At 38.3% G+C, this 103,941-nt stretch carries 100 protein-coding genes (1 of these 100 cut by a window edge); 39 read left to right on the forward strand and 61 right to left on the reverse strand.

The genetic code is table 11. The features are described from left to right. From ppk1 to ACFFUE_RS05860, 6 genes are all read left to right on the forward strand, one after another. On the forward strand, window positions 1–661 hold the 3' portion of the coding sequence (gene ppk1, locus ACFFUE_RS05835) for a polyphosphate kinase 1 (RefSeq protein ID WP_376833462.1). It extends 1,406 nt beyond the left edge of the window; the window shows 661 of its 2,067 coding nt (coding positions 1,407–2,067); its start codon lies beyond the left edge, outside the window; the stop codon is at window positions 659–661. A 19-nt stretch (window positions 662–680) separates the two neighbouring features. Continuing rightward, on the forward strand, window positions 681–1,568 hold the full coding sequence (locus tag ACFFUE_RS05840; protein ID WP_376833464.1) for a Ppx/GppA phosphatase family protein: 888 nt from the start codon (window positions 681–683) through the stop codon (window positions 1,566–1,568). Between the two features lie 485 nt (window positions 1,569–2,053). Further along, complete coding sequence (locus ACFFUE_RS05845; RefSeq protein WP_376833466.1) at window positions 2,054–2,431, forward strand: c-type cytochrome; 378 nt, start codon at window positions 2,054–2,056, stop codon at window positions 2,429–2,431. Between the two features lie 216 nt (window positions 2,432–2,647). Further along, window positions 2,648–4,534 (forward strand): molecular chaperone DnaK, encoded by a 1,887-nt coding sequence (gene dnaK, locus ACFFUE_RS05850; protein ID WP_376833468.1) that lies wholly within the window; start codon window positions 2,648–2,650, stop codon window positions 4,532–4,534. Window positions 4,535–4,567: 33 nt separating this feature from the next. Next, complete coding sequence (locus ACFFUE_RS05855) at window positions 4,568–4,912, forward strand: hypothetical protein (RefSeq protein ID WP_376833470.1); 345 nt, start codon at window positions 4,568–4,570, stop codon at window positions 4,910–4,912. A 151-nt stretch (window positions 4,913–5,063) separates the two neighbouring features. Beyond that, window positions 5,064–5,432, forward strand: coding sequence for an endonuclease domain-containing protein (locus tag ACFFUE_RS05860; RefSeq protein ID WP_376833472.1), 369 nt, complete (start codon window positions 5,064–5,066; stop codon window positions 5,430–5,432). A gap of 169 nt (window positions 5,433–5,601) precedes the next feature. On the opposite strand, the gene ACFFUE_RS05865 is transcribed toward ACFFUE_RS05860, so the two are convergent. After that, window positions 5,602–5,799, reverse strand: coding sequence for a hypothetical protein (locus tag ACFFUE_RS05865; RefSeq protein ID WP_376833474.1), 198 nt, complete (start codon window positions 5,797–5,799; stop codon window positions 5,602–5,604). 68 nt (window positions 5,800–5,867) lie between these two features. Here ACFFUE_RS05865 and ACFFUE_RS05870 point away from each other — a divergent pair, with 68 nt between their 5' ends. Continuing rightward, window positions 5,868–6,557: a DUF6261 family protein gene (locus tag ACFFUE_RS05870; protein WP_376833476.1), complete on the forward strand. Its 690-nt coding sequence runs from the start codon at window positions 5,868–5,870 to the stop codon at window positions 6,555–6,557. Between the two features lie 118 nt (window positions 6,558–6,675). Next, on the forward strand, window positions 6,676–7,338 hold the full coding sequence (locus ACFFUE_RS05875) for a TrmH family RNA methyltransferase (protein WP_376833478.1): 663 nt from the start codon (window positions 6,676–6,678) through the stop codon (window positions 7,336–7,338). 253 nt (window positions 7,339–7,591) lie between these two features. Here ACFFUE_RS05875 and ACFFUE_RS05880 read toward each other — a convergent pair whose 3' ends face one another. After that, entirely contained in the window at window positions 7,592–8,416 is an 825-nt protein-coding gene (locus ACFFUE_RS05880; protein WP_376833481.1) for a CvfB family protein, read from the reverse strand. Window positions 8,417–8,440: 24 nt separating this feature from the next. Next, window positions 8,441–8,848, reverse strand: a complete 408-nt coding sequence (locus ACFFUE_RS05885; protein ID WP_376833483.1) for an NUDIX hydrolase — start codon at window positions 8,846–8,848, stop codon at window positions 8,441–8,443. 203 nt (window positions 8,849–9,051) lie between these two features. On the opposite strand from ACFFUE_RS05885, the gene ACFFUE_RS05890 reads away from it, so the two are divergent. Continuing rightward, entirely contained in the window at window positions 9,052–10,005 is a 954-nt protein-coding gene (locus ACFFUE_RS05890; RefSeq protein ID WP_376833485.1) for an MBL fold metallo-hydrolase, read from the forward strand. Window positions 10,006–10,061: 56 nt separating this feature from the next. On the opposite strand, the gene ACFFUE_RS05895 is transcribed toward ACFFUE_RS05890, so the two are convergent. Then, window positions 10,062–12,152 carry a TonB-dependent receptor plug domain-containing protein gene (locus ACFFUE_RS05895; protein ID WP_376833487.1) on the reverse strand — a complete coding sequence of 697 codons (2,091 nt, stop codon included), beginning with the start codon at window positions 12,150–12,152 and terminating at the stop codon, window positions 10,062–10,064. Window positions 12,153–12,401: 249 nt separating this feature from the next. Between ACFFUE_RS05895 and tpx the strand changes: the two genes are divergently transcribed. Next, on the forward strand, window positions 12,402–12,899 hold the full coding sequence (gene tpx, locus ACFFUE_RS05900) for a thiol peroxidase (protein WP_376833489.1): 498 nt from the start codon (window positions 12,402–12,404) through the stop codon (window positions 12,897–12,899). Between the two features lie 505 nt (window positions 12,900–13,404). Here the strand turns inward: tpx and ACFFUE_RS05905 are convergent. The 6 genes from ACFFUE_RS05905 to dnaA form a co-directional block, all read right to left on the reverse strand. Continuing rightward, complete coding sequence (locus ACFFUE_RS05905; RefSeq protein ID WP_376833491.1) at window positions 13,405–14,571, reverse strand: sensor histidine kinase; 1,167 nt, start codon at window positions 14,569–14,571, stop codon at window positions 13,405–13,407. Next, window positions 14,571–15,941 carry a D-alanyl-D-alanine carboxypeptidase/D-alanyl-D-alanine endopeptidase gene (gene dacB, locus ACFFUE_RS05910; RefSeq protein ID WP_376833493.1) on the reverse strand — a complete coding sequence of 457 codons (1,371 nt, stop codon included), beginning with the start codon at window positions 15,939–15,941 and terminating at the stop codon, window positions 14,571–14,573. Before dacB ends, ACFFUE_RS05905 begins: the two co-directional genes overlap by 1 nt. Before the next feature lie 24 nt (window positions 15,942–15,965). After that, window positions 15,966–17,042, reverse strand: coding sequence for a DUF2891 domain-containing protein (locus ACFFUE_RS05915; RefSeq protein WP_376833495.1), 1,077 nt, complete (start codon window positions 17,040–17,042; stop codon window positions 15,966–15,968). Window positions 17,043–17,080: 38 nt separating this feature from the next. Beyond that, window positions 17,081–17,779 (reverse strand): SAM-dependent methyltransferase, encoded by a 699-nt coding sequence (locus ACFFUE_RS05920; protein WP_376833497.1) that lies wholly within the window; start codon window positions 17,777–17,779, stop codon window positions 17,081–17,083. Window positions 17,780–17,782: 3 nt separating this feature from the next. Continuing rightward, window positions 17,783–18,220 carry a low molecular weight protein-tyrosine-phosphatase gene (locus ACFFUE_RS05925; protein WP_376833499.1) on the reverse strand — a complete coding sequence of 146 codons (438 nt, stop codon included), beginning with the start codon at window positions 18,218–18,220 and terminating at the stop codon, window positions 17,783–17,785. 87 nt (window positions 18,221–18,307) lie between these two features. After that, window positions 18,308–19,756, reverse strand: a complete 1,449-nt coding sequence (gene dnaA, locus ACFFUE_RS05930; RefSeq protein WP_376833501.1) for a chromosomal replication initiator protein DnaA — start codon at window positions 19,754–19,756, stop codon at window positions 18,308–18,310. Between the two features lie 149 nt (window positions 19,757–19,905). Here dnaA and ACFFUE_RS05935 point away from each other — a divergent pair, with 149 nt between their 5' ends. From ACFFUE_RS05935 to ACFFUE_RS05945, 3 genes are all read left to right on the forward strand, one after another. Beyond that, complete coding sequence (locus tag ACFFUE_RS05935; protein ID WP_327984370.1) at window positions 19,906–20,313, forward strand: acyl-CoA thioesterase; 408 nt, start codon at window positions 19,906–19,908, stop codon at window positions 20,311–20,313. 152 nt (window positions 20,314–20,465) lie between these two features. Beyond that, window positions 20,466–21,158, forward strand: a complete 693-nt coding sequence (gene pepE / locus ACFFUE_RS05940; protein WP_376833503.1) for a dipeptidase PepE — start codon at window positions 20,466–20,468, stop codon at window positions 21,156–21,158. A gap of 404 nt (window positions 21,159–21,562) precedes the next feature. Next, complete coding sequence (locus ACFFUE_RS05945; RefSeq protein ID WP_376833505.1) at window positions 21,563–21,841, forward strand: hypothetical protein; 279 nt, start codon at window positions 21,563–21,565, stop codon at window positions 21,839–21,841. A 161-nt stretch (window positions 21,842–22,002) separates the two neighbouring features. Here ACFFUE_RS05945 and lgt read toward each other — a convergent pair whose 3' ends face one another. The 5 genes from lgt to ACFFUE_RS05970 form a co-directional block, all read right to left on the reverse strand. Next, entirely contained in the window at window positions 22,003–22,839 is an 837-nt protein-coding gene (lgt, locus tag ACFFUE_RS05950) for a prolipoprotein diacylglyceryl transferase (protein ID WP_376833656.1), read from the reverse strand. Window positions 22,840–23,272: 433 nt separating this feature from the next. Then, on the reverse strand, window positions 23,273–23,533 hold the full coding sequence (gene yidD, locus ACFFUE_RS05955; protein WP_376833507.1) for a membrane protein insertion efficiency factor YidD: 261 nt from the start codon (window positions 23,531–23,533) through the stop codon (window positions 23,273–23,275). 69 nt (window positions 23,534–23,602) lie between these two features. Further along, entirely contained in the window at window positions 23,603–25,069 is a 1,467-nt protein-coding gene (locus ACFFUE_RS05960) for a lipopolysaccharide biosynthesis protein (protein ID WP_376833509.1), read from the reverse strand. A gap of 7 nt (window positions 25,070–25,076) precedes the next feature. Beyond that, entirely contained in the window at window positions 25,077–26,138 is a 1,062-nt protein-coding gene (locus ACFFUE_RS05965; protein WP_376833511.1) for a hypothetical protein, read from the reverse strand. 12 nt (window positions 26,139–26,150) lie between these two features. Further along, window positions 26,151–27,002: a glycosyltransferase family 2 protein gene (locus tag ACFFUE_RS05970; RefSeq protein ID WP_376833513.1), complete on the reverse strand. Its 852-nt coding sequence runs from the start codon at window positions 27,000–27,002 to the stop codon at window positions 26,151–26,153. Between the two features lie 251 nt (window positions 27,003–27,253). Here ACFFUE_RS05970 and ACFFUE_RS05975 point away from each other — a divergent pair, with 251 nt between their 5' ends. Together ACFFUE_RS05975 and ACFFUE_RS05980 are read left to right on the forward strand one after the other, a co-directional pair. After that, on the forward strand, window positions 27,254–28,147 hold the full coding sequence (locus ACFFUE_RS05975) for a DMT family transporter (RefSeq protein ID WP_376833515.1): 894 nt from the start codon (window positions 27,254–27,256) through the stop codon (window positions 28,145–28,147). Beyond that, window positions 28,144–29,226: a putative type IX sorting system protein PorV2 gene (locus tag ACFFUE_RS05980; RefSeq protein ID WP_376833517.1), complete on the forward strand. Its 1,083-nt coding sequence runs from the start codon at window positions 28,144–28,146 to the stop codon at window positions 29,224–29,226. Before ACFFUE_RS05975 ends, ACFFUE_RS05980 begins: the two co-directional genes overlap by 4 nt. A gap of 68 nt (window positions 29,227–29,294) precedes the next feature. On the opposite strand, the gene ACFFUE_RS05985 is transcribed toward ACFFUE_RS05980, so the two are convergent. From ACFFUE_RS05985 to ACFFUE_RS06030, 10 genes are all read right to left on the reverse strand, one after another. Further along, window positions 29,295–30,287 (reverse strand): NAD(P)H-dependent flavin oxidoreductase, encoded by a 993-nt coding sequence (locus tag ACFFUE_RS05985; RefSeq protein ID WP_376833519.1) that lies wholly within the window; start codon window positions 30,285–30,287, stop codon window positions 29,295–29,297. Window positions 30,288–30,343: 56 nt separating this feature from the next. Further along, window positions 30,344–31,699 (reverse strand): peptidylprolyl isomerase, encoded by a 1,356-nt coding sequence (locus ACFFUE_RS05990; RefSeq protein WP_376833521.1) that lies wholly within the window; start codon window positions 31,697–31,699, stop codon window positions 30,344–30,346. Window positions 31,700–31,883: 184 nt separating this feature from the next. Continuing rightward, entirely contained in the window at window positions 31,884–32,810 is a 927-nt protein-coding gene (locus tag ACFFUE_RS05995; RefSeq protein WP_376833523.1) for a PfkB family carbohydrate kinase, read from the reverse strand. A gap of 48 nt (window positions 32,811–32,858) precedes the next feature. Continuing rightward, window positions 32,859–33,416 carry a gliding motility lipoprotein GldD gene (gldD, locus tag ACFFUE_RS06000; RefSeq protein WP_376833525.1) on the reverse strand — a complete coding sequence of 186 codons (558 nt, stop codon included), beginning with the start codon at window positions 33,414–33,416 and terminating at the stop codon, window positions 32,859–32,861. 231 nt (window positions 33,417–33,647) lie between these two features. Then, window positions 33,648–34,373: a DUF3575 domain-containing protein gene (locus ACFFUE_RS06005; RefSeq protein WP_376833527.1), complete on the reverse strand. Its 726-nt coding sequence runs from the start codon at window positions 34,371–34,373 to the stop codon at window positions 33,648–33,650. Between the two features lie 62 nt (window positions 34,374–34,435). Next, window positions 34,436–34,900 (reverse strand): hypothetical protein, encoded by a 465-nt coding sequence (locus ACFFUE_RS06010; RefSeq protein WP_376833529.1) that lies wholly within the window; start codon window positions 34,898–34,900, stop codon window positions 34,436–34,438. A gap of 15 nt (window positions 34,901–34,915) precedes the next feature. Beyond that, window positions 34,916–36,307, reverse strand: coding sequence for a TolC family protein (locus ACFFUE_RS06015; RefSeq protein WP_376833531.1), 1,392 nt, complete (start codon window positions 36,305–36,307; stop codon window positions 34,916–34,918). Window positions 36,308–36,313: 6 nt separating this feature from the next. Further along, window positions 36,314–37,087: an HlyD family secretion protein gene (locus tag ACFFUE_RS06020; protein ID WP_376833534.1), complete on the reverse strand. Its 774-nt coding sequence runs from the start codon at window positions 37,085–37,087 to the stop codon at window positions 36,314–36,316. After that, entirely contained in the window at window positions 36,987–37,460 is a 474-nt protein-coding gene (locus tag ACFFUE_RS06025; RefSeq protein WP_376833536.1) for an HlyD family secretion protein, read from the reverse strand. The genes ACFFUE_RS06020 and ACFFUE_RS06025 overlap by 101 nt, the downstream gene beginning before the upstream one ends. 23 nt (window positions 37,461–37,483) lie before the next feature. After that, window positions 37,484–37,852, reverse strand: coding sequence for a DUF3302 domain-containing protein (locus ACFFUE_RS06030; protein ID WP_376833538.1), 369 nt, complete (start codon window positions 37,850–37,852; stop codon window positions 37,484–37,486). 221 nt (window positions 37,853–38,073) lie between these two features. On the opposite strand from ACFFUE_RS06030, the gene ACFFUE_RS06035 reads away from it, so the two are divergent. After that, window positions 38,074–39,321, forward strand: coding sequence for a hypothetical protein (locus ACFFUE_RS06035; protein WP_376833540.1), 1,248 nt, complete (start codon window positions 38,074–38,076; stop codon window positions 39,319–39,321). Between the two features lie 20 nt (window positions 39,322–39,341). Here the strand turns inward: ACFFUE_RS06035 and ACFFUE_RS06040 are convergent, their stop codons facing one another. The 5 genes from ACFFUE_RS06040 to ACFFUE_RS06060 all read right to left on the reverse strand — a co-directional run bounded on the left by ACFFUE_RS06040 (window position 39,342) and on the right by ACFFUE_RS06060 (window position 43,859). After that, entirely contained in the window at window positions 39,342–39,926 is a 585-nt protein-coding gene (locus ACFFUE_RS06040; RefSeq protein WP_376833542.1) for a Crp/Fnr family transcriptional regulator, read from the reverse strand. A gap of 194 nt (window positions 39,927–40,120) precedes the next feature. Then, window positions 40,121–40,453 (reverse strand): 2Fe-2S iron-sulfur cluster-binding protein, encoded by a 333-nt coding sequence (locus tag ACFFUE_RS06045; protein ID WP_376833544.1) that lies wholly within the window; start codon window positions 40,451–40,453, stop codon window positions 40,121–40,123. A gap of 21 nt (window positions 40,454–40,474) precedes the next feature. Further along, entirely contained in the window at window positions 40,475–41,530 is a 1,056-nt protein-coding gene (locus ACFFUE_RS06050; RefSeq protein ID WP_376833546.1) for an NAD(P)/FAD-dependent oxidoreductase, read from the reverse strand. Between the two features lie 392 nt (window positions 41,531–41,922). Next, complete coding sequence (gene trmD / locus ACFFUE_RS06055) at window positions 41,923–42,600, reverse strand: tRNA (guanosine(37)-N1)-methyltransferase TrmD (protein ID WP_376833548.1); 678 nt, start codon at window positions 42,598–42,600, stop codon at window positions 41,923–41,925. Then, window positions 42,597–43,859, reverse strand: a complete 1,263-nt coding sequence (locus ACFFUE_RS06060) for an NAD(P)/FAD-dependent oxidoreductase (RefSeq protein ID WP_376833550.1) — start codon at window positions 43,857–43,859, stop codon at window positions 42,597–42,599. The genes trmD and ACFFUE_RS06060 overlap by 4 nt, the downstream gene beginning before the upstream one ends. A gap of 156 nt (window positions 43,860–44,015) precedes the next feature. Here ACFFUE_RS06060 and ACFFUE_RS06065 point away from each other — a divergent pair, with 156 nt between their 5' ends. The 3 genes from ACFFUE_RS06065 to ACFFUE_RS06075 all read left to right on the forward strand — a co-directional run bounded on the left by ACFFUE_RS06065 (window position 44,016) and on the right by ACFFUE_RS06075 (window position 48,698). Then, entirely contained in the window at window positions 44,016–45,644 is a 1,629-nt protein-coding gene (locus ACFFUE_RS06065) for an acyl-CoA carboxylase subunit beta (protein ID WP_376833552.1), read from the forward strand. A gap of 905 nt (window positions 45,645–46,549) precedes the next feature. Then, window positions 46,550–48,265 (forward strand): phage tail-like protein, encoded by a 1,716-nt coding sequence (locus ACFFUE_RS06070; protein WP_376833555.1) that lies wholly within the window; start codon window positions 46,550–46,552, stop codon window positions 48,263–48,265. Between the two features lie 61 nt (window positions 48,266–48,326). Continuing rightward, window positions 48,327–48,698 carry an HU family DNA-binding protein gene (locus ACFFUE_RS06075; RefSeq protein WP_376833557.1) on the forward strand — a complete coding sequence of 124 codons (372 nt, stop codon included), beginning with the start codon at window positions 48,327–48,329 and terminating at the stop codon, window positions 48,696–48,698. A gap of 307 nt (window positions 48,699–49,005) precedes the next feature. Here ACFFUE_RS06075 and ACFFUE_RS06080 read toward each other — a convergent pair whose 3' ends face one another. From ACFFUE_RS06080 to ACFFUE_RS06105, 6 genes are all read right to left on the reverse strand, one after another. Next, entirely contained in the window at window positions 49,006–50,424 is a 1,419-nt protein-coding gene (locus ACFFUE_RS06080; protein WP_376833560.1) for an L-serine ammonia-lyase, read from the reverse strand. A gap of 90 nt (window positions 50,425–50,514) precedes the next feature. Further along, the gene (locus ACFFUE_RS06085; protein ID WP_376833563.1) at window positions 50,515–51,162 is read right to left on the reverse strand and encodes an alpha/beta hydrolase; all 648 of its coding nucleotides are present in this window, start codon (window positions 51,160–51,162) and stop codon (window positions 50,515–50,517) included. Window positions 51,163–51,214: 52 nt separating this feature from the next. Then, window positions 51,215–51,775: a YceI family protein gene (locus ACFFUE_RS06090; RefSeq protein WP_376833566.1), complete on the reverse strand. Its 561-nt coding sequence runs from the start codon at window positions 51,773–51,775 to the stop codon at window positions 51,215–51,217. Window positions 51,776–51,793: 18 nt separating this feature from the next. After that, a complete protein-coding gene (locus ACFFUE_RS06095) occupies window positions 51,794–52,855 on the reverse strand; it encodes a glucokinase (protein ID WP_376833569.1) in 1,062 nt (353 codons plus the stop codon). A gap of 99 nt (window positions 52,856–52,954) precedes the next feature. Continuing rightward, window positions 52,955–53,518 (reverse strand): hypothetical protein, encoded by a 564-nt coding sequence (locus ACFFUE_RS06100; protein ID WP_376833571.1) that lies wholly within the window; start codon window positions 53,516–53,518, stop codon window positions 52,955–52,957. 126 nt (window positions 53,519–53,644) lie between these two features. Further along, window positions 53,645–55,321, reverse strand: coding sequence for a formate--tetrahydrofolate ligase (locus tag ACFFUE_RS06105; RefSeq protein ID WP_376833574.1), 1,677 nt, complete (start codon window positions 55,319–55,321; stop codon window positions 53,645–53,647). A 188-nt stretch (window positions 55,322–55,509) separates the two neighbouring features. Here ACFFUE_RS06105 and ACFFUE_RS06110 point away from each other — a divergent pair, with 188 nt between their 5' ends. The 3 genes from ACFFUE_RS06110 (at window position 55,510) to ACFFUE_RS06120 (ending at window position 57,577) form a co-directional block, all read left to right on the forward strand. Continuing rightward, the gene (locus ACFFUE_RS06110) at window positions 55,510–56,082 is read left to right on the forward strand and encodes a 1-acyl-sn-glycerol-3-phosphate acyltransferase (RefSeq protein ID WP_376833577.1); all 573 of its coding nucleotides are present in this window, start codon (window positions 55,510–55,512) and stop codon (window positions 56,080–56,082) included. 63 nt (window positions 56,083–56,145) lie between these two features. Continuing rightward, window positions 56,146–56,580, forward strand: a complete 435-nt coding sequence (locus tag ACFFUE_RS06115) for a PaaI family thioesterase (RefSeq protein ID WP_327984490.1) — start codon at window positions 56,146–56,148, stop codon at window positions 56,578–56,580. Between the two features lies 1 nt (window position 56,581). Then, the gene (locus tag ACFFUE_RS06120) at window positions 56,582–57,577 is read left to right on the forward strand and encodes a chorismate-binding protein (RefSeq protein WP_376833580.1); all 996 of its coding nucleotides are present in this window, start codon (window positions 56,582–56,584) and stop codon (window positions 57,575–57,577) included. On the opposite strand, the gene ACFFUE_RS06125 is transcribed toward ACFFUE_RS06120, so the two are convergent. The 9 genes from ACFFUE_RS06125 to ACFFUE_RS06165 form a co-directional block, all read right to left on the reverse strand. Next, window positions 57,555–57,749, reverse strand: a complete 195-nt coding sequence (locus ACFFUE_RS06125; protein WP_327984488.1) for a hypothetical protein — start codon at window positions 57,747–57,749, stop codon at window positions 57,555–57,557. The genes ACFFUE_RS06120 and ACFFUE_RS06125 overlap by 23 nt on opposite strands. A 12-nt stretch (window positions 57,750–57,761) precedes the next feature. Beyond that, window positions 57,762–58,358 carry a MarC family protein gene (locus tag ACFFUE_RS06130; RefSeq protein WP_376833583.1) on the reverse strand — a complete coding sequence of 199 codons (597 nt, stop codon included), beginning with the start codon at window positions 58,356–58,358 and terminating at the stop codon, window positions 57,762–57,764. Window positions 58,359–58,408: 50 nt separating this feature from the next. Then, window positions 58,409–60,148, reverse strand: coding sequence for a BatD family protein (locus ACFFUE_RS06135; RefSeq protein ID WP_376833585.1), 1,740 nt, complete (start codon window positions 60,146–60,148; stop codon window positions 58,409–58,411). Further along, window positions 60,149–60,874: a tetratricopeptide repeat protein gene (locus ACFFUE_RS06140; protein ID WP_376833588.1), complete on the reverse strand. Its 726-nt coding sequence runs from the start codon at window positions 60,872–60,874 to the stop codon at window positions 60,149–60,151. A 406-nt stretch (window positions 60,875–61,280) separates the two neighbouring features. Then, window positions 61,281–62,288 (reverse strand): vWA domain-containing protein, encoded by a 1,008-nt coding sequence (locus ACFFUE_RS06145; RefSeq protein WP_376833591.1) that lies wholly within the window; start codon window positions 62,286–62,288, stop codon window positions 61,281–61,283. Continuing rightward, window positions 62,288–63,286 (reverse strand): VWA domain-containing protein, encoded by a 999-nt coding sequence (locus ACFFUE_RS06150; RefSeq protein ID WP_376833594.1) that lies wholly within the window; start codon window positions 63,284–63,286, stop codon window positions 62,288–62,290. Before ACFFUE_RS06150 ends, ACFFUE_RS06145 begins: the two co-directional genes overlap by 1 nt. Further along, a complete protein-coding gene (locus ACFFUE_RS06155) occupies window positions 63,279–64,178 on the reverse strand; it encodes a hypothetical protein (RefSeq protein WP_376833597.1) in 900 nt (299 codons plus the stop codon). The genes ACFFUE_RS06150 and ACFFUE_RS06155 overlap by 8 nt, the downstream gene beginning before the upstream one ends. 12 nt (window positions 64,179–64,190) lie before the next feature. Next, a complete protein-coding gene (locus ACFFUE_RS06160; protein ID WP_376833658.1) occupies window positions 64,191–65,054 on the reverse strand; it encodes a DUF58 domain-containing protein in 864 nt (287 codons plus the stop codon). A gap of 124 nt (window positions 65,055–65,178) precedes the next feature. After that, on the reverse strand, window positions 65,179–66,183 hold the full coding sequence (locus ACFFUE_RS06165; RefSeq protein WP_376833599.1) for an AAA family ATPase: 1,005 nt from the start codon (window positions 66,181–66,183) through the stop codon (window positions 65,179–65,181). A 284-nt stretch (window positions 66,184–66,467) separates the two neighbouring features. Between ACFFUE_RS06165 and ACFFUE_RS06170 the strand changes: the two genes are divergently transcribed. From ACFFUE_RS06170 to ACFFUE_RS06195, 6 genes are all read left to right on the forward strand, one after another. After that, on the forward strand, window positions 66,468–66,938 hold the full coding sequence (locus ACFFUE_RS06170) for a DinB family protein (protein ID WP_376833602.1): 471 nt from the start codon (window positions 66,468–66,470) through the stop codon (window positions 66,936–66,938). Between the two features lie 208 nt (window positions 66,939–67,146). Further along, window positions 67,147–67,890 (forward strand): 23S rRNA (guanosine(2251)-2'-O)-methyltransferase RlmB, encoded by a 744-nt coding sequence (rlmB, locus tag ACFFUE_RS06175; protein ID WP_376833605.1) that lies wholly within the window; start codon window positions 67,147–67,149, stop codon window positions 67,888–67,890. 19 nt (window positions 67,891–67,909) lie between these two features. Beyond that, complete coding sequence (locus ACFFUE_RS06180) at window positions 67,910–68,980, forward strand: DUF6263 family protein (RefSeq protein WP_376833608.1); 1,071 nt, start codon at window positions 67,910–67,912, stop codon at window positions 68,978–68,980. A gap of 25 nt (window positions 68,981–69,005) precedes the next feature. After that, on the forward strand, window positions 69,006–69,218 hold the full coding sequence (locus ACFFUE_RS06185) for a hypothetical protein (RefSeq protein WP_376833610.1): 213 nt from the start codon (window positions 69,006–69,008) through the stop codon (window positions 69,216–69,218). A 65-nt stretch (window positions 69,219–69,283) separates the two neighbouring features. After that, a complete protein-coding gene (locus ACFFUE_RS06190; protein WP_376833612.1) occupies window positions 69,284–71,818 on the forward strand; it encodes a YfhO family protein in 2,535 nt (844 codons plus the stop codon). A 4-nt stretch (window positions 71,819–71,822) separates the two neighbouring features. Continuing rightward, window positions 71,823–73,112, forward strand: a complete 1,290-nt coding sequence (locus ACFFUE_RS06195) for a glycosyltransferase family protein (protein WP_376833614.1) — start codon at window positions 71,823–71,825, stop codon at window positions 73,110–73,112. Between the two features lie 103 nt (window positions 73,113–73,215). Here the strand turns inward: ACFFUE_RS06195 and ACFFUE_RS06200 are convergent, their stop codons facing one another. Continuing rightward, entirely contained in the window at window positions 73,216–76,539 is a 3,324-nt protein-coding gene (locus ACFFUE_RS06200) for a cytochrome c biogenesis protein (protein ID WP_376833616.1), read from the reverse strand. 782 nt (window positions 76,540–77,321) lie between these two features. Here ACFFUE_RS06200 and hemN point away from each other — a divergent pair. Both hemN and secD read left to right on the forward strand, forming a co-directional pair. After that, the gene (gene hemN / locus ACFFUE_RS06205) at window positions 77,322–78,683 is read left to right on the forward strand and encodes an oxygen-independent coproporphyrinogen III oxidase (protein ID WP_376833618.1); all 1,362 of its coding nucleotides are present in this window, start codon (window positions 77,322–77,324) and stop codon (window positions 78,681–78,683) included. Window positions 78,684–78,992: 309 nt separating this feature from the next. Then, a complete protein-coding gene (gene secD, locus ACFFUE_RS06210; protein ID WP_376833620.1) occupies window positions 78,993–81,899 on the forward strand; it encodes a protein translocase subunit SecD in 2,907 nt (968 codons plus the stop codon). Between the two features lie 156 nt (window positions 81,900–82,055). Here the strand turns inward: secD and ligA are convergent, their stop codons facing one another. The 9 genes from ligA to ACFFUE_RS06255 form a co-directional block, all read right to left on the reverse strand. Continuing rightward, window positions 82,056–84,059: an NAD-dependent DNA ligase LigA gene (ligA, locus tag ACFFUE_RS06215; protein ID WP_376833622.1), complete on the reverse strand. Its 2,004-nt coding sequence runs from the start codon at window positions 84,057–84,059 to the stop codon at window positions 82,056–82,058. 106 nt (window positions 84,060–84,165) lie between these two features. After that, window positions 84,166–84,627: a hypothetical protein gene (locus ACFFUE_RS06220; RefSeq protein WP_376833624.1), complete on the reverse strand. Its 462-nt coding sequence runs from the start codon at window positions 84,625–84,627 to the stop codon at window positions 84,166–84,168. Between the two features lie 87 nt (window positions 84,628–84,714). Further along, window positions 84,715–85,995 carry an acetyl-CoA hydrolase/transferase family protein gene (locus tag ACFFUE_RS06225; RefSeq protein ID WP_376833626.1) on the reverse strand — a complete coding sequence of 427 codons (1,281 nt, stop codon included), beginning with the start codon at window positions 85,993–85,995 and terminating at the stop codon, window positions 84,715–84,717. 202 nt (window positions 85,996–86,197) lie between these two features. After that, a complete protein-coding gene (locus tag ACFFUE_RS06230) occupies window positions 86,198–86,731 on the reverse strand; it encodes a hypothetical protein (RefSeq protein ID WP_376833628.1) in 534 nt (177 codons plus the stop codon). A 6-nt stretch (window positions 86,732–86,737) separates the two neighbouring features. Then, complete coding sequence (locus ACFFUE_RS06235; RefSeq protein ID WP_327984467.1) at window positions 86,738–87,535, reverse strand: lysophospholipid acyltransferase family protein; 798 nt, start codon at window positions 87,533–87,535, stop codon at window positions 86,738–86,740. Between the two features lie 26 nt (window positions 87,536–87,561). Further along, a complete protein-coding gene (locus ACFFUE_RS06240; protein ID WP_376833631.1) occupies window positions 87,562–88,191 on the reverse strand; it encodes an NUDIX hydrolase in 630 nt (209 codons plus the stop codon). Window positions 88,192–88,269: 78 nt separating this feature from the next. Continuing rightward, window positions 88,270–88,491, reverse strand: a complete 222-nt coding sequence (locus ACFFUE_RS06245) for a hypothetical protein (protein WP_376833633.1) — start codon at window positions 88,489–88,491, stop codon at window positions 88,270–88,272. A gap of 46 nt (window positions 88,492–88,537) precedes the next feature. Beyond that, on the reverse strand, window positions 88,538–90,694 hold the full coding sequence (locus ACFFUE_RS06250; RefSeq protein ID WP_376833635.1) for a glycoside hydrolase family 97 protein: 2,157 nt from the start codon (window positions 90,692–90,694) through the stop codon (window positions 88,538–88,540). 136 nt (window positions 90,695–90,830) lie between these two features. Then, on the reverse strand, window positions 90,831–91,778 hold the full coding sequence (locus ACFFUE_RS06255; RefSeq protein ID WP_376833637.1) for a CorA family divalent cation transporter: 948 nt from the start codon (window positions 91,776–91,778) through the stop codon (window positions 90,831–90,833). A gap of 538 nt (window positions 91,779–92,316) precedes the next feature. On the opposite strand from ACFFUE_RS06255, the gene ACFFUE_RS06260 reads away from it, so the two are divergent. Continuing rightward, window positions 92,317–93,204, forward strand: a complete 888-nt coding sequence (locus ACFFUE_RS06260) for a T9SS type A sorting domain-containing protein (RefSeq protein ID WP_376833639.1) — start codon at window positions 92,317–92,319, stop codon at window positions 93,202–93,204. 77 nt (window positions 93,205–93,281) lie between these two features. On the opposite strand, the gene rplS is transcribed toward ACFFUE_RS06260, so the two are convergent. Both rplS and ACFFUE_RS06270 read right to left on the reverse strand, forming a co-directional pair. Further along, on the reverse strand, window positions 93,282–93,638 hold the full coding sequence (rplS, locus tag ACFFUE_RS06265; RefSeq protein ID WP_327984235.1) for a 50S ribosomal protein L19: 357 nt from the start codon (window positions 93,636–93,638) through the stop codon (window positions 93,282–93,284). A gap of 297 nt (window positions 93,639–93,935) precedes the next feature. Then, window positions 93,936–94,727: an SPFH domain-containing protein gene (locus ACFFUE_RS06270; RefSeq protein WP_327984234.1), complete on the reverse strand. Its 792-nt coding sequence runs from the start codon at window positions 94,725–94,727 to the stop codon at window positions 93,936–93,938. A 184-nt stretch (window positions 94,728–94,911) separates the two neighbouring features. Here ACFFUE_RS06270 and ACFFUE_RS06275 point away from each other — a divergent pair, with 184 nt between their 5' ends. The 4 genes from ACFFUE_RS06275 (at window position 94,912) to ACFFUE_RS06290 (ending at window position 96,942) form a co-directional block, all read left to right on the forward strand. Next, a complete protein-coding gene (locus tag ACFFUE_RS06275; protein ID WP_327984233.1) occupies window positions 94,912–95,616 on the forward strand; it encodes a CoA transferase subunit A in 705 nt (234 codons plus the stop codon). Further along, entirely contained in the window at window positions 95,616–96,272 is a 657-nt protein-coding gene (locus ACFFUE_RS06280; protein ID WP_327984232.1) for a CoA transferase subunit B, read from the forward strand. Before ACFFUE_RS06275 ends, ACFFUE_RS06280 begins: the two co-directional genes overlap by 1 nt. A gap of 341 nt (window positions 96,273–96,613) precedes the next feature. Further along, window positions 96,614–96,742, forward strand: a complete 129-nt coding sequence (locus ACFFUE_RS06285) for a transposase (protein WP_376833660.1) — start codon at window positions 96,614–96,616, stop codon at window positions 96,740–96,742. Continuing rightward, on the forward strand, window positions 96,721–96,942 hold the full coding sequence (locus tag ACFFUE_RS06290) for a hypothetical protein (RefSeq protein ID WP_376833643.1): 222 nt from the start codon (window positions 96,721–96,723) through the stop codon (window positions 96,940–96,942). Before ACFFUE_RS06285 ends, ACFFUE_RS06290 begins: the two co-directional genes overlap by 22 nt. Window positions 96,943–97,000: 58 nt before the next feature. Here ACFFUE_RS06290 and ACFFUE_RS06295 read toward each other — a convergent pair whose 3' ends face one another. Both ACFFUE_RS06295 and ACFFUE_RS06300 read right to left on the reverse strand, forming a co-directional pair. After that, complete coding sequence (locus tag ACFFUE_RS06295; protein WP_327984205.1) at window positions 97,001–97,297, reverse strand: HU family DNA-binding protein; 297 nt, start codon at window positions 97,295–97,297, stop codon at window positions 97,001–97,003. 293 nt (window positions 97,298–97,590) lie between these two features. Next, the gene (locus tag ACFFUE_RS06300) at window positions 97,591–98,100 is read right to left on the reverse strand and encodes an RDD family protein (protein ID WP_376833645.1); all 510 of its coding nucleotides are present in this window, start codon (window positions 98,098–98,100) and stop codon (window positions 97,591–97,593) included. 219 nt (window positions 98,101–98,319) lie between these two features. Between ACFFUE_RS06300 and panD the strand changes: the two genes are divergently transcribed. The 3 genes from panD (at window position 98,320) to ACFFUE_RS06315 (ending at window position 101,148) form a co-directional block, all read left to right on the forward strand. Continuing rightward, a complete protein-coding gene (panD, locus tag ACFFUE_RS06305; RefSeq protein WP_327984206.1) occupies window positions 98,320–98,670 on the forward strand; it encodes an aspartate 1-decarboxylase in 351 nt (116 codons plus the stop codon). An 82-nt stretch (window positions 98,671–98,752) separates the two neighbouring features. After that, window positions 98,753–99,700 carry a lysylphosphatidylglycerol synthase transmembrane domain-containing protein gene (locus ACFFUE_RS06310; protein WP_376833662.1) on the forward strand — a complete coding sequence of 316 codons (948 nt, stop codon included), beginning with the start codon at window positions 98,753–98,755 and terminating at the stop codon, window positions 99,698–99,700. A gap of 86 nt (window positions 99,701–99,786) precedes the next feature. Further along, window positions 99,787–101,148, forward strand: coding sequence for an alpha-amylase family glycosyl hydrolase (locus tag ACFFUE_RS06315; protein ID WP_376833647.1), 1,362 nt, complete (start codon window positions 99,787–99,789; stop codon window positions 101,146–101,148). A gap of 43 nt (window positions 101,149–101,191) precedes the next feature. On the opposite strand, the gene ACFFUE_RS06320 is transcribed toward ACFFUE_RS06315, so the two are convergent. Then, a complete protein-coding gene (locus ACFFUE_RS06320; RefSeq protein ID WP_376833649.1) occupies window positions 101,192–101,434 on the reverse strand; it encodes a hypothetical protein in 243 nt (80 codons plus the stop codon). Between the two features lie 6 nt (window positions 101,435–101,440). Between ACFFUE_RS06320 and tet(X) the strand changes: the two genes are divergently transcribed. Further along, window positions 101,441–102,607 (forward strand): tetracycline-inactivating monooxygenase Tet(X), encoded by a 1,167-nt coding sequence (gene tet(X), locus ACFFUE_RS06325; RefSeq protein WP_376833651.1) that lies wholly within the window; start codon window positions 101,441–101,443, stop codon window positions 102,605–102,607. A 209-nt stretch (window positions 102,608–102,816) separates the two neighbouring features. Here tet(X) and erm(F) read toward each other — a convergent pair whose 3' ends face one another. Further along, window positions 102,817–103,617 (reverse strand): 23S rRNA (adenine(2058)-N(6))-methyltransferase Erm(F), encoded by an 801-nt coding sequence (erm(F), locus tag ACFFUE_RS06330; protein ID WP_042005545.1) that lies wholly within the window; start codon window positions 103,615–103,617, stop codon window positions 102,817–102,819. Window positions 103,618–103,941: the final 324 nt, after the last annotated feature.

Here is a 103,941-nt window from a genome sequence, read left to right on the forward strand (position 1 = left end):
TCTTCTGATGACCGCCAATAGAGCCATAATGGCAGATATTAATAAGGTATTCAACCTTTTTAGAAAGCCCAAACTCAACCCTGAAGAAACGCTAAAAACCTGCAAAGCCCTACTCGTTTGCCCACAGCATATGCGGGATAAAATTGTATGGCACATCGATAGGGAAATAGCAGAAGCTAAAGCAGGACGAAAAGCCAAGATGATTATCAAAGTGAATTCCCTTAGTGATAAAGGATTGATTTTAAAACTCTACGAAGCCGCACAAGCAGGCGTTGTTATCAAGATGATTGTAAGGGGAATCTACTGTGCCGTGAATGATAAATCTTTCAAAACGCCGATAGAGAGTATCAGCATTGTAGATGAGTATCTAGAACACTCTCGCGTAATGTATTTCTGGAACAAGGGGCAAGAAGACCTCTATATCTCCTCTGCCGATTGGATGACCAGAAACCTTGATTATCGCGTAGAAGCCGCCGTAAAAATTACCGAAAAAGAACTGAAAAAAGAGCTGAAAGATTTGCTTAATATCCAACTGAAAGACAATGTGAAAGCCCGAATATTGGACAATAAGCTCAAAAATAAATATGTCCGAAAAGGTGAAAAAGAATTTCGCTCACAGATTGAAATCTATAAATATTTAAAGCAAAAAACGAAAAAATAATAAGACCATTTTAAAAATAATGAAATTAGCCGCAATAGACATCGGTAGTAACGCTGCCAGATTACTGATTAACGAAGTTACAGAGAATAAAAAAGGTGAACCAGAGTTCACCAAGCTCAATCTTCTACGCATTCCCCTCCGATTGGGGATGGATGTATTCAGCTATGGAGAAATCCGCGAAGAAAGGCAAAAAATGGTGATAGACTCTATGAAAGTTTTTTCAGATTTAATGAAAATCTACAATGTAGAATATTACCGTGCGTGTGCCACTTCTGCAATGCGTGACGCTCAGAACGGTGCAGAGATTCGCAAGGAAGTAAAAGAAACTTCTGGGATAGAGATTGAAATTATCTCTGGAGATGAAGAAGCTAGTCTTATCTATGAAAACCATATTGCAGAGACTTTAGACAAAGATTTTGGCTATTTGTACATCGATGTAGGAGGCGGAAGCACCGAGGTGATGTATTTTGAAAACGGAAAAATGAAATTCAAAAAATCCTTTAATATTGGTACCATTCGTTTACTCAATGGCTTGGTGAAGGAAGAGCAATGGAAGGAAATGAAAGAAGAACTCAAAACCAAAATTGTAAGCAAAAAGCCGATGCTTGCGATAGGCTCGGGAGGGAATATCAATAAGATTTTTTCTCTTAGCAAAACCAAAGATGGAAAGCCAATGTCTGCTGATACGCTTAAGAAATATCACAAAGAATTTGCCGCCCTTACCGTAGAAGAAAGAATGCACCGCTACAAGCTAAGAGAAGACCGTGCCGATGTACTAGTGCCTGCCCTAGAAATTTTCAATAAAATAATGAACTGGACAGATATTTCTAAAATCTTTGTTCCTAAAATTTCCGTTGCTGATGGACTTATCCATAGCATCTATGAACAAGTGAAGAATAAAGCGTAGAATTGGATTTTTATGCTTTCAATTTTCAATATAGGGTCGGGTTTTAACCCGACTTTTGATATGGTTTTTCCAAAAGGCTTTAGCCGAAAATTGATATCAATAACATTTCCACTTAAAGCCTATTGCGTTAAAAGAATAAAGCGTAGAAATGGATTTTATCCTAGACTATGTGCTTTCAATTTTCAATAGGGTCGGGTTTTAACCCGACTTTTGGTATGGCTTTTCCAAAAGGCTTTAGCCGAAAATTGATATCAATAACATTTCCACTTAAAGCCTATTGCGTTAAAAGAATAAAGCGTAGAAATGGATTTTATCCTAGACTATGTGCTTTCAATTTTCAATAGGGTCGGGTTTTAACCCGACTTTTGATAGGGGTTCCTCAAAAGGCTTTAGCCCAAAATGGATATCAATAACATCTCTACTTAAAGCCTATTGCGTTTTAATTAAAAACATTTATATTTGTAGGGAATTAAAGTAATGTGATTATGAAAAAAATTATTTCTATTTTAGCGTTAGGAGCGGTATTGATGTCTTGTTCTAAAAAAGAGGAGCCCGTTACAGAGAGCAATGTAATGCTAGAAGAAACCACGGCATCGCCTGCTGGTGAAACAGAAGTTACGGGGCAATCTTTAATAGACAATGCCGATTGCAGAAGTTGCCATCAAGATGATGCAAAGTTGGTAGGGCCATCTTACCAAGACATCGCCAATAAATACACCGAAGCTGATTTGGATATGTTGGCAGATAAGATTATCAACGGAAGTTCTGGCGTTTGGGGACCTGTGCCAATGTCTCCACACCCTGGGCTGAGTAAGGAAAATGCTAAAAAAATGGCAGAATATATTTTGTCACTCAAACCATAAGTTGTTACATTTAATAAAGGATAAGAGCGTTTTTGAAATTCAAGAACGCTTTTTTTTGTGTCAATTTGTCACACTTTTATCATTGGTATATTTTTAGAGAAAACGAAAGGGAAATGATGGAATGAGGTAACCGGGGTGATGAAATCTTCAGAACCTTTTTAGCTCTACAACCATCTAAGTTTTTTAATCGTTCAACAAATAAAAATAGAAAATAAAATGAGCAAAATTATTGGAATTGACTTAGGTACTACCAACTCGTGTGTATCTGTAATGGAAGGGAAAGACCCTGTGGTAATCCCTAATGCTGAAGGAAAAAGAACAACCCCTTCTATCGTTGCCTTCGCTGAAGATGGCGAAAGAAAAGTAGGAGACCCTGCTAAAAGACAAGCCGTAACCAACCCTAAAAATACCATCTACTCTATCAAGAGATATATGGGGGAACATTTCTCTAACCTTACCGCAGAGGACAAAAATGTCCCTTACGAATTGGTAAAAGGTAATAATGATAGCGTAAAAGTAAAAATAGCCGATAGAGAATATACACCGCAAGAAATCTCTGCAATGACGCTTCAGAAAATGAAGAAAACCGCAGAAGACTATCTGGGGCAAGAAGTAACAAGAGCCGTAATTACCGTACCAGCTTACTTCAACGATGCTCAAAGACAAGCAACCAAAGAAGCAGGTGAAATCGCAGGACTTAAAGTAGAAAGAATCATCAACGAGCCTACGGCAGCAGCCTTGGCTTACGGATTAGATAAATCTCACAAAGACCAAAAAATTGCGGTTTATGACCTTGGGGGAGGTACTTTTGATATCTCAATCTTAGATTTAGGTGATGGCGTTTTCGAGGTATTATCTACCAACGGAGATACACACCTCGGTGGGGACGATTTTGATAATGTAATTATCAATTGGCTCGCTTCTGAGTTCCAAGCAGAGGAAGGTGTAGATTTGAAAGCCGATGCCATCGCTCTTCAAAGATTGAAAGAAGCCGCTGAAAAAGCTAAAATAGAATTGTCTTCTTCTACACAGACCGAAATCAACTTGCCATACATCACCGCTACAGCTTCTGGGCCTAAACACTTGGTGAAAACATTAACGAGAGCGAAGTTTGAGCAACTTTCTGCCGACTTAGTGCGTCGTTCTATGGAGCCTTGTAAAAAAGCCCTTCAAGATGCAGGATTGTCCACTTCGGATATTGATGAGGTCATCTTAGTAGGTGGTTCTACCAGAATCCCAATCATCCAAGAGGAAGTAGAGAAATTCTTCGGTAAAAAGCCTTCTAAAGGTGTAAACCCAGACGAGGTAGTTGCCATAGGTGCTGCCATCCAAGGAGGGGTACTTACAGGTGATGTGAAAGATGTATTGCTTCTAGATGTTACGCCACTATCTTTAGGTATCGAAACAATGGGAGCGGTTTTCACCAAATTGATTGAAGCCAATACCACTATCCCAACCAGAAAATCTGAGGTGTTCTCTACAGCGTCTGATAACCAACCAGCGGTAAGCATCCGCGTAGGACAAGGAGAAAGACCTATGTTTAACGATAACAAGGAAATCGGTAGATTTGATTTAACAGATATCCCACCAGCACCAAGAGGTGTTCCTCAGATTGAAGTAACCTTCGATATTGATGCCAACGGTATCCTCAGCGTATCTGCAAAAGATAAAGGAACGGGTAAGGAACAATCTATCAAAATCCAAGCGTCTTCTGGATTGTCTGATGAAGAAATTGAAAGAATGAAGAAAGAAGCACAAGAAAACTCCGCTGCCGATGCGAAGAGAAAAGAAGAAGCAGACCTCCTCAACAAGGCAGATGGACAAATCTTCCAAACTGAAAAACAACTGAAAGAGTTTGGTGATAAGCTTTCTACAGATAAGAAATCTGCCATTGAAAGTGCCGCTGCAGAACTGAAAACCGCTTTTGAAGCGAAAGATTTAGAAAGCATCAAAACCAAATCCGAAGCCTTAGACAATGCGTGGATGGCAGCTTCCGAAGAGCTTTACAAAGCACAAGCCGAAGCACAACCACAGCAAGATGCTGGTAATTCCGCAAATGCAGGAGACAATGTGCAAGACGCAGATTTTGAAGAAGTGAAATAGTAAATGAGTAGTAGTTTAATTAAAATTAAAAATATGGAATTAGATAGAATTAGAGATATAATAGCAAATAAATTACAAGAACATAATGATGTTTGGAATGATGTTATAAGTAATACATTTCCTGGAAATTATGGTTGTGATGAATGGAATGTAGAAGTATCATATAATGATGTATATGCGGATATTCCAAGTAGGCAGTTTGATGCAAAGGGTGTTTTTAATGCCGATTTAGTTATGGGAGCATCTCGTGGAGATACTAGTTTTAATGCTCCATACAATAAAGAATTTAAAGCAAAGGGAAATTTTGAGTTCTCTGCAGATAATAATGATATAATCATAAATGATGTAGAAATAGATATAGATCCTGATGTTTTTTAGATTGAAATAAGATAATATATTTTTAACATCCCCCTACCCCCTTCAAAGGGGGAATAGTGGGGGTGTTTTATTTTGTGTAAATCAATATATAGTAAAGAACATACGCAATTCCTCCTTTGAAGGGGGGAGGGGGATGTAAAAACAAAAACAAATGAGCAACAAAATCATTCCGTATCATCCAAAACTAAAAGAATACGCCAGACATTTGCGAAATAATAGCACTCTGTGCGAGGTCTTGCTTTGGAAAATGATTAAGAATAAATCGTTGGGCGTGGAGTTTCATCGGCAAGTTCCAATGCTGGATTTCATTGTGGATTTTTATTGCCACGAGTTGCAGTTAGCAATTGAGGTAGATGGCGAATATCATCTCTATCAATACATAGAAGACTGCGAACGGCAGGAGAAAATAGAGAATTACGGCGTAAAATTCTTGCGTTTTACCAATGATGAGATAAAATACGATATGCAAAATGTGATTTTGAAAATCCAGCATTGCGTGGAGGAGTTGCAAAAGGAATGAGGACATCCCCCTACCCCCTTCAAAGGGGGAATAAGAGAACGCTTAAAGTTTGAGGTAAAATAGAAGCATAAAATTTCCACACGTAAATTCCCCCTTTGAAGGGGGTAGGGGGATGTAAAAAACAAAAATTTATCAAACCCTCATTGCCGTATAAAAATTTTTCCTAATTTTATCCCACGCCAATTTGCAGAGAGCCGTCCCACGATGGGATTATTCCCCGCACGCTTTCGGGAAGTTTTCCCAAGCTGGGACAACGCCCCGCAAAACCGCAGGAGAAAATCCCAAACTGGGAAAATGCCAATATCACAAGTTTGAGACTTTCCCAAGCTGGGAAAATATCCCGCAATAACGCTTGGGATTTTCCCAAACAAAAATAGCATCAAAATCATTTTATTTAATAAAAATTAATTATTAATTACTTAAAAATTTATTGATATGATAAAAACAACATCTTTAAGAAACCTCCGCCTGATGGCATTCTCTCAGGTGATGAAGAATGTTCAATCTTTTTTAGCAAAAGAAGAAAACTTAGAAACCTCAGGGCTTACCTCCGTGAAAGCCGAGTTTGACACCGCTTTTGATGCCTTAGAAGATGTGCTGCACATCGCCAGAAGAAATGAGCAAACGCAGACCATCTTAGAACAGGATAAACAGCGGGATATTTTACTTGCAAATTTTATTGCTCATTGCAAACTCTTCAAAAATCACCCCGATGCCGAGAAAAATGCCGCTGCTCACCGTGCCATCATTCAGATAGAGGCGTATGGGAAAGACATCCAAAGGCGAGCTTACCGAGATGAGACTGCCATCATTCGCAATTTGATAGCAGATTTTGAACAGCCTCAGAACGATGCAGACATCGCCCTCATCGGAGCAAAAGAATGGCTCACCCTCCTCAAACCGATTAACGAAAAATTTGATGCCCTGCACAGCAATCGCACCGTGGAAGAGTCTGAAAAAGAAGTGGGACAAAGCAAAGAGGCTCGGAAAGAAATGCAAGAGAAATTTGACCGCCTATGCAAGGCTATAAATGCCTTAGCCTTCGTGAATGGGGAAGAACAATATCGCAATCTTGCCAATGCCATCAATGAAGAGGTGAAAAAAGCCTTAGCCGGTACTAAATAACGGCATCTGTATTTCAGCATCTACCCAAACAGCCACTGCAAATATTTGTAGTGGCTATTTTACGCCCCTCGCCTACCCGCTTTATTGCATCAACCATTTTCCCTATCTTTGCCCCACGATGAAAGATTTACAAGAAACCTACGATTATCTAAAACAATTTCTCACCGAAGAACGCCTTGCCAAAATAGAGCATTATGCCTTGGAAAGTTCAGATTTTGTACTCCCCGTTTTGGAAGATATCTATCAGTTTCGCAATGCTGCCGCCATTGTACGAAGCGTGGAGGCGTGTGCGTTTCACAAGGTGGTGGCATTGGAACAAGACAATATCTTTGCCCCCAACCTTACCGTTACCAAAGGGGCTCAGACTTGGGTAGAAGTAGAAAAAATGCCTGCACACTTAGACGCCATCAAAGCGATAAAAAATCGTGGTTATAAAATTGTAGCCGTATCGCCAGAGCATAATGCCACAATGCTCCCAGACTACGAGATAAAAGAGCCTATTGCATTAGTTTTCGGTACAGAATGGCAAGGAGTATCGGAGGAGGTGCTCAGCTTTGCAGATGAAACGCTCGCCATCCCTATGTATGGATTTACCAAGAGTTTTAATGTTTCTGTGGCAGCTGCTATCTGTATGTACGAGCTGAAACAGAAGCTCATTCATTCTAATATTCCTTACAAACTGAGTGATGAAAAACGCCTAAAAATGAAAATACGATGGGCTGTAAACTCCATCCGAAGCGGCGAGGAAATCTATAAACGGTTTTTGGAGAATAGAAACTAGAAACTAGAAACTAGATTTTAGAGGTTAGAGGTTAGAGGTTGGAGGTTGGAGATTAGGTTTTAGAGGTTTAGAAAGTTGGATGGAGCGTGAATGTTGAACAAAGTAAAACAAATTTTTAGAGATTAAAAGTTTTGGATTTTATAATGAACTTATAGTCTAAATTCTCACTTCTAACCTCTAAAATCTAACTTCTAAAATCTAATCTCTAAATTCTAACTTCTAACCTCTAAAATCCAACTTCTGTAAAAAAAATCTACACCAACCTTATCTTATCTTCCAAGATTTCAATTTTTTTATCCTTATAAAGACCGCCGATGGCTTTTTTGAAATTCTTTTTGCTCATTTGCAACTCTTCCTTGATTTCCTCTGGAGAAGATTGATCCGAAAGGTAAAGCAGTCCGTAGTTTTCTTCCAATTTTTCAAGGATAATTTTTTGATACTCGTCTATATGGGCATAGCCTTCAGGCTGTAGAGAGACATCTATCTTTCCATCTTCGCGGATGGTTTTGATGTAGCCCACCTCTTCCGATAAAGGGTAGAGTTTTTTGTATACATCAGAAGCGTACACCAGCCCTATATACCGTTGATTGATGATGACATTCCAGCCCAGTTCGCTTTCGCCCATCATTATCAGGTTCACCTTATCCCCTTTCTCAAAGGGTAGGTTCTCGTATTGTGGATTTCGTTTAAACTTGGTAGTCCCTGTGATAAGCCCCGTCTGCTCATCTACATAGACATAAACCAGATAGCGTTTGCCCTCCACCATTTTTCCTTTCTGCTGTTTATAGGGAACAAAAAGGTCTTTGATGATGCCCCAATCCATAAATGCCCCACTCGGCAACACCTGTACACAGCTCATCACTGCAAAGGTTCCCACCTCTGCCAGTGGTTCTTCTGTAGTTGCTTTCAGTTTATCATCATCTTGGTACACAAATACCGTGATGGCATCGCCTTCGGATAAATCCTCTCGCACAAATATTTTGGGTAAAAATGCTTTCTCGCCCTCGCCATCTGTAAGGAGGTAGCCTGAACTGATTTTCTCTGAAACTTCTAAGGTTTGTACTTTGCCGATATTCATACTGCAAAGGTAGAGATTTCGGTCTTAATATGAGCTATGAATCACTTTTCTAATGGTATTTTTGTATCCTAAGGGCATATTAAGATGTTCAATTTCCTCTATATTGAAAAGTCCTAATTCTTTATGCTCGTGGCTAATTTTCAAAACATTGGGGTCTATCGTTAGTTTTTCACAAAGATAAGTAACGATGAATACATTTTTCTGATTCGAAATAGTATACATCCAAGTATCTACAATCCTATCCACAACACATTTTAAGTTCAATTCCTCATCAATTTCCCTCACCACGCATTCCTCTGGAGTTTCTCCAATTTCTATCCTACCACCGGGCAACTCCCATTCTTCTCTTTCGTTTTTAAGGAGAACTATCTTCTCGTTTACCAATACAATTCCCTTTATGGATATAGGAAATGCGGATGCGTTATATGTCATAGTCTTTAAAATTTCAAATAGCAATCACCAGCTTAGAGCCTGTTTAAATTTCATTCAGTAAAAGTACGAAAAGTTATCACTTAGAGAGATAAGCAATATTATGCTCTCTTCCGCCAAATTCTTATCCTACATCAAGAGTTTTTAGCTAAGAAATATTATACCTTTGGGGTATTAATTTAATCATTAATCAAAATCAGAATGATATGAAAGCATTACTTTTTAAAATATCCACTATCGCAATGATGCTGGGCTCTCAGATGGCTTACTCTCAGATGGTAGGAGCCATCCCTGTAGATAAATCTTTATACGCCAACCGCGAGGTGCTACCAGATGCACTAGGCAATCCTCAACCACCAACAGAAAAAGCTTTGATACATATCAAAGGAAATCTTTACCGCCATACCAATGATAAAATTCCTTCTTTGCATAGTGGTTTGGTGCTTATCAACAAAGAGGGTGCTTTGGTAATAGACCCTGCCAATACACAATCTGCAGAATGGCTTTTGAACGAAATCAAAACCCGTTTCAATATCCCTGTAAAATATCTGATAATGACCCACGCCCATTATGACCACATCGGAGGAAGTCAAGTTTTTCAAAATGCAGGTGCTAAAGTGATTATTCAGGAAAAAGGTCTGGAGCCTATCATTGGAGAAAAACTACCTACTGCAGTGCCAGATTTTGTATATAAAGACCATATGGAAATTACAATGGGAGGCGAAAAAATCCTCTTAGATAGAGTTGCTCCCAGCCATTCTAATAGTATGACAGTAGTGCGTTTCCCAGACTACAAAGCAATGCAACTGACCGATGTAGGACAGAATGAAACTTTCCCTTACAATGATTTTTTAGACTTCTACTACGATGGCTGGATAGAAACTTTAGACTATGCCATTGCCCAAAACTATGATATCATAGATATAGGACATTATACCCCTACCACCACCGAGTTTCTAAAAAAAGAAAGAGAATATATGATAAGCCTGCACGACCAAGTGTTGGATTTGCTAAGAAAAGGCTACACTTGGGATGAGCTTTATAGGAATGTAAAATTTACCGATGAACAGAAAAAATGGTTTGGGTATGACTCTATGAGTAAGCTCAACATCTTAGGAATGTTTCGCTGGATGGTAAACCACAGAAGAGGCGTTTGGTAAATTAATTTTCAAACGATAAAATAAAAGCAATCCTAATGGATTGCTTTTATTTTGCTTTAATTCAACCTAAACCTCACGCCCAAAAAGCCTCTGATACCTTGGTTGGGTGCATAGGAATAAGAAGGATCAAAGGTGAGGGCATAAGGATTGTCAGCAGTAGGTAATACATTGCCACCAGCATCATATTGTACATTTTTATCAAAAGGGTCGTGGCTTCTTGCTATGAGGAACGGCACATTTCGGTAAGGAACCCAATTGAGCAGATTTTTAATTCCTGCATAGATTTCCCATTTCTTAAATCCTGTGTAGGTAAACTGAATGTTTTGCAAACTCCACCAAGGCGATTCTGGACGTCGAGGGTCTAGTTCCCCAGCCAATGGCAACCGCATAGGACTATACAGATTTCCCGTGTAGTCTATATTCAGTTTCCATCGTGGAATTTGGTAGGTAATCGCCCAGTTGGCAGAGAATCTTTCGGTGAGCATTTGGCGTGTGGTATTGCCATTTTCGGTAACGGTATTATCCATCAATGTAGCTCCCAAAAGAAAACGCCAGCCATTCATCAGCATCAAATCTGCATTGAGCCCTACCCCTTTGCTAATGGCATTCCCATTAAGGTTTTTATAAATGATTTTTCTGGCATCGGTTTCATAGTCGGGTAAAATTCTATTATTAAAATAGGTATAAAATGCGGTGGCTTCCAAATCTAAATAACCCGCATCAAAATACCATTTCTTAATAAAATTGAGATTGGCATTATAAGATTTTTCGGGATTAAGATGTTCTTCCAAAATCACCGTTCTCCCGCCTGTAAGGGCAGCGTGATCTTCGGTAAAAAGGTTCACCACTCGGAATCCCGTTCCTGCATTAAGCCTCAAAATAGCATCTTCATCAAAGGTATATTTATAAGCCACCCTCGGGGTAAAAATAGTTCCGTGGGCATTGTGAACATCTACCCTTGCCCCAAAGAGCAATTTACTTTTTTCCGTTGCCGACCATTCGGTCTGTGCAAAAATACCAGGTAACCAAGTTTTATCCGCTTGATTTTCTCCCAAAGCCGTAGCCGTAGCAGGGGTATTATCATCATAATATTGATAACGAAGTGCCGCCCCTGCAATCCAATCGGTTTTCCCAATGGTTTTATCCCAAACCAATTGCCCGAAACCTATATTTTGATTGGCAAAGTAAGGCGTATCACCATACCAACTATCTTGATGGTGATTGATTAACGAAAAATTGAGCATCATCTTTTCTTTCAACGGCAGCTGATATTGCCCGAAAAATTCGGCTCTTCTCGTATAGATACTTTCACCATACACTTCATCGCCACCGCGGTAAGATTTATTCCATCGCATCTCCCCTCCCCAGCGGTCTTCATACAAATAACGCCCCGCAAGACTAAAGGCACGATAATCTTTCCTTTTGAAATTCCATTTTTGAAACACCGAAATACGGTCTTGGAGGGTTAAATCTGTGAAGCCATCTTGGTTTACATCTATCGGATTTTGATAGTTGAAATAGTTAATTCCCGTAAGAACATTAGTAGTCTTTCCCACAGGAAATTTAAACCCTAAATCCAAATTGTACTCGCCCCAACTCGTAGTAAAAACATCGGCACTGAGCCTTGGTGCGGCAAAGGTCTTTTTGGTAATGATATTGATGAGCCCCGCCACCGCCTCGCTGCCATAAAGCGAAGAAGCAGGACCTTTCACTATTTCTACCCGTTCTACCAATGCATTGGGAATCCCAGAAAGTCCATAGACCGTTCCTAAAGCACTTACCATAGGCATCCCGTCTATCATCACCATTGTGTAAGCCCCTGGCAATCCATTAATCTGAATATCTCCCGTATTGCACACGCTGCAATTAATCTGTGGCCGAATGCCATTAACATTCTGCAACGCTTCAAAAATATTAGGCGATGGATTTTTCTTAAAAAACGCAGGCGAATACACTTCCACTGGAACGGGAGTCTCTAAGCGTTTTACAGGTTTCATAGTTCCAGAAACAACCACTTCTTCTATCTGCTGATTCTTGATAATGGTATCACTTTTCCTTTGTAGTGAATCTCCTATTGAATCTTTAACTGATGCACTAAAATAATTAACTGATATTGCATTAGCAGCCAAGATTAGTGAGAAAATCATATTTTTATTCATTCTCATTGCTTAATAATTTTGGCAAATATACAAATGTTAGTCTAATCTAACAAATATTTTAGCTCAACGAAATAAAATTTAATATTTAATCTAAGTCTAGAAATCAAATAAAAACAACTAATTGCTCTGTCTTTTAAAAATCTGAAGATTGGGTAATATATTTATGAATAATTTAACATATTAATTCCAGAAGAACCCTTGAAAAACATTAACTTTGATATCACAAAAAATTAAAATATGTCAGATATTACATTAAAAGGCAATACAATCCACACCGTAGGACAATTGCCAGAAGTAGGAACACAAGTGAAAAATTTCCGATTGGTAAACGATAAATTAGAGGTGAAAACTCTGGAAGATTACCAAGGTAAAAAGGTCATTTTCAATATATTTCCAAGTATAGATACTGGTGTTTGTGCAGCATCTGCAAGGAAATTTAACGAAGAAGCTACTTCTCTTGAAAACACTGTAGTTGTAAATGTATCCAAAGATTTACCATTTGCATTAGGTAGATTTTGTGCAGCTGAGGGACTCAATAATGTTGATACACTTTCAGATTTTAGAGGTACTTTTGGGGAGGACTACGGCGTTACCATCACCGATTCTCCGATGCAAGGGCTGCTATCTCGTGCAATAGTAGTGACAGATGAATCTGGAAAGGTAATCTATACAGAACAAGTCCCTGAAATCACCCAAGAACCTGATTATGAAAAAGCTATCGCTGCTTTGAAATAAATTTTATGCACCTATTGGTTTAAAAAAATTGGGCAGATTCAACCCCAAGTGCAATTTTTAGATTACAAATTTATAGAACAAACTTTTAGGAACCTCAAAATTCAATAGGTCAAACGCAATAAATTTATAAAATGTTAATAACTAGTGATTTTTATTTCCGTTACTTTCTACAGAATCAATCAAGACCAAATTATAATGTATTGATATTCAATATTATGTTTTATTAAATATCTTTAAAATATAATTTCGTGCGTTTAGCCTAAAATTCAATGTTAAGCTAGGTTAGACGCAATAAATTTATAAAATGCTAATAACTAGTGATTTTTATTTCCGTTACTTTCTACAGAATCAATCAAGACTAAATTATAATGCATTGATATTCAATATTATGTTTTATTAAATATCTTTAAAATATAATTTCGTATGTTTAACCTACATAAGTTAAATCTAAAATTTACATTATTTACCTAATTATCTAAAAGGAAAATTTTGCATCTGCCCAGCATCACTCTTCCGATTTTAAAACAACTCTAAAAGTAGTCCCTTTGCCCAGTTCGGTATGAGCCACTCTGATGTCGCCGTGGTGGTACTCGCTAATCACTCTTTTTGCCAAAGACAATCCCAAGCCCCAACCTCTTTTTTTGGTGGAAAAACCTGGTTGGAAAACCTTTCGGGCATTGCGAGAAGTCATACCACTTCCTGTATCCTTAAAATCTATAATGATATTTTTATTTTTTTCATAAAGGGAAATACTCAGTTTTCCGCTCCCTTTCATTGCATCTACGGCATTTTTCACAAGGTTCTCTATCACCCAGCTGATGAGGATTCTGTTGTGAGGTATCAGCACTTCCTGACAAGGCATTGCAAGGGTAAAATCTACCTTTTTAGACACTCTGGCTTTGAGATAATCATAGTTTTGCTGTATGGTTTCGTTCAGATTCAAATCGTTTAGCTCTGATACCGAGCCTATTTTGGAAAATCGTTCCGAAATGGTTTTTAACCGATTGATATCTTTCTCTATTTCTACAACACCTTCACTATTTTCGTTTTCCATTCTTAGAATCTCTATCCAGCCAATCATTGAAGAAAGCGGTGTCCCGATTTGATGAGCCGTTTCCTTAGCCAGCCCTGCCCAGAGGAATCCTTCATCGGTTTTCTTAATGGTCTTTAAAAACCAAAATGAAAAAGCGATGTAAGACAATATTATCAATCCTAAAAATAATGGAGAATACCTTAAATCATTGAGCAAACGAGAGTTGGTAAAATAAACATATTGATTTCCGCTGGGCAACTGAATTTCAAAAGGAGGATAGCTCGCTTTCATCTCTGCCAACATTTTTTTTAATTTCACAGAATCTCCCACCACATCTTCTGGAATATTCCGCATTAAATCTTCCCCTAAAATACGCCCTTGAGCATCGGTTACAATAACAGGAACGGTGGTATTGCTTTTGGAAATCTGGAGCATTAAATCCAACGCCACAGGATTATCTATAAAAGTCTGCTGCTGGTACTTCATTGCCGTGGCAAAAAGCTCTATTCTTTTAATCTCCTCTTTCCTAAGATAATCGATAAGAAAATAAGACGCCACCACCAAAGCACTCACTACCAAAGTAAAAAGCGTGAAAATAAACCAATTATTCAACCTAGAAAAAAGATTTCGCTGCCACATTATTTTAATACATTTAATACTTTATATAGAGCCTCACTCACACCAGCACCTTGATAATTATTGATGATGATGGCAAAAACATAACGCTTTCCCTCTGCTGAAGTGTGATATCCTGCGAAAGATTTGGTATTAGACATTGTTCCGCTTTTCATTTTCATCTTATTCTGAGTAGGAAAACTTTCCAAAAATATCGGGAACCAAGATTGCTTTTGAGCATAGAGCAATGCCTGAACTTCCGCCTTTGCCGAAACATAGTTTTTGGGTGACAGCCCTGAACCATCAGCAAAGTTAATTGTATTAGGATGAATGCCTTTGGATTTCCAAAAATCTTTCATCAATGCCATTCCTGCTTTGTAGCTTCCCTCTCCGCTTTGTTCTCTTGCCATTGTTTTCACCAAAGTTTCACCATAGAGATTAACACTCTTTCTCATAAACCAATGAACGACCTTATCCAAAGTGGGCGATGGATATTCCCAAAAGATATTCTCTTTAGGGTACTGCCCCATAGTCTTATTATCAATCCTTTGCTGGGAAGCGGTGAGAATATTCCCAGAAAAATGAATGCCATTGGCTGCAAGCCAAGATTTTAGCTCCGCACCCAATTGTAAAGGCGGATTGGGCATAGCCCCAGAAATCGTCATATTTTTAGCTGGTAAAAAACCACTGATATAGCCCACATTAGAATGAGGTGCGGTATAAATGATGCTTTGGTCTGAAGTACCTCCTGTTTGCACATCATTCACCCATTGAAGGTTTTGTAAATCTACATTAAAGCCCTTAATCTCTTTACCATTTGCTTTAATATCAAATTGATTTTCACGCCAATTAACACCCCACACACCCGCACCATAATAGTTTCCTATATCATTCCACGCCCAACCACCGGGAAGAGTCTGAAAATCAAAATAACCATCATCTATGATTAAATCTCCTGAAATGCTCGTAATTCCTTTATTTTTAATGGCTGAAACCAGTTGCTTTTGAAAATCATCTGGTTTAAAGCCTTCGTACCGCCAGCTTCCCAAAGTAGGATCCCCATTGGAGTGAAGGAATAGATTGCCTTGTAAATGCCCATTTTTAATCTCTCCAGAATATGAAGCCGTGGTGAGCCAGCGGTAATCTTTCCCCAAAAGTTCCAATGCCATTGCTGCTGTAAAAATCTTCTGAGTAGAAGCCGTAGTCAATCCTTTATTTCCCTGATAATCATAGACCATATTCCCTCTATCATCCGCAACATAAAAGGATAAATTAGACGAAAATGCGGGTGCAGAGCCTAGCAACTCTTGTGTGGCTGCGGATAGTTTTTTTTCAATGGTTTGGGCATCTACCATTACCATTCCTAGTAATGCTACGAAACTTATTGTCTTCATCAAATTTAATTAAATGGATAAAAATTAATCTTTCATTGCATAAATTGCAAAACTTGCCAGCCAATGGCTACCGCCATAATCACTTTGTTTCAGTAGCGGAAGTCCATTATCTATGAACTGCTGTGCCAATGTTTCAAACTCCGCCTTATGCTTATGACGCTCTGGCAATGCCTTGGCAATCCCCTTGAAACACCACGCTCGGGAAAAAGACAATCCCACCAAATGAACGGTTTGATAATCTGTTAAATCACTTACTATTGGCATTTTCTTCACATTTTCTAATCCTTTTTTATCATAGAAATTATTAAGCCATTTCACATATTCTTTCTGAGGCAACACGCGAGACATCAGATAGGCAATATTTAAGCTTGGAGAGAAAAAATCTGAGCCATCTGGTTCTAAATAGGCAGGTGTGTTTTTATCATTCAGATAAAAATACTTGGATTTTTCTATCAATTCCTTTTCAAACACCTCGTCTTTAGTTGACCTTGCCCAATCCAATGCGAAGGCTAGTGCAAACGCTGTATTAGGATGTACGCCCGTTCTATTAGGATAGGTTTGTTTCGGGAGATAATCCATCCATTTGGCTTTAATCACTTGGGTTAGAGGTTGTAAATGAGAATGCCATTCTTTAGCTTTCGGATGATTCCAAGTTTGTAGCTCTTCATCCAATTTTAAAAGCCACGCCCAGCCGTAGGTTCTTTCAAAGGTTTTAGAATGTTTATATTTGGAAAAATAAAGGGCTTCTTCTTTCAACTTCTCAGGTTGAAAGGATTGATTCAAAATATCAAAAATCTGTTTTGCGTTGTCCAAATGAGGTTTAGTTTTAAGCAAGTGCACCAACATCCAATGCCCGTGTACAGAGCTGTGCCAGTCTAAACACCCGTAGAAACTAGGATGCAACTGCTTGGGCGTCAACACCACATCTTCTTCACCTACAATGGTATGCCCCGTTTTATTAGGATATTCTGTATTGATGCAATGCAAAGGCAATGCTGCCAGCTGAGAGGCGAGTTCATCTGTAAGCAACGGCTTGTTCTGGGCAAAAATGCTGGTAGAACACGCCACTCCCAAAAGAAATATATGATGTATTTTAGCCATTTTTGAAAATTTTCAATCGTGCTAAATTACTGAATATTTCACTTTCCGAGGACAAATACTGCTGGAATTTTATGCAAATCTGGCAATTGGTTTTTCCAATCTTTGATAAGTTTTGTTTGGATAAATTCATCTGTGGGATGATTGATATTTGCCGCCACACAAAGTAAAGTATTAGGAGACAAAGTTTTAACCAAATCCGCCATCAGTTGATTATTACGGTATGGCGTTTCCATAAAAATCTGAGAATATCCCGTTTTCTGAACCTGCGTTTCTAAAAATTTGATTTTCTGCTGTTTTTGAATTTTATCTATCGGTAGATAACCATTAAAGGTAAACTCCTGCCCATTAAACCCACTGGAAATCAATGCCAAAATAATGGAGCTCGGGCCATTGATGGGAATGACTTTGATGCCATTCCGATGACACCATCTCACCATCACATTACCGGGATCTGCAATACACGGCAAACCTGCTTCGGATAGCAATCCGAAGTCTTGCCCCGATTTCATCAAGGCTTGTGCTTCTTTCAAATCTTCATTTTCTGAATATTTATCCAAAAGAAATAATTTCAAATCCGATTGTTTTTTCTCTGGACAAAAAAACTTAATCACCTTTCTGGCGGTTTTTTCATTTTCTACAAAGAAATAATCGGTTTTTAATATATACTCTTTTACAATCGGAGCGAAATATTCTAGCGGTGAAGCATCAGAAAGATACGCAGGAATTAAATACAACATATTTTAAATATTTGCAAGTTCTTCAGCTATTCTCTCACACGCCTCATCTAGCAACTGATAGACTTTTTCAAAATCAGAAATATCGCCATAGTATGGGTCTGGTACTTCATTGCCATTTTCTAAAATCAAAGACACCTTGGCTCTTTGGTCATCATTTTTTGCTAGCATAAGAGCATTCTCATAGTTAGACGCATCCATACAATAGATTTTATCGTAATACTCAAAATCCTCAGCGGTTATCTTTCTGGCACGGTGTCCGCTGATGTCTATCCCGTGATGGTGTGCCACCATGATGGAGCGTTCATCTGCCTGATATCCTTGGTGGTAATCAATAGTTCCTGCACTATCTATCTCGAATTCATCTGAAAGTTTTGACCGCATAATACCTTCAGCCAAAGGACTTCTGCAAATATTTCCCAAACAAAGCATCAATAGTTTCATTCTTCAATTTTTTATTATCCAAAAATATAAAAAACCTTCCAGAATGACACATTCCGAAAGGCTTTTTTATGATTCAATCAAGTGTTTTTATGCCTTTATTTTTTCTGTGAGCTCTTTCACATATTTTTTGATTTCCCTATCTATTTTAGATATATCGCGGATAGTTTCCACAGCATACATCACGGTAGAATGGTCTTTTCCACCCATCTCTTCACCTATCTTAGAAAATGTAGCATTGGTCATTTCCTTAGCAAAATACATTGCCAATTGTCTTGGTAGGGCAATCTCTCTTTTTCTGGACTTGGAAAGCAACATCTCTCTACTCAAATTGAAATAATCACACACCACCTCTTGGATGTAAGGGATATTAATCACTTTCTTCTGAGTGGAAGCAATTTTCTTGATGGTATCTTTAAGCAATTCTAGACTCAAATCCGATTTATAGATTGTAGAATATGCAATAACAGAGTTAATTACGCCTATCAATTCCCGCACATTAGAATTAACCTCACCTGCCAAATAATCCACCATATCCTCCGTAAGGACAATGCCATCTCGGCTAAGTTTATCGGTAATAATTTTCTTTCTTGTATCAAAATCCGGAGATTTTACCTCTGCAGACAAGCCCCACTTAAACCTTGAGACAATACGCTCTTGGATATCCTGAATGTCCACAGGAGCCTTATCAGATGTCAAGATAATCTGTTTACCATTTTGATGCAGATAATCAAAAATATGGAAGAAACTATCTTGCGTAGCAGCCTTACCAGAAAGGAACTGAATATCATCTATAATCAAAACATCTACCATCTGATAGTAGTTCTGAAAATCGGTTTTATTCTGAGCTTTCGCTGCGGAAATAAACTGCTGAATAAATTTCTCCGAAGACAAATAAAGCACCACCTTATCTGGAAAATTTTGTTTCACCTCTAAGCCTATGGCGTGGGCAATGTGGGTCTTACCTACCCCTACCCCTCCGTGGATAAAAAGCGGGTTAAAAGCCGTTGCCCCTGGGCGTTTGGCTATGGTCTTAGCCGCCGTAGAAGCAAACTTATTACTTTCCCCTTCCACAAAATTATCAAACGATAAATGCGGAATCAAGTTAGACTCTATATTCACCTTTTTAATCCCTGGAGCCACAAAAGGATTCACCAAGTTTTTAGTCTTTGGCATTGCCTCTTGCATTTTAGGCGGTGGCGTAGAGTTTCCTTTCACCATCTGAACAATAGGCTGCTCTCTGCCCACAGGTTTATTTTCCATTACAGAATACCAAAGCTTAACGCCTTTTCCGAAATTCTTTCTCAAAGCCGCCGAAAGCAAGGATAGATAATTCTCCTCTATGTATTCTTTATAAAAATCACTAGGAACTAAAAGGGTCAGATTATTTTCCACTAGCGATAGTGGCTGTACTTTATTGAACAACAAATCAAACGATTCCTCGAGTTTTTTCAAATCATTATCATCTTCCATAGCATTAAGATTGTCTCTCATAAACGAAAGACATTTCCCCCACAGTTCTGATAATTTTTGTTCCATATGATACCCGTAAAAAGTTAGAAATGTTGATAACTGAATTGCCTACAAAAGTAGATGGCAAATATCCCAAAAATTACCTTCATAAAAAAATATTAAAGCTCTTGATTTTTAAAAAAGTTATTTGTATGTTGCCATTTCAAATCAAGACAATGATACATACAATACACTCATTAAGAGTTCGTTACGGAGAAACCGACCCTATGAAATATGTTTACTATGGCAACTATGCTGAGTACTTGGAAGTTGCACGCGTAGAGCTGTTTCGCACCTTGGGAATCTCCTACGATGAGATTGAAAAACAAGGCATTTGGCTTCCCGTTTCAGAGTACAAAATTAAGTATCTGAAACCTGCATTGTACGACCAAGTTTTAGAAATCCATACTTACATCAAAAAGAAACCTGGCGTAAGGATAGAGTTTGAATACGAAATCTACAACCCCGCTCAAGAAAAAATTACCGAAGCTGTGGTGACCCTCTTCTTTTTAGATGCCACCAACAATAAAATCATTAAATGCCCAGATTTTCTGATGAACCTCATAGAACAACATTTTTGTTAGTTGTTAGTTGATGGTTGTTGGTTGACAGTTATAATTATCAGTTTCTAATCTTTTAATCTTTTAATCTTTTTAATCTTTTTAATCTTTTTAATCTTTTTAATCTTTTTAATCTTTTTAATCTTTTAATCTTTTAATCTTTTAATCTTAAAAAAATGAACATCCTATTAGCATCTACCTCTACCCTATTTGGAGGAAATTATTTAGAGTATCTTACAGAAGAAATCCAAACGCTTTTTCAGGGAATTGAAGAAGTGCTTTTCATTCCATTTGCCAGACCAGGCGGCATTTCTCACGAGGCATATACTGCTACCGCCGCTTCGTTCTTCCAGAATATCGGCATACGCATCAAGGGGCTCCACGAGTTTGAATCTATGACGCAAGCCATCAATGAGGCTCCTGCTTATTTCACGGGTGGGGGCAATACCTTCCTTCTCGTGAAAACACTTCACGAAAACGGACTGATGACCACACTGAAACAAAATATAGAAAGCGGAAAACCTTATCTTGGCACCAGTGCGGGCAGCAACATTGGAGGTATCAATATGAAAACCACCAATGATATGCCCATTGTCTATCCTCCGAGCTTTGACACAATGGGGCTGGTTCCTTTCAACCTTAATCCGCACTATCTTGACCCAGACCCGACCCTAAAACACAATGGCGAGACAAGAGAAACCCGCATCAAGGAGTTTTTAACGCAAAACGACATCAAAGTTGTGGGATTACGCGAAGGCAACTGGATAAGAAGGATGGGCAACCGCATTACCGTGGAGGGCGAACACAGCACCCGTATCTTTGAACAAGGTAAAGAGCCTTATGAAATCCCTTCTGGAAGCGTTTTATAATCCATAGGGCATTTAGATGTCGTGCCTAGCCTTATATATCATCTTTTCTTGAATATAGAAGAGATGATTTTTTATTTTTAATAGATTCCTTTTCATTAGTTTTTTAATCCTCTCCTACAAATTTTCAATATTAAACGATAAGTTTTCAATATCAGACAATAATTTTTTAACATCAGTCTGTAATTTTCTAATATTATCCTATAAATTTCTAATATCAGTCTCTAAGATTTCAATATCAACCTCTAAGTTTTAACCGAAAGACCTAACGCAGCAGATTCCCCTCTTCGTGAAGAGGGGTGCCCGTAGGGCGGGGTGTTGTAAAAGGTGATAGAAATAAACCAAATGCTTTTAAAAATCAATCAACCGCAAGAAAATTTGAATAAAGTGCAATTATAAATGATATTTTGGCATTTAGAAATGATATTTTGGTTTGCAGAAATGGCATTCAGGAATTAAAAAATAATATTAGGGCGTTTAGAAATGATATTAGAGTTTGCAAAAATAACATTCAGGCATTAAAAAATAATATTCGGTCATTTAGAAATGACATTTTGGTTTGTAGAAATGGTATTCAGGCATTAAAAAATGATATTTGGGCATTAAAAAATGACATTCGGGCATTTAGAAATCATATTTGGTTGCACAGAAATCACATTCAGGCAACGGCGTATTATTTATTTTAGCCTTTTAGATAAATCTTATTGACCTAAAGCCATTAATATTAGCCTTGATATAAAATATTCTTCACAAAAGATGAAATATATTAACCCAAAGATTAGATAATAAAAATCGGTTGCCTTATCATAGACAACCGATGGTATTTCTATAAGCCTTTATTATCCTTCTACTGCTCCTTCTCTGCTATCTGAAAGCGTTTGGAGTAAAACATTATCACCAATCCTGCAATAATGAAGGGGATGGATAAAATCTGCCCCGTATTGAGTCCCGCAAAACTGATAAACTCATCGCCCTGAGGCTCCTTGAAGAATTCTACAACAAGGCGGATGCTCCAAAGAACTACAAAGAATAATCCGAAGAGCCAACCTTGCTGATATTTTCGCCTTGTATAGCGATATAAGCACCAAAGTAGCACAAATAACAGAAAATATCCCGCTGCTTCAAACAATTGGGTAGGATATCTCGGTACAGTAATGCCATATTCACTGCTCATCTGCGGAAAAAGAATGGCAAATGGAGAATCTGCAGCCACTGGTTTCCCAATAATCTCCGAATTGAAGAAATTCCCCAGCCTTACAAAAGCTCCTCCTAAGGCTACTACAATTCCTATCCTATCATATACCCAAAATGGGTTCTTTTTAATGATTTTAAAAGAGTAATATAGCGTAGTGAATATCAAAGCAATGGTAGCTCCGTGACTTGCCAAGCCAGAAAAGCCTGTAAACTTAAACTCTGGCACCGTCTGTATCGGTAAAAATACCGAAAGGAAGTCTTGCTGGAACAGCTCTGGCTGATAAAATACCACGTGCCCCAGCCTTGCTCCCAAAATGGTTCCTACCAATGTCCAAGTAAACAATGGGTCTAAAAACTTCTGATGCACATTGTCTATCTTGAAGATATGAGCCATAATGAGAGACCCCAATCCAAACGCTAATACAAACATTAAGCTATAAAAATGCAAAGTAAACCCTCCCAAAGAAATACCTTTGGACGGATTCCAGATAGTGAAAGGCGTTTTTAGCTCTACACTATGCACTGATGCTGTAATGGCATCCTCTGGCTGCAATGGTTTATAAAAATATTTAAAATCTGCTGCCCCAGCCCCCTCTTGCACAGGAAGAAACTCGGCATCTAAAAGCTGAAAACCCGCATCTTTATAATTAGTAAAGACATTGGTATTAGCATATTCATTGATATAATCATTCAGGAAGACTAAGGTATTCCCTTGCAAAGGTTTTGTACTAAAATCTACAAAATCTTGTGGCGAAGTGGTGGCAAAAATCTTCACTGGTACGGCTTTGCCATCTATTTCCAATGTTCCATCAGACAGACCATCGGGATAATTCTGCGAAGAAAGCCCTTGCATCATCAGTGCAAAGACTACAACGAAAATTTTTAAGAAAAAATGATTCATTTTTATAATTTTTTATAGCATTTTATTGATTTCCTGATGCCTTTTGCTTTGGTGGCACTGGGTCATAGCCCTCACCTCCCCACGGATGGCATCTTCCTATCCTCCTAATGCCCAGCCAAAAGCCCTTGATAGCCCCGTGCAGCCTCAATGCCTCTATCATATAAGTAGAGCAAGTAGGTTGGTAGCGGCAATTCTTCCCTAAAAGTGGCGAAATGGCAATTTGGTAAAACCGAATGAGAATTACCAAAGGCGTTATGAGTATTTTATTAAACTGTGGTTTCAAAGTATTGCAAAAGTAGTTTAATTTTTCAGAACTGCATTCTTTTTTTCATTCCCAAATCTTTAAAAACCATCACTTTTTGAAAAACATTTTTAGCTTATCATAAGGAATTGGATAAATCTGAAGAAAATGATTGCCCAATAACAATAAAAGCAGTAAGATGAAAGGTTTATAAAAAAGATTGATTAAAGAATGCTGAAAGTTGGGCAACAAAAGCACCACCGTAATGGAAAGCGAACAAAGCACCACCACATAAAGCATCTCTATGGTAAGAGGAAACACTCTGAATTTGGAATAATTGAACACAATTTTGATGATATTAAACACCGTGAGCGAAATAGCCGTTGCCATCGCTACACCGTAGATGCCCCAATCGGTTTGGGTAAGGAAGAGATAATTGAGTAAAACATTGAGCCCCGCCAAAATAAGGATAATCACAATATTAAAACGGTAATATTGAGACATTGAAATAATCTGATTATTAAACCCCGTAGCCAAATCAAAAACCATTGCCACTCCTAAAATCCAAATAACGGGTTCTGCCTGGCGAAGCAATACCCCATTTTTCATCAGCTCTGTAAGGTACGGAAAGCCTATCAAAATACAAGAAAAACCTACCATCCCCAAGGCAAATAAACTGAGCGATGTTTTTTTGTGAAACTTGTCCAATCCTTCAAAATCCCGATTGATAATACTTTGATTGATAATGGGTGCAGAGATATTATTAACCCCCATCTGCGGAATATTCACCAGCATAATAATGGTAAACACCGTGCTATACACGCCGTTGTACTCAAAACCGATGAACTCAGAAATCATCACATTGTCTATCCTCATCGCAATATAATTCCCAATATTGCCCAAAAAACAGAAAAAACCATAATTGAGAAACGCTTTCCAAAGCCCATCTTTCCGAAAATAATCGGTGGAAAAATCCAAACGCAACCGCTCCAAACTATTAGCGTAAGCAATATAGCCGAAAAACGCCAGCATAAACACCGAAAAAAATAATGAAAATGCCCATTGCTCTGATAACCCAAAATAGAAAAAAGCACAAAACGCTAAGATATTGGCTATTTTAGGAAAAAGATTATCAAAAATATTGGGAATAGCTATTCGCTTGTAATTAGACAAATATTTGTTAAACACCGAAGACAACGCCATCACCAATATCAGAGGTAAGATAATCCCCCGCATTTCCCATAGTTTCAAAGTTTTGAGTTGAGGAAATAATACCGACAAAGCAAAAAATCCTAAAATGAAAATAGAAAAATTAACCGTTACCGCACCCAAAGTAAGGCTGAGCATATTCTGATGCTTGCCCTCCTGATGCACCTGATTGTAAAACTTAATATTGGAATAAGACAAACCAAACACCACCAGAGGCAACAGCATCTCTACCATAGGCAGCACATACCTTATCTTGCCATAGAATGCCATATCATTGGGAAAAATAAAAATATTAGAGAAAGTTCCTAATAAAAATCCCAAATATCCAATAATGGAATATTTCATCCCTTGCCGTGCTACAATATTCATCTTTCGTTTAGTGATTGATTAGTTTCAAAATCATTGTTTCTACCTGCTCCTGAACTTTTTTCTTTGAAAAAATTTCAAAACTTTCATCTTGCAGTTTTTCCAATCCAAAAATAACATTTTCAGAACATACCAATGGATATTTCCCTGCATAATTGCTTGGGAACACTGCCTGCTTACCATATTTGATGGCATCACCTATATTACCGCTTACCTTGGTGGTGCCATAATATTCCTTTATACTAAAGAAAGAAGTCTCCTGCTGAATGGGACACCACAAAACGGTGGCTGCCTTCATCTCTTCATCAAAAATAGGCTGCGACACTTTCTCCGTAAAATATCGAATGCTTAAATCGTCTCTGTCTTTAATTTCAGTTTCAAATTGTTTTAAAAGAGCTAACTCTCCTCCCGATGCTTTTCCCAAAAACACCACTTCCGTAGGCTTCTGAAAACGATGTCTTCTAAGCCGTGCTACAACATCTGCATAATCTCGCCGCTGCTGAGATACCGCCCCAGGTATCACCACCCTCATTAGATTTTCATCTGTCCCTACTCCAGAAAATTGATTGAAAAATACAGGGAAATATTGATACGGCGGTCTGCCCATTGCTTCATCTAAAACCCATATCGCCTTAACCTTTTGATACACTTTATTTTTGGATAGTAAACCTTCTTTCAAAAGTAATTTTAATCTGAAACGACCATCTTCCTTCCCAATGGATTGAAGCAAATTTGCATTAGTAGCTCCAATAAAATTAAGATTATGCCCAATAATTGCCGTAGGAAAACGCTTTACCACTTTTAAAAAAGTATCAAAATACCGATGTACCGTACCAAGAACCACCGCATCGTACGGCTTTCTTTCTAATAAAGAACATAAGGTGTCTGCCGATGTTTCATAGATATTTTCAGAAGGAGCAAGACAGAGCGTTGTCATTATTTTCTTTGAGAAAAAATAATCCACCTCTATGCCTTCCAAATCCCTCATCAGCTCCCGAAAATTATGGGCAATCTCTGCGTGGGTATCTATCTCTACATAAGCAATTCGGTATGTGGTATTGGTATTTTGCATTGCCTTAATGGTTTAAAAAAACAGCTTTCCTTTCATTGTTTTCCATCTTGTTTGTCGGATAAATTGAATTTCCTCTTCTGTAAGCACCCGCTCTTTATTCTGTTTTTGGAACCTAAAAAAGGTTTTCATCGTTGTAAAAAATTCCGTGAACGAACGGTTTTTCAATGATGATTTTAGCGAAGCAATGGTAGCCAAAGGAGTATCCAAACCGATATTATAAAAATATTCTCCCAGCTTTTCTGCCTTCTGAGCCTTGTATTTATAGGCTGTTGGGCGAAGATGTTTCACCCTCAAATCTTGAAGAGCAACGGTTTCGTAGCCGTGCATTTTACAGAGCATTACATCGATATTATCCCAACCCAAAACGGGGCGTAGCCCTCCCATCGCTTGGAAACATTCTTTTCGATAAGATTTTATAGGCCCTCTGATGTGTTGCTTAGAGGATAGGTTTTCAAAGACCCATTCTCCATTCACTTCTATATACACCAATCCAGAAACCATTCCTGCCTTGGGATTGTCCCGATACACTTGTTGCACTTTTTCTAAATAGTTGGGCGGGAAAATCACATCTGCATCAAACTTGCAAATGATGTCAAACTGGTCTAAATCTACCAACTCTAATCCCTTGTTGAAAGTCCTCACCACCTTGGCACCAGGAGCGTGCTGGGAGGTTTCTAGATTGAGCACAATAAACTGTGGGTTTCTATATGAAAAGGTATGGGCTATCTTTTGGGTTCTATCGGTAGAGCCGTCATTCACAATCATTACCTTGAAGTTTTGGTAAGACTGTGCTTCCAAAGACTTCAGCGTATGCAGGAGGTAATCTTCCTCATTATGAGCGGGAATGATGATAAGAAATTTCAAAATAATTTTTCGCCAAATTTACTCCAAATAACCAGAGATTGCAAATGATGCTAAGTTTTGAGTGCTGAGTTTTGAGTTTTTGAAAAAAGAGGAAAGAAGAAAGAGAAAAGACTTTCTTCTAACCTCTAACAATCTCCCACCGCCAAGGACAAGCCCCCCCCGAAGGGGGAACTTCCATCAACCGTTAACTAACAACTATCTAGATTTTAGAAAATATAGTTTATTTTTGCAGCATTATTTTTCAGAAACCTATGAAATCATCCGCTTTATTTCGTCTTCACTTTATTGTTTTTCTGTGGGGGTTTACTGCTATATTGGGTAAACTCATCACGGTAGATGCAGGTGTTTTGGTATTTCACAGGATGTTTTTCACGGCTTTGTTTTTATTTATTTACATTCGGTTTGTAAGGAAGCAGAGTATTGCTATTTCTAAAAAGTTATTTTTCCAGTTAGCAGGTGTAGGCTCTCTTATGGCGTTTCATTGGTTATTTTTCTTTCACTCCATCAAAGTGTCTAATGTATCCATTGCACTGAGTTGCATCTCGCTATCCACACTATTTGTAGCCCTTTTAGAGCCTCTGGTCTTTAGAAGAAAAATAGACCCTTCGGAAGTGGTGATGGGAGTGGTGATTTTGGTCTGTATGTATCTTATTTTCAAGACAGAATTTCAATATCAAGAGGGAATTATTTATGGTATCTTGGCAGCTGTAGTGGGGAGTTTATTTTCTGTGTTCAATGGAAAGCTCTACGGGAAAACCTCATCTGGCAATATTATTTTCTATGAAATCTTTTGTGGCTGGGCTGTTTTCAGCATCTTTTATGCGTTGACGGGAGAATTAGCCCTTCTTGGCGAAATAAGTTACACCAATTTAGCGTTAGTACTGTTATTAGCGAGTGTATTTACAGCTTATCCAATGTTTGAATCCATCAGTTTGATGAAATACATCACCCCGTTTACTTTAGTTTTAACGGTCAATTTAGAGCCTGTTTATGGTATTGTGATGGCGTATTTCATTTTCGGGGAATCCGAGCATATGAGTTCTGTATTCTACATTGCATCGCTGGTGATGATTCTTTCCATTGTTGCCAATGGCATCATAAAAACAAGAAAAAAGCAACAAGAGACAACGAAAAATTTGCAATGAAAAAACTATTACTTTCGGCTTTGGTATTATCTTTTGGAGTAGCAGAAGCCCAGATTATAAGAAAATATTCCAATGAGTTTCTCAACATCGGGGCGGGTGCCAGAGGACTGGGAATGGGCGGTGCTGTCATCTCCCATCAAAACGATGTCTATGCACCAATGTGGAATCCCGCAGGGCTTACAGGGGTAGAAAGAGACTGGCAAGGTGCTGCTATGCACGCAGAATATTTTGAAAGTATAGCCAAGTATGATTATCTTGCCTATGCCAAACCTCTGGATAACAACGGAGGCGTTTTTGCCATATCTGTAGTAAGGCTGGGGGTAGATGATATTCTCAATACCACCCAAATGATAGATTCCGAAGGAAATATCAATTACGATAAAATCCAAAAATTCTCTCAAGCAGATTATGCAGGAATTGTCTCCTACGCCTTTCACCCTGGTGGCAATCACAAGCTAAGCATAGGGCTTAATGCCAAATTGGTTTACCGAAATGTAGGTAAATTTGCTAATGGCTTTGGCTTTGGCTTTGATGTTGGGGCAATATACCACTCTGACAACGGCTGGAACTACGGGGCTACGCTAAAAGATGCTACCACTACCGTTAATTTCTGGAGTATTAATCAGCAAGAGCTCTCCACCGTGGTGAATGGCGAAGAGTTTAATCCCGCTCCCGAAAACAAAATGGAACTCACAATGCCCAAACTGAATGCAGGCATTTCCAAAAACTTTGAACTCAGCAGAGATTTGCAATTACTTCCCGAAGCTGGAATCAATGTAGATTTTGCAAAAACTGCCGCCCTCATCTCCACAGATTTTGCCAGCATTACGCCATACGCAGGTGCCGAGCTTAAATACCAAGATATGATTTTCGTAAGAGTGGGGGTCAACCGTTTCCAAACCATTACCGATATAGAAAACTTACAGCGTAAAGTCTCCTTCCAACCGAGTGCTGGCTTGGGCATTCAATACAAAGGGATTACCTTAGACTATGCTATTTCCGATTCAGGTATTGGAGGGTCTAATTTCTTCTCCAATTTCTTCTCGCTAAAACTGGATATGGAACGCTTTAGAAACTAAAAACTGAGGCTAAGATTAAATACAAAATCAATATTTTACACTCAAAGTCTTAGCCTCAATCTAAATATTTAGTCTAAATTAAAATCCAAGGTTGCGGCTCTAAACTCTTCAAGAATCTTATCAAAAACTTGTTTCACAGGTAAGATTTCATCTATCAAAGCAGATACCTGCCCTATTTCTAGCTCCCCTTCATCTAGATTTCCTTCAAACATTCCAAGTTTGGCTCTGGCTCTTCCCAAAGTTTTTTTCAAGAGTTCTGCATCTCTTCCGTTTTGATACACCGCTTCTACATCGTTGAAGAATTTGTTTTTCACCAATCTTACAGGGGCTAATTCCTTCAGGGTAAGCAGGGTATCTCCTTCTCCCAAACTAATCATTTTTTGTTTCCAGGCATCGTGGGCACTAGCCTCTTCTGTGGCTGCAAAACGAGAACCAATCTGCACACCATCTGCTCCTAAAACCATTGCCGCTTTCATCTGCGAGCCAAGAGCAATCCCTCCTGCTGCTATCAGGGGCTTAGTAATGTGTTTTTTCACTGTAGGGATTAGCACCATCGTGGTGGTTTCGTCTCGTCCATTATGCCCTCCTGCTTCAAAACCTTCGGCTACCACAGCATCTACCCCTGCTTCTTCACATTTCAGGGCAAACTTGGTAGAAGACACCACGTGAGCCACCTTTAAGCCTTCTTTCTGGAACATTTCTGTATAGAGTTTTGGATTTCCAGCGGAGGTAAATACCACCTTCACACCTTCTTCCAAAATGATATTGATGATATCTTCCATATCGGGGTAAAACATTGGGATATTAACGCCAAATGGGCGGTCGGTGGCTGCTTTACACTTCTGTATGTGTTCCCTCAGAACATCGGGGTACATACTCCCTGCTCCAATAAGTCCCAAACCGCCTGCATTGGATACGGCAGATGCTAAACGCCAGCCAGAGTGCCACACCATTCCCCCTTGAATGATGGGATATTGGATATTAAACAATTCTGTAATTCTATTTTTAGCTTGCATATCTTTTAATTTTTTAGCTGTTCCAAAATCTATAAAAGTACTCATCCCTCAAAAGTACAAAAAAATCCTTCGGTATTTCTCCGAAGGATTGTAAATATTGATTATTTTTTCTCCCATTCCTTTTTGAAAGTGCAATCATTATACCTTTCATTGATGGAGATAAAGGTATCTGGCAAGCGTTCTTTCACCCATTTTTCTACAGTTTGCCCTTTTTTTCTCTCCAATGCCATCTTTTTAATCCGTTCATAATCGGTTTCCAAACTCATAATGTGAGAATCTATTACCTCATTTACTTTTATAATGCTTACGGTTTTTCTTTGGTTAAGCTCATCTTGAAACACATCGGTAATATCATCAGCTTTCAAACCTGCAATTTGATAAGCAAGTGTTGGTGGAAGTCCCATTTTCTCTATCTTACTACCGCCATCTTGCCCTGTAACAATCCCCGCACTAAATTTGGTAGATTTGTCATCAGAAAATCGATATACCGCTTCTTTGAAAGTCATTTTGCCATCTAAAATCAAAGTACGAATGCTGTCTAATTCCTTTCTAGCATCTGCGATTTCTTCTGTGGTAGGCTCTGCTTTTAGAAGGATGTGTCTGGCATCGTAATTCTTCCCTATTTTCTTGACAAGCTGAATGAGATGGTAACCATATTCTGTTTCCACAGGCTCAGAGATTTCCCCTTCCTGAAGATTGAGTGCTGCGGCTTCAAAAGGTTTCACCATTCTCCCCTTAGAAATATTGGTGTACAACCCGCCATTGGAAGCCGATCCGGTATCTTCTGAGTAGATTCTTGCCAATTGCTCAAAGCTTTCTTTTCCACTTTGAATATCCTGCTTCATCTTGCGAAGTCTGTTTTTGATGTCATCTTTATGAGCTTCTGTAAGCTTTGGATACATCACGATTTGCGAAATAGAAACCTCGTCTTTTACCATTGGCAACTGGTGTTTGTACATATTGTAGAAATCTGTTACTTCATTGGGGGTAACATCTACTTTATCTGTAATTCTTCCGTACTTCTGTTGCCCATAGTAATTATCCGAATCAATTTTCTCGATGGCGTTTTTCATTTCGTAGGAGGTACGAAACTTATAGGAATTCAGCATCGTTTTTTCATCTGGGAAGTTGGCAAGGATTTGCTCATACTTATTTTCAGCGGCTTCTTTAATGGCTGCCGAACGGTTTTCTATGAGTGTATCTCTCTTCGCTTCGTAAATCAGAAACTTATTATTCACAATATTTGCCAAAAACTCGCATCGGTCGGATACCGAAAGTCCCTGCTGCTTAGCATAGTTCATCTGCTCTTCAATATCGGATTCTAAGACAATCTCATTACCGATAACTGCTGTAATGCCATCTACCAAAGTTCCCTTGGAAATCTGAGCGGATAGCTGAACTGATAGCAGTGTGAATGCCGCCATCATCAATGAAAGTAATTTGATATTCTTTACCATCTTAATTTTTTATAAATGCAAAAATAAGCTTCTAAATGATTTCTGCTAAATATTTTCTTATAATTATTTCTTAAAATTATTTCTTCTCGCCAAAACTAAAAATATTTTACTGAAAAGCGAAAGATTGAACCAAAAAAAGCTTGTCTAAGATTAACTTAAACAAGCTCTAAAATACTAAACTTTATTATAAATCCAAATCAACCTCGAAGGTGGTGAGCTGTTTAAACTCAGCCATTCTTTCTTTCAGTTGCTCGGCGGTGATTTCTGCAATTCTTTCCGTTCCAAATTTTTCTACCGTATAAGATGCCAATGCAGACCCTACAATGATGGCAGATTTCATATTTTCAAAACTAAAATCACCCGTTTTGGCTAGATGGGCAGCAAAACCTCCTGCAAAGGTATCTCCCGCTCCTGTTGGGTCAAATACTTCTTCCAAAGGCAAAGCAGGAATCGCAAAGATTTTCCCATCGTGGAAGAGCAATGCACCGTGTTCTCCTTTTTTGATAATCACATATTGAGGCCCTAAGGTATGGATTTTCTGTGCTGCTTTTACCAAAGAATACTCACCAGAAAGTTGGCGTGCTTCCTCATCATTAATGGTGATGACATCCGTCTTTGCAATCATTTCCATAAGAACATCCCACGCTGTATCCATCCAAAAATTCATTGTATCTAAGATGACCAACTTGGGGCGTTTTGCCATCTTTTCCAAAACAGAAAGCTGCACACCAGGGTGCAAATTACCCAGTAGTAACACCTCCGCATCTTGAGCGTGAGCAGGAACTTTCGGCTCAAAGTTTTCCAAGACATTCACCTCCGTTACCAAAGTATCGCGAGAGTTCAAATCATTGTGATACTTCCCACTCCAAAAGAAAGTTTTACCCTCTTTCACGATTTCAACCCCATCAATATTAACATTTTTCGATGTAAGCAAATCCAAATATTCTTGTGGGAAATCTCCTCCTACTACCGATACTAAACTAACATCCGTTTTTAAAATGGAAGATGCCAAACCAATGAAAGTGGCTGCTCCTCCTAAAATTTTATCGGTTTTTCCAAAAGGCGTTTCTATGGCATCAAACGCTACAGAACCTACAACTAATAACTTCATAATTAATGAATTAAAATATTGAAATATTATCTATTTTTTTTACTAAAACTAATTTTTCCACTCAAAGGTATCCAGCATTCTTATAACATCCTTCTTGATATAATCCACTGCTGGTGCCAATGAATCGGGCTTTGGGCGGCTATTGAAATACAAATTTGCCGTTACAAAATGTCTGGTGCTATCGGTGGCATAAAACTGAAGATTAGAAGCACTCTGCCCTTTCAGTTCATAGAAATTGCCAAAGACCTTTTTCTGTGGATATGAAAACGACTTGGTTTGGATAGAAGAGGCTTTAATGGTATGCTCATACACCATTCTTTCGGCTTCTTTAATGTGCAAATCAAAATCGTTTTTGATAGGAAAATATGTGAGGAAAACTCTGGCTTTCATTTTAGGATAGGTGATATAGAACCAGCAAGGTTGCTTTCCCTGCTCTACTTTTGCAAAATCGGAATACTCAAAAGTGTAAGGACACGAAGAACTGAACTTTTGATATTTTGCCTGTGGATATTCTAGCCGAAGTTCTCCCATAGGCTTGGGCATAGGCTTCTCCGTACAAGCCACAACCCATAAGCATAAGAAAAGTAATGCGATATTTCTCAACATTTTGCAAAAGTACGGTTTTTATGAATATCCTAGGAAATCTTTTAAAGAATATAAGCGTAAAATACCAAACCCTTCCAGCTCTAAAAACTGAAAGGGTCATTATGGATTAGCAAAGAAAAAAAATAAGTCTATGGATACGGGGCAATCTACACCTCCAAACCTTCTAATTCTTCTGTAATAGAGGTTCTTAAATTGTGTAATTTGCGTTTTTCCCTGACGATGTTTCTGCTTTTAAAACCGATACCCCACAGACACACCATAGCGAAATGCAGGCAGCCTAAATGTAGCACTTGCTTTGCTGCCATCGCTACTTCTTTTAAATTCAGAATTGCTGATGAATTGGTCTATTTCCTTGTATTTATCGCGGATATTCTGCACAAGGTCTTGGTAAAATTCAGGGATTTCTACTTGGTTTCGAGTAAGGGTCAGTGTGTTGATAGAATAACCTAGCCCCGCGATGAGAAAATCGGCATACCAGTTTTTATAAATCGCTAGTTTGTAACCTATTTGCAAGCCCAAAGCGTGGGTAGAAACCCGAGCATCAAGGTCTATGTTGGCTTTTTCGCCCGTTTGCGGCACGGTATAAACTCCTTTCAGCGGACTTTCATACGATTGAAATTTATAATACGCTCCCACGAAAAATCCCGTGTGGTTTTTGTTGGTTTTTTGCAAATACCAACGGTATTCAGGGATGATTTTAATGCCTTTGAAAGAAAAATCTTCCGACTGTAGCGTAGGGGTATCAAACCCTGAAATGGTCATTGCTCCCGATGAAAATTTTTGCCCGACTGAAACCGCTGCCGACATATTCCGATTAAAGGCGTATTCATACGATAGATGTGCCGTTCCGAAAGTCAGATTGATAGGATTGATACTTGCCTGATGTTTAGATATTTCCTGGGAATGAAGAGCCGTTCCTAGTGATAACAAGATGCTTAGAAAATAAAACTTATTCATATAATAGAAAAAAGAAAGCCTACCCATTATAAAATCAGGAATAGGCTAATGTGGATGAAAAACTAAGGTCTTAAAAACTCTAACTTGCGGTATTCCACTGCGTTATCCAAATAGCGTTTTATAAAGAAGAAATAAGTCGCTTTTTCTACTCCGATGGCTTTTTTGAATTTTTTGTAGTATTTTTTGTTGAGTTTTACTTGCTCCGAATTGGCTTTCCAAATCGATTGGTTAAGATTGTCCAATTTTTCAGTAGAATATTGTTCTCTTGCACTTAGGTATTTGTCAAAATTTTGCCATTTTATTTCGGCTACTTTACCCTGTGCTTTTAGATATTGGTCAAACAAAGGGTCAAACGCTTTGGTCTCCTCTGGTGTTAGCTGAAGGCTAGAGTAGATATGGTTTTTCGCTTCTAGTTTAATGGCATCTTTTACCAAGTTGGCATAATCTTGCTCTACCTGTGCAAAGGAAAACTGAGCGGATAAGACTACAGCGGCTATGGCTGCGATTTTTTTAAATGATTTCATCATATTCTGATTTTAAAATTACTTGTTAAACTGGCTGGCACCCAATGCCATATAAAGGTTGATGCGTTCTACGCGGTTTTGCAATTGCAAGTCTATGAGAGCCATTTCTTTTCTTAGCAAATCGCGTTGTTTTTGGATGAGGATAAAATTGTCTGATGTTCCGATGTGGATTTGCTTTTTGGTGAGTTCCACATTTTTTTCCAATTCTGAGATGGCTTTTTCGCTGTATCCTATTTGTTTTTCGATAGAAGAGGCATTTGCCATAGCACCTTCCACTTCGTTCAGGGCGTTCATCAGGATTTTGGCATATTGTTCTACGGCTGCTTTTTGCTCCGAATTTTGGATTTCTACATTCTTTTTCAAAGCACCTCCGTTGAAAATAGGTGTTGCCAAGTTACCTCCCATATTCACCAGTGGATTGGAATAGAGCGAGTTGAGTGCGGAAATATTAGTGCCTGCTCCACCCAAAGACGCACTGATGTTTAGCGATGGCAGTCGGGCTGCTTTTGCTTCTTGTACTTCGTAAAACTGACTTTCTATTTGGTACTGACTTGCCAAAATATCGGGGCGGTTTTCCAACAAGTTTAGCGGAAATTGCGTAGGTACTCCCTGTTGTATTGGGGTAAAATGCGTTTGAGTAGCTATTTTCCCTTCGGGATATTTACCAGTGAGAAGTTCCAAAGAGCGTTTGGTTTCTTTATTAGCATTTTTTAGTTTTTCTAGTTGCCCTTCGAGGGTGATGATTTCCGCCTTAATGTTTGACAAATCGATGGCATTAGCCGTTCCTACTTTGTTTCTCACGGCATAGAGCTTTTCCAAATCTTGGGTTAGTTTAAGGAAATGTTCGGTTTTAGCCATTTGAGAATTACTAGCGATATTCATAAAATACGCCTTGCAAATCATTGCTGCGATAGATTGTTTTACCCTATCGGTTTGGTATTTTGCCGAAAAATATTGCGAAGTAGCCGCCGAGCTTGCAGCTTTGTTTTTACCCCAAATGTCTAGCTCCCAATTGGCTTTTAGGGAAAGGTTTTGGATGTTGCTGCCATTCACCACATTATTAGAGGTGTTGGCTACAGCACTTACGGTAGGGTAGAGATTACTAGCGGCAATGCCCATTGCCAGCTCTATTTGGTTGAGTTTTTCTTCTGCAATGAGGATATCAGCATTGTATTTCAAACCTTCTTCTATCAGAGTCATCAGCTGAGGGTCTTTCAGTTCATCAATCCATTGATAGGAAAAGGCAGCATTTTCGCGGTCAAAAATCCATTGGTCTGGGATTTCCATATTTTTAGTAGCTGTGGCAGATTGTTTCAGCTCGTTCATCTTTTCGGGGGTGGCCTCTTTGTAAAGTAAACAAGACGAAGTGCTCAATGCTAATGCCGCTACAAGTATTGTATTGATTTTCATTTTCTATTAATGCAATTTAGGAATGAAATAATTCATATTGCTATTGACGCGTATCATCACTTTTCTCACGAGATGCATTGGTTTCCAATTATTGGAATAGATAACCGCCGTACCTCTTGCTCCTACGGTAAGTGGAGGTTCTTTTTCGCTAAGGACAAATTTTGCAATGAGTTTAGCATCGGTTTCTGGGAGTTCTTTGGCGGTGTTTGGTATCCCCGATACGCTTCCTGCCAATGCACTGCCTGCGTTGTTCATTATTCCTTGGCTGGTGGCATCTATCACATATTCTAGTTTAGCTTTCACCACTTTTCCAGGTTCGGTTTTTAGGGCGAGTTCTACCTCATCGCCTGGTTTTACGGCTTGTAGTTCATTTTGTGCATAGTAAGCAATTACGGATTGCTGTTTTTGAATCAACACAAAAGCCGAACGCATAGGGAGCAATAGAGCACCTTCATTGAGCTGTACATTAGGAATAATACCATCAGTAGGTGCCACTACTACGGTTTGGTCTAGGTTCCAACGGGCTTGTTCTAGCTGGGCTCTCACCTCAGATACTGAAGCATTTTCACCATTGTGTCCTACGCTGGTTTTTATTTGCAACGATTGTAGCTGTGCTTGTGCTGCAGCAATCTGAGCTTGAAGATTTTGAGCGGTAGTAATCGCTTGGTCTAATTCAAATTTATTGGCTGCTCCTGCATTTACGAGTTCTTGGTATTGCGTTACGCGTTTGTTTGCTAAGCTGTGTTTGCAATGAATTGATTTGACTGCGAGAAGCTGCAATATCTTTGTCGTAAGAATCTACGGTAGCAATCATTGTTTCCAATCTTGCTTCCAAAGCCTGAATTTCTCGCAAGAAAGGTGTTCTGTCTATGGTAAACAGGGTATCGCCCTTTTTCACTTCTTGATTGGTTTTTACATACACTTTCTCCACCTTACCTGTGATTTGACTGGCAATATCCACACTTCGGTTTCCTACGCGTACATCGGAAGTGATAGGCGTGAAGTAATTGAGTCCCAAAATTAAAAAGATAGACCCGAAGATAGGAAGTGAATAAACCACAATCTGCGTGGTAAATGTCCAAGGAATGAGCTTGAGCTTTTTGATAAGTAGCCAACAAATTCCTGCATATAGTGCGATGATTAATTCTAACATCTTTTTTTCTAATTTTTTATTGATTAAACAGATTCTTCGGGCAATGCAACGGCCGTTTCCTCGCTATTGGGTATATTATCTAGGTTTTCCTCTTCCTTTTTCGGATAGTTGTAATTTGCCCAAATGAGAGCCACAGGCCAAAGTAGTCCGCCAAAAATGAGTGAGAGCAAACACATCGTTTTGATGGCTTGTAGTTGCGGATGATTCTTTTTCTCTGCAACTACTTCTGGATAGATATGAGCTTTCCAGAATAGATAAATACCTCCTGCGGGAAGCACAATGAGGATAATCCACGCGACCACATTGGCAACACTGTCCAGCGTCTCGCCACTGAAAGCAAAAGTTTGCTGAAAACAGAGTAATAGGGAAAGAATGATTAGTTTCTGTTTCATATATTAAAAGTGTAAAAATTTAATTTGCAAAGAAACAGCGGGAAATCGGTAAAAAAATATACAAAAGTTAATTTGAAAGAAATAGTTGGATTTCAGAAGATTTTTGTAATTTAGTCGGCGGAGATTTTTTTATTCAGGTCGGGATTAATAGAACTTTCGGTTGTGTTTTGTCTCGGCTACAGAAATGCTTTTTTTGTTATCTGTCATTTTACAAGTCTACTATGAAAAATTTATTCACTTTTTTTGCATTAATAATATCGATATTTCCCTTTTCACAAAATAAAAAAGATTACTTAAAACAAAATCGATTTAATATTGAAAATCCTGATTTTAAATTTCCTCAAACAGATTTTAATATCCTTGGTTTTGGAGCCTACCACGGAAGTGCAAAAACGTATGAAGCCGAATTAAATTTGATTAAAAGTCTCAAAAAACAAAATGCTCTTCATTATTATATTCCCGAAACAAATTTTAGTCAAGCCTATTTCTTTCAACAATATTTGGAAACAGGAAATGAAGAACTTTTAAAAGAATTGGTTTTATCTTTTCAAACTATTGTAAGCCAAGAAGGAACAATCGAGACTTTTGAGCATTGGAAAAATCTGAGATTGTTAAACCAATCCTACAAAAGTAATCCAATAAAAGTAATTGGTCTTGATGTTATCAATGAATATCAGTTTCCTATAAAACATATTTTACTTTTAACTGAAAACATTCAGAATTGGAAAGCGAAAGATGAATTAAAGAAAATATTGATAGAAAAAGATTTTGACTTCAGTATTCAAAATAAAGAAATAACAAAACTTCTAAAAAGTTTTATCTACGACTATGAAGCAAATAAAAATATTTACGTTCATCAAATTAACGACACGATAAGTTTTCATCATATTCTGAAAAATATCGTTCAAAATTTTGAAGGAGAAAGAGACAGAGAAAAAATCATTTTTGAAAACTATGTTTCTCTTAAAAAAATATATAATCTTGAAACAAAAAAGCAATTTGTAAAGTATGGATTTTTTCATCTTGAAAAAACTCGTAAACGAAATTATCCATCATTCTTCACTAGATTGATAGAGCAAAACATCTATGAACGAAACAAAGTACTTACTGTTATTGGCTATTTGACTAAAAGTGAAGTTCTTTGGGACAAAATATATGATAAGCAAGGAAATTACCAAAGCTATACAACCGAAAAAGGTTACGGAATAGGTGATTATTGGAAAGAGCATTTTAAAGGTATTAAAAAACTGAAAAACACAAAATTATCAGATATTACACTTTTCAAACTTAATAATGAAAATTCTCCTTACAATATTGGAACAGATTTAATTAAAGTTAATTTGTTTCTTAAAAAGAGTAACGGAAAAGGATTGAAAGGAAAAGCTACGACAGATTTTATTGATTACGCAGTTTTGATAAGCAACTCAAAAAATCAAATTCCAATTGAAGAAAAAAATAAAAACTACTGATAACATCGCATTAGCCAACCTTAGTTTTTCTTTATTTTCAGCCTTTTACGAATACGAGACAGCGAGTTAGGCGAAATACCCAAGAAACTCGCCAGATATTTCCGCAAAGAAAGATAAGCAAGATTGGGGCGTACCTTATCGATATTCACATAACGTTCCTCAGGCGACTCTTCTATAAAGGCTTCTAAACGGTGGATAAAAGCTGTTACCACATTTTTTAGTGCCGTGTTGTAAAAATCAAAAACATATTGATTTTGCATTGCTTGCTGTTCTAATTCTTTGAAATTAAACACAATAACTTCTATATCAGAAAGAGCCTCAAAGGTGTATTTCGTTGTTTTTTTCTGGTCAAATATACACTCAGGGGCACCAAAGAAAAAACCTTCTTCGGGCAGGAAAAGCGTGTTTTCATTGCCCCAATGGTCGGTGTAGAAACCTCTTACAAAGCCTTTTTCTATGAAGTAAAAATGAGGGTCTGAAGTTCCTTCTTTGATGATGTGTGTTCCCTTCGGAAAGGATTTATTCTCTGCCAATTTTTCCATTAGCAGAGGTTCGTTTTGTCTCCAAGCAAGGTATTTATCTTTCAAGGCTATAGACCAGTTCATCTCATTGTGTTTTCTATGCAAAAATAGGATTATTTTTTTGCATTTAGTCTGATATAAATTTAGGTTTTATTGAATAGCCTTAAAGTATGTTTAGCTTAGGAAATCTTTTAAAGAATATAAGCGTAAAATACAAAACCCTTCCAACTCTAAAAACTGAAAGGGTTATTATTAATCTGCAAAGAAAAAAAATAAGTCTATGGATATGGGGCTATCTGCACCTCCAAACCTTCTAATTCTTCTGTAATGTGAATCTGGCATCCCAATCTAGAATTGTCTTCTACATAGAACGCCTCTGCAAGCATCGCATCTTCCTCTGCTCCCATCTCTGGAAGCTTTTCAGCTCCGTTGATAACATAAACTTGACAAGAAGCACACATTGCCATACCGCCACATACCCCTATGGTGCCTTCCTCCGCCAGTTCATAAGAGCGGATCACCTCCATCAGGTTCATAGACATATCCGTAGGGGCTACCACATCGTGGGTAACGCCCTCTCGGTCTGTGATTTTAATATTAATATCCGACATTGGATGTATTATTTTATAAGATTAATCTATTTTCTTTACAACTGCTTTTTCTGCTTCTTTTCTGCTGCCATCAAAACCATCTACCCCACTTACTGTAGTGTATTTCAGAACATATTTTTTCCCAGGATTCAGCCTATTGTACACACTCTGGCACATCAGTGTTCCTTCGTGGAAGCCACAGAGAATCAGTTTTAATTTTCCTGGGTAAGTATTGATATCACCTATGGCATATACCCCTTCTATATTGGTCTGATAGTCCAACTCATTGTTTACTTTAATGGCATTTTTCTCAATTTCAAGTCCCCAATTGGCTAGCTCGCCCAGCTTTGGTGTAAGCCCAAATAATGGAATAAAATAATCCGTTGTAATCTCTTCTTGTACCCCCTCTCTCTCTACGGTGATGCCCGTTAAGGTTTGTTCGCCCTTCAGTGCCACCACTTCCGCAGGGGTTATCAGATTAATTTTCCCTTGATTTTTCAAAGCCTGAACTTTCTCTACAGAGTCCAACGCTCCACGGAATTTATTTCTTCTGTGGATTAAAGTAACTTCGCTGGCTACATTGGCAAGAAAAATACTCCAATCTAATGCTGAATCACCACCACCTGCAATCACTACTTTTTTACCTCTAAAAACCTCTGGGTCTTTGACGAAATATTCCACACCATTTTCTTCAAACTGAGCCAAATTTTCTAAATGCTCTGGTTTTCTTGGTTCAAAAGTTCCCAGTCCACCCGCAATGGCAACAGCTCTGGCACGGTGTACCGTCCCTTTATTGGTAACTACTTCAAACCAATCTTCATCTATTTTGGTAAGGCTCACAGCAGTTTCTGCTAATGTAAACCCTGGCTGAAACTGTTTGATTTGCTCCATCAAATTATCCACCAAATCCCCTGCATTAATGCTTGGGAAACCAGGGATATCAAAAATTGGTTTTTTAGGATAAAGCTCTGCCAGCTGCCCTCCTGGTTGTGGCAATGCATCTATGATATGGCATTTTATCTTGAGTAATCCTGCTTCAAAAACGGCAAAAAGCCCCGTAGGCCCCGCTCCGATGATGAGTAAGTCGGTTGTAATCATTGTTGTGATGAGTTTATTAAAGAACGCCACAAAAATACTAAAAATATTATGAAACGCTTTATAATAAATTGCTGATATTTGCAACCTAGTCCGAGGGCTTCTATTGATAGGCAGATTCAACCCCCAAGTGCAATTTTTGGATTACAAATTTATAGAATAAACTTTTACGCTCCTCAAAATTCAATGTTAATACTCACTTTTTATTGTTGTTAAAATAAGATCTTCTCATCTTTTTGAGTGTACCAATACCTTCCTGTTTCAGGATTGATAGTTTTTTCATTGATATACTCTTTGTGCTTTTCATACCATAAATTCAAGGTGTTTATCCACCAGATTTTATCATTATGAGTTTTGATTTTGAGAAGTAGCAAAATATGTTTGCGGAATCTAGATTAATCCCCCAGCAAATCTGGTCTTCGCTCTTTGGTGATTCTTAAAGCTTCTTCATAACGCCATTCTTCTATCTTGGGAAAATTGCCACTCAAAAGAATTTCGGGTACTCTAAGACCTTTGTATTCCTCAGGACGCGTATAGATGGGGGGGGATAGAAGGTTGTCTTGGAAACTATCCGTTAAGGCACTTTGCTCGTCATTCAGCACCCCTGGCAATAGCCTAATGATAGAATCTGCCAGCACGCAGGCGGCCAACTCCCCACCCGTAAGGACATAGTCGCCTATGGAAATTTCTTTGGTAATGTGCAAATCCCTTACTCTTTGGTCTATTCCCTTATAATGCCCACAGACGAACATCAAATTATCTCTAATAGAAAGCGTATTGGCTATTTTCTGATTAAGCGTTTCGCCATCGGGCGTTAGATAGATAATTTCATCATAGTTTCTTTGAGATTTCAATTCGCTGATGCATTTGTCTAGGGGTTCCACCATCATTACCATTCCTGCACCACCGCCATAGATTTCGTCATCTATCTGATTATGCTTGCCTATACTCCAATCTCTAAGCTGATGAAAATGCACCTCTGCCAATCCTTTTTCTATAGCCCTTTTTAGGATAGAGGTTTTAAAGGGGCTTTCCATCAATTCTGGTAATACGCTGATGATATCTATTCTCATTGTTGGGTAATATTCTTTTTAGTTGGTAAAATAATTAAACGAAGCGAGGAATCTCGGTTGAAATAGCTCCACATCCAGTTGAAGAAAATCGCCAATTTATTTCTTACAGAAAGGATGAGCATTAAGTGCAGAAACATCCAAAAATACCACGCAAAAATCCCTTGAAATTTCCATTTGGGTAAATCTACCACTGCACGATGCTTTCCGATGGTAGCCATAGAACCAAGATCTTCATATTCATACTCTTGCCATTGGTTTGTAGATTTTTTCAATAGATTTTTCCCTAAATTCTTTCCTTGATTAATGGCAACATTCGCCACCTGTGGATGTCCCTGTGGATATTTTGGCGTTTCCATATACGCTATATCTCCTATGGCAAAGATGTTATCATATCCCTCTACACGATTGTATCTATCGGTTTTGTATCGGTTACGAACCATTATTTCGGGATTAAGCCCTGGTATCACATTGCCCGTTACCCCTGCTGCCCAGATGACATTGTTCGATGGAATTTCTTTTCCACTTTCTAGAAACACGCGGTCGCCATTGTAGTCTGTAACGCGTTCGCCTGCCATCAGTTCCACACCTAAATCCTTCAGATATGCTTCTGATTTATTTTGTGCTTCTTGGCTCATCACATTCAGAGGTTTATCTGTAGCACTGATGAGGATGATTTTCAGATTATCAAAATTCATATTAGGATAATCTCTAGGCAAGATGTCTTTTTTCATTTCAGCAAATGCCCCTGCCAGCTCCACCCCTGTAGGGCCACTACCTACGATGACGATGTTCCAATTGCCATCATCTGTCCTAGATTTTTCAATAATCATCTTCTCAAAGGTGAGAAGGATATGATTTCTAATAGAGATGGCCTCTTGGGTATTTTTCATTCCGTAGGCGAGTTGTTCCATTTTTTCGTTGCCAAAAAAATTGGTTTTGCATCCTGTAGCGATAATGAGTTTATCGTAAGAAAATTCCCCATCTGCGGTAACGATTTTATTTTGCTCAGGAAGGATTTTTTGCACCTCCGTCATTCTATATTGAGTATTTCTGGAACGCTGAAAAATCTTTCTGAAAGGAAAGGAAATATTGGAAGGTTCTATCCTTCCGCAGGCCACCTGATAGAATAAAGGCTGAAACATATGATGGTTCATCCTATCAATCACGATGATTTTTTTGTTTTTGTTATTCAATGTTTTTGCCAGTTGTAATCCAGCAAATCCACCTCCTATGATGACGATTTTTTCCCTTGTTTCCATAACGCGACAAAGGTACTTTTTTTTATTGATATGACAGTAGCAGTGATATTAACTGAAAAAGAATAATGAGATATGAGTGAGAGTGTTTTTTTTCAGGATTTTATTTTCAATATCAAATAAAATTCATATTTTGGGCAAAAATTTTTAATTAAAAATATGGACTTAGAATTTAATAAAAGAGAAGATGTAAATAAACTAAAACTCTCCGAAATCAATCGCATCTACGGAGAAATCAAAAAAGGTGGTGGAGAGAAACGGTTGCAGAAACTTCGCGAAGAAGGTAAAATGACCGCCAGAGAACGCATAGAGTATTTATTAGACAAGAAATCTGAGTTTATAGAAATAGGTGCCTTTGCTGGATATGAAATGTATGAGGAGCACGGCGGTTGCCCAAGTGGAGGTGTTGTAGTGGTGATGGGGTATGTATCTGGTAGGCAGTGTATTATAGTGGCTAATGATGCTTCTGTGAAAGCAGGAGCGTGGTTTCCCATCACGGGCAAAAAAAACCTTAGAGCCCAAGAAATCGCTATGGAAAACCGTTTGCCAATCATTTATCTAGTAGATTCTGCGGGAGTGTATTTGCCGATGCAAGATGAAATATTCCCAGATAAAGAAATGTTTGGAAGAATTTTCAGAAACAATGCCAAGATGAGTGCGGCAGGTATTGTGCAGATTTCTGCGGTGATGGGAAGCTGCGTAGCAGGCGGTGCTTATCTCCCGATAATGAGTGATGAGGCGATGATAGTAGACAAAACGGGTTCTATTTTCCTTGCGGGAAGCTATTTGGTGAAAGCCGCAATAGGAGAGAATATAGATAATGAAACGCTAGGCGGTGCTACCACGCATTGTGAAATCTCTGGCGTTACTGATTACAAAGCGAAAGATGATAAAGACGCTTTGGATAGAATAAAAAAAATAATGAAAACCCTTGGTAATGCAGATAAAGCAGGGTTTGATAGAATAGAAAGTGTACCACCAAAGGAAAATCCAGCCAATATTTTTGGCATTATGCCAGCTTCTAGAACTGAGCAGTATGATACTTATGACATCATCAAATGCTTGGTAGATAACTCTGAATATGAGGAATACAAACCAGATTATGGCAAATCTATTGTCTGTGCCACAGCAAGAATTGATGGCTGGGCAGTAGGAATTGTTGCCAATCAGAGAAAAATGGTAAAGAGTGGTAAAGGAGAAATGCAGTTTGGAGGTGTTATTTATTCAGATTCAGCGGATAAAGCGACCAGATTCATTGCCAATTGTAACCAAAGGAAAATACCATTATTGTTCTTGCAAGATGTAACGGGCTTTATGGTAGGTTCAAAATCTGAGCACGGCGGCATCATCAAAGACGGCGCTAAAATGGTGAATGCAGTATCAAATTCTGTGGTGCCTAAGTTTACCGTGATTACAGGAAACTCTTATGGAGCAGGCAACTATGCAATGTGTGGAAAAGCATACGACCCAAGACTTATTGTGGCGTGGCCGTGGGCAGAGCTAGCCGTGATGGGAGGAGCACAAGCCGCAAAGGTATTGGCTCAAATCCAAGAATCTACCTTGAAAAAACAAGGTAAGGTGATTTCTGAAGAAGAGCATCAAGAGATTTTGGACACCATTACAAAGAAATACCAAAAACAGACTGAAGCTACCTATGCGGCAGCAAGACTTTGGACGGATGCCATCATCAATCCAGAAGATACCCGCAAATGGATTTCTATGGGGATAGAAGCTGCCAATAATGCCCCGATTACGGAGAAATTTAATCTGGGTGTGATTCAGGTTTAAGCTGAAGATTAGCTGATTGTTAATGGTAAATTATTAATTGTAAACCAACTCAAAATGGTTGATAGTTGCTAGTTGTCGGTTGTTGGTTATTTACTAAGAAGCTAGAAAGTTAGAGGTTAGAGGTTAGAAGTTAAATAGTTGCTGGTAAAAACTCAAAACTTAAGTTTGGTTGACAGTTGCTGGTTGTCAGTTGATGGTGAACTCAACACTCAGCACTCAAAACTTAAGTTTGGTTGATAGTTGATGGTTGTCGGTTGCTAGTTGTCGGTTGATGGTTATTTGCTAAGAAGCTAGAAAGTTAGAGGTTAAATGTTAGAAAAAAGTCTTTTCTCTTTGTTCTTTCATCTTTCCTCTTTCTTCAAAAAAACTCAGCACTCAACACTTAAAATTGGTTGACAGTTGTTGGTAGTTCCCCTTTCGGGGGCTAGGGGGATAAAAACTAAAATTTAATTTGCTCATTTCCAAAAAAGTCTTACCTTTGCCCCATTCTTATGACACACAATATCCACATATTACAACAAAAAAATGCAAAAAACTACCTCAATTATTTTGTAGTTTCGGATAATTGTGTAAACACACACACACACACACACACACACACACACACACACACACACACACACAGACTCACCGTCGCTATACCTTAGTATAGACGCGTGCCTGTGCGTATTTTACAAAAATAATTTTGAAATAAAAAATAAGCCCAAAAAATATTTTTTGGGCTATTCTACTATCCAAAAGCCTTCAACCCCCTTTCCCCCGAAGGGGGAAGGATTGGTTGATGGTCGTTTATTAATTATTAATGGTCAATGGTTAATTATAAACAAACTAAAAAAATAATAGTATTAGCGTCTTTGCCCCCTTCGGGGGACAAGGGGCTGATTCAAAACTTAAAATTTATAAAGATGAAAAGAAAATTTATTTTAGTAGGGTTACTGGTAACAGGATTGGCTAGTGCCCAAGACGGTAGAGTGGGGATTAATACAATGAATCCCAAAGCAGCATTGGAAGTTAGCCGACACGATAACCTCCCTACTGACCAATCTCAGGGGGTGATGTTTCCGAGTTTTTCTACAGAGGAGCGAGAGCAGTGGACGGATACACAAGAAGGTACTATGATTTATAACACTACCAAAAAGTGTCTAGAAATGTACTTTGGTGTGGTAAATGGTGTGCATCAGTGGAATTGTATCCCCGATGTGGGAAGCTCACAATCTCAAAACATTAGCGTTGCACCTGCAGGGTTTACGGGAGCCTATATTGGTGGGGTACCGCTAAGTTCTACAAATACAGTAAAGTTTAAACTGGTTAATAACAGTTTTTTCCCAGTAAATAATATCAACCTTTCCAATGCCGTATCCATAGTGAACGGTGGGAGTAATGTGAGTGTAAACGGTGCCGCCCATAACAATGTGAGTTTAGCCTCAGGAGCAGAAACTACCCTTAGCTATATCCTTAGTGGAACCCCAGAATTAGGAACACTTATTGCCAACTTTGATAGGCTGGGGCTTACCGCTACGCAAAGTACCCAAGTGGGGTATGGATCGGCTACTTTTTTACCAGAGAATATTACCTATGTACTTTCTTTGGTGTATAATACGACTACCATACAAGGGAAAATAAACAATACCAATCCGTTAAAAATACGCCTCCCATATACATCTGGGCAGGGGTCTTACGCTGCATTTAGCAATACCCAACCTACAGCAGAAGGTCAAAATAATGATACCAACCAGCTTACCCTTAGCATCCCACAAGGAAACTTTGGTGTATCTGGTGTATTAGAAGGGACTATTACTGTAGATGGCGATGGGGAGTATCTAGTAAAGCTTTTATCCCCTGGGGAAGAATATGTGATAGCCACTTTTCCTGTGGATATAAACGGCTCTACTACCCAAGTAGTGATAAAAGGAGTGGGTGGTATTCCAGATAAAAAATTTAATGAGCAAACTTTTGGGCAATATAACCATAGGTTTGTTTATCTACCTATGCAAGGGCCAGATGGTAAAATGTGGCTTAGTAATAACCTAGGAGCAGAATATTCTCGTGTAGATTCTCCTTATTTTGATATTAACCGCCAAGCTGGAGCATTAGATGCACAAGGAAATCCTATTGTAGACCCTACTACCGAACAGATAAAGAAAGACTACCGCGCCTATGGGTCTCTATATGAATTTGGTAGAAACAGCGATGGTCACGAACTGATAAACTGGTCTAGTGCTACTACAGGTACATTGGTATATTCTAACCAAAATTCTAACCATTATAATCCAGCTAATTATACCCTGGCTAATGACCCTTGCCCATCTGGATGGCATACACCTGCTTTAGCTGAGTTAAGAACTCTTCATAGCAGTATTACTGGTTCTACTACTATAAGTAATACGAATAAGATGTGGACAGAAAAAGATCTAAAACTTCCTGCAGCAGGATTTGTAAATGTATATGGTAAGATTTTAAAAGAACAGTCGATAAAAGCCTTTTATCGTACTTCTCAAGGATATAATGCGTTAGGAGCTTGGGATTTACGTTTTACATCTACTCAAAGTACGGTTCAGGGTAGTGATAACTATTGGTACTTGCGTCCAAATGGTTTTCCAATTCGTTGCATAAAAGATTAAAGAAACATAATGTATCATATACATTTTACATCGTACATTAACACAATAAAATCCTAAAAATATGAAATACAAACTGGTAGAAAAAGCCAATCCCCAAGATAGGGATAGCAAAAAATGGTATGCCAACGCCGTAAACCAAGGCACGGTAGGGCAAAGAGAAATAGCAGGTAACATTGCAGATAAATCCTCGCTTACCACGGGAGACATTGCCAATGCCATAGAAAACCTCTTGCAAGAAATCCCCAAAGAACTTTTGAAAGGCAAGAGCGTAAAACTCGGTGATTTTGGCAGCTTTCGCCTTACGCTAAGCTCTGAAGGAGCCGCTACAGAGAAGGAGTTTAACACGGCGATGATAAAAAATGTAAAGGTGGTATTTACCCCAGGTACGCTTTTCAAAAACGCCCTTTCTACGGTAAAATTTGAGCGTGACTAATGCGTAAAAAAAATCGAGTCAATCTTTTTAAAAATCGACTCGATCTTTTCAAAAATTGAGTCAATCTTTTCGGAGGTTGGCTCTTTTTATAGTTTTGAGTGTTGAGTGTTGAGTGTTGAGTTAACCCCCTGTCCCCCGAAGGGGAACTACTGTCAACCAACAACTAGCAACTGTCAACCAAACTCAAGTTTTGAGTTTTGAGTGCTTTTCTAATTTTTCTTGATAAAAACACAAATAAATGTGTAGATGCTTATGGCTAAAGGCGAGGGACTTTTTTATTAAGTTCTATAAGTATTTTATATTTCACTTAACACTCTGGTACATTTACGGCAATTGCCAGTCCGCCCTCGGAGGTTTCTTTAAAGCGTTCGTTCATACTTTGTGCCGTATCCCACATAGATTGTATCACTTCATCTAAGGTTACTCTTGCCTTGGTAGGGTCGCTTTCCATCGCGATATTGGCTGCTGTAATGGCTTTTATTGCCCCCATAGAGTTTCTTTCTATACAAGGAATCTGCACCAATCCCGCAATAGGATCGCAAGTAAGCCCCAAATGATGTTCCATAGCAATCTCTGCTGCCATCAGCACCTGCCCTGGACTTCCACCCATAATCTCCGTAAGCCCCGCAGCTGCCATAGCGGCAGACACGCCTATTTCTGCTTGGCAACCTCCCATAGCAGCAGATATGGTAGCATTCTTCTTAAACAAAGTTCCTATCTCTCCCGCCACCAATAAGAACCGAATAACATCTTCATCTGATGTATGCTCGGTAAAGGCTTGGGAATACATCAGTACAGCAGGGATTACGCCACTTGCACCATTAGTAGGCGCCGTGATGATTCTTCCAAAACTGGCGTTTTCTTCATTCACAGCTAAGGCGAAGCAAGATACCCATTTATTGATATTATTGAAGGTCTTTTCCTCATTTACTACCAAGCTAAACCATTCTTCCATAGAATGATATGACTTTCCGTTTAGCAATTTCCTATTCAATCCTGCGGCTCTTCGGGTTACATTGAGCCCTCCTGGCAAAGTACCTTCCTTATTAATACCTTTATAAATACATTCTTTAATCTGTTGCCAGATGTACAACGCTTCCGCATTGGTTTCCTCTTGGCTTCTCCAGCTTTCTTCATTCAGATATACCAAATCTGAAACCCTTTGTAAGCCAAGTTGCTCTATATACCTGAGAATACTCTTTCCATTATGACACGGGTAAAGCGTTCTTACACAATAGTTTTCAATAGAATTTTCTTCTTTAGTAGCCACAAAACCACCTCCTACAGAATAATAATCTTGCTCTAAACAACTACCATCATTAAAAACAGCTTTGAAAATCATTCCATTAGGATGATGCTCCAGAGATTCTTTCATATTCAGTACCAGATGTTTTCCATAGATGAATGGCACCTCCTTCTCCCCTCCCAGATTCAACCTCTGTGAAGTTTTAATGTGGTTAATTTTTTCATCAATCAGCGTAGTATCTATCAGCTTGAAATTTTCCCCTGAAAGTCCCAGCATTCCTGCAATGTCTGTCCCGTGTCCTATTCCTGTTTTTGCTAATGAGCCAAAAAACTCCACAAAAACTTCGTCCACCTCTTGCAAGGATTTTGTCCTTTTTATAAGGTCAAGAAACAATTCGGCAGCATTCCACGGCCCCATTGTATGCGAACTGGAAGGTCCTATCCCTACTTTAATAATTTCAAAAACACTGATTGACTGCATTTTATATTAAAAAATTTAGTTTAAAAATTGATCATTCTTCTCGAGCGTGAAAATAATAAAATTTATCCACTATATGCAATAAAATAAGATTTACTTAGAAGAAAGAACTTTAGAAAGGATTTCTGAAACTTCCCTTGGTTTGGTAGCTGGGAAAAGATGAGTTCCGTTTTTGATTACAAAATCAGGTTTTGAGTTTTTAATGGGAAATATCGCGTCTTTATCCCCTAAAATCTGGATAACATTGGGCAGAGCATCAAACTTCCATTCGGAGATTTTATCAATACTCCATTTCAGATAATACGGGTCTCTCACTTGGAAATATTGCTGTACTTTAGGATGTTTCAAATCAAAAAAACGGGCAACATAGGCATATAGAGCTGAAGAGGTTTCATCATAATATTTCAAGGGAATATACTTGGGAAGCTTAGACCACTCGCCCAATTTGATTAGGATGGATTTCTCTTTATCCGACCTGATGCTTCCCAATATAATGACCTTTTTGGCAGGTTTTAACTTATGAATTTCTTGTACCACAATACCTCCGAAAGAATATCCCAAAAGATAAAAATCTTCAGAATCTTCTATCCTATCTGCCATTTTCTGTACATAATGAGGGAAAGATTCTTCTGGCTCGGGAAGGAGCCAATCTAAAAAAACGGGTTCTATGTCTTCGGGAAATTTCAGTTTTTCCAGAACCTTGAAACCCGCTCCCAAACCACTAACAATATAGACCTTCATAGATTTTAGATAAAGAAAAAGAGCAAAAAAATTTTGCTCTTTTATGATGGATTTATTTGGCTACCACTTCTACTTTCATATCCACATCATCTTTGATCACCACATCTTTCATTGCAGATTGATAAGCGATGTCAAATTTCTGTCTATCAAAACTGAATTTTTCAGATTTCAGCGTTACCACACCTTTATTCACGGTAATAGTTGCTGGGAAAGAAACAGGATTAGTTTTATTTTTAGCAGTCAGATTTCCATTCACTTGATAAGTATTTCCTTTAATAGGTTTCACAGAAGTGATTTTATAAACCGCTGTAGGATATTTATCTGTTTCAAAAAAATCGCCATTCTTGAGGTGAGCGTTCAGTTTTGTTTGTCTTTCCCCCGTAATGTCTGTTGCATTGATAGAGTTCATATCCAAAACAAAAGTACCTCCTACTACTTTATTATTTTTCAACACAAGTTCTCCAGATTTCACGGCTACCGTACCATAATGCTGAGAAGCTTCGGTTTTAGCCATCTTGTACCCCCACCAATTAACAGAAGATGAAGTTACTTTCTTAGTTTGTCCAAACGCCAATCCACTCATAAGGACAGCTCCTAAAATGATTTTTTTCATTATTTTAAAATTATTTAATTAATCGTGAAGGTCATCTTCAATAAAGATGCCATAGTATGCTGCACCTTCCAATATTTCCTTTTGATTTCTCATTATCAGGATAGGAATATCCCGCAGCAGATGTTCCATCTTATCTGAAACCATAAAGTTTCTATAAAATTCGTCTTTATCTATCAAGGAATAAATTTTATCTATAATTTCTCCTGTAATGATGAGTCCTCCTGTTGCTTTCAGTTTCAAAGTCAGGTTATTAGCCTCTCTTGCAAGGTACTCCAAATAAGTTTGCAATGTAAGTGTTACCAAGCGAGAAGATTTTTCTTTCCCTACTTCCACCAGCACATCGATAAAGTCATTATTTTGGATTTTCTCACTAAGCCACGCCTCTTCACGGTGTCTTCCTACATCTCTTAAAAAACGATAGATGTTATATATACCACTTTTATTAAGGACGCTTTCCCAAGTCACAATACCGTGGATTTTATTCATAAAATGATAAAAACCGACTTCAAAATCATTGCGTGGTGAAAATTCTGTATGCCCTCCCTCGGTAGCGAAAGGATGGAGAAACTTACCATCAAAGAACAAGCCTGCCTCGCCTAAACCATTTCCAGGAGCCAAGATAGCGGCATTACCTGTACTACTATGGGCGGAAGTATGCAAAACTTCAAAATCACTTTCCAAATTATCTGCCAAGCAATAGGCGGTAGCCCTTAAATCATTAATAAGAAAGGCTTTTTCAAAATTAAATTGCTCTTTTACTTCATTTAAATTGACTATCCAAGGGAGATTGGTAGTTTCACAAATGTTATCCATTACCGGACCAGGAACGGCTACTGAAAGTCGTTTAACACCTTGCAAGGCATTGTCTTCTATAAAACTTTGTAATAAATCTGCAAATGATGCAAAGTCTGGCGTAGTGTATTTTACTTCAACTTTTTGAAACACTTTCCCTTCCTTGCTTTCGTACACCGCTAAGGTACTCTCTTCCTTACGAAGGTCAGCCGCAATAATTGTGCAATTTTTATTAACCTCACAGTTGATTCCTGGTGAATATAGTGGAAATTTTATATTGGAACTCATAACATATAGTTTGCTCGTAAAGGTAGTAGTTTTTTCATTACCATCAAAAAAAAACCTTTCTCAATTACGAGAAAGGTCTAAAAAATTAGTTTCTAAAACTTATTTACCTAATGGAATATTATAGGAAACACCTACTCCCAAAGCACCTACGCTATAATCTTGGTTTCCGATTTTTCCTTTATCCCCAGTGAAAACTTTTTGATACTGTACCGCAAAGTTCCAATCTTTATTGTGGAAACCGACTTCTGGTTTCAAATAAAACCCACCATCTGGTCTTTGTACAGTCATATTAGAAGCTACTCTATCACTTCCCGTGATAAAACCATACCCTAAATCAGCACCGAAGTAAAAACCTGTTTTTTTAGGATAAACTCTTAGTAAAGCAGCTACTGGCACTACTCCGAAATCATTGTTATTGATAGAACCATTCTCTCTACCAAAATAATGATTGTACCCCGTAGCAATACCTAAACCAAAACCTGGTACTACTAAATTTTGATATGCTACATCAATCCCGATTTTCGCTGATGCATTCTCTGCTGGCACTGCAAAACCAGCATTCACTCCTACTTTTAGCATATTCGTCATATCTGCACTCTGTGCACTTACTAAACCTGCCGTTACTACTCCTAATGCTAAAACTGTTTTCTTAATTGTTTTCATAATTTTAAAATTTTACGTTCCTTCTACATTGGAAAAACTGTGCCAAAAATCACATCACATATTCAAAAAAGCTTTACCAACACAGATATTATACTGAAATTCAAAATTATAAACTTCCATATTTTCTTAGCTCAATCCTGTAATATTACCATCTTTATCGATGTCCATTCCTTCGGCTGCTGGAATATTGGGCAGCCCTGGCATCCTCATCATATCTCCCAGGATAGGAATCACAAAGCCTGCTCCTGCGGCAAATTCAAATTCTCTAACGGTGATTTTAAACCCTTCAGGACGCCCAATTTTCTTCTCATCATCAGATAGAGATTTTTGTGTTTTTGCCATACATACAGGGGTTTTATCTAGGCCTAAATCGTAAATCACTTTCAGATTGGCTTTAGCCTTTGGAGAATAAACCACGCCATCGGCACCATAGATTTCAGTTGCAATTTTTTGGATTTTATCCTCCACCTTTTCATTCACATCATATAGAGGTTGGAAGTTGTTACCATAAGTTTCTGTAGCGGCTACCACTTCGTTTGCCAGATCTATCATTCCCTCTCCTCCTTTGGTAAACTCTTCTGCAATAATGGCTTTCACACCCATTTTTTCGCATTCGGATTGGATGAAAGCCAGCTCCTCCTCTGCATCGGTAGCAAAGCGATTGATAGCCACCACAGGTTTCAATTGCAGTTTGGTGTAGTTTTCAATATGTTTTTTAAGGTTATCAATTCCTTTGGTAAGGGCTTCCATATTAGGATGTTCATATTCTCCTTTTTTAGCACCTCCGTGGTATCTCAATGCTCTTACCGTGGCTACAATTACCATAGCAGCTGGTTTAAAGCCCGCATAATGACACTTGATATGGACAAATTTCTCTGCTCCTAAATCTGCTCCAAAGCCAGCTTCTGTTACTACAAAATCAGCAAGAGAAAGTCCCATTTTCGTCGCAATAATGGTATTGGTACCTTGGGCGATGTTGGCGAAAGGTCCTCCGTGAAGAATGGCTGGATTTCCTTCTAAGGTCTGCACCAGATTGGGTTTTATAGCATCTTTCAGCAATATTGCCATAGCACCTTCTGCTTTCAAGTCTCGGGCATAGACTGGCTTTTTATCGTATGTATAACCTATGAAGATATTTCCCAAACGCTGTTTTAAATCCTCAAAATCTTTACTCATACAAAGAATTGCCATCACTTCTGATGCTGGCGTGATATTGAATCCTTCCTCTCTTGGTATGCCATTGGTAGAACCGCCTAAGCCAACTACAATGTGACGGAGTGAGCGGTCATTCATATCCATTACCCTTTTCCAGACAATGGTTCTTGGATCTATATTTAAGCTATATTTTTTGTTTTGAAGGTTATTATCTATTAGTGCTGAAAGCAGATTGTTAGCTTTTTCTATGGCTGCAAAGTCGCCTGTAAAATGTAGATTGATATCCACCATAGGAATCACCTGAGCGTACCCCCCTCCTGCAGCTCCTCCTTTGATGCCAAAAACAGGCCCTAAACTCGGCTCACGAAGTACGGCCACAGCATTTTTTCCAATTTTATTCAGTCCGTCACAAAGCCCTACAGAGACGGTTGTTTTGCCTTCTCCTGCTGGGGTTGGATTGATGGCAGAGACCAAAATGAGTTTAGACTGTTTTATCTTCTCTTCATCAATGTATGACAATGGCAATTTGGCTTTATATTTTCCATAAAATTCCAAATCATCTTCTGCAATATTGATTTTTTTCGCAATATCTTTAATTGGTTTTATATCTGCCCTCTGGGCAATTTCTAAATCTGTAGAAAAACTCATTTTATTATTTTTTTGGTTTTCACAAATTTAATTTTTATTGAGAAAATAGGCATCATCATAGAGTTTGAGATTTATCATATCATAGAAAAAAATTATCCTTCCTCTATTGATACGAACCTGATAAAATCAATATATTTGTAAAAAATATCTCTCAGTGAGGGTTTGGTTTTTAATAAAATTTTAAACAAATGAAAAAACTTCTTGGTAGCCTGATACTCAAATTAATGGGATGGAAAGTGGTATTGCACGGTGATGTGAACAACCTTGACCGCTGCATCTTGGTGGTGGCTCCACATACCCACAATTCTGAATACCTCCTCGGTAATTTTGCCTATTGGAAATTGGGAAAACCCCTGAAAATCATCATCAAAGATGCTCATACTAAAGCTTGGTACGGCAGTATAGTAAAGGGATTGGGAGGCATTGGTATAGACCGTTCTCAAAAAAACGATTTGGTAAACTTTGTAGCTAAACAATTTGAAAAAGAAGATTTTAGCCTTGTAATTACCCCTGAAGGTACCAGAAGTTGGGTTCCTAAATGGCGAAAAGGATTCTACCATATGGCAATGACTGCCAAAGTACCGATGGTGTTGGCAGCGGGAGATTTCAAACGAAAAATCATTTATCTTGGTTATCAAATTCCTTTTGAGGAAATTCAGAATATGTCCTATGAGGAAATCCTAAAAAAAATTAGCGATTACTATAAGAAATATGACATCCATCCAAAAGTTCCTGAAAACTGGAATCCGGAGATTAGCTAGTTAATGGTTAATTATTAATTATTAATGGTTAATTCATTTTTTTCAATTTAATTTAAACATCTAATGACAGAAGAAAGAAAAAAAGAAATCTTAGATAGACTCAATAATTGGGGTACTGAAACATTGGGGCACACCCTAGAAATCACATTTGTAGATGTAGATGATGATTCTCTTACTGCTACAATGCCCGTAACGCCAAGGGTGCATCAGCCTTATGGTATTTTGCACGGTGGAGCAAATGTGGCTCTTGCAGAAACGCTGGGCTCTTGCCTTTCCGTGCTTCACATTGATACGGAAAAATTTGCTCCCGTAGGCACCAATATCAATAGCAACCATCTGAGAGCTAAAAAAGATGGCATCGTAACGGGGAAAGCTACTTTTATCCGCAAAGGGCATACCATCCACGTTTCACAGATTGAAATTCGTGATGAAAGAGGCAACCTTACCAATCATACCACGATGACCAATAACATTATTCCTCTAAATAAATTGAGCTAAAATGGTAATTTTCAGATTACCATACGATGACAAATTCTATACTTTGAACCTCAACTCTACAGATGAAAACTCTGTGGAGTGGGTGTCTTTTGATGAAGCTACAAGGCTGGGCTTTTCTGGTGAAATGCAAGAAATATCCGCAGAAACCCTGCTGAGCCAACCATTATTATCATCTCATCTTGAACCTATTGAAACCGCAGAAGAGGAAGAAAGTCGCGAAACCTATCTGAATAAAATAACCCAAGCCATCCAATTTATCAATGAACAGCAGTTGCAAAAATTGGTAATTTCCAGAAAAAAAGAAATTCGTTTTACTCAGATTTCAGATTCTAAAAGCATTTCTTTAACCCAGACTTTCCTTAATCTCTGCAACAGCTATCCCAATGCTTTTGTCTATCTTCTGAATGACAAAGTCTGCTGGATGGGAGCTTTCTCCGAGCTTTTAGGAAAATACAACAAACAGACTTCTGAGTTTGAAACAATGAGCCTTGCGGGCACCATTCCCATCAGTGGAACTTGGACCAAAAAAGAAATCGAGGAACAAAAACCCGTTACCCAATTCATTGAAAATATTTTAAAACAATACAGCGAAACACTTTCTATCTCTGAAACTTACGACCATATCTCTGGAAACATCAAACATCTTCGCACCGATTTTAAAAGTTTTATTGCTCCCAAGGATTTGGAATCGCTCATCTCTGAGCTTCATCCTACTCCTGCGGTATGTGGTATTCCTAAAACCATTTGTAAAGAAGCCATCCGAAAATTGGAAAAACACGATAGAAAATTTTACGCTGGCTACATCCGTGTAGAAACTGAAAGTGAAATACTCTATTTCGTAAATCTCCGCTGTGGAGAGTTCCGCCCTGATGGTGCCTCACTGTATGTAGGCGGTGGTATTACAGCACTAAGCCACCCCGAAAAGGAGTGGCTGGAAACCGAACTAAAATCGGAAGCTATTCTGAAAAACTTGGCTATTTGCGAGGAGGCAACTTAGACCAAGTATTGAGGACATACACTACCAAAATCCCCACAATCCCTGCAACAATAGAAAAGATGTACTTGGTATTGTCCTCGTGCAATACTCCGATGGACCATTCTATCGCGTAAAGATTGATGGCAACAAGCAGTACAAAAACTGCAAGAAAAACTTGATAAACTCTTTGCATAATATTTAAGATTTAGTTAGCATAAGTTTGGAATAATTGTGCAAAATTCGCTGTAAATAGTTTAATAGAAATTGCCAATAATATAATTCCAAATACTTTTTCTAACACCTTTAAGGTTCCTACACCCAGTTTTCGTTCAATCCAATTGGCAGATTTCAGCACCACATATACCAAAAGGCAGTTGAGAATAATCCCCAAAATAATATTAATATCGTGGTACTCTGCTTTTAGGGAAAGCGTTGTTGTTAGCGTTCCTGCCCCTGCAATAAGCGGAAATGCAATAGGAACAATGGATGCAGATTTCACCTCTTCTGTTTTCTGGATTTGCAATCCTAAAATCATTTCCACAGCAATGATGAATAAGACAAACGCCCCTGCAATAGCGAAGGAATTGACATCTATCCCTATAAAACTAAGGATTTTTTTACCTACGAATAAAAATGCAATCATCAATGCTCCTGCTACAACGGCAGCTTTTCCAGATTCTATTTTTCCAAATTTTTGCTTTAAACTTACGATAATCGGGATAGAACCCACAATATCAATTACCGCAAATAACACCATAAAACAGGTCAAAGTTTCCTTTAAATCAATATGCTCTAACAACATTGGACTATTTGTTTTTTTTATATTTGCAAAAGTAGCAATATTTTAAGCTATCACGCAATATCCGAAAACAATTTTATCGCTTTATCCAACAGTTGTTTTAGATTTTCTTTTTCCGAAAACGGAGCATATTTTTCTATTTCCACCTGATGCAAAAGGTGCTGATACTCCTCTGCAATGGTACTTCCCTTAGCGGTTTCAAAGTATTGTTTCAAGGTTTTTTGATATTTCATAGAAACCAAACGCTCTGCATCATTTTTCAAGCTTTCTAAAGCGGTGAAAAATGCCGTTTTATCGCCTTCTTCATATTGTTTTTCAAGAAAGTCTATTCCAGCCTCTAGGTCTATTACCATTTTTTTTCTTAGCTCGGCTTCGGTTTCCGCTACACTTCCCAAAGAAATATTTTCTCTACGGAGATTCGTACGCTTGTACTTCCTATACCTTGAAAGGATAAAGAGCATCAAGATAAAGAATATCCCTATCAAAGAATAATTTCCCAAAAGGGTTTTCCAATTGATTTTTTCTTTCTCTTGAATTTTATACTTTTTCACCTCTACAATAGGCGTATTGACATTATCCAAAACATTATTGGTAAGCTCATTGACTTTCTCTATAGTGGTTTTAGCATTGGCAATTTGCTCTGGCGAAAGTACCGTGATACGCAATGTACTAGCACCAACCTCTACATAGCGGTGCTTCTGAGGACTAAAATACGAAAAGGCTTCCGTGGCAATGTCTATTTCTCCAGATTTTTTGGGAATTAAAACATATTGTGCTATCACTTCCCCTTTCATACCGTGCCGATGTTCTCTGAGATGAGAGGTAATTTTAGGCTGGTATAATGTGTAATTTTCAGATTTTACAATTTTAGGCAATTGGGAAGCATCTATATTTCCTTCCCCTTTTAGTTTTACCTGAATATCAATAGGTTTATTCACTTCTATTCTATCCGAAGGTGACGACTGACTAAGACTAAGGTGATAGTGTCCCACTGCATTATCATAGCTTTTAGGAGCGTTATCTGGTAATTTTTTTACATTAAGTCTTACAGGGTTGGACTGGATTTTTTCCGTTCTGTTGCCACCTTCATTGAAGGTTACTGATGCTGCTGGGAGATTAATTTTCCCCTCCGAATTGGGAACCACCATTGCTTTGGCTATCACCTGAGATGCCATATTGGCTCTTTGCTGAATTTCTGACCGCTCATAGCTTACAGACACCACCTCTACCCCATCGCGATGAGGAAAACTTACCTTGCCAAATCGTCTTAAATCATTAAAATCTTTGCTGTAGGCTCTTACGATAACAATGGTAGGCTGGTTTCTGTACACCTCTGTATCTTGCAATTCCATATTGAGGTAAACGCCTTCTGATGGATTCTCTGCCAAGGCTTTCTTGCTAAAATCGCCTTCCTTTACATTGATGTAAAAGGGTTCAGATTTATAAATTTTCCCGTTTACAGTAATCAATGCGGAGCCAATGAGTATTTTCCCTGGTTGCTTCGGTTCTAAGACATATTCATAGACCAACTGCCGAACCAAAACCTTGGACTGCGGGTCTTCAAACATATTCCTCACAGAGCCTTCTGCCACTTTATTAAACTTGGATAAATCCGGCATTCTGAGAGGCGTTTCGGGGACATTTTCGCTCCCTATAATTTCCTGCACAATGGTAAGGACAAAGGTTTCCTTTCCATTGAGTTCCCTTTTGCTCACATCAGACACTACGCTCACCTGTCCATAGGTAAGTATGGATGCAAAAACAAAAAAGAAATATTGCAGTTTCGCGTTCATTTACCAATCTTTCTCATTGCTTCTTGGCATAGAGTATGAGTTTTTGTTTAATATTTTTCTGGCGGTTTCTTGTTCTTTACCTTCTATTCTATTGAGCAGAGCCTCTTGTTCATCCTTAGGCATACCTTTTTGCTGAGGAGCTGGCGAATTTTGTTCCTGCTCATCTCCCTTGCCTTCGTTATGCTTCTGTTGCCCTCCGTTGCCTTGTTTAGGATTGTTTTGCTCTTTTTGTTGGTCTTGGTTGTCTCCCCCTTTTCCACCTTTATTATCATCTTGATTCTGTTGCTGATTTTCTTTTTCTTTCAGCTTGGCAATTTCGTAATTTTTACGAATGGTTTCATTGTAAGGGTCTTGTTTTAAGGCTTGCTTGTACAGCTGAGCCGCTTTGTTTGCATTCTGGGTTTGCATATAGACATTGCCCTGATTGTACAATGCTGCCACTTTATGCTCTTTAGTAGATGCTAGCTGAGCTGCCTTTTCATATTCGGAGGCGGCTTCTTCGTACTTTTTTTGTTTATAGAGGGCATTGCCCAGATTGTAATGGGCGACGAAATCCTTGGGATTTTTGGTAGCAGCATCCATAAAATGAGAGACAGAACGCTCAAAGTTTCCTTTCTCGTACTGCTGATTTCCTTTATGAATAAGAGCGGCATAACGCTCCTGTGCATTGCTCCAAAAAAAGCCAAAGAGTATAAATATATATGCTATATGAATTCTTTTTACCATTATTGGTACAAAAGTATTTCTTTTATTGTTAAAAAACTGAAGTTCAATCGTTAAAATTTGGTTAAAAAATAGAGGGTAGAGGTTAGAGGTTAGATTTTAGAGGTTAGAGGTTAGAGAGTAAGATGATTACAATCAGCCTTGTTTGTCTTTTCCGACTGCTGTATTTGATTACAATCAACCTTGTTTATCCTTTCCGACTGCTGTATTTGATTACAATCAACCTTGTTTATCCTTTCCGACTGCTGTATTTGATTACAATCAACCTTGTTTGTCCTTTCCGACTGTTGCATTTTATTTCAAACACATTGAGGGAAATCAAATACTGAATTTTTAAAACTATTTCAAGATTACTATTAACTAAATTTTAAAAATTAAAATCTAAACATTAGAAAGTATTAAAAAAAAACTAAACATTCAAATCTCGTTTGGGATTGAAAAGGTAAATCAGAAAGAAGAAGAATACCGATACCGCCAAAAAATATTGATAATAACGAATACTGTTCTGAGAATCTACCAGCACATCTGTAGCCCCACCGCCTTGCTGAAGATTGGCAACCAATTGCTGAGCCACATTGTCCCCTTGATTACCATCTATATAAGCACCGCGAGTTTCTTCTGCTATTTCTTTCAGGGCTTTGGTTTCTCTTTTAGAAATGACGGTTTCGCCATATCCCGTTTCTTTGTAGCCCATCAGTTGTCCATAGATATACTCTGGCACGGGAGCCCCTTCATCTGTTCCTACTCCAATGGTAATTACGCGGATGCCTTCTTTTTTTGCTAAATCAATAGCAGCTTTGCTATTCCCTTCATTATCTTCACCATCACTTATCAGCACCACTTGCTTAGCACCTTTAGGGGTGTTTTTAAATTTTCTAGCGGCTTCTTCCATTCCTTTCAGGAAATCTGTTCCCTGCACCTGAAGCATCAAGGTTTCAATCCCCGAAATGTAGGTTTCTGCGGCTGAAAAATCTGTGGTAAGCGGCATAATGGAGCGGGCTTCTCCTGCAAAAGCCACCATCCCTACTCTATCATTTTTCAATTGCTGAATGGTACTCACCATAATATTTTTAGCTACGCTCAATCTGCTGGGTTGCAGGTCTTCTGCGTTCATTGAATTGGACACATCTAAAAGCAACACCACATTGTTCATCTTCTGCTGAGATTTCACCTGCTCACTTCCCGATACTACATCTACAATGGACATTATCAAAAAAAATATCCCCAGAATATACAGCCAAGGCACCATCTTTGAAAACCCCGATGGCTCTGAAAATAATACCCTCTGAAAGCGTTCCTCTGCAAAGAGATGTCGCCTTGCCATTCGCCATTTTATAAAACTGATAAGCAATACGCCCAATAATGGCAATAGCAGAAGTAATAACAAATACCAATAATTTCCTAAGCTCCAATTCATCACATCACAGATTTATAAAACAACCACCTCAATAACGCATCTAACAGCAAAACCACAAGGGCTATCCACAGAAAAAATCTAAAATATTCTTTGTAATTGTACAGTTTAGATTGTTTTACATCAGATTTTTCCATTTGGTTAATTTCATCATACACCTCTGCCAGACTGGTATTAGAAGTGGCACGGAAGTATTTCCCTCCCGTTTTTCTGGCTATATCCAGAAGTGTGGCTTCATCTATTTTCACTTCGGTTTCTGTAAACACCAGTTCTCCAAAGATATTGAGGCTTGTGGGCATCAGTGCAAAGCCATTAGTCCCAATCCCAATGGTATAGACTTTTATATCATTGCTCAACGCCAAATCTGCCGCCACCAAAGGAGACAATGAGTTTTCTATCGTATTGACACCATCAGTCATTAGGATTACAATTTTGCTTTTGGATTTGCTATGTCTTAGATGGCTCACGGCAACAGAAAGTCCTTCGCCAATAGCAGTCCCGGGTACCAATTCCAAAGGGTCTATGTTTTGGATTTCCTCTATCAGCACAGCGTGGTCTGTGGTAACGGGAACTTTTGTAAGGGCTTCCCCAGAGTAAGTTACTAGTCCTATTCTATCATTAGGTCTTTGCTTTACAAATTTAATGGCTATTTCCTGCAATGCCGTAAGCCTATCAGGATTCAAATCTTTGGAAAGCATACTCAAAGAAGTGTCTATCGTAAGCATTATGTCTACTCCTTTGGTCTCGTCTTGCTGGTCTAGTATGGTGAAAGTCCTTGGGCGTGCCAAGGCGATAATCAATGCGGAAAGCACTACATATTTTGAAAACCGTAGCCACCACCATACCCAATGTATCTGGCGATGCTCTGCCATTCCTTGCGTAGTAGGCACTTTAATCCCTTTGAGACGATGTTTCCTAAAATCCTTCAATAGCAAAGGAATCAATAGTAAGAAAAGAGCCAAGAACCAAGGGCTATGAAACTCAAAATTATAATCAAACATCTTTTCTCAGGTTTTCAAATTCTAAATCTTCTGATGAGCGTTTTACCAAATCTCTCATTGCCCGCCAGTCTTCTTCCATTGTGGTCTTATCGGGAAAGGTTTTGGCAAATTTCACCAAATCGCCACGCAAAAATACGGCTTCTACAATGGCTTCATTCTCCTGAGAAATGGTTTGATTGTGTTTCATCAGCTCTATCAAATCATCGGTAAGCAAAACATCAGCAGGAATGCGGTATTGCTGTGTGAGAAAATTTCTGGAAATCTCTATCAGTTCCACATAAAAAGCACGATAATCTCCCGTTTCTATATACTTTTTCTTTTTGAGCTGTTCCAATTTTTTCAGTGTCGCATTTTTGGTTACTATCGGTGCTGATTGTCTTCTTCTGCCATATTTCCAAAACTGCCACACCACAAAAATGAGTCCTAAAACAGCTAAAATACCTAAGATATAAAATTTGTAAAGCTCCCAATAATCCACCAAGTTCATTGCCACAGATTGGTTCCCCATAATATCATTAATCACATCACCTTTCTGTGCGGTATTGATGACTTGCAGATGATAGGAAACCGTCTGTGTCACCTCGTCGCCTATTTTCACATCAAAAGCAGGAATGGTAAATTCACCTTCTTCAAAAACGGTAAATTCTATTCGCCTCTCATAGACCTCCCCTTGCAAGGTAATACTATCATCTATTTCCTCAAAATGAAAAGGCATCAGCTCATTTTTTGGTGCCATTTCTACGGGTTTTCCTTGCGTACCTTCTATTCTAATGGTATAGATATTAGGCTCTCCCAATGCTATGGTTTTCTTTTCCAAACTTGATGATAAAGTCTGAGCAAAAACCATTACGCTGGATAGCCATAATGCTAATATTAATCCTATCTTTTTCAATGTTTTTACAATCTATCTTTTTTGAAAATATTGATACAACGCCTTTACATAATCCCCTTCTGAACTGATATTAAGAAAACCTGCCGAAGTACTTTCAAACTGCTCTTGAAGCTGCTTTAGTTTCTCCCTTTGATGTTCTGCAAACTGATAACGCCAGCGTTTATTAGCGGTATTCACCCAAAACTCTTGTCCTGTTTCGGCATCTTGAAAAAGAGCATAGCCTACATCGGGTATTTCTTTATCTTTTTCATCGTATATCCTCAGTCCCAGCATAGCGTGTTTTTTGGCAACCACCGCAAGCGTCCGCTTATCCAGCACATCATCAAAATCCGAAAACATAAAAACAAATGATTTCTTTTTGAATACATTCATTAGATATTGCAAGGCAACATCCACATTGGTAGGTGTGGGGATATATTCTGCGGTGAGAATGTGTGATATGATGGCTAAAATATGTTTTCTCCCCTTTTGTGGTGGAATTACTTTATAGACCTTATCTGCAAATAAAATCAATCCTACTTTATCATTATTTCCACTGGCAGAAAAACCAATACTGGCACATATCTCTGCTACCAATTCTCTTTTGAGGGCGGTTTTGGTACCGTAATCCATTGATGCCGAAACATCTACCATCAGCATTACGGTAAGCTCTCGCTCTTCCTCCATCACCTTCACATAAGGCTCTCTAAAACGGGCGGTTTTATTCCAATCTATTCTTCGGATTTCATCGCCAAACTGATAAGGTCTTACCTCGGAAAAGGTCATTCCTTGCCCCTTCATTGCAGAGTGGTACTGCCCCATCAGCATCGCCTCCGATTTCTTCCGAGAGCGAATTTCTATCTGTTTTACTTTTTTTATAATATCGGTGATGTTCAATTGCATCTTCTTTTGCTTGTTATGTTCCAAATATCACTGTGATGAGACTCTGAAACGCGTGCTTTATCGATGTTCAAAAACGATAAAATCCAGCACTCTACTCTATTTCTTTACTCAAAAACACTTATGGAGCTTGTACTCTTCCAAGGATTTTATCCACTATTTGGTCAGCATCTACATTCTCAGCTTCCGCTTCAAAACTTAATCCTATTCTATGTCGCAACACATCTTTTGCCACGGCTTTCACATCTTCTGGAATAACAAAGGCTCTGTTTTTCAAAAACGCATAGGCTCTGGCAGCAATGGCTAAGTTGATAGACGCCCTAGGAGAAGCTCCAAAACTGATATAGTTTTTCAAATCTGATAATCCGTAACGCTCTGGAAAACGCGTGGCAAATACCATATCCAAAATATACTGTTCTATTTTTTCATCTAAATAAATCTGATGAACCAATTGCTTGGCTTCCATTATATTTTGCAATGAAATCACGGGTTTTATCGTTACCTGATGGGCTGTAGAGACCATCCTCATCACCTTTCTTTCATCTTCTAACTCTGGGTAATCTATCTTACATTTCAGCATAAAGCGGTCGCTTTGAGCTTCGGGCAAAAGATAAGTTCCCTCTTGGTCTATCGGATTTTGAGTAGCCAAAACCAAAAATGGCTTTGGCAGTGGCATAGTTTCTTCTCCTATGGTTACCTGTTTTTCTTGCATTGCTTCCAATAGGGCAGATTGCACCTTAGACGGCGCTCTATTGATTTCATCAGCCAAAACAAAATTGGCAAACACAGGTCCTTTTTTCATAGAGAAATCATTATCTCTCACATTGTATATCTGCGTGCCTATCACATCGGCAGGCAATAGGTCTGGTGTAAACTGTATTCTGGAAAATGCTCCATCTACCGCCTCTGCAAGAGATTTTATAGCAAGTGTTTTTGCCAATCCTGGCACGCCTTCTAGCAAGATATGCCCATTGCCCAAAAGCCCTATAAGAAGCCTATCTATCATATAACTTTGCCCTATAATGGCTTTGTTCATCTCCTCCCTCAGCAGGGTAAAGTAATAGTTTTGCTCCCTTACTTTCTCGGTAAGCTGCTTAATATCTTCCGCTTGATTTAGTTCTGACATAATTTGATAAAAAATATTTGGTAAAATTGCAATAAATTCGCCCAACAATCAACACAATAAATGCCAATAATGCGTTAAAATTTGTTAAAAAAAAGCATCATTCCACATCGTAAAATTTTATTTTTAACACGATTATAATCCAAGCCTTTCCTTTTATTCACTTAACAAACTATTTATCAAATAGATAAAATTTTAATATTTCTTTAAATGTTCCATAAATAAAAAAAATGCTCACTTGTCACTCTCAATTAATTAGATTATTTTTGAAACTTAAAATCTTAGGTATGAACTATCATTTTCAGGCTCATCGCCAAGTAAGACAGAATCTTTTGGATATTCTAAGAAGTACCCCTCTGGAAGACCTTATCATTATCCCAGATGGATTTAATAACAATATCTACTGGAATATTGCCCACACCGTGGCTACCCAGCAACTGCTGTGCTACTACCTGAGTGGCAACCCCTTCCGAGTGGATAATTACTGGATAGAAACTTATAAAAAAGGAACACTGCCCAACCTGAATGTACAAGCTTCGGAGGTGGAAGATTTGGAGTTTCTGCTTATGGAAACTTCTAAAATATTGATGAAGGATTATGATGATGATTTTTTTAGTGACTATACACCTTATACCACCAGCTTTGGAATGGATTTGAAAAGCATACAAGATACCATCATCTTCAATAATATGCACGAAAGTATCCACTACGGCTATGCTTTAGCTCAAAAAAGAGCCATTATTGGAGAGAAGTCTTAGCGAGAGACTAAGAAGAGGTTAGGTATTAGAGAGTTAGAGGTTAGAGGTTAGAAGTTAGAAGTTAGATATTAGAAGTTAGAGAAAAGTCTTTGCTCTTTCTTCTTTCCTCAAAACTCAGCACTCAAAACTAAAATTGGCTGATGGTTGATGGTCAAAAACTCAAAACTCAAAACTCAAAACTTAAAATTTATCACTCTAAAAAAGATAGATGAAAGACGATTTTATATTTGGGCTTCGTCCCGTAATAGAAGCCATAGAGGCTGGAAAAACAATTGACAAAATTTTTGTACAAAACGCTCTACAAGGCCCTATCTATGCCGAACTAAAAGCGATTTTGGCAAAGCATAAAATACGCCCCAATTATGTTCCTGTAGAAAAGCTCAATCGCTTTACAAGGAAAAACCATCAGGGCGTAGTGGCATTTATATCCGATGTCCCTTTTCATAAGATAGAAGATATTCTGCCACAGATTTTTGAAGAAGGTAGAACGCCTTTTTTACTTATCCTTGATAGATTGACCGATGTACGAAACTTTGGAGCCATCTGCCGTACCGCCGAATGCGTAGGCATAGATGCCATCATCATCCCAGAGAAAGGTGCTGCCCCTATCAATTCTGATGCGATAAAAACCTCTGCTGGTGCTATTTACAATATCAAAATTTGTAAACAAAACAATCTGGCTCATACCGTAGATTTTCTTCAGCAAAGTGGTGTACAGGTATTTGCCGCTACAGAGAAAGCACAGAAACTCATCTATGAAGTAGATTTTACAGAGCCTTGTGCCTTGGTAATGGGCAACGAAGAAACGGGAATTTCTAAAGAAGTACTACATCATTCCGATGAAAAAATAAAACTTCCCATCGAAGGAAAAACCCAATCGCTCAATGTTTCAGTAGCTTGTGGAGCTATTCTCTATGAAGCTATTAGACAAAAAATAAATCAACAATTTTAAATTATTATAAAAACATCAAATGAAAAAAATCATTGCAATAGCCGTACTATCTCTTACTGTGATGGCTTGTAAAAAAGATACTAAAACCGTTACTAAAATTGACCCTAAGACAGGAAAAACTGTTACCGTGGAAGTTCCTGCTACGGACTCTACAGAAGTGAAAAATCAAGATGAAACCACTACGGATAATGCTCTTGCCATTGCAGAGCATAATGGCGTGTACACTCAGCAATTCAAACTTCAAAAGGGAGAAACCTACCCTCTTACCACTTTTCAAAGAAATGTGCAGACCCTTACCAGTCCAGATGGAAAAACGGCATCTGGAACGGCTAACTCTACCGATGAGATGTCTTTCACTGTGGTAGATTTTAAGGATGGTGTGTACGATATTGACATCAATATCTTGGGTAAAAGCAGCTCTCAAAGTGCCAATGGAAAAACAGTTTCTGTGGATACTAAAGGTGCCGCTCCTAAAGATGCTAATCTAAAAGCGATGTGGAGTGTTAACAAAGCATTGGTGGGGAATAAGCTTAAAATGAAGTTAAAACAAAATGGTGAGATTGTTTCCATTACTGGTTTTGATGCCATCTACAATAAAGTGAATACCGCTACTGCTGCTTTCATTAAAGATGTCAAAGAAAAATCTGCTTTCTTAGAAGGTTTTAAACAAAGTTTTAATGAAAAAGCCATCAAAGAGCAACTGGCAAACAACCTTGCGGTACTTCCAAAGGCAGGTGCTAAAATAGGACAGTCTTGGACAGAATCTGAAAATGCTTCCGCAGATGGCAGCGTAAAACTTACCACTAAATATACCCTGAAAAGCGTAGAAAACGGTATAGTAACCATCTCCGTAAATGGAGGTATCCCAAAGAAAACAGACAAACAAACCCAAGAGGGCGTTACCCACAGTATTTCTTCTGAACTGAGCCAAAGTGGAATTGTAACTTTAGACCAAAATACAGGCTGGATTAAAAATCAAAATATTTCCGTGAAAACCAACCAAACGGAAACCTTGTCTGATGGTAAACAAAGCCAAACAATGAAAAGCAATACCACCACTACCGTTATTGTAAACCCTCAAAATAAATAACAAAATCACTCAATAACAAAAAGTTATGAAATTTATCTTACTTACCATTCTATCTACGATTATCATTTTCTTCGTTTGGAATATTTTGAAAAGGATGTTTTTCAAATCTTTTTATCAATTTCCTACCTCCAATCCATCTTCTACTCCTAAAAATAACCCAACCATCAAGGACAAGAAAATGAATTGGGATGCAGAAACCGTAGAGTACGAAGAAATCAAAGAAGGACAAAAACAATAATTTCAACACAACCCAATACGCTTCCATTTTGATTATGGAAGCGTACTTGCTATATCTATTTGAAGATGCTAAAACAAAGAAACACCATAATAGCCATTACCCTTTGCCTTATCTCCTTTATCATCTTAGCCATTGGGTATTCTACTCCTATTATTTCAGGAAAAGCCCTGATACAACCAGATATTGTTCATTATAAAGGTGGTGCAAAGGAATTGCTAGACTACCGTGCCAACAATACCGATGAAACCTACTGGAGCGATGCAATGTTTGGAGGAATGCCTACTTACCAAACTGGAGCTCAGTTTAGAGGTGACCTCATTAAGCAGGTGGATAATGTACTGAATTTCTTACCCAAACCTGCCAATTATTTATTTCTACTTTTTTCAGGTTTTTTCCTTTTAGGAATGGTAGTCACCAGAAACTGGAAATACGCCTTATTGGGTGCATCTTTTTTTGGACTTTCCACCTATTTCTACATCATCATTGCGGCAGGGCATAATGGTAAAGTTCATACCATAGCCTATTTTGCTCCGCTTTTAGCTGGGATTTTATTGGTCTATATCCGAAAAAAATATATCCTAGGCTTCATCGTTACGGCATTATTTATGGGGCTTCAGATTGCTGCCAACCATCCACAGATGACTTATTACCTTTTCATCGCTTTGGGCTTTTTGTTCGTTTCAGAATTGGTGCGTGCCATACAAAAAAAGGTTCCTATGAAACATTTTCTCATTTCCACAGGAATCTTGGCTTTAGCATTTTCCATTGGAGTGGGTATGAACGCCCAGAGATTGCTTGCTAACTCAGAATATGTAAAAGAAACCGTAAGAGGAAAACAAATCCTAAATAACGACCGCCAAAAAGCCAACACATCAGGACTGGATAGAGAAAGCATCACAATGTGGAGCTATGGCAAGCTGGAAACGCTCAATCTATTTATTCCGAGATTGATGGGTGGCGGTAGCCAAGAAGAAGGCTCCGAAGAGATGATGGCGGATATACAACAATTGGTACAAGACAATGTCTCCTCTCAGCAAGAGATGGATATGATTTCGCGTGGGTTTTCTTCGCTCACCTATTGGGGAGATCAGCCGGGAACATCAGGCCCTGCTTATCAAGGGGCAGTGGTGGTATTCTTGGCCATTCTAGGCTTCTTCTTTGCCGGAAAAAAATACCGTTATTGGATTTTAGGAGCTTCCATCCTCACTATTTTACTAGCTTGGGGACATCATTTTGCCCCACTTACCAACTTCTTTATAGATGTGGTACCGTTTTACAATAAATTCCGTGCCCCTTCTTCCATTTTGGTAGTGGTAGAGCTATTATTCCCACTCATTGCTATTTTAGGACTTTATCGTTTCTACAATGAAGCTAAATTATCCTCAGAATACAAACAAAAAGTATTAACTTATGTATCGGGAAGTGTTTTAGGTTTGGTTTTAATTTTATTAATCTTTGGAAAGTCACTTCTAGGCTTCTATACCGATACTGAAAAACAATACCTTCCGCCTTATTTACTAGACTATTTGGTAGGAAAACGATACGAAATGTTCCGCACAGATGCCATCAAAGCTTTAGTTTATGTACTCATCGTAGCAGGGATTCTTTGGTTTAGTTTAAAACAAAAAATCAATCAAAATATCGCATTATTGGTCATCGGTTTGGTTAGTTTATTAGACTTATGGTCGGTAAACAAAAGATATTTGAACGATGGCAACTATGCCGATAAGGCTTTTGCTGATAATCCTTTCATTACGGAAACTTCGGATTTCTTAACGGATAAAGCCGCAGAAAATCCTTACATCCAAGGGCTATTATCTCAGGTGAATATCAATAAAACTTTGGAAAACATCAGCCAAAACGATAAGACCCATTACCGAATTTATAATCAGACCCTAGGAACATTCAACGAGACCAATACTTCCTATTTTAAAGCTTCCATTGGAGGATATTCTGCTGCCAAATTAAGACGCTATGACGACCTTATCAACCATTATTTTCAAAATATGGATACTGTAAAGGTGCCGAAAATTCTCAATATGCTTAATGCAAAATATATGATTTTTGGAAGTAGCGAGCAACCACAAGCCGTTACCAATCCCGATGCCAACGGCAATGCGTGGCTGGTTTCTGATATTCATTGGGCAGCTAATCCTAATGAAGAAATAGATGCTATTGACATCATTGATAACAAAAAAACAGCCGTAGTTTCTACCGAAGACAAAGCCTATTTCAGCGGAAAAACCTTAGCCAAAGATAGCACCGCTTACATCAATCTGGTTCATTATCAGCCCAATGCCATCACTTACAAAGCAGAGTCTAAAACCCCTCAATTGGCTGTCTTTTCAGAAATTTATTATCCGAAAGGCTGGAAAGTAATGGTGGATGGTAAAGAAGTGCCGTACATCAAAGCCAATTACCTCCTCAGAGCGGTACACCTCCCTGCAGGAAGTCACGAAGTGAAAATGCTCTTTGAACCAGAAGTATTGCAAACGGGGAAAACCATCTCTATGCTGGTGTTTGGATTATTTTTGTTATTGTCTTTAGCGGGCATCGGCTATGAATACCGCCAAAGACAACTTTCTGCTAAGCAAAACTAAAACAATGCAACCTAAAAAAGTTCTCATCATTACCTACTATTGGCCACCAGCAGGTGGGCCTGGAGTACAGCGTTGGCTAAAGTTTTCCAAGTATCTTCCAGATTTTGGCTGGGAACCCACAGTCTTCATTCCAGAGAACCCGAGCTATCCACTATTGGATGAAAGCCTAATGCAAGAAATCCCCGTAAGGGTGAATACCATTAAAACCAAAATATGGGAGCCCTACCAATGGGCAGAAAAACTCAATAAAAAAAATAAAAAATTCAAAGCTGGGCAGTTTGATGTAGGAAAAAATCAGAGTTGGAAATCCAAATTATCCATTTGGGTAAGAGGAAATTTTTTCATTCCTGATGCCCGTGTTTTTTGGGTAAATCCGTCCTTAGATTTTTTGAAAAAACACCTTTCTGAGCATCATTATGATGCTTTGATCACCACAGGACCTCCGCATTCGTTGCATCTCATCGGTCTGGGACTGAAAAAACATTTTCCCAATCTGAAATGGATAGCCGACTTCCGAGACCCGTGGACAGAAATCTCCTACTATCAGCATCTGAAACTTACGAAATGGGCAGATGCGAAACATCGCAGACTAGAACAGCAGATATTCAGCACCGCAGATATTACCCTTGCCACCAGCTACACCGATGCTGAAAATTTCCGAAAAAAGGGTGCCAATGCGGTGTGCATCACCAATGGTTTTGACATAGAAAACACGGCAAATATCACCCCCGAAATAGAAAACCAACCCTATTTTACATTGGCTTATATTGGAGTATTGGAGCAACTTCGGAATCCTGAAATTTTGTGGAAAACCTTAGAGGAAATGGTAAGAGAAGATGAAACCTTTGCCCAAAATTTTCAGTTAAAATTTGTAGGTAGAATAGACGATACTATTCTTGCCCATATCCACCATTCTCCACTAAAAGATAAAGTACAAAACTATGGATATCTGAATCATCAAGAGGCTTTTAAAGAAATGCAAAATTCTGATATGCTACTCATTACCAATTTTCCACAAGAAAGCTCCAGAGGTATTATCCCTGGTAAAATTTTTGAATATCTGGCAACGGGCAATCAGATTTTATCGTTTGGCAGCAACGGTTCTGATGTGGAAACCATCTTGAAATCCACCAATGCAGGAAGGCATTTTACCTACTCCCAAAAAGATGAACTGAAACAATATCTTTTCCAGATGTATCAACTTTGGAAAAGCGGACAACTGAAATCCAATACCCATAACATCCAAGCGTTCTCCAGAAAAAATCTCACACAGCAACTTGCAGAAATATTATAAAGCTCTGTCATTCATCATAATACCTGATAAAACTTTCTCATTTTCTATTGTATGTCAATATAGCAAAAAAAAAGCGAACTCATTTCTGAATTCGCTTTTTTATTTATTTCTGGTTCAACGCTTTGTGCTTAAAGTACGACGCTACTGATAATACTATCATAAAGCCCGCTCCTAAGTAAACCCACAGCGGTACAGGAATAGGGTCTCCCGATGCGTAAGAGTGCAATCCACTAAGGTAATAATTCACCCCAAAATAGGTCATTATCACAGAGCTGATGGCAAACATAGATGCGGTATGGAACGCCCATCTACCACGCAAACCTGGTACCAATCTCATATGAATGACAAAGGCATAAACCATCACAGATATAAATGCCCAAGTCTCTTTAGGGTCCCAGCTCCAATAGCGTCCCCAAGATTCGTTTGCCCAAATTCCTCCCAGAAAAGTTCCTACTGTAAGGGCATACAATCCTATATTAAGAGACATTTCGGAAACGATGGTCAGTTCTTTAATGGTTTTCTCGTTATGTCTCTGGTATGATTTTTTATTGGCAAAAAGATAAAAGAACAAGCAGATTACCGCAATCACAAAAGATAGACCAAAGAAACCATAGCTCGCTACAATAATTGCTACGTGAATGATGAGCCAATACGATTTCAGTACCGGAACCAATGGCGTAATCTGTGGGTCTAACGCCGAACCACCGTGGGCAAAGCCCATCATAATAACCGCTACCATAAACCCTGCTGCTGGAATCAGAGCATTGGCATTCTTATACAATGCAAGCCCTGCCGTAATGCCTACCCAAGAGATGAACACAATGGCTTCATAACCGTTACTCCAAGGGGCGTGCCCAGAGATATACCACCTTCCCGCTAAACCTAAAAATTGTAAAAAGTAACCAATACAACCAACAACCAGAAGTCCTTTGATGATGGTTTGGAACAGTCTATGTGGTTTAAACAATTCTATAAAGCCCAAAATCACCAATAATCCCCCAATGAGACTGTAGAAAATGAGAAGTTTGAAGTTGATATTCACTTTATTCATAAATACCTCCAAATCTACTTTGGTTTTTGATGGCACTACATTTTTACCCCAAGTCTGCTGGTAGCCAGATAGTTTTTCTAATTCCCTATCGGCTTTTGCCCAATTACCATTCTGTTGGGCTTCTAATACCGCTGCAAAGTAAGGCCCCATTACGGCTTGAGATTCCATATCTGGTTCAAAGTTTTGATTCAACCAAGAATGCCAAGTGGAATTAGGGTCGTTTTTTACAGGGACTATCCTCATCAGCTGTCCACTGAAAAACTCGTTAAAAATCTGCACTCTTTCATTTACAGCAATCACTTCTTTATCATAGTTGCTTTGCTCGGCAGGCTTTTTATTAAACGCTTCTTGATAGTCTTGTTCCAAAACATATCTCAGATTACCATTGCTATCAGACGGGAAAAGGTTCATCAATGATGTATAGCCATCGTCATTAGCTTTGGTTTTCTTTTTCAGTTCTTCGCCTCCTTTAGTTCCTACTTTAATGAGGGGTACCATTGCCCAGCTGGGTGCATCGGTATTGATGGAAAGAAACCATTGTTCGGCAGTGAGAGACTGACCGTCTTTCCCTTTAAACTTATCGTGCTTGTATAATTTCCTCAATACTTCTAAAGCCTGAGTATTGATAGGCACTATTCTTCCCTCGATATTCTGAACCAAAAGATAGCCAAATTTATCGGCGTGTTCTTTTGATATTTTATTTTTAGCAATGGCTTCCTCTGGAGAAATCTGCTTCATCGTTTGGAAAGACCTTGCCACCGAATTTTGCTGTGGTGCTGTGGTGTGAGATTCCTCTGCGTGGGCATCATTGGCGTGTACCGTACCATCAGCGTGAGTATGGGTACCTTGGGTTACTTTGGCGTTTTCTCTGCTACCATCGGTAGTGCCGTGCATCTCAATCTTCTGAGCGTTCAATCCCAAAGCCAACCAAAGTGCAATGGCAGTGGCTATTTTCTTTTTGTTTAAGTTTCTTAGCATAGAATTGAGTTTCCAGAAGTGTGTTCCTTTCCAGAAGAAAACTACAAACATCGCGGTAAATAGGAAAAAATAACCGATATAAGTGATGAGCGTTCCCCAAAAATCGTGATTAACAGAAAGGTGTGTTCCTCGCATATCTTGGTCAAAACTTGCCTGAAAGAAACGGTACCCTTTGTGGTTGAGAACATTGTTCATATAGATTTTGTATGGCGTTTGCTTACCATCGTCTATGATTTGAATATGACTTTCATAGGCACTTGGCGATGAACTTCCTGGGTAGGTTTCCATCACAAAATCATCTAACTTCAAAGCAAATGGCGTATTGTAAACCTTTGCTCCAAAGCCCAGCATAATATTCATTCCATCTAAAGTAATCTGTTTGAAGAGATTAGGATTGCCTTTCTCTACGGGTAGTTCTACTATGGCTTTGCTCTGTGGTGCTTGCACTTCTACGGTAAGCACATCGGCAATGCCTTTATCTTTTTTCTTATCGCCCTCCACTGCCATTAGGTCACCTTTTCTGATGCCTTCTGGTACCACGATTCTAATATCATTAATGGTATAAAGACTTCTAAGCACCAAAGGCTGATATTCATTTTGGGTAGTTTTGCCCGTGGCTTGCGTTGCCATTGTCATATAGTCTGCATCTACAGGTGTTTTGATAAACAATTGATTACCTTCTTTCTTAAATTCTATGGCACCATCTATCGGACGATTGTAGCTTACCAAAGTTCCTTTTATAGATTTGGATTCTCCATCTTTCAAGAAATAATTAACTCTGCCGTTATCTCCTGCAAATACAAAATGAAGGTATTCTGTCCCATTAGCATTTGCCAGAAGAGAGTCTTTTTTTCGTTGCACATAGCTCAGCTGTTTTACGCTGATTTTCTTCCCGTTAAAATCATAATTGGCACTGAATTGATGGGGTAAAATTTTGGCTATCCAAGCATTTTCTTTGGCGGAGTTGGGGATCATCATATAGGGTAGATCTTTATAATTGAGCACCTCACCTTTTTCTTCAACTTGAATTTTGAAAAACTCTTTATCAGTAATAATTTCTCTGGAAGTTTCTCCCTCTCGGATGAGCATAAGCCCTTCATAACTGATATACCGCGTAATGGCACCTCCTATAAAAATAAGAATAAATGCCAAGTGAAATACCAATACCGCCCATTTTTCTTTTCGCCAAAGCTGGTATCTAGCAATATTGCCTATGAAATTGAGAATGAGGAGAAACATTACCAGCTCAAACCACTTGGCTTCGTAGATGAGTGCCTTGGCAGTAGGCGTTCCGTAATCGTTTTCCAAGAAAGTAGCATACGCCATAGCAGCGGCATATACCACAAAAAGCACCGCCATAGTGCGGGTAGAAATAAGGATATTTTGCAGTTTTTTCATAACCAAAAGATGTCTTGCAAAAATACACTCTATAAGTGGAATATGCGAATTTGAAAGTGATTTTTTTGATTGATGAAATCTAAAATCAGAGCATTTTTTTTAAATCCCCAATATAAACTTTTAGTAATACCAAGTATTTCCATCTATTATCTTAGCAATATATTCCTAACCTATCATCTATTTTAGCTAAACTTTCATCCAAGAGAAGTATCAATTTTCAAGGTTCAAAAAGATCGACTCGATTTTTCAAAAAATTGAGTCAATCTTTCAAAAAATTGACTCAATTTTTTCTCTACACTATCCTACAGATTTTACTAGGCAGGAAATTATAAATCCCTAAGCAGGAAATTGAATTTTCCTAACTAGGAAATTTTTTACCCGTAGTTTAATCCCAATTATGCTATAAAAAAGTAACCTTTTATTCAAACGGTTCACAAAAGATTTGTAAAACTCTCCTTCAATGTTCTAACATCTTAACCCTCTAATATCTAACCTTCTAACTTTATAGCCTTTTAACTTTCTAGCAATTATAAGTTTTGAGTGCTGAGTGTTGAGTGCTGAGTGTTGAGTGTTGAGTTTTGAGTTTTTGACCATCAACCAACAACTGACAACCATCAACCAATTTTAGTTTTGAGTGCTGAGTTTTGAGGAAAGAAGAAAGAGCAAAGAGCAAAGAGTAAGGACTTTTTTTCTAACCTTCTAATATCTAACTCTCTAATATCTAAAATCCAACCTTCTAAATACTATCATACAATATAAGATAAATTAAGTATTTTTGCAGTATGAATAAATCACTAATAGACAAATACAATATCCCTGGCCCGCGTTACACCTCTTACCCTACCGTGCCTTTTTGGGATGAAAGCAGTTTCTCCGCCGAGCGATGGAGACAATCTGTGATAAAAGCCTTCAACGAAAGTAATCATACCGAAGGGATTTCCCTATACATCCACCTACCATTTTGTGAAAGCCTGTGCACCTTCTGTGCTTGCCACAAGAGAATTACCAAGCAACATTCCGTAGAACGCCCCTATCTGGAAACTGTATTGAAAGAATGGGAACTCTACCTTCAGCTTTTCGGAGAAAAACCTACCATAAAAGAGTTGCATTTAGGAGGTGGCACACCTACATTCTTCTCGCCAGAGAACCTAAAAACCTTATTAGAGGGTATTTTCGCTAAGGCTAATATCGCCGAGCAGCCAGAGTTCAGCTTTGAAGGACATCCCAATAATACCACTAAGGAACATCTGCAAATGCTTTATGATTTAGGCTTCCGAAGATGCAGTTTTGGGGTTCAAGATTATGATTTGGAAGTTCAGAAAGCCATCAATAGAGTTCAGCCATTTGAAAATGTAGAACGCGTTACCCAGTGGGCTCGCGAGATAGGCTACACCAGCATTTCTCACGATTTGGTTTTCGGTTTACCACATCAGAATTGGGACAAAATGGAATTTACCATCAGGAAAACAATGGAGCTAAAACCCGATAGATTGGCGTTTTACTCCTATGCTCATGTGCCTTGGATTAAAGGTGTAGGGCAAAGAGGATTCGATGAAAACGACCTCCCGAGTGGCGAAGAAAAAAGAAAACTTTACGAAAACGGCAAGCAATTATTAGAACAATTGGGCTATAAAGAAGTGGGAATGGATCACTTCTCTCTAGAGCACGATGAACTCTATCAAAGCCTTATCAACGGGAATATCCATAGAAATTTTATGGGCTATTCTTCTAGCAAAACTTTACTGATGGTAGGCTTGGGAATGAGTGCCATCTCGGATTCTTGGTATGCTTTTGCTCAGAATGAGAAAACCGTGGAAGACTATCAAAAACGCGTAGAAGCAGGAGAAATCCCTGTGTTCCGTGGGCATATCCTTACGGATGAAGACCTCATTATCCGCCAGCACATCCTTAATCTGATGTGCCGATTGGAAACCTCTTGGTCTGAAAATACTTACCTACCAGAAATACAGCAATCTCTGGAAAAACTCAAGGAAATGGAAGCCGATGGATTGGTAAAACTTTCTGAAAACCACATCACCATTACCGAAAAAGGAAGAGCTTTCACCCGAAATGTCGCAATGACTTTTGACCTGAGAATGCTAAGAAAACAACCCGAAACTAGAATCTTTTCTATGACGGTTTAAAAGTTTTGAGTGTTGAGTTTTTTTTGAAAAAAGAAGAAGGAAGAAGGAGAAAAGACTTTTCTTTAACATCTAACCCTCTAACTTTCTAACCAGTGACGACCATCAACCGACAACCATCAACTATCAACCAATTGAAAGTGTTGAGTTTTTTTGAAAAAAGAAGAAGGGAGAAAGAGAAAAGACGATTTTCTAACCTCTAAAATCTAACCCTCTAACTTTCTAACCAGTGAGAACCATCAACTATCAACCAATATATAATTAAATTCATTATATTTGCCGATTATAAAATAATTTAATGTTGTAATTAAAATGCAAGGAAAAGGACTCATTACACTAGTAGCCATAGTTCTGGGGCTTATCTGTCTCAATGAACTTTTGCCAACTTGGTATGCAAGCAAGATTGAAAAACAGGCAACCGCCATCGCTGGTAACGACCCTGTGAAGTATCAAAAAGAAATCGCTAAACTTTCTAAAGACACTCTGAATCTCGGCTTTACAGAGCTTTACTACTCCAAAGCGAAGGAGAAAGAGATGAAGCTAGGTCTAGACTTGAAAGGGGGTATCAATGTGCTTTTGGAAATTAACCAAAGAGACTTGGTAAACAATCTTACCAATTATTCTTCTAACCCTATCCTCATCGAGGCTTTGGATAGAACAGACCAAGTTCAGAAAAACTCTACAAAATCATATATTGATGATTTTTTCATTCAGTTTGATGCAGTAAACAAAGCCAAAAACGCTAATCTAAAACTTGCTGACCCAGAAGTATTTGGTAATACCAACCTTACCGAAATTAAGTACAATACTACCGATGCAGAAGTAAAAGACATCGTAAAGAAAAGAATAGAGCTTTCTACAGGAACTGCCTATGAGGTAATCCGTACGCGTATTGATAAAATGGGCGTTACTCAGCCTAATGTGCAGAGAGTACCTGGTACAGGAAGAATCTCCGTAGAAATGCCTGGGGTGAAAGACATCGATAGAGTGAAAAAGATGCTTCAAACCTCTGCTAAACTTCAGTTTTGGGAAGTACAACAGATTAATGAAGTATATCCTTACATCCAAACCGTTAATTCTCTTGTGTCGCTTAAAGCGGATTCTTTAGGAGTAGCAAAACTAACCAACTTCGAAGGATTATTACAGCTCAACAAACTGAGCTCTAACGGCGTAGCTACAGTAAAACTATCTGACACAGCTACCGTTAATAAAATCCTTAACCATAAAATCGCTAAAGAGGCTAGACCTGCTAACCTAAAATACACCCAGTTTATGTGGGGGTATAAACCTGAAAACTCAGATCCTAATAGCCTTGTACTCTATGCCATCCGTGGAAACATCAGCCAAAAAGCACCAGTAGATGGAGCAGTAGAAACGGCGAACATCAGCTACGATGAGCTAAGCAGAATAGTGGTAGATATGCAGATGGATAGCAAAGGAGCAAGAGATTGGGCGGTACTTACAGAAAGAAATGTAGGCAAACCTGTGGCAGTAACGCTAGACAATGTAGTCTATACCGCACCGAATGTTATCAACAAAATCCCGAATGGTAGAACTCAAATCTCTGGTAACTTTACACAAGATGAAGCACAAGACTTGGTAAATGTTTTAGGGGCTGGTAAATTGCCTGCGGGGGCTAAGATTGTTCAAGCCGAAGTTGTAGGGCCATCACTTGGGGCAGAATCTGTACAAGCAGGGCTTTACTCTTTTATATTCGCATTCCTTATCATCATTGCTTACCTTATTTTCTATTATGGTGGTGCGGGGGTTTATGCCGTTATTGCTATGGCGATTAATCTTTTCTTCCTAATGGGAATTATGGACTCTGTGGATGCTACCCTTACCCTACCTGGTATTGCAGGGGTGGTGCTATCTATGGCAATGTCTATTGATGCCAATGTTATTGTTTACGAAAGAACCAAAGAAGAATTATTCGCAGGAAAAAACATCAGAGAAGCTTATAACGAAGGGTTTAATTTCTCCCTATCTGCCATCATAGATGGTAATGTTACCTCTTTCCTTACTGCCATTGTGCTTTATGTATTCGGTACGGGACCTATCAAAGGTTTTGCTGTAACTTTGGGTATCGGTATTCTGATGTCTATGTTCACCTGCGTTCTATTGACCAGAGTGATGATTTTCAGCCGACTTTCTAAAGGGAAAAACATCTCCGTTTGGACTTCTTTGAGTAAAAATATCTTCAGAAAAACTTGGTTTGATTTCATCGGAAAGAGAAAATACGCGTACATCATCTCTGCCATCATCACCTTAGTATCTTTAGGCTCTATCGCTACACAAGGGTTCAAATACGGTGTAGACTTCAACGGAGGTAGAAGCTATGTAGTGCGTTTTGAGAAAGCCGTAGATGCCAACGCTGCCCAAGATGCTTTGGAAAAACAATTTGTAACCAAAGACGGGGAAACCAGTGCACTAGATGTGAAAACTTTTGGTAATAATACCCAACTGAAAATCACTACCGACTATAGAATAGACGAAGAAAGCCTTGAAGCAGACCAAGACATCGAGAAAAAACTCTTTGCTGGATTACAACCATTGCTTCCTTCCGATGCTAAGCTTGAAAACTTTAAAGGAGGTTCAGACGAGGCTAAATATGGTATCATCAGCTCTGTAAAAGTAGGGCCTACCGTAGCAGACGATATCAAAACAGGAGGGGCTATGGCATTGGCAATTTCGTTATTGGGTATTTTCCTTTACATTTTGATAAGATTCAAAAAATGGCAATTCTCTACAGGAGCCATCGCCTCTTTGGTACACGATACGATTGTGATTTTAGGTGCTTATTCTCTTCTAAAAAATGTAATGCCTTTCAGTATGGAAATCAATCAAGACTTCATCGCTGCATTGCTTACCGTTTTAGGATACTCTATCAACGATACCGTTATCATCTTTGATAGAATCCGAGAGTATCTGCAAGAGAAAAGAGCCCTTACCCTAGAAGGCTTGTTTAATGATTCTATTTCCAGCACTTTGGGTAGAACATTCAACACGGCATTCCTTACCTTCTTGGTAATTTTAGCCATCTTCATCCTTGGCGGTGAGAACCTGAGAGGCTTTATGTTTGCCCTACTCATTGGGGTTGGTTTCGGTACCTACTCTACTTGGTTCATCGCTTCCGCAGTGTCTTATGACCTTTTGAAGAAAAAAGGATTAGAAGGCTCTGAAAAAGATAAGAACAAAAAGAAAGAGGCAAAAGCATAATGCCATCTTTCCATAAAATACCAAATAAGCTGTCCAATTTTCGGACAGCTTATTTTTTTTATTAACAACTTTACAAAGGATTTATTTCCCTTTCAAAATGATTCAGCAAGGTTGATAATCCATTTGTAACACTTGGTAATTCAAATGAACTTCCCTCTACTCCCCTACCATCTCTAAAAACTGCTGTTCGTCTAAGATGATGATGGTGCCAATGGCTTGGGCTTTTTTCAGTTTACTACCCGCCTTTTCACCCACCACCAGATAGTTTAGGTTTTTAGAAACCGCAGAGATGTTTTTACCTCCGTGCTTTTCTACCATATCTTCAGCTTGCTCTCGGGTGAAGAGGGATAATTTCCCAGTGAATAAAAAGGTTTTCCCCTCTAAAGCATTGCTCAAAACTTCGGTATGAGTATCTTGTTTTTCCAGCTGAACGCCATAAGATTTCAGGCGTTCTATCATCAGTAGATTTTCAGGATTTGCAAAAAAATCTCGGATGCTGATGGCAATCTTACCGCCAATGTCTTCTACCTGACAAAGCTCTTCTATAGTGGCGGTTTTCAGTTCATTTATTGATGGAAAATTTTTAACCAATTTCTTAGCAACCGTTTCGCCCACATGCTTGATACCAATCCCAAAAAGAACTTTTTCAAAAGGAATGTCTTTGGATTTTTCAATCCCTGAAATGATATTCTGAGCAGATTTCTCCGCCATTCTTTCCAAAGGTAGTAGTTGCTCTTTAGTGAGGGTATAGAAATCGGCAGGATTTTCAATCAGTTTTTCTCTATACAATTGCTCTATGGTCTCTTGCCCCAAATTTTCGATATTCAGAGCCTTTCTAGAAACATAGTGTATCATCTTACCTACCACTTGCGGTGGGCAATGGAGTTCATTGGGACAAAAATGAATGGCTTGGTCTTCTACTTTCATCAGCTCTGTGCCACATTCTGGGCAATGGGAAATGTACTGTATGGCGGTACTTTCTGGCGTTCTCTTTTCGGTATTCACGCCTACTATTTTAGGAATGATTTCTCCGCCTTTTTCTACATAGACAAAATCATTATTATGAAGGTCTAATTTCTTTATAATGTCTTCATTGTGCAAAGAAGCTCTTTTAACGATAGTACCTGCCAATAGCACGGGTTTTAGATTAGCCACTGGAGTGATGGCTCCCGTTCTGCCCACCTGATAGCTTACACTTTGCAATTCGGTTTCTACTTTTTCAGCCTTGAATTTATAAGCCATTGCCCACCGAGGTGATTTGGCGGTATAGCCCAATAACCGTTGTTGTTTTAAGGAATTGACTTTTAAAACAATGCCATCAATCTCGAATGGAAGCTGATGCCTTTCGGTTTCCCAATAATTGATAAAGGCTTTCACTTCGTCCAAACTTTTGCAAAGCTTCGCCTGTGCAGAGGTTTTGAATCCCCAATCTTTAGATTTTTGTAACAATTCCCAATGGCTTTCCGCAGGGAGTTCCTCACCTACAAACTGATACAACACCGCCGAAAGCCCACGCTTTCTCACCTCGCCGCTATCTTGCATTTTCAAGCTTCCAGATGCGGTATTTCTTGGGTTCATAAAAGGATCTAAGCCTTCCTCCTCTCGTGCTGCATTAATCTTGTCAAAGTTTTTTCGGGTAAGGTAGATTTCACCACGCATAAAGAAACGCTCAGGTGTATCTCCTTTAAGTTTTAATGGAATATCCGATATGGTGCGTACATTGGTGGTAATTTCATCCCCTTGGAAACCATCGCCACGCGTTACCGCTTCTTTCAAGATGCCATTTTCATAGAGAATAGAAATGGAGGCACCATCGTATTTCAGTTCTGCAACAAACTCTACGGGTTCTTCAATGGTTTTTTGGATTCTTTTTTCCCAATCTTCCAAATCGTCATAATCATAGGAATTGTCCAAAGAATACATCCTGAACTGATGCTGTACAGTAGGGAAATTTTTAGTGATGCCTCCACCCACACGCTGGGTAGGCGAATTGGCATCCCAAAACTCTGGATATTGTTGTTCCAAAGTTTGCAGTTCTTTCAGCATTTCATCAAATTCAAAATCAGAAATAATGGGTTGGTCTAAGATGTAATAACGATGATTGTGCTGGTGGAGATTTTCTCTTAATTGTTCTATTCTATGAAGAATTGTATCAGACATTTCAGTTTAGGTTTAGACCACAAATATAATGTTAAATTTTCAGAGTAAATTCACATTAGGGAAACAAAAAAGTCCAGAATTTAAAACTCTGAACTTTTGATTTTTTTTATTTTTTGATGACCATTTTTTCATCTATCCAGCGTTCTTTGGTATTGACATCTAATAGATAAAGAATTTCCCCGTGCTGTGTAAGAAGAAAGCTTTTGGTAATCGCAAGGGGAATTTTCTTCCCTTCCAAAGCATCAAATCTAAACGATATAATATTCTTGGGTGTTCTAATGAAATCTCCCGAAAAGACATTAGAAGTAGTTTCGCCAGTTTTTTTATCATCAAAAACTTCAATATAAGTGGCTTTATCTCCATTTAAGGAAATAAAAAGACGCTCTGTGTGGTCTTCAAACTCCTTTTGGATAACAAATCTTTTCTGATTTAAATCTACGGCTTTAAGGTTTTTATTGATACCTCTTTTGGCTTCCAATCTGCTCAATCTGGCATCTATAGCTGCATATTGAGCTTTGATACCAGACACTGATGCTATCAAAATAATGGCAAATAATATTTTTTTCATTCTCTGTATTTTAAAGGTGCTAATTTATTAATTTTAATGAAAATGCCAAGACCGTAATTTTCAGCCTTGGCAATGAAATTTTTGTGCTTATAGAGCCACTTTAAATCTTTCAAAAGCGGCTTTTTCTAAGGCTTCTCTATCATCTGGATGGGCTATGCTGATGAGGAGTTTTGCTCTTTGGCGTAGATTTTTTCCGTAGAGATTCACCGCACCGTACTCTGTTACTACCCAATGGATGTGCCCTCTGGTGGTTACCACCCCTGCTCCGAGTTTCAGATGAGGGACAATTCTCGGTACTCCTTTTTTGGTTCTGGAAGTAATGGCAATGATAGGTTTTCCCCCTTCGCTAAGGGCGGCACCTCTCATAAAGTCCATCTGCCCACCGATACCGCTGTATTGGAAAGTTCCGATGGAATCTGCACAGATTTGCCCCGTGATATCTACCTCAATAGCCGAGTTGATGGCTGTCATTTTCTTATTCTTCATAATGTTGATAGGGAAATTCACATGTTCCACATCCAAGAATGAGATAGACGGATTATCATCTACAAAATCATATAGGCGTCTTGTACCGAAGCAGAAACTGGTGATGGTCTGGTTATTGTGAAAGCCTTTATATTTGTTATTAACCACATCTTTTTGAATCAAATCGATAACGCCATCGCTTAGCATTTCGGTATGTATTCCAAGATCTTTGTGATTATGTAGGCATTGTAATACCGCATCTGGAATAGTTCCGATACCCATTTGCAAAGTTGATTGATCATCGATTAGTTCGGCTACATTTTTCCCAATTTGAAGCTCTTCTACTCCTACTTTCTCAGAGTAATTGATGGTAAGCAAATCAGCCTCGTGCCATACCATTTTATCAATTCTTTGAACGTGAACCATTCCATCGCCGTGGGTTCTTGGCATCTTGGGATTGACAACTGCAATGATTTTCTTTGCTGTATCTACTGCCGCTCTGGCAATATCCACAGATGTCCCCAGAGTACAATAGCCGTGCTTATCTGGTGGCGAAACGGTAATAATGGCTACATCTAACGGAAGTAAACCATTTTTGAAAAGGATAGGAATTTCACTAAGGAATACAGGGATAAAATCGCCATTATCTCCATTCACGGCACTACGCACAGGGGTAGAGGTAAATAATGAATTGATATAAAAACTATCCTTATATTCTGGTTTAGCAATTTCTATATTACCCTGCTGTGTGATGGATACAAACTCTACATTTCTTAATCTATCAGCTTGTCTTGCCAGTTCGTCAATCAAAACATTAGGCGTACAAGCACTACCGTGAGAGAAAACCCTATCCCCACTTTTTATTACAGAAACTGCCTCTTCGGCACTTACATATTGATACATTTTTACAAAAATATTTAGATTAAAACTATTCTAATGATGCTCCCAAATTTAAGTATTTTTTTCTGATTTGAAAAATAGTCAATAACTGATAGTTGTTAGTTTAATTTTTCAAATTTTGCCACAGAAGACAATAGCATTATTTCTCAAAAATAATTTCTGAGATTTTATCAAAGTTATCATTTTCTTTCCCTTGATTGAAAAATCAAAAAGTCATCACCGCTTCATAGAAATCTTCTTCCATTACGCTTAATTGCTGCACCAAAAGCCGAATTCCCTCAAGGTGCTCTACCATAGGATGTTTTGCAAAAGAGATGGGAATGGCTCCCATTGGCGTTTCAATGGTATCCCCAATAGGATGTGTGGAAGTATAAGGAAGCCTACGGAAGTAGTTTTCTACATTCTCTAATGCTGCATTAATATTCTCATTGTTTTCAGGATAGACCAATACGCCACCTCCTGTGATGCTATTGAGTAAATCGGGGATTGACAACTCTGATGCGGAGCTGAGCAATACCACATTAGGATGAAACAAAGCTACATCAGAATGCCGACTTTCAAAGATGAGAAAATCATTATTCTGAATGTTTTTCTCTCCATTATCCAAAATATAATCTGTGGAAATCCCACAAAAATCTAAGATATGCAATACCAGCCGAGCCATACCAGATTCGCTGGAAATTAGAATGCGTGTTTTATCCTGATGGTCTTTAAATAGTTGTAAAGCTGTTGTTTCCAAAGTATTTTAGTTTTTGTTTTCGGCTTTTTTAGCTTTCAGTTCCTCATCATACTCGTAGAGGAGGTTAAAATCTGGCGTTTGCTCTATGGCAACCATTATTTTATCCAAAATATCCTTTGCCGATTCATTTTCATAATCTATCTCCAATGGTTTTTTAAACTCCATTGTAGGTTCTACACCAGTTACTTTCACTTTCAATCCCTTTTTATCAAAAGCCCTTCTAAATCCATTGATTTTGATAGGTACTACAATAGGACGCTGCTGCTTTACCAGTTTAGCTGTACCTTTTCTTCCTTGTGCAAATGCGGTGGTAGTCCCTTGTGGGAAGGTAATTACCCAGCCATTGTCCAAAGCTTTCATTATATTATCCACCTCGCTCATATCCACCATTCTATTCACATCTTTGCCCTCTGCACGCCAAGTTCTTTTCACTGTAACAGCACCTGCGATTTTAAAAATTTTAGGCAAAATTCCTTTATTCATTGTTTCTTCTGCAGCTACATAATAGAAATCCACTTTGGGATTAAGAAGATAGATAGGATTTTTAATGGTATTGAGATAGCCATTGTTCACCGCACAGAATGCGTGATACATTGCTGCCACATCTGCAAAATAGGTCTGATGGTTGGATACAAAAAGGACATTGCTATCGGGTAGGTCTTTAAGGTATTCCGTTCCTGAAATTTTGAGTTTATTAAAACCGTTGAACCTTCTATAAGAGACCATTCCCAAGATGAAAATAATGAATCTTTTAAGGAAATAGGGTGTCCCGAAGGCATCGGTAAATATGTTTTTTTTTGCCATTTCTTGATTAAAAGTAAGCTGCGAATTTACAAATTTTTTAATAATTGTCGGAACTCGCTTAGAATCATAGCGGTGGCTCCCCACACCTTATAACCATTGAACTCTATTGTAGGAACTTCCACCCCTCGCGAGGTAGGCAGGGTCATCAGTTTTGGTGTTTCTTCCATTTGCAAAATAGTAGATACAGGAAACTCTATCAGCTCTAAGGCTTCTGATGCTTGTAGGGTAAAACTGGGATTTTTCTTGGTAAATGAAATGAAAGAATGCACATAGAAATTGCTTGGCGGGATATAGATAGGGGAAATTTCTCTGATGATTTTCACATAATGTTCCTCAATGCCTATTTCCTCTGCCGTTTCGCGTTTTGCGGTATGGGCAAAGTCTATATCCGTAGGGTCTTGGCTACCTCCAGGGAGGGAAATCTGCCCACTATGGCGGTCATTTTCATTTTCTGTACGAAGCATTAGGGGAAAATACCATTGATTATCTTTTAGATAGAGAAGGATATTAACGGCAGCAAAACGGGGCTGTTTTGCTAAGATTTCTTCATAACTTAAAATAGGGCGATAGGGCGGTGAATAGATGGCGTGGGCTTTATCCCCCCAAAGTGAAGCATTTTTAATTTTCCTTAATAAGTCTTTTCCCAATGATTCCATAGCACAAAGGTATGGATTTTTATAGTTTTTTGAGCATATCCCCAAACAAGGTTGGCGGTCATAAAATTTCTTTGATTTTCATTGTATTATTACAACTTCCACGAGCTTTTCCTCAACTTCTACGAGCACTTCCTCAACTTCTACGAGCACTTCCTCAACTTCTACGAGCTTTTCCTCAACTTCTACGAGCGTTTCCTCAACTTCTACGAGCACTTCCTCAACTTCTACGAGCATTTCCTCAACTTCCACGAGCACTTCCTCAACTTCCTTGCTGTTTGTATAACCTATTTTTTCAAACAAAAAAAAGTGATGCTAAGAGAGAAGCACCACTTTTTAAGTATTTTAATTATTGACCTATTGGGCGAATGCTCATTGCATAGCCTCCACTTCGGGCAAGTTTTACTGGGATTTTGGTTTTATTATCAATGGTTTTGGTATAGATATGATAAGATTGCGGATTGCTGATATAGTCTGCATCTTTACCATCTTCATATACCGTTACTTGATATTTTTTTCCTTTCGGAAGAAATGAGAAATCTACCACATAGCTTCGGGCATTCTCATCTGTAATCCCTCCTACAAACCATTCTTCTTTCCCTTTGGCTTTTCTAGCAATGTGGATATAATCCCCTGGTTCAGCAGCTAAAATCTGAGTATCATCCCAATCTGCTGCCACATCTTTGATAAACTGAAAGGCATCTAGATGTTTCTCATAATTTTCGGGTAAATCTGCTGCCATCTGCAATGGAGAATATAGTACAACATATAGGGCCAATTGCTTAGTAAGAGTGGTTTTCACGAAACGCGTATCGTTAGGGAAATAATAGTCTAACTTAGTTTGGAAAATCCCTGGGGTGTAGTCCATAGCACCGCCCATCAATCGGGTAAATGGCAAAATGGTCTGGTGATCTGGATTGTTTCCTCCAAAGGCTTCAAACTCTGTTCCTCTCGCTGCCTCTGCTGCAATCCAGTTAGGATAAGTGCGGCTCAATCCCGTAGGGCGAACGCTTTCGTGAGAGTTTACCATAATCTTGTAGTCATTAGCTTTCTCTGCAATTCTCAGATAGTGGTTTATCATCCATTGAGAATAATGATGCTCCCCTCTTGGGATAATATTGCCCACATAGCCCGTCTTCACAGAAGGATATCCGTATTGATTCATCAGTTGGAATGCTTTATCTGCCCATCGTTCATAGTTGGTTGCAGAGCCAGAGGTCTCGTGGTGCATCATCAGTTTAATTCCCTTTTGGTGGGCATGGTCATTCAGCATTTTAATATCAAAATCAGGGTATGGTGTAATGAAGTCAAAAACAAATTCTTTAGACTTTCCAAACCAATCTTCCCAACCGATATTCCACCCTTCGATGAGCAGAGCATCAAAGCCGTGTTTGGATGCAAAATCAATATATTGCTTTACTTTATCGTTATTAGCAGCGTGGTTGTTATTAGGGGTAAGTTTAGAGAAATCGGTTTTATCGATATGAACATTATTTGCCGTAGAATAAGCCCATTGGGATTTCCCTATAATCATCTCCCACCATACGCCCATATATTTGGTAGGTTTTATATATGAGGTATCCTTATAGTGTGTGGGCTCATTCAGGTTAAAAATCATTTTGGAAGCCAAAACCTCTTCCGCCTTTGGAGATGCAATGATGGTTCGCCACGGCGAGACTGCTGGTGTCTGGATATAGCCTTTGGCTCCCTGAGCATCTGGCGTAAGGTGGGTTTTCAGCGTGAAGGTTTGGGCATCTACTTCCACATTTGCCGTAGGATAGTTAATAACCGCCGCTTCAGAGATGCTATAATACATTGGGGCTTTGCCTTCCCACTTCATCATTGTTGGGATTTGTATGGCATTTTTAATGAGGGTTTGCGAGGCATTGCCATCATAAGATTTTGGCCAACGGGCAGGGATTTCGGAGATTTTAGTTTCCTGATATTGGTACTCTTGAGAATCATAGTCCCCAGCAATCCACCAAGTTTTCATATCGGCAGGAAGATTAATTTCGGTATCTTCTTCTTTGATGATGAAATAGTTAAGGTTTTTTTGCTCTGGAAATTCATATCTAAAACCAAGACCATCATTGAATAATCTGAACTTCAAAACGATATATCTATCATTTTCAGCTTGATTAAGCGTTACTGCCAGCTCATTGTAGTGGTTTAGATAAGTTTTTTTCTCACCTAAAATAGGGTTCCATTCTTCTTTTTTAGAACTGAAATGCTCCTCTGTTTTCACAAAACCATTGGCTAACTGAGAACTTTGGTGGGTATTATCTATCTCGGTAGCAAATTTGATGTCATTATCTTTCATCAATCTCAAGCCCAGTTTGGAATCTTCCACTAAGGTTTTACCTTGGTATTTCAGGTTATAATATGGTACTCCTGCCTTCAGTTGGAAATTCATTTCAAATTTACCATCTGGCGATTTGAGCGTTTGAGCGTTCATCCACAATGTGGCACCTAAAAGGAAAAACGCCCCTATTTTTATATTTTTCATATCACAAAATTTGAGACAAATATAGTAATTTACGCCTATAAACTTCGCTATTCGTATTTATTATTTGGGGAGATTTATCTCATAAAACAGCTTACTATCAAGAGAGAAAACTAAATTTCATTCTAAGATTCACGTTCTAAAACCATTTCTTTATTTTGAAAAAAATAAATGGTAAAATCATTGACAGAAACATTACTCCAAGCACAATAGGATACGGATTAGAAAGTTCTGGCATATGCTCAAAGTTCATTCCGTAGATACCCGCTATCATTGTGGGTAGAGAAATACATAGGGTAATGATTGTTAAGATTTTAAAGATGTAATTTTGTTCTATATCTATCTTTCTGGCGACATTTTCTTTCAAGCTCGTCAGCCGCTCTGCATTGAACTGTAAATAATCTGAAACCACCGAAAGGTCGCTAAGCTCGCGGTCTATAGCTTCTTTGATATTAATATTAGTTTGTGCAGCATTTTTCTTATAAAGCAAAAATACACGCTCGGTTTCTATAAGCATTTCTTTGATGAGCATATTATTAAAACTATGCTGAGCAATGAGATTGAGCGTAGCATTGGTAAATTTTTCTTTTTGCAAGATGCGCGTAGCGAGTTGTTTCACTCTTTTCACCTCATTTTCGGTAATATCAGCATAATAATCGCTAATAAACTCTATCTGCAAATCAAAAATATCATTAGGGTCCTCTAATAATTGTAATTGTGAAATTTTTCGGATATAGTTTTTGTTAATATACGCATCAATATCCGAATTGAGAAATAAAAACAATTTATCCCTTGTAAGGACAAAAAACAAAGGGCGTTCTTCTAGCTCATTCTTTTCATTGTAAAAGGGAAGCGAAATATGAAATGCCACCTGAGAAGGAGTTGAGAAAAAGTGGGAACTAATCTCTATATCCTGAAAATGCTTAATGATAGAAGCGTCTATATCATATTGATTTTCTAAGCGTTTAATATCCTCTTTCGTAGCATCTACCACCTGCATCAAATGAAAATCTTGGGCAGATACATTGATATCTTCTACCGTAGAACACTGCAGTAAGGTTTTGTTTTTTAATAAAATATCTATCATTTTTATCTCACAAATAAGCGACAAAAGTACTTATTTTTTGATTTTTTCACGGTATTTTTTCATCTATTTCAACCCAAATTCTGCAATAAGCTTTAGGCGGTAAGCCATAAGCTTTCATTCAATAAGATAGATTTTGTAAGTCTTTTAATGATTTTCATTAATCCATAGTTATTGATATTAACTTTCGGCTAAAGCCTTTTAGGGTAACCTTCTCAAAAGTCGGGCTAAAGCCCAACCCTATTGAAGATTCAAACTACTTGAATAAAAGGTAATTTTTCTAAAATAAAAAACATTTTTTCAACTGCTTAATCCAGAACAAACAAATCACAATAATTAACAGAAACATCACCAAATAAACGTTTAATTAAATAAAATATTAAACAATTGTTGTATAATTGTTAAATAATTATTACATTTGGAAATTCTATTCTAATTGATAAAAAAACGTATCCTAATAAGGAAGAGGTGGTATTTTTAAGCTCATTCAGAAAAAATAAATTTTAAATCATATATGTTTAACTTTTAATTTTTTTTAATTATGACAAGAAAAGTATTCTATTTTCTATTGGCAATGGTAAGCATTTGCCTTAATGCACAAAGTTTAACCATCAATGGTATAAGCATTTCAGGAGCGGGCTACATAGAAAAACCTTTCATTACAGGTAAAATTCATTTTGATGGAACCAACACCCTCACCTTGGAAGACGCCAGTATTTCTACAGATGGACTAAACCACGGCATCAATACGGATATTCCTAACTTTAAAATCATCCTTCTCGGAAGCAATACTATTACCACCAAGGAACGTGTAGGAATTAGAATTGCCAATGCAACTAACAATACCATTACAGGAGGTGGTCGCTTAGAAATTCTCAATTCAGCCACGGGAATTTTCATATCAGGAACTGCAGCACTCACTATCGAGGGCGGTATAGATCTCCTAGCAGAGTGTACCCGCTATGGCATTACTGGGATGAAACGCACTGGACAAACGTTAACCATAGATAATGCCCGAGTGAGAGTAAAAGGAGAAAGTAATGGCTCTATAATGGATTTAACAGGTCTTACTCTATTGGGAGGAACTAAAATAAAAGAGCCTACTGGAGCCGTATTCCAAAGTGGTGCAGTCTATGTTGATGGATTAGTTTGTGTAGAAATGGTAGAGATTACATCTGAAACCCTAAGCGTTAATGAAATCCAACCAAACTCTAGCATAAACCTATACCCTAACCCAGCCATAAACGAAATTTTTGTAGAAACTTCTAATGCAACAGCGGGTATAATCTACATTCTAGACGCTAGTGGAAAAGTAGCTCACTCCCAAGCAGCAAAAGGTAAGAAAAACAAAATCAATGTGAGCCAATTAAGCAAAGGTATTTATTTTGTAAAGTATGGCGATAATAGCAATAAGTTTATAAAACAGTAACTTTAAGTACATCAAACAACAAAAACCACTCAGATATAATCCCCGAGTGGTTTTTGTCTTTATCAGTCTGAATTGAATTAATTCTTTTTGTAAGCAGCGTCTTTAATTCTCGCTTTTTTACCTCTAAGCTGTCTGAAGTAGTAGATTCTTGCTCTTCTTACTTTACCTCTTCTATCTACTTCAATTTTTTGTAGAGCTGGCATATTGATTGGGAAAACTCTTTCCACACCCACATCACCACTCATTTTTCTAATTGTGAAGGTCTTAGTAGCACCAGTTCCTCTAAGCTGGATTACAGTTCCTTTGAAAAACTGCGTTCTGGTTTTGTTACCTTCTTTAATTTCGTAATACACTGTAATAGTGTCTCCTGCTTTGAATTCTGGGAATTCTTTCTTAGCGATGTACTTGTCTTGTACGTACTTTAATAAATCCATTATTAATATATAAAAAAGTTTAAAGTCAAACAACTTACACGGCTCTCGTCAGAGGTTGATTAACAGGTTGCAAAAATACATTTTTTTTTCAAATGGACAAAAACTTTCTGAAAATAATTATCAATACACTCCCCTACTCTTTTCTAAACCTACCATAAGGAAAAACGACCAGCAATATCAACCAAAATGCAAAGCCTACAAAACCCCACAATGGCTGCCATTGAAACAAATCCCTACAAATTCCTAAAAGTGAAATATTGAATAGTACGAACAAAAAAATTTTCAAATATTGATTTCTCATGGGTTTAAAATTACAGGGGTTTTACCATCTGTGATGATGACTTTATTATTGGTATTTCTAATGGCTTCTATCCATTTTTCTTGAAGCAATTTAGAATCCAACCCTTGAGATTTCACTCTATTCGCTTCTGCTTCTATTTTAGCTTTTTCAAGATTCATTTTAGCCACTTGCAATTCATTTCTCACCTGCTCTGCCTGCTGTATTGCATTGTTTCTCGCTTCTATTGCTTTTGCCATAGATGCCGGAGGCTGCAGTCCAGAAGTAAGATTATTCAGTTGGAATAATTTCGCTTCAAAATCCTTTTTCAGCCTACCTTCCACTTGCTTTTCAAAGGTATTCAGATTATTCATTAGACTATCCGTAGTATAGTTTCTCGCTTCCTCTCGATAGGCATTAATCACCAATTTATTAAGAATAGAATTCTCCACATTATCCATCATCACTTGTGGTTGAGAAATCCCTAAATGCTTATAACTAAATACAATATCTACCCCTTGTCCTCTTATGGCTTGATATTGATATGATGGATCCACCGTAAAAACACCTGCATCTTTGGCGTTGATGGTAACCGCCTGTGGATCTCCCGAGGTTTCAAACATTGGTACTTGGTATAGCGTTGTACCAGGCCACATTGTCCATTGTCTTCCCACCACAGTTCTAAAATCCGATTTACCATTCCTGCCATAGTTTTCCATTAAAATTCCTTCGTAGTTTGGCTCTACCCTTGAACACTGAATACTAGCCATTGCCATCAATCCTAGTGCCGAATACTTTAACCATTGTTTCATTTCCTCTTTATTTTAGTTTTGCACAAGATAATAAAAAAGATTTAAATATGCAAACATTTCATCAAATCATTAATAAAACGCCATTTTTCATCTCCAAAAGAAAATAACACCGCTCAATTAAAATTTAACTTGTTTCCAAAAGAAAAAAATGCCTATATTGACAACGAAAAAAAATAATGATAATATGATAGATAAACGAGTAAAAAATGCAAAGGAAGCCATTGCTGGTATAGAAAGCGGAATGACCCTAATGCTGGGTGGTTTTGGGCTTTGTGGCATTCCAGAAAACTGTATTAATGCCCTATCCGAAAGCTCACTGTCTGATTTCACTTGCATTTCTAATAATGCTGGTGTAGATAATTTTGGTCTAGGACTTTTGCTTCAGAAAAAACAAATCAAAAAAATGATTGCTTCCTATGTGGGCGAAAATGCCGAGTTTGAAAGACAAATGCTCTCTGGCGAGCTAGAAGTAGAACTCACACCACAGGGAACTTTAGCCGAAAAATGCCGTGCTGCACAAGCAGGAATCCCCGCCTTCTATACCCCCGCTGGATACGGCACCGAAGTAGCAGAAGGCAAAGAAGTAAAAGAATTTAATGGTAAAATGCACATCTTGGAACACGCCTATGAGGCAGATTTTTCCATCGTGAAAGCTTGGAAAGGGGATTATACTGGCAATCTCATTTTTAAAGGCACTGCCCGAAACTTTAATCTCCCTATGGCAGGAGCAGGGAAAATTACCATTGCCGAAGTGGAAGAATTGGTACCACCAGGAGAACTTGATCCTAATGAAATCCATATCCCTGGGATAATGGTACAGCGTATTTTCCAAGGAGAAAATTATGAAAAAAGAATTGAAAACCTAACCGTAAGAAAAAGAGAAGCATAATGTTGACAAAAGAACAAATCGCCAAAAGAATATCCAAAGAAGTAAAAGATGGTTATTATGTAAATTTAGGAATAGGTATTCCTACTTTGGTAGCCAATTATGTACCTGAAAGTTTCTCTGTAGAGTTCCAAAGTGAAAATGGTGTGCTGGGTATGGGACCTTTCCCGTATGAAGGCGAGGAAGATGCAGACCTCATCAATGCTGGAAAACAGACCATCACCACATTAGCAGGAGCTTCGTTTTTTGATTCCGCATTCAGTTTTGGAATGATCCGCAGCCAGAAAGTAGATCTCACCATATTGGGAGCTATGGAAGTTTCAGAACAAGGAGATATTGCCAGCTGGAAAATTCCTGGGAAAATGGTAAAAGGTATGGGCGGTGCAATGGATTTGGTAGCCTCTGCAAAAAACATCATCGTAGCAATGATGCACACCAATAAAGCTGGTGAAAGCAAAATCTTAAAAGAATGTACCTTACCTTTAACAGGGGTAAAATGCGTTAAAAAAATTGTAACCGATTTGGCTGTAATGGAAGTCACCGACCGTGGACTAAAACTATTGGAAAGAGCACCTGGCGTTTCTGTGGAAGACATTCAAAAAGCCACCGAAGCCACCCTCATCATTGAAGGAGATATTCCAGAAATGATGGTAGATTAAAATTCCTATGGCATAAAAGAAGAGAAGCTGTCCGAAAAGTTTTGGACGGCTTTTTTTGGTATTTTTCTCAAATTTTGTATATATGACGGAACAAAAATAGAAGCAACCTCCAATAAATACCCCTTTGTTTGGCGAGGTTCTGTGGAAAAATATCAAGAAAAACTCAAAACAAAAATCAATCGAATTTTATCCGATATTGAAGAGAGCATCAGACTTTATAATCAACAACTTAACACAGAAGAATTACCCAAAGTGATTGATTCTGAAAAACTTCGTGAGAAATTATCTGAAATATCAACAAACGATTAAAAGAACCGACTAAAAAACAAGCAAAAGAGCTTCTGAACAGTGAAAAAGGCTTGGAGCATCGAAGCAAACGACCAATCGAAGTGGAAGCGGTTTTTGGACAACTTAAAAGCAATAATAAGTTTGATAGGTTTACATTCAAATGGCTAAAAAAGGTAAGATAGAATTTCTACTGATGGCTATTGGGCATAATTTGAGAAAAATGGTATCTAAGGGGGTGAAATCTGCCCCAACGAGCCGAAAAACATCGAAAAACGGTCAAAATTCTGCCGAAAAACAAAATTTTAATGTTTTTAGCTTCCACAGAAAAGTTTTCACCAAAATATTTTTAGAAAAATCAGCCTACCAAAATTTAGCGGCATAAAAAAAGCTGCCCTTTTCGGACAACTTCTCTCTTTTTGTTTAACTTTTAAATCCAAAAATTACTTTTTCTTTTTCTTAGCACCAGCTGCTACAGCGTCAGCTAACTCAGCACCAGCCTTGAATTTAGCTACTTTTTTAGCTTCAATTTTAATTGGTTGCTTAGTCGCAGGGTTAATACCTTGTCTTGCGGCTCTTTCAGAAACAGAGAATGTTCCAAAACCTACTAAAGCTACTTTACCATCATTTTGCAAAGTTTTTTGCACATTAGCGATGAAAGATTCAAGAGCTGCTTTAGCTGCTACTTTAGTGATACCGGCATCTGCTGCCATTGCGTCGATTAATTCAGACTTGTTCATAATTCTATTTATTTAATGTTAAAAAAATGTTCTTGCGAGCAAATATAGTACTATTTCATTGATACACAAACTTTTTTTACTAAATTAAACAAATTAATGCAGTTTATTAAACTTTTGTTTGAATTTTATAATTTAAAAATCTGCGTAAAATCAATGTTTCCAGACAATCTAAAACCGTGCCAATATTTTTATTAATGCTTGTTTTTTGAGTTGGGTGATAACAATTATCTAGATTATGGATTTGTAAAAACAGTTTTTTTATTGTAATAAGCATTTTTGGTTGATGGTGTAGGTTAAGCATCTTTTTTTCCGATGTTATCAATTTCAGTCTTGCTTGTTATGCTACGATGGTAGGATTTTATTTTTATCACTCTGGTGTCAGACCATTGATCGTGCCAGCCATTTTCAGAGAACAAGAAAGATAACCCATCGAAGGGAACTATTCTCGAGAGTGTTCTATAGAAAAGTTGTTTTGCATCAGGTGTTTTTCCGTCTATGGAAATCACTTTGGTTCCTGTAATCCATTTTCCTATGGTTCTCCCTTTGGTGAAATATTCCATTGTAAAATAATAGATTAGAGTGGTGATTGCAGTTATTATTGTGTCTTCAAGTCGAGACATGTTTTCCAAATAAGTAACCCAATTGTAAAAAAGTTTAATGTCTAAAAAGGTGTAGAGTAATACAGAAAAGACTCCCAAAAAGAAAAATAGAGAAAATATTACGATGGTATCTATAAGGTAATTAGCGAATCGTAAACCCAGAGTGGCACGATGGGCATGTACGGTTTTTAGGTACGGTTTCATAAAGTGTAAAATTAGGTTGTTACTATAATATTGTTCACGGTGCTAATTTAATAAAAAATAAAATAAAAAATGAATCGATTTAATTTGAAAGGAGTAAGAATTGTAAAAAAATGTTATATTTTGGTGAGAGTTTTATTCTAAAGCGGTGTTTCCTTCGGTGGTTAGAAATCAATGATATTCAAGTACAGAAATCCGATTTTTATTAATAAATTTGCACCTATGTTAATTGAAGTTTTTAAATCAAAAATACATCGGGTTCGGGTAACCGAATCAGATTTGGACTATATCGGAAGCATTACCATAGATGAAGATTTGCTAGATGCCGCAGGTATTATGGTAGGGGAGCGGGTATATATCGTGAATGTGAATAATGGGGAGCGTTTTGATACCTATACTATTAGAGGTAAGAGAGGGTCTGGTGAAGTTTGTCTTAATGGACCTGCAGCCAGAAAGGTGCAGAAAGGCGATGTAATCATCATTATTGCTTACGCCCAGATGACGCCAGAAGAGGCAAAATCTTTCCAGCCTAAAATCGTTTTTCCGAATGAGGAAACCAATTTGTTGACCTAAAATTTTTATCCCTTTGAAAAAGAATAGTACAATAAAAACCTTGTTTACCATAGCCATTTCTTTAGCAGTGGCTGTTTTTTTTATGTGGCTGGCATTTCGCGGACTGGATTTTGAGAAAATAAAAGGCTATTTTACCAAGGCTAATTATTTTTGGGTAGCGGTGGCAGCTGTTTTTGGATTGTTGGCGTATTGGTTTCGAGCGGTGCGATGGAATCTTTTACTAGAACCAATGGGCTACAGAATCTCAAATTCTAATGCTCTTTGGACCATTTCCTTTGGCTATCTGATGAACCTTACCATCCCTAGAAGTGGGGAGCTGGCACGCTCTACGGCTCTGTATGGTGTGGAAAAAGTACCAGTGGACCAATCTTTTGGAACCATTATATTAGAGCGGGTGGTAGATTTGGTGTGTATGCTCTTGTTTTTAGGGCTTACCCTTTGGCTGAAGTATGATGCTATTTTAGCATTTTATCGTTTTGCTACAGAACAGAACACAGCCGAGCCCTCTTCCTCGGTACCTTGGCTTTGGATGGTTTTGGGGCTAGGCACCATTGGGGGGATTTTATTTTTTGCATTGAGGAAATTTTTAGAAAATCTTCCTGTATTTAAAGCGATTTATAAGATTGTAGATGGCCTTTTACAAGGCGTTTTCTCCATTTTTAGGTTGAAGCAACCTATTTTATTCCTATGCTACTCATTGGCAATATGGGTATGTTATTATTTTGCTGCGTATCTCATCTGCTTTGCCCTTCCTGAGACAGAGCATTTCAGTATTGCAGATGGTTTTTTCCTCATTGTGGTAGGAACATTGGGGATGATGGTGCCAGCCTCTGGCGGTATCGGAGCCTTTCATTTTGCCTTGAAATTAGGTATCGGGGCGTTATTCCTGTCATTAGGGAAACCTTATGAAGAAGGAGCAGAGGTAGGATTGGCTTATGCTTTCATTTCGCATACAATGCAATTGGTCATTATGGCGGTAATGGGTTTTATTTCAATTCCCCTTCTTGCCAAAGCCAGAAATCAAAAATGATAAGTGATTTTTCTCAGAAATCTATACTGAACATCAATTTCTAAAATATTAATGCCTAAATTTGTCCTTCATCTTGAAGATTTTTTATGAAAAAGAGATTAATACTATCAGCGGCTTTAGCGTTAGGACTGATAGCTTGTAACACCATTCCAACAGGAAAATCAACAACTATGGAACAACCAAAAGAGTGGAAACAAACCACTAATATCTATGAAGTTAATGTAAGACAATATACCCCAGAAGGGACCTTCAAGGCATTTGAAGCCCACTTGCCACGCCTTAAAGAAATGGGCGTGAAGACGCTGTGGTTTATGCCCATTACCCCTATTGCACAGAAAAATAAAAAAGGGAGTTTGGGGAGCCAGTATGCTGCACAAGATTACACCGCCATCAATCCAGAATTTGGAACGATGGAAGATTTTAAACACTTGGTAGATGAAGCCCACAAAATGGGGTTTAAAGTGATTATAGATTGGGTGGCCAATCACACAGGTTGGGATCATATATGGACGAAAACCAATCCCGATTTTTATTTAAAAGATGAGAAAACGGGAGACTTCCAGATTGCTTCTGGGATGGATGATATCATAGAACTGGATTACAGCAATCCAAAGATGCGTGAAGCAATGATAGATGCAATGAAATTTTGGGTGCGAGAGGCTAATATTGATGGATTCCGTTGTGACCTAGCCTCTTGGGTAGAGGTGGATTTTTGGCAACAAGCCCGCCCAGAAGTGGAAAAACTTAAGCCTCTTTTTTGGTTGGGTGAGTTTGATGAGCTAGAAAACCCAGATTACGGAAAAGTTTTTGATGCCAGCTATGTCTGGACTTGGATGCACCGAACCAGAGATTTTAATGAAGGAAGGCAGTCTCAATATGACTTGAAGGGACTCTTGCAACGCTATACCGATATAGGGGATGGCTCTATGCGAGCTTGGTTTACCTCCAACCACGATGAAAATACTTGGAACGGCACCGAATACGAGAAATACGGTGTCTTTGCGAAGCCTTTGGCAGTGTTTTCCATCACTTGGAATGGCGTACCATTGATTTACAATGGACAAGAATTGCCATTGGAAAACAAACGCTTAGCATTCTTTGAAAAAGACCCTATCACTTGGACAGATACTCCATCTTTGCATCAGTTTTATAAGACTTTATTGAATCTGAAATCTACGCACCCTGCTCTAAAAGGTGGAGATAAAGCCGCCACCACACAATGGCTTAGCACCAATGCAGAGGATAGAGTATGGGCATACCTGCGTAAAAATGGAGATAAAGAGGTGCTTACCATTTTAAATATGTCCAAAGAACCAGTGTCATTTACGCTAACAGATGATAAGGTTAAAGGTACTTATAGAAATGTCTTTACCAATGTGAAGCGAAACTTTGATGAAGGAAAAGCGTTTAATCTAGCCGTTTCAGGTTATGCTGTTTTTGAAAAGTAGGAAGTTAGCTTTTTTTATTGTGATACCAAGCGTTTTTTATCTGTTACGGCGTAGATGTTATATGTAGGAATGCTTCCGCAAACTTGAGGAATGCTTCCGTAAGGCGGGGGAATGCTTTTGTAATATTGAGGAATGCTTCCGTAAGGTGGGGGAATGCTTTTGTAATGTTGAGGAACGCTTCCGTAAGGTGGAGGAATGCCTTTGCAAGATGGAGATAAAAACAATATACCAAGAATATAGTTGCAAAATAAACGAATGTTCGTATATTTGCAGCGTTATGTGCCATTTTTGAATGACAATGCGAATAGATACAGACAAACAAATGAATTTACTTAGTGATAAGAACGTTGCAATAATTGGTGGTGGACCCGTTGGACTGACTATGGCAAAATTATTACAGCAAAACGGCATAGACGTTTCAGTTTACGAAAGAGACAACGACCGAGAGGCAAGAATTTTTGGTGGAACCCTTGACCTACACAAAGGTTCAGGTCAGGAAGCAATGAAAAAAGCGGGATTGTTACAAACTTATTATGACTTAGCCTTACCAATGGGTGTAAATATTGCTGATGAAAAAGGCAATATTTTATCCACAAAAAATGTAAAGCCCGAAAATCGATTTGACAATCCTGAAATAAACAGAAATGACTTAAGGGCTATCTTGTTGAATAGTTTAGAAAACGACACGGTTATTTGGGATAGAAAACTTGTTATGCTTGAACCTGGTAAGAAGAAGTGGACACTAACTTTTGAGAATAAACCGAGTGAAACAGCAGATTTGGTTATTCTTGCCAATGGCGGGATGTCCAAGGTAAGAAAATTTGTTACCGACACGGAAGTTGAAGAAACAGGTACTTTCAATATACAAGCCGATATTCATCAACCGGAGGTGAACTGTCCTGGATTTTTTCAGCTATGCAATGGAAACCGGCTAATGGCATCTCACCAAGGTAATTTATTATTTGCTAACCCCAATAATAATGGTGCATTGCATTTTGGAATAAGTTTTAAAACACCTGATGAATGGAAAAACCAAACGCAGGTAGATTTTCAAAACAGAAATAGTGTCGTTGATTTTCTTCTGAAAAAATTTTCCGATTGGGACGAACGCTACAAAGAATTGATTCATACGACGTTGTCATTTGTAGGATTGCCTACACGGATATTTCCTTTAGAAAAGCCTTGGAAAAGCAAGCGCCCATTACCCATAACAATGATTGGGGATGCCGCACATTTGATGCCGCCTTTTGCAGGGCAGGGAGTAAATAGTGGGTTGGTGGATGCCTTGATATTGTCTGATAATCTAGCCGATGGAAAATTTAATAGCATTGAAGAGGCTGTTAAAAATTATGAACAGCAAATGTTTATCTATGGCAAAGAAGCACAAGAAGAATCAACTCAAAACGAAATTGAAATGTTTAAACCCGACTTTACGTTTCAGCAATTGTTAAATGTATAAAATGGAATAAAACGGCACATAACAAACAAATTGGCAATAGAGCCGGTGAAGTACTTCTATTGAACTTTTGTGCAATGTTGAAGATTAGTAATTCTATTCAACATTTGTGCTAAAAGTCGGCTCCATCGCCAATTTGCCAAACGTTATGCGGCAGCTTAAAAGACGACACCAAACCAGAAAAATCATCTTGACAACCACCCGACTTTGAACTACGAAGGATGAAATTTTTCAGGGACAACTTCCAGCATTTCCAAAAAACAGTTTACCCATTGACTTGGAGACAAACAAACAATTTGAGCATTAAGGTTTAAACCGAATTTTTCCGAAATTGACCTGACCTGACTTTTCCTGAAAATCGACTTTAAAGCTGTTTTTACAGATAAATCAGGTTTCTCTAACAGACAGGAAATAAATGCTAAGTATTTGGCTTTAAACTTAAAATCAAAAAATAAGTGTTTTCTTTTAATGTTTAACAGGGCTGATTTGACAGTTGGCGGTGGCAAGAAACTTTCAGGACCTACCTCATAGACAAGTTTCAAATCAAAAAAAGTATGATAGAAAACGGTATATGGATTGTAAAGCTTCCTCGAAAATAACTTTTGTGTAGGTTCTAACTGAAGGATAATGGAACCTCCCAGAAAATTTCCAAGACTCTCAAACATCAGGATTTTGAAAATATCGGAAGTAATGCCATAAGGAATATTTGACACCACTTTGAAAGGAAATTTCGGAACTGCAAAATTCCTAAAATCACAACCGACAACTTGAACATTTCGGGCATCAGAAAATAATTTTCGTAAATGTTCAACCAAAGCTGTGTCGTTTTCAATAGCAACAACATTGTTGGCGATTTTTAATAAATGAACAGTAAGAAACCCCTTGCCTGCCCCAATATCTAAAACCGTATCCTGATTACTTATATTTGCTTGTCTTATTGCATCTTTTATTAGCACTTTATCAATAGTAAAGTGCTGACCCGTAAAACGAACGGGCAATTTCTTTTTTGTCATTAGTAACTTCTTACAGGTGAATACTTGAATTCAAATCACAATTCATAATTCAAAAATTGAAATTGCTTGACTGCAAATTTAGTAACTTTGCTTGACAAATTAACGAGAAAGAAGAGAAAATGAAAGCCGACCGCATAACATCACCTATACGCAAGCAGGGGGTTCGTGCTTCGTAAGACAGGAAAGTGGTAAATTTGAAGTTCAGTTCTTCGTAGGAAGTTCAGTGGTTAAAATCCCTGCCTGCGTATAGCTGAGAAACGTTAGCGGGCATTGTGAAAGATACCAGCATAACAGTTAAACATTGATAAATGAAAAAAAAACTAC

Source organism: Bergeyella porcorum (genome assembly GCF_042427575.1).
Taxonomy (GTDB): Bacteria; Bacteroidota; Bacteroidia; order Flavobacteriales; family Weeksellaceae; genus Bergeyella; species Bergeyella porcorum.

Excerpts from the sequence above, each read along its gene's own strand:
- ACFFUE_RS05840 (WP_376833464.1), top strand. The coding sequence starts at position 681 with ATGAAATTAGCCGCAATAGACATCGGTAGTAACGCTGCCAGATTACTG.
- ACFFUE_RS05845 (WP_376833466.1), top strand. The coding sequence starts at position 2,054 with ATGAAAAAAATTATTTCTATTTTAGCGTTAGGAGCGGTATTGATGTCT.
- dnaK (WP_376833468.1), top strand. The coding sequence starts at position 2,648 with ATGAGCAAAATTATTGGAATTGACTTAGGTACTACCAACTCGTGTGTA.
- ACFFUE_RS05855 (WP_376833470.1), top strand. The coding sequence starts at position 4,568 with ATGGAATTAGATAGAATTAGAGATATAATAGCAAATAAATTACAAGAA.
- ACFFUE_RS05860 (WP_376833472.1), top strand. The coding sequence starts at position 5,064 with ATGAGCAACAAAATCATTCCGTATCATCCAAAACTAAAAGAATACGCC.
- ACFFUE_RS05870 (WP_376833476.1), top strand. The coding sequence starts at position 5,868 with ATGATAAAAACAACATCTTTAAGAAACCTCCGCCTGATGGCATTCTCT.
- ACFFUE_RS05875 (WP_376833478.1), top strand. The coding sequence starts at position 6,676 with ATGAAAGATTTACAAGAAACCTACGATTATCTAAAACAATTTCTCACC.
- ACFFUE_RS05880 (WP_376833481.1), bottom strand. The coding sequence starts at position 8,416 with ATGAATATCGGCAAAGTACAAACCTTAGAAGTTTCAGAGAAAATCAGT.
- ACFFUE_RS05885 (WP_376833483.1), bottom strand. The coding sequence starts at position 8,848 with ATGACATATAACGCATCCGCATTTCCTATATCCATAAAGGGAATTGTA.
- ACFFUE_RS05890 (WP_376833485.1), top strand. The coding sequence starts at position 9,052 with ATGAAAGCATTACTTTTTAAAATATCCACTATCGCAATGATGCTGGGC.
- ACFFUE_RS05895 (WP_376833487.1), bottom strand. The coding sequence starts at position 12,152 with ATGATTTTCTCACTAATCTTGGCTGCTAATGCAATATCAGTTAATTAT.
- tpx (WP_376833489.1), top strand. The coding sequence starts at position 12,402 with ATGTCAGATATTACATTAAAAGGCAATACAATCCACACCGTAGGACAA.
- ACFFUE_RS05905 (WP_376833491.1), bottom strand. The coding sequence starts at position 14,571 with ATGTGGCAGCGAAATCTTTTTTCTAGGTTGAATAATTGGTTTATTTTC.
- dacB (WP_376833493.1), bottom strand. The coding sequence starts at position 15,941 with ATGAAGACAATAAGTTTCGTAGCATTACTAGGAATGGTAATGGTAGAT.
- ACFFUE_RS05915 (WP_376833495.1), bottom strand. The coding sequence starts at position 17,042 with ATGGCTAAAATACATCATATATTTCTTTTGGGAGTGGCGTGTTCTACC.
- ACFFUE_RS05920 (WP_376833497.1), bottom strand. The coding sequence starts at position 17,779 with ATGTTGTATTTAATTCCTGCGTATCTTTCTGATGCTTCACCGCTAGAA.
- ACFFUE_RS05925 (WP_376833499.1), bottom strand. The coding sequence starts at position 18,220 with ATGAAACTATTGATGCTTTGTTTGGGAAATATTTGCAGAAGTCCTTTG.
- dnaA (WP_376833501.1), bottom strand. The coding sequence starts at position 19,756 with ATGGAACAAAAATTATCAGAACTGTGGGGGAAATGTCTTTCGTTTATG.
- ACFFUE_RS05935 (WP_327984370.1), top strand. The coding sequence starts at position 19,906 with ATGATACATACAATACACTCATTAAGAGTTCGTTACGGAGAAACCGAC.
- pepE (WP_376833503.1), top strand. The coding sequence starts at position 20,466 with ATGAACATCCTATTAGCATCTACCTCTACCCTATTTGGAGGAAATTAT.
- ACFFUE_RS05960 (WP_376833509.1), bottom strand. The coding sequence starts at position 25,069 with ATGAATATTGTAGCACGGCAAGGGATGAAATATTCCATTATTGGATAT.
- ACFFUE_RS05965 (WP_376833511.1), bottom strand. The coding sequence starts at position 26,138 with ATGCAAAATACCAATACCACATACCGAATTGCTTATGTAGAGATAGAT.
- ACFFUE_RS05975 (WP_376833515.1), top strand. The coding sequence starts at position 27,254 with ATGAAATCATCCGCTTTATTTCGTCTTCACTTTATTGTTTTTCTGTGG.
- ACFFUE_RS05980 (WP_376833517.1), top strand. The coding sequence starts at position 28,144 with ATGAAAAAACTATTACTTTCGGCTTTGGTATTATCTTTTGGAGTAGCA.
- ACFFUE_RS05985 (WP_376833519.1), bottom strand. The coding sequence starts at position 30,287 with ATGAGTACTTTTATAGATTTTGGAACAGCTAAAAAATTAAAAGATATG.
- ACFFUE_RS05990 (WP_376833521.1), bottom strand. The coding sequence starts at position 31,699 with ATGGTAAAGAATATCAAATTACTTTCATTGATGATGGCGGCATTCACA.
- ACFFUE_RS05995 (WP_376833523.1), bottom strand. The coding sequence starts at position 32,810 with ATGAAGTTATTAGTTGTAGGTTCTGTAGCGTTTGATGCCATAGAAACG.
- gldD (WP_376833525.1), bottom strand. The coding sequence starts at position 33,416 with ATGTTGAGAAATATCGCATTACTTTTCTTATGCTTATGGGTTGTGGCT.
- ACFFUE_RS06005 (WP_376833527.1), bottom strand. The coding sequence starts at position 34,373 with ATGAATAAGTTTTATTTTCTAAGCATCTTGTTATCACTAGGAACGGCT.
- ACFFUE_RS06010 (WP_376833529.1), bottom strand. The coding sequence starts at position 34,900 with ATGATGAAATCATTTAAAAAAATCGCAGCCATAGCCGCTGTAGTCTTA.
- ACFFUE_RS06015 (WP_376833531.1), bottom strand. The coding sequence starts at position 36,307 with ATGAAAATCAATACAATACTTGTAGCGGCATTAGCATTGAGCACTTCG.
- ACFFUE_RS06025 (WP_376833536.1), bottom strand. The coding sequence starts at position 37,460 with ATGTTAGAATTAATCATCGCACTATATGCAGGAATTTGTTGGCTACTT.
- ACFFUE_RS06030 (WP_376833538.1), bottom strand. The coding sequence starts at position 37,852 with ATGAAACAGAAACTAATCATTCTTTCCCTATTACTCTGTTTTCAGCAA.
- ACFFUE_RS06035 (WP_376833540.1), top strand. The coding sequence starts at position 38,074 with ATGAAAAATTTATTCACTTTTTTTGCATTAATAATATCGATATTTCCC.
- ACFFUE_RS06040 (WP_376833542.1), bottom strand. The coding sequence starts at position 39,926 with ATGAACTGGTCTATAGCCTTGAAAGATAAATACCTTGCTTGGAGACAA.
- ACFFUE_RS06045 (WP_376833544.1), bottom strand. The coding sequence starts at position 40,453 with ATGTCGGATATTAATATTAAAATCACAGACCGAGAGGGCGTTACCCAC.
- ACFFUE_RS06050 (WP_376833546.1), bottom strand. The coding sequence starts at position 41,530 with ATGATTACAACCGACTTACTCATCATCGGAGCGGGGCCTACGGGGCTT.
- trmD (WP_376833548.1), bottom strand. The coding sequence starts at position 42,600 with ATGAGAATAGATATCATCAGCGTATTACCAGAATTGATGGAAAGCCCC.
- ACFFUE_RS06060 (WP_376833550.1), bottom strand. The coding sequence starts at position 43,859 with ATGGAAACAAGGGAAAAAATCGTCATCATAGGAGGTGGATTTGCTGGA.
- ACFFUE_RS06065 (WP_376833552.1), top strand. The coding sequence starts at position 44,016 with ATGGACTTAGAATTTAATAAAAGAGAAGATGTAAATAAACTAAAACTC.
- ACFFUE_RS06070 (WP_376833555.1), top strand. The coding sequence starts at position 46,550 with ATGAAAAGAAAATTTATTTTAGTAGGGTTACTGGTAACAGGATTGGCT.
- ACFFUE_RS06075 (WP_376833557.1), top strand. The coding sequence starts at position 48,327 with ATGAAATACAAACTGGTAGAAAAAGCCAATCCCCAAGATAGGGATAGC.
- ACFFUE_RS06080 (WP_376833560.1), bottom strand. The coding sequence starts at position 50,424 with ATGCAGTCAATCAGTGTTTTTGAAATTATTAAAGTAGGGATAGGACCT.
- ACFFUE_RS06085 (WP_376833563.1), bottom strand. The coding sequence starts at position 51,162 with ATGAAGGTCTATATTGTTAGTGGTTTGGGAGCGGGTTTCAAGGTTCTG.
- ACFFUE_RS06090 (WP_376833566.1), bottom strand. The coding sequence starts at position 51,775 with ATGAAAAAAATCATTTTAGGAGCTGTCCTTATGAGTGGATTGGCGTTT.
- ACFFUE_RS06095 (WP_376833569.1), bottom strand. The coding sequence starts at position 52,855 with ATGAGTTCCAATATAAAATTTCCACTATATTCACCAGGAATCAACTGT.
- ACFFUE_RS06100 (WP_376833571.1), bottom strand. The coding sequence starts at position 53,518 with ATGAAAACAATTAAGAAAACAGTTTTAGCATTAGGAGTAGTAACGGCA.
- ACFFUE_RS06105 (WP_376833574.1), bottom strand. The coding sequence starts at position 55,321 with ATGAGTTTTTCTACAGATTTAGAAATTGCCCAGAGGGCAGATATAAAA.
- ACFFUE_RS06110 (WP_376833577.1), top strand. The coding sequence starts at position 55,510 with ATGAAAAAACTTCTTGGTAGCCTGATACTCAAATTAATGGGATGGAAA.
- ACFFUE_RS06115 (WP_327984490.1), top strand. The coding sequence starts at position 56,146 with ATGACAGAAGAAAGAAAAAAAGAAATCTTAGATAGACTCAATAATTGG.
- ACFFUE_RS06120 (WP_376833580.1), top strand. The coding sequence starts at position 56,582 with ATGGTAATTTTCAGATTACCATACGATGACAAATTCTATACTTTGAAC.
- ACFFUE_RS06125 (WP_327984488.1), bottom strand. The coding sequence starts at position 57,749 with ATGCAAAGAGTTTATCAAGTTTTTCTTGCAGTTTTTGTACTGCTTGTT.
- ACFFUE_RS06130 (WP_376833583.1), bottom strand. The coding sequence starts at position 58,358 with ATGTTGTTAGAGCATATTGATTTAAAGGAAACTTTGACCTGTTTTATG.
- ACFFUE_RS06135 (WP_376833585.1), bottom strand. The coding sequence starts at position 60,148 with ATGAACGCGAAACTGCAATATTTCTTTTTTGTTTTTGCATCCATACTT.
- ACFFUE_RS06140 (WP_376833588.1), bottom strand. The coding sequence starts at position 60,874 with ATGGTAAAAAGAATTCATATAGCATATATATTTATACTCTTTGGCTTT.
- ACFFUE_RS06145 (WP_376833591.1), bottom strand. The coding sequence starts at position 62,288 with ATGAATTGGAGCTTAGGAAATTATTGGTATTTGTTATTACTTCTGCTA.
- ACFFUE_RS06150 (WP_376833594.1), bottom strand. The coding sequence starts at position 63,286 with ATGTTTGATTATAATTTTGAGTTTCATAGCCCTTGGTTCTTGGCTCTT.
- ACFFUE_RS06165 (WP_376833599.1), bottom strand. The coding sequence starts at position 66,183 with ATGTCAGAACTAAATCAAGCGGAAGATATTAAGCAGCTTACCGAGAAA.
- ACFFUE_RS06170 (WP_376833602.1), top strand. The coding sequence starts at position 66,468 with ATGAACTATCATTTTCAGGCTCATCGCCAAGTAAGACAGAATCTTTTG.
- rlmB (WP_376833605.1), top strand. The coding sequence starts at position 67,147 with ATGAAAGACGATTTTATATTTGGGCTTCGTCCCGTAATAGAAGCCATA.
- ACFFUE_RS06180 (WP_376833608.1), top strand. The coding sequence starts at position 67,910 with ATGAAAAAAATCATTGCAATAGCCGTACTATCTCTTACTGTGATGGCT.
- ACFFUE_RS06185 (WP_376833610.1), top strand. The coding sequence starts at position 69,006 with ATGAAATTTATCTTACTTACCATTCTATCTACGATTATCATTTTCTTC.
- ACFFUE_RS06190 (WP_376833612.1), top strand. The coding sequence starts at position 69,284 with ATGCTAAAACAAAGAAACACCATAATAGCCATTACCCTTTGCCTTATC.
- ACFFUE_RS06195 (WP_376833614.1), top strand. The coding sequence starts at position 71,823 with ATGCAACCTAAAAAAGTTCTCATCATTACCTACTATTGGCCACCAGCA.
- ACFFUE_RS06200 (WP_376833616.1), bottom strand. The coding sequence starts at position 76,539 with ATGAAAAAACTGCAAAATATCCTTATTTCTACCCGCACTATGGCGGTG.
- hemN (WP_376833618.1), top strand. The coding sequence starts at position 77,322 with ATGAATAAATCACTAATAGACAAATACAATATCCCTGGCCCGCGTTAC.
- secD (WP_376833620.1), top strand. The coding sequence starts at position 78,993 with ATGCAAGGAAAAGGACTCATTACACTAGTAGCCATAGTTCTGGGGCTT.
- ligA (WP_376833622.1), bottom strand. The coding sequence starts at position 84,059 with ATGTCTGATACAATTCTTCATAGAATAGAACAATTAAGAGAAAATCTC.
- ACFFUE_RS06220 (WP_376833624.1), bottom strand. The coding sequence starts at position 84,627 with ATGAAAAAAATATTATTTGCCATTATTTTGATAGCATCAGTGTCTGGT.
- ACFFUE_RS06225 (WP_376833626.1), bottom strand. The coding sequence starts at position 85,995 with ATGTATCAATATGTAAGTGCCGAAGAGGCAGTTTCTGTAATAAAAAGT.
- ACFFUE_RS06235 (WP_327984467.1), bottom strand. The coding sequence starts at position 87,535 with ATGGCAAAAAAAAACATATTTACCGATGCCTTCGGGACACCCTATTTC.
- ACFFUE_RS06240 (WP_376833631.1), bottom strand. The coding sequence starts at position 88,191 with ATGGAATCATTGGGAAAAGACTTATTAAGGAAAATTAAAAATGCTTCA.
- ACFFUE_RS06250 (WP_376833635.1), bottom strand. The coding sequence starts at position 90,694 with ATGAAAAATATAAAAATAGGGGCGTTTTTCCTTTTAGGTGCCACATTG.
- ACFFUE_RS06255 (WP_376833637.1), bottom strand. The coding sequence starts at position 91,778 with ATGATAGATATTTTATTAAAAAACAAAACCTTACTGCAGTGTTCTACG.
- ACFFUE_RS06260 (WP_376833639.1), top strand. The coding sequence starts at position 92,317 with ATGACAAGAAAAGTATTCTATTTTCTATTGGCAATGGTAAGCATTTGC.
- rplS (WP_327984235.1), bottom strand. The coding sequence starts at position 93,638 with ATGGATTTATTAAAGTACGTACAAGACAAGTACATCGCTAAGAAAGAA.
- ACFFUE_RS06270 (WP_327984234.1), bottom strand. The coding sequence starts at position 94,727 with ATGAAACAATGGTTAAAGTATTCGGCACTAGGATTGATGGCAATGGCT.
- ACFFUE_RS06275 (WP_327984233.1), top strand. The coding sequence starts at position 94,912 with ATGATAGATAAACGAGTAAAAAATGCAAAGGAAGCCATTGCTGGTATA.
- ACFFUE_RS06280 (WP_327984232.1), top strand. The coding sequence starts at position 95,616 with ATGTTGACAAAAGAACAAATCGCCAAAAGAATATCCAAAGAAGTAAAA.
- ACFFUE_RS06290 (WP_376833643.1), top strand. The coding sequence starts at position 96,721 with ATGGCTAAAAAAGGTAAGATAGAATTTCTACTGATGGCTATTGGGCAT.
- ACFFUE_RS06295 (WP_327984205.1), bottom strand. The coding sequence starts at position 97,297 with ATGAACAAGTCTGAATTAATCGACGCAATGGCAGCAGATGCCGGTATC.
- ACFFUE_RS06300 (WP_376833645.1), bottom strand. The coding sequence starts at position 98,100 with ATGAAACCGTACCTAAAAACCGTACATGCCCATCGTGCCACTCTGGGT.
- panD (WP_327984206.1), top strand. The coding sequence starts at position 98,320 with ATGTTAATTGAAGTTTTTAAATCAAAAATACATCGGGTTCGGGTAACC.
- ACFFUE_RS06310 (WP_376833662.1), top strand. The coding sequence starts at position 98,753 with ATGTGGCTGGCATTTCGCGGACTGGATTTTGAGAAAATAAAAGGCTAT.
- ACFFUE_RS06315 (WP_376833647.1), top strand. The coding sequence starts at position 99,787 with ATGAAAAAGAGATTAATACTATCAGCGGCTTTAGCGTTAGGACTGATA.
- ACFFUE_RS06320 (WP_376833649.1), bottom strand. The coding sequence starts at position 101,434 with ATGGCACATAACGCTGCAAATATACGAACATTCGTTTATTTTGCAACT.